Raw genomic sequence first — 115,343 nt, forward strand, 5'->3', positions numbered from 1 at the left:
GATTTCCAGATGCTCGCGGGTCTGGGGCATGATGCCCTCGTCGGCGGCAATGACCAGAACCACGAAGTCCACGCCCGCCGCTCCCGCGACCATGTTCTTGACGAATTTCTCGTGCCCCGGCACATCCACGATGCCGAGGCGGTTATCTTCGCCGAGGTCCAGAAAGGCGAACCCCAGTTCTATGGTGATGCCGCGCTTCTTTTCCTCGGACAACCGGTCGCAGTCGATGCCGGTGAGAGCCTTGATGAGCGTGGTCTTGCCATGATCGATGTGGCCTGCGGTTCCCATGATGACGGGCATAGTGCGTTTTCCCCGCTGCGTTCTGGTTGAGATTCAAATTGTGACGAAAAGACATGGTAGGGAAAAACGGGCCGCGTAACAAGGCCGAGCGTCGTCCCGGACGTTCGAAACATCGGGCTTCGGCGATCCAGCAAAGCAATCCCCGGACCATGAAGACGTGTCCGGGAAACGCAAAGGGCGGCGGAATCGTTTCCCGCCGCCCATTCATTTGCGTTTTGCCGCCCGCCGCTACCGCTTCAGGAACTCCCTGAAGGCCAGGATGCAGGCGTAGATGTCTGCCTTGGAGGTCAGCTCGAAGGGCGAATGCATGGACAGGACCGGCACGCCCACGTCAATGACGTCCATGCCGTACACGGCCAGGAACTTGGCCACGGTGCCGCCGCCGCCCGCGTCCACCTTGCCCAGCTCGGACATATGCCAGGGAATGTCCGCGCCGTCGAAAATGGAGCGCAGCCAACCGATGAAGTCGGGATGGGCGTCGTTGGCCCCTACCTTGCCCCGATGGCCGGTGAATTTGTTGAAGCAGGGACCATAGCCCAGCCGCGCGGCGTTGAGCGGCTCGTACACGTCCTTGTAGTCCGGGTCCATGGCGGCGGACACGTCGGCGGACAGGGCCGAGCCGTTCATCAGCACGGCGGACAGGCGCGCGCCCGGTTCCCAGGCCTCCACCAGCTCCTCCATGCAGTATTCGAAGAAATAGGACTTGGCGCCGGTGGCTCCCTCGGAGCCGATCTCCTCCTTGTCCCAGAAAAGGACGATCTGGCAGTACTCCGGCTCGGGCTCGGCCAGCAGGGCCTCAAGGGCGCAGAACACGCTGGAGCGGTCGTCCTGGCCGTAGCCGCCGATCATGGACTCGTCCAGGCCGACGAAACGAGCCGGACCCGCGGGTACGGCCTGCATTTCCGCGCTGAGGAAATCCGCCTCTTCAATGCCGTACCGATTGTGCAGAATCTCCAGCACCATGCGCTTGAACGGCTCCTTGGCCTTTTCTTCACCGTCGTCGGCAGACAAGACAGGAGACTGGCCCAGGACAACATTCAGCTTCTCGGCCTCGAAGGCGTCCTCCACCTTCTTGACCACTTCCTTGTACGCCAGATGCGGCAGCAGGTCGGTGATGGTGAAGACCGGGTCGGACATGTCCTCGCCGATGCACACGGTAACGGTCTCGCCGGACTTCTTGACCACTGTGCCGTGCAGGGCGAGGGGAATGGTCAGCCATTGATATTTGCGGATGCCCCCATAGTAGTGGGTCTTGGCCAGGCAGATGTCCAGGTCCTCGTAGAGCGGACGCTGCTTGAGGTCCAGACGCGGGCAGTCGGCATGGGCCCCGACCAACCGGTACCCTTCGGACAGGGGCCGCCTGCCCTTGCGGGCCAGGAAGCAGGTCTTGTTCCGGTTGAAACGGAAAACCCGCGCCCCGCCGAAGTCGTCCTTGAAACCGGCTTCGACGATTCTTTCGCGCACGTAATCCATGACCAGCCGCTCGGTCTTGCATTCACTCAGGAATTTCACATAGTCGGCGGCCAGTTCGTTCATGGCCTTCCGATGCTCGTCGGAGGCGAACGCCTCCCAGGCGGATTTGGGTTCGTATTCCAGTTGCAGCTTGCTCATTCTGAATCCTCTCTATTTTGTCAGGACGGCCACGGCCTGTTCCAGGGCGTGGGCGGCCAGCTTGAGTTCGGTGGACGCCAGGGTTCGCGGGTCCAGCAGAAATTCGTCGTCCTCGATACGCGCCACCAGGGGCGGATCGGTGTCGAGCAGCGCGTCGCGCAAGTCCTCCACGGCCACTCCCCGGACCGCCACCGCAACCATGGTGCCGGGCAGGTCGTATTCGGGGAAGGCCCCGCCGCCCACGCGGGAGAAGCCCTTTCGCATGTTCACCTCGCCCCGGTCCCCGAGGGCCTCGCGCACGGCGTCGGCCAGCCGCCTGGCCTTGGACTTGAGCGCCTCGGGCGAGGCGGTAATCATGTTCAGGGTGGGAATCCTGCGCCGGGCCTCGGCCATGTCGAGATACAGACGAAGGGTCGCCTCAAGGGCGGCCAGCGTCATCTTGTCGATGCGCATGGCCCGATTGATCGGATTCTTCTTGATTCGATCGATGTACTCCCGGCGGCCGACAATGATGCCCGCCTGGGGACCGCCCAGAACCTTGTCGCCGGAGAACGAGACCACGTCCGCGCCCTGGGCCACCACCTGCTGCACCGTGGGTTCGCCGAGCAGCCCCTCCCCTTCCAGGGAATAGAGGGTCCCGGACCCCAGGTCCTCGATGACCGGCAGATTGTAGCGGTCGCCCAGCACGCGCAGTTCGGCCAGGGAGACTTCCTTGGTAAAGCCCACCACGCGGAAATTGGAGGTATGCACGCGCATGAGCGCGGCGGTCTCGTCGCCGATGGCGCCCTCGTAGTCGTGCACGTGGGTACGGTTGGTGGCGCCGACCTCCCGAAGCGTGGCCCCGGACTTGGACATGACGTCCGGAATCCTGAAGGAGCCGCCGATCTCCACCAACTGGCCGCGCGAGACAATGACCTCGCGCCCCTTGGCCAGGGTTTCGAGCATAATGAAAACGGCGGCCGCGTTGTTGTTGACCACCAGGGCGGCCTCGGCTCCCGTAATATCGCTAAGAATCCGCTCCACATGGGAATAACGGCTGCCACGCTTGCCTGTGGACAGGTCTAACTCGCAGTTGGAATAATGCCCGCACGCCTCGGCCACGGCCTGAATGGCGGACTTGGCCAGCAGCGAACGGCCCAGGTTGGTGTGGATGACCACGCCCGTGGCGTTGAGCACCCGGCGGAAATGGGGACGGGCCTTGGACCGGACATAGGCGGTCATCCGGGGAGCCAGGGCCTTGGCCGACAGATCCTCGGCCTTGGAGAACGCCCCCGCGCGAATTTCCTCGCGGCAGATATCCAGAAATTCGTTGACCAGATTCTTGACCAGCGGCCGGGGGAGCCCGTCGATTCCCTCCGCCCCGGCCAGAACGGAAAGAACTTCGTCCACGGAAGGCAGGTGCCTGAAAAGATTGCTCATGAGTAGTCCAATGTTAGGCGGTAAGAAAACGAGGATACAGGATATAGAACTCCGAAAGCAAATACAAGGACCCGCAAACGAGTGTCGGACCGTCCGTCTGTGGTCCCGATTTCAGCGCCGCTTCCAGAGACTCCGACGCCGACGCCCGTTCTCCTATGGCCGAGGCAAGGGCGTGGTTGTCGGAAGCCCGCTCCCCTTCCATAGCCGGAATCAGGATCGGGCCGTCCGTCAGGGTGCGGATGAGCGGTAGCATGTCGGTCAGGGTCTTGTCGCGCAGGCAGGCGAAAACCACCCGTCCGGGCCGGATGCCGTCGGCGTCCAGGGCCGCGTTCAGGGCCTTGAGGGCGTGAGCGTTGTGCGCACCGTCCAATATGATCTCCCGGTCGTCCAGCTCAACGCGCTGGAAACGGCCCGGCAGGAAGGCGCTCTCCAGGCCGAAGGCTTCTATGACGCGGTCGGTGGGTATGGACCGGCCAGCCGCGTACCACCGCCACCCGGCCAGGGCCAGGCGCGCGTTGACCGTCTGATGTATGCCCTTGAGCCCGAGCCGCGCAGGGTCCACGGGTCCGGCAGCGTCCACGGAGTAGACCAGCCGCGCATGAACCTGCTCGGCGCGCTCCTGCAACCGGACCATGGCCTCGGGCTCCTGAGGGCCGGTCATGGCCACTCCGCCCTCGTGGATGGCCCCGGCCTTGTCCCGGGCGATGTCGCCGAGAGTGGGACCGAGAATCTGCTCGTGGTCCATGCCGATGGGCGTGAACAGTGTCAGCCCGGGCCGGAACACGTTGGTCGCGTCAAACCGTCCGCCCAGCCCGGCCTCCATGACGGCCAGGTCCACCCCGGCCCGTTCGAAGGCGATCATGGCCAGACAGGTCTGAAATTCGAAATAGGTGAGGTCTTCTCCGCCCGGTACAGCCATGACTTCGTTGGCCAAATCGACCCAGGCGGCCTCGGTGAGCATACGCCGGTTGACCTGGATGCGCTCCCGGGGGGAGACGAAATGAGGCGAGGTGAATGTTCCCACCTTGAGCCCGTGCGCACGGGCCAGCGAACAGAAAAAAGTCGTGGTGGAGCCTTTGCCGTTGGTGCCGACCACATGAACCGTCTCCACGCCTGACAGCCCCCGGGCATCCCGGAAGGCTTCCATGCGGGCGAGGCTCAAATCCATGTGGAACAGACCGAGCCTGTCCATGTAGCCGGTAAGTTCTGAGTAGTTGCTGAAGCGTTTCACGAGGGCCTTCCTATCAGGAAAGAGATCGGTATGGAACACCCGCGCGAGGGCCAAAGGCGGACGGCGCGGCATGTTACGATCCCAACAACCCATTATAAATCGCACACCGGCATGAAGCAAATCGATAAAAGTGTGGTAGGCGGGAACATCCCCACCATCCAAGGAGACGCGAATGCTCAGAAAGCTCACCATCAAGGCCCGAATTTTATTGTTGATATGCCTTATCGTTCTGTTCGTCACAGGGTTCACCCTGGCTTTTCTCGACGGCGTGAACAAGGTCAAAAACGTCGGCGTCGACTTTGCCTCGCAGGCGATGGTCGAAGGCGAAAGGCGCAAACTCGAAGTCGCCACCCAGGCCATGGCGGAAACCGTGGGCACGGCCATAACCGACGCCCACAGCCCGGAAGCCAAGGTCGAAATCATCCGCAAGCTGGTGGACGGCATCCGCTTCGAGGATGACAAATCCGGCTATTTCTTTGTCTACAACGGCACCATCAACGTCGCCCTGCCCCCCGACCATGCCAAACAGGGCAAGGACTTGTCCGGCCTCAGGGACCCCAACGGGGTGCAACTGGTGGTCGAGCTAAACAACCTGGCCCACAACGGCGGCGGGTTCCTGACCTACATCTGGCCCAAGCCCGGCAAAGGCGACCAGCCCAAGCTCTCCTACGCGGCCCTCATTCCGGGCACCGACATGTGGATCGGCACAGGTGTCTACCTCGACAACGTGGAAGAGGAGAAGGCGAGCATCACCAACAGGATGGAAGACATCGTCTCTTCATATATATGGGGCATAGGCGGGGCGATCCTCGGCCTGTTCGCCCTGGTGATCCTTCCCGTCTGCCTGCTCATCGTCCGATCCATCGTCCAGCCCCTGAACGAGGCCCTTGGACTGGCGGACCAGGTGGCTGCGGGCGATCTGACCCGCGACATCGAGTCCGGATACAACGATGAACCCGGCAGGCTGACCGCCTCGCTGGGAGTGATGGTCAAACGGCTGCGGCAAATCGTGGGCCAGGCCAAGGACGGCGCGGACCAGGTGGCCTCGGGCAGCTCCGAGGTGACGGGCTCGGCCACATCCCTGGCCGACGGAGCCAACCGCCAGGCCGCGTCGGTGGAAGAGGTCTCCGCCGCCATGGAAGAGATGATCGGCCAGATCGGCCGGAACACCGAGAACGCCGCCCAGACCGAGCGGATGGCCCACCAGACCGCACAGGACGCGCAAAAAGGCGGCGAGACCGTCATGGAAGCGGTCCACTCCATCAAGAACATCGCCGAGAAAATATCGATCATAGAGGAAATCGCGAGACAGACCAACCTGCTGGCCCTGAACGCGGCCATCGAGGCGGCCCGCGCGGGCGAAGCGGGCAAGGGTTTCGCGGTGGTCGCCGCCGAGGTGCGCAAGCTGGCCGAACGAAGCGGAGCCGCCGCATCGGAAATCGGCGAGCTGTCCACCGTCACCCTGGCCAAGGCGGACGAAGCCGGAGCCATGCTTACCCGCATGGTGCCCGACATCCGCAAGACCGCCGATCTGGTCCAGGAAATCTCGGCGGCCAGCTCCGAGCAGAATGCCGGAGCCCGTGAGATCAACAAGGCCATCCAGGAACTGGACGGTGTGATTCAGCAGAACGCGGGCGCCTCGGAAGAGTTGGCCTCAGCGGCCCGCGAGTTCACCAGCCAGGCCACCCAGCTCCAACAGGCGATGCAGTACTTCACCATCGACACCCGAACCGTCGGCCGCCCCACCCGGACCACGGTTTCCCGCGCGCCCCAGGGGCAACTGCCGCCCACCCGACCGACTGCGCCCGCAAAGACGGGGGTTGACCTCGACATGAGTTCCACTCAGGAGGACGAAGACTTCGAACGGTTCTAGGCCGGACCGCCTCCCGAAACAAAAAGGGCGCGCCGCAATACCGCGGCGCGCCTTTTTTTGTTTGTATCGCACAATCCGAATCAGACAGCCTTGAGCATCCATTGCCACAACGGCAGATTCAGGAAGGCGAGCGGGATGCCCACTCCGAGCATCGCCGCCACCAGCCGGGGACGGACGCCGTAAGTCATGGCGACGATCCCGCCGGCGATCATAGGCCCAGTGGCGGCCTCGAAGACCGTGACCATGGTGACCATATCGGTCCTTCCGAGGACCAGGACGTATAAGGTAAAGATGAGGATGGGAGCCAGGACCATCTTGTAGCCCAACCCGACGAGCAGTTCTCTGCCCTTTCCCCGGATGGCCCCGAAACGCAGGGTCAGCCCAACGGAAAGCAAGGCCAGGGGACTCAGGGTCGCCCCCATGCGGCCGAGCAGTTCGCTGACCCACTCGGGATACGGCACCGGCTGAAGGGCGAAGCCCAAAACGATGGCGACAAACGGGGGGAAAAGCAGCACTCTGCGAACGAGTTCACGGCCGCGCACCCCCTGACCGGAAGCTCCGGCCGCCAAGAGAATGCCGGGCACGGCCAGAACCAGGAACGACCCCGCCGTATCGCAGAGCATACCCACGCCGAGATACTCCCGGCCGAAAAAGGCTTCGATCATGGGCAGCCCTACAAAGGACGTGTTGCCCAGCCCGCCGGTCAGGGCGAGGCAGGCCACGGTCGCGCGGTCCCAGCCCATGCGGCGGCCCATGAAGGTGAAAAACAGCCAGCCCACGCCGAACACGATCCAGGCCATGGCCGCAGGCAAAACCAGCTCCGGGCCGATGGGCAGGTCATGAACGTGCAGCAGGGCCAGGGCGGGCAACGACATATGGATGATGACCGCGTTCAGACCGGCGGTCCCGCGCTCATCGATAATCCCGGCCATCCGCAACCCCACACCCAGCAGGAGGCAGACGCCCAGCAGCACTAGATTCTCCATGACACACTCCCGATATGGAAATGCCATTTATCGGCATTCGACGGTAATTTCAAGGCGTTCGAATATCTATTCACCGTATGTACGCCCCTTTGCGATTTTCCTCGCAAAAAAAGCTTGCCAACCGTCGGCGGTGCATATATACCCCTTTTCGCCTTGAACGTGCCGAAGTGGTGGAATTGGTAGACACGCTAGGTTCAGGGTCTAGTGGGAGTATTCCCGTGGAAGTTCGAGTCTTCTCTTCGGCACCAGATATAAACAAGGGTTGTGGCTAACTAGCTACAACCCTTTTTCTTTTTGATTCTGCAGCTTACATGTTTTTCTTCTTTTCGGCGTGATTTGACCCCGCAGGGTCAAACAAAGCACCCGGAATCGTCTACCGCCGGAGAAGCCACATGCCGCAAATCGCACGCTCCCCGAACCATCTTTACCGGAAGGGCTCAATCTATTACTTTCGCCACGTCATCCCGCAAGACATACGGGATTCGTTGGGCCGCTCCGAAATCAGGATATCCCTACAGACGGGATATCTGGACGAGGCAGACCCAAAGCCCGAATATTGACCAAGATGAAGAATGGAGAACTCTTCATGGATGATTTCGACCAGATAACGGTGTTCATGAATGACTGGCTCCGCCGCCTTCTGAAAGAAAACGAACACATCAGCATCAACAATCTCACTACGCCCAGCCCGCACCCAGTATGTGCCGGGAGACACCGAAAAGAGGATCGATCTGCTCAAGGATCTCATGGTGTCCAAGGACTATGACACCATGCGTAACTGCATGATCATAGCCGCCCAAGACGGCGCCTTCGGCCCACCGAACTCGCTTCCTTTGTCTGATGAGTTCGCCCATGAATTCACCAAGACCCTCATCACCTATTATCGTATCATCAGCCACCGAGCCGAAGGCGACTACGGCTTTGAAAAATCCATTCTGCCGCCCGAATCAGTCGCTCCGCAGTCGACACAGGAACCCAAGCCCCAAATCCTGCTTTCCGAAGCCCTGGAACGCTACAAGGCGGACAGGATCGCCGCCAAACGGTGGAGCGAGGGAAGCGCCAAGGACATCATGTCCACGCTCAACAGCCTGACCGACATCCTCGGGGACATTCCGGTGGATGAAGTGGACCGACAGGCAGTGCGCCATGTACGGGATACCCTGCTCCAGCTCCCCCGGTTCCGAAACAGCAAGCGATTCAAGGGGAAAACCATTGAAGAAATGGTTACCCTTGAACCCGACAACACGGTTGCCGTCAGCACAGTGAGCAACAACCTGACCAACATCTCATCGTTTTTAACATGGTGCGAAGATGAGCAGATAATCTCCCACAATCCAGCGCACCGCCTGAAAATCAAAGAAGAAAAGCCGGAAACGGAACACCGCTCACCGTACACGACCAAAGATTTGGAAAACCTCTTCAACGCATCCCAGTATGTTGAAGACACATTCCTGCACCCGTCCGACTTCTGGTGCCCTATTCTTTCCCTTTTCACAGGCGCACGGCGTGAGGAGCTATGCCAACTCCACGTTGAAGATGTCCGGCAGGAAGACGGAGTGTGGGTCTTGGATATCAACAAGGAAAAGAATGTTCATGGGTTCGCCAACAAGAAGCTGAAAAATCCAAGCGCCAAACGCCTTCTCCCGCTTCATCCCTTTCTCGTTGAAACGCTGCGCTTCCCGGAATTCGCCCGACAACAGGCGACCAATGGACACCTCCGTATCTTCCCCGAACTCGTCAAAATCAACACGAACTACGGCCACAAGCTTGGCGAAAGGTTCAGCGAATTTAAGAAATCCGTTGATCTGGAGGAAGCCGAAGGGGTCAAAGATTTTCATAGCTTGCGGCACACGTTCTCCAACTTCTTCAAGCAAGGAAAAATGCAGGGCGACCCATTCGAACAAACCTTTGGTCACAAGCTCAAGAAAATGTCGGCTGAACGATATGGTGGCCGCTTTCCGGCATCCATGTGCTTCGAGGAGGTCATATCCCAACTCGACTACGGGGTAGACCTGTCTCACTTGGTAAAATACAAATACGTTCCCCAATAAGCCTTGCTCATCAAGCGCATAAGCCTTCCCTCTTGTCGGCCCCAAGCCGACGAGTGGGAAGGCGGTTCCATGCCCCCCCCAAAAAAAACCGCCGAAGCGGGGTCCTGTTACTGGCTGCTGCCAAGGTAGGCATCGGACACGTCCCGCGGAATGTCCTGCAGTCACTTCGATTTCGTCACGGGCTTCGGCATCGAGTCGAGGCCATTCTTTCCCCTACCGCGTTGTGGGCGGCTTGTTGGAAGGCTGCCACGGGTTCATGCTGATTAGGCGGCTGGAAGCCTGTATGGATCACATACATGGTATGGAATCGTTCATGGCGATTACTATGCAGGGTCCATCCGCTTTCCTTTTTGGTGAACCCGCACAACCTGGCCGCGTAGGACAGCTTTTCCTGCCACTTGTCGCCCATCCCTTCAGGCATAAGAGTGTGGCCCCCGGCCTATCGGACTGGCTGACATATGGCAACGCCCGTTCCAGGGCTTCCTGCTGCTTGTCGGACAGGTTGTACAGCGTCCTGGATCGTCCCCCCCCTTTGGGCCCGTGATGGACGAACAGGCTACGGCCTTCCCTGTTCCAATCCGTAAGTCATAGTCCCCCCGGCAAAGCCGGGGGCTTGAGTTTGTAAGCCGCTCAAAGCGGCTTTAAGAACCGCCTAAAGGCGGAATTTCAGTTGCTCGATTCGCTAATCTTCCTGCTCTTGCTTACGGATATACTCGCGAATCACTTTTTCATCTCGTCCCACGGTCGAAACGAAGTACCCTCTTGCCTAAAAGCTTTGGCCAGCATAACCACACGCTCGATCCTGGACTTCACGAGCTATGTGGATTGCACTTTTCCCTTTTATGAAACCAACGACTTGCGCCACGGAGTAGTTGGGTGGAATCGTAATATGCATCTGCACGTAATCTTTACATAAATGCCCTTCCAAATTTTGACTCTCACGCTGATTTGCCAACTTATGGAAGACTTCTCCCAAGTACGTCCGAATATTTCCGAACAAGATTTTCCGGCGGCACTTGGGTATCCAAACGATGTGATACTTGCAGTCCCACCGCGTGTGACATAGGCTTGAATTGCACTTCATGAAGCCTCTCTTGTGCTCACTTTGAGCAGCTCACCAGGAGAGGCTTTATGCTGTTCCCGCATAAATCAAACTTTGTTGGTCCCCCAGCAAAGCTGGGGGGGTTCTCATCGGACTAATCTCCTCAACGGAAGCGGCTTGCTCGGTCGCACCCTAGGACAAGGACTCGGACGTGGCCGAGAACTCCTCGCTGCCAGAGGCAATGTTATCGGACCCGGCACGGACATCGGACACCACAAAGATCAACGGTTCGACCATATTTTTCATGGACGCGTATACGCCGACCGCTCCGCCTTCCCTTCCTCAAATTTGAGGTCGAGGTCGCCGTTTGCCTCCTTGTCGGCGATGCCCGCGATGACCTCGGGTTCGTTACCGAGCGTCCTGAGCAGGCCAGTGGAGACGATGATGGCCATGGTCACCACGCCCACCACCATGAAGAGGGCGACAATAAGGATATACATCTGCAACGCATTCACCAGAGCTTCGACCTCGGCCATCATGGCCCAGTTGGTGCCGTAAACATTGATCGGGGTATAGGCGGAGAGCACGGGATTGCCGTTGTAATCGATGATGACGTTGGCTCCGGTTTTCCGTCCAAGGCCTCGCGCACCGCTTCGGCATCGGCCTTACCCTTGATCGGATTGGCGAAGGACGCCTTGACCGTATGGTGCGTGGAGTCGAGGAAGGAATCGGAACGCATGAGCAGGTCCGAACCGACCAAATAGGTTTCGCCGGTTTCGCCCAGGCCTGAGGGGCACCGACGGTTCGAGGGCCTGTAAAGGGGTGCCGCACACGCGTCGGAAGCAGGCTGTAACCTTTCTTTTTCACCCCCCCCTCACACTTAACCACGATTTGACACCAAACTCCACAAAGGTTTGACACCAGCTTTATCTGTTGCGGAGAATCCGGCAGTGCACCATACATAGATTTTATCTATTCTAAACATTGACCAATCTGATAGTTAAAACCGTTGAAAATGAAGGAGTTACCCGCTTTTTTCTCCCTTCCTTCGGTGTTACCTTTCAAAATTTTTTACATATGCTTATTTTAACAACTTGTAATAATTGAATTTTATTTTAATATCCATGCCGAAACCCTACGTCGTATTCCATTATTCCGCAGCGGCGATTCCGCCCTGCTCAACCAAGGAGGCCATCTCATGAAATGTGACCGCCGAAGATTTTTGAAGCTCACTGCCTCTTCGGCAGCGTGTCTCTCCCTGGCTCAGATCGGGGTCGTCCTGACACCGATAAAGAGCTACGCCGCCAGTCTGAAGATCGACGGAGCAAAGGAGGTCCTGACCGTTTGTCCGTTCTGCTCGGTGAGCTGTTTCGCCATCGGGTACGTCAAGAACGGCAAACTGGTCAGCGTCGAAGGCGACCCGGACTACCCCATCAACGAGGGTTCCCTGTGCGCCAAGGGCGCGGCCATGTTCTCCATGACCACGTCCCATCACCGGGTCCAGAAGCCCATGTACCGCGCTCCCTACAGCAACAAGTGGGAAGAGAAGAGCTGGGACTGGATGATCGACCGCATCGCCCGCAAGGTGAAGGACACCCGCGACAAGCAGTTCGTGGCCAAGAACGCGGCCGGGAACCAGGTCAACCGGCTCGAATCCATGTTCCTCATGGGCACGTCCCACGCCAGCAACGAGGAGTGTGCTCTGACGCACCAGTTCGCGCGCGGCCTAGGCGTGGTCCACATGGACCACCAGGCCCGCGTCTGCCACAGCTCCACCGTGGCCGCCCTGGGCGAGAGTTTCGGTCGCGGGGCCATGACCAACCACTGGATCGACATCAAGAACGCCGACTCCATCCTGATCATGGGCAGCAACGCCGCCGAGCACCATCCCATCTCCTTCAAGTGGGTACTCCGGGCCAAGGACAAGGGCGCGACCGTCATGCACGTTGACCCGAAGTTCTCCCGCACCTCGGCCCGCGCCGACTTCCACGTCCCCTTGCGTTCGGGCACGGACATCGCCTTCCTCGGCGGCATGATCAAGTACATCATCGACAACGAGAAGTATTTCAAGGAGTACGTGGTAGAATACACCAACGCCTCGATCCTCGTGGGCAAGGACTTCGATTTCAACGACGGCCTCTTCTCCGGCTATGATCCCAAGACCCGCACCTACGACAAAACCAAGTGGGCCCTGGAATTCGGAGCCGACGGCGTTCCCAAGCGCGACAAGACCCTCAAGGACCCGCGCTGCGTGTTCCAGCTCCTGAAGAAGCACTACTCCCGCTATTCCCTGGACAAGGTCTCGGCCACCACCGGCGTGCCCGAGGAAACCCTGCTCAAGGTCTACAAGACCTACACCGCTACCGGCACTGGCGCCAAGGCCGGGACCATCCTCTACGCCCTGGGCTGGACCCAGCACACCGTGGGCGTGCAGAATATCCGCACCTCCGGCATCATCCAGCTGCTGCTGGGCAACATCGGCATCGCGGGCGGCGGCATCAACGCCCTGCGCGGCGAGCCCAACGTCCAGGGGTCCACGGACCACGCCCTGCTCTACCACATCCTGCCCGGCTACATGGCCATGCCGCAGGACAACTGGGGCACCTACGAGGCATACAACAAGGCCAACACCCCGGTCAGCAAGGACCCGCAGTCCGCCAACTGGTGGCAGCACAAGCCCAAGTACTTCGCCTCCCTGCTCAAGGGCTGGTTCGGCGACAACGCCACCAGCGGCAACGGCTTTTGCTACGAGCTGCTGCCCAAGATCGACAAGGGCGGCGACTACTCCTACCTGTTCATGTTCGACCGCATGTACCGGGGCGAGATGACCGGCGGCTTCTTCATGGGCCTCAACCCCATGAACAGCGTCCCCAACACCCACAAAATCCGCAAGGCCATGGACAACCTGGAATGGGTCGTCTGCGCCGAGCTACACAACTCCGAGACCACCGACAACTGGCACCGCCCCGACGTGGACCCGAAGACGGTCAAGACCGAGTTCTTCCTCCTGCCTTCCGCCCACCGCTTGGAAAAGAGCGGCTCCGTGACCAACTCCGGCCGCTGGCTGCTGTGGCACGGCCAGGCCGTCCCGCCCCAGTACGAGGCGCGGCCCTTCGCCGAGATGTACATCCCGATCATGAACAAGGTCCGCGAACTCTATGCCAAGGAAGGCGGCACCTTCCCCGATCCCGTGCTCAAGCTCGACTGGCCCGACAAGTTCGATCCCGAGGACCTGTGCCAGAGGATCAACGGTCGGTTCACCCGTGACACCAAGGTCGGCGGCAAGACCTACAGGAAGGGCGACCAAGTCCCGTCCTTCACCGCGCTGGGCGACGACGGCTCCACCTCCAGCCTGAACTGGCTCTACGCCGGAAGCTGGACCGAGGAAGAGGGCAACAAGTGTCTGCGCCGCGACCCGAAGCAAACTCCCATGCAGGCCAAGATCGGCCTGTTCCCCAACTGGTCCTGGTGCTGGCCCGTCAACCGCCGCATCCTCTACAACCGCGCCTCCGTGGACCTGAACGGCAAGCCCTTCAACCCGGAAAAGGCGGTCATCGAGTGGAAGGACGGCAAGTGGGTCGGCGACATCCCCGACGGCGGATGGCCGCCCCTGGCCACCGGCAAGGGCAAGTACCCCTTCATCATGCACACGCACGGCCTGGGGCACCTGTTCGGTCCCGGTCGCGAGGACGGTCCTTTCCCGGAACACTATGAACCGGCGGAGACCCCGGTGGACAGCAACCTGTTCTCCAAGCATCTGAACAGCCCGGTGTACAAGTTCACCACCAGCGACATGGACATCCTGGCCAAGCCGGCGGACCCCAAGTATCCCATCGTGCTGACCACCTATAGCCTGACCGAGCACTGGTGCGGCGGCGGCGAGACCCGCAACGTCCCCAACCTGCTCGAAGCGGAGCCGCAACTCTACGTCGAAATGAGCCACGAACTGGCCAAGGAGAAGGGCATCAAAAACGGCGAGGTGATTATCGTGGAGTCCATCCGGGGTCAGGTCGAGGCCGTAGCCATGGTCACTATCCGCATGCGCCCGCTCAAGGTGCACGGTCGCATCATCCACGAGATCGGCATGCCCTACTGCTTCGGCTGGACCACTCCGGGCAGCGGCGACTCCACCAACAGGCTCACGCCGTCGGTGGGCGATCCCAACACCACCATCCCGGAGTACAAGGCGAGCTGCGTGAACATCCGCAAGGCGGCCAAGATCACCGAACTGGCCACCCCCTAAGGAAAGGAGACCGTCATGACCAAATCCATACTGATCGACACCTCCCGCTGCACGGCGTGCCGCGGATGTCAGATCGCCTGCAAGGAATGGAACGAGCTTCCGGCCAACAAGACCTACCAGGTCGGCTGGGGAAGCCACCAGAACCCCAAGGACCTCAATCCCAACAACTACAAGCTCGTCCGCTTCAGCGAGAACCTGGACAACGGCGTGGTCCGCTGGAACTTCTTCCCGGACCAGTGCCGCCATTGCGAGGTCCCGCCCTGCAAGGAAGTGGGCGACGTGTACCTTGAGGAGGCCATCGTCAAGGATGAAAAGACCGGCGCGGTGATCTTCACCGAACAGACCGCGAAGTTCTCCGCCGACGAGGCCGAGCAGGTGCGTGAGGCGTGCCCCTACGACATCCCCCGGCGCAACGACAAGACCGGCCTGATGTCCAAGTGCACCATGTGCAACGAGCGCATCCATGCGGGCATGCCCCCGGCCTGCGTCAAGTCCTGCCCCACCGGGGCCATGAACTTCGGCGACCGCGCGGACATGCTCAAGCTGGGTGAACAGCGGCTCGCCGTCCTCAAGAAGAAATGGCCCGCCGCGATGCTCGCCGATCCCGAAGACGTCAACGTCATATTCCTGCTGATCGACAAGCCCGAGCACTACCACACCAAGGCCGTGGCCCAAGCCGGGACCGGCCCCATGTCCAAACAGCAATTCCTGGCAACACTGGCCCGTCCTTTCCGGGCCATGAAAGGCTAGACACCTCTCAACCTCCCTCTCCAGGCGGGGCGCTCCGCGCCCCGCCCAAGGAAAGAGCCCGGAGCGACCATGACCCTGACACCTACCCTGGCAAGAATAGAATCCACCGTCGAAGGCATCCGCTCGCGAGACGCCGCCTACCACCCGCTGACGGAACGGTTCGGACCGCTTTTCATCATGAAGGAGCGCGTCCGTGAAGCATCGCGCAACGCCGGGCTCCTCGTCCCGGACATCGACGAGGCGCGGCTGACGGACGGCGTTCCCGTCCTGGCCGGACTAGACCTCGCGTCGTGGAGCGAGGCTCTGGCCGACGCCGCAAGGCTCCTGCTGCCCGTGATCATTGAGACCCTGGCCCTTGCCCCGGACAATGGCGAGCGGCTGCGCAAGCTGCTCCTGGCACCCGGAAAAACGACGAAGCTCCTCCGGTCCCGCCTGGACGGCGGCCCGGACCGGCTGGTCGATCCCGCGACCGCCGCCGGGATAACCCCCGCTGCGGCGCTGCCCTTTGCGGTGGACGCAGCCGGAGGCCCGGTCCTCGCCTGCCTGGCCGAATCCGTGACTGCAAAACTGGCCGGGGTCACCTGGGAGCGTGGCTTCTGCCCGGTCTGCGGCTGTGCCCCGTCCATCGCCCAACTCGCCCAACCGGACAGCGGACAGTCCGAGTACCTGGTGGGCGGTGGCGGCAAGAAATTTTTGCACTGTTCCCTATGCGGACACGACTGGCACTTCAGCCGAACCGCCTGCGCGGCCTGCGGCAACGAGGACGACAAGGCGCGCGAGCTGCTCTTCGTCGACGGAGCCAGGCACGAACGGATCGAGGCCTGCCGCGCCTGCGGCAGCTACATGCTCTGCGTGGACCTGCGCGAATACGCCGCACGGCCCGACCCGGACGTTCTCCAGGTGGGGTTGATTCACCTAGACATCCTCGCTCGGAAACAAGCCCTGACCCCGCTTGCCTACACCCTCTGGAACACCCTTACCTAGGCGGCCCCATGACCACTTCGCTCCTGCGCATCCCGACCGTTCCCCTCTCCCCCCTGCCCGAACCGGCTCCGGTCGGTGCCACGTCCCGAGAATGTACGGTCCCTCTCCTGCGAATGCGGGAGGGGGCTCTGGCGGACGGCGAGGACACCATCGCCGTGGAGGCCGACCTCCTGGTGCGGACCGGGGATCATCCCGCAACGGTCCTCTCCAGGACCCCGGGCGACGACCTGAACCTAGTCATCGGCTACCTCTTCTGCGAAGGCCGGATCAGATCGGCGGCGGAAGTGGAACGGATCGCGTTCACCTACGGCTCGCCCGCCGAAGTGGAGGTAATACTGTGCAAGCCGGACCCCGCGCCCCTGACCGCCGAGCGTCCCCCCATGCGAATCGCCCCCGGGCTGCTGTTCAAACTGAAGGAACTCTTCGAGTGCAGGCAGAACCTCTTCCGCAACACCGGCTCGACCCACGCGGCCGCGCTCTTCAGCGCGGACGGCGCGCTGCTCGCCTACGGCGAGGACGTCGGGCGGCACAACGCCTTTGACAAGGCCATCGGACGGGCGCTCCTGGAAGGGACCCTCGGATCGGCGGCCATCGGCATGCTCTCGTCGCGCATCGCCCTGGCCATGGCGGCCAAGGCCGCTGCCGCGCGCCTCCCGGTGCTCTGCGGCTTCTCTGCGGCCACCAGTTCGGGTGTGGACGTGGCCAAAGAGCACGGCATCACCCTTGTGGGCCGCCTCCGGGGCAAATCCTTTGACATCTACGCCAACCACTGGCGTCTCGGGAACAAATAGGCTCTGGTTGACAGGAATTCTCTGCCCGTGGACATGTTCGAGCACGTGGGCCAGAAAAACTACCGCACCTTCATGGAGACCATGACCCGCTGCCTGAAATCGGACAGCCTGCTCCTGCTCCACACCATCGGCAGCAACACGACCAGCCCCGAGATCGCCCCCGGGATCAGCAAGTCAAAGTTTGTCGGTCCTCCGGCAAAGCCGGACGGGTTCTCAGGGGCCTAAGGGGGTATTCCTACAGGCCACCCGCCCCTTACCTCAACCGGGTCAAAATGGTAGGTCAATCAAAAATCAGGAAGGACACACCTGAACAGAATAGACAAATAAAATCAGCATATTGCCGCACAATCGAGGAACCAGGACTACCGAATCTTCTCTTCGGCACCAGAATGAAACAAGGGTTGCGGCTAAATAGCTGCAACCCTTTTTCTATTTTATCCGGCAAGTTACGTGATGGTCTTCTTTTCGGCGTGATTTGACCCCAAGGGGTCAAAGTGATGGGTCAAAGTACCCGGAATCGTCTACCGCCGGAGACGTCACATGCCGCAAATCGCACGTTCCCCGAACCACCTTTACCGGAAGGGCTCAATCTATTACTTTCGCCACGTCATCCCGCACGACCTGCGGGACTCGTTGGGCCGCTCCGAAGTCAGGATGTCTCTCCAGACTGGCTACCTGGCCGAGGCAAGGCCCAAGGCCCGAATATTGGCCTCGGGCGTAAAACGAATACTGACCAAGATGAGGAACGGTGAACTCCCCATGGATGATTTCGACCAGATAAAAGTCTTCATGAACGACTGGCTCAAGCGTTTCCTGAAAGAAAATGAACACATTGCCATCAAAAAGCTCACACCGCCCAGCCCCCACACGCAATACGTGCCGGGAGATACCGAAAGGATTATCGAAACACTCAAGTCCCTGATGGTGTCCAAAGACTACGCTACCATGCGGAAATACACGATCATGGCGGCTGAAGACGGGGCTTTCGGCCCACCAGACTCGCTCCCCCTGTCCGATGAGTTCGCGCACGAATTCATCAAAACCCTTATCGCCTACTATCGCATCATCAGCCACCGAGCCGAAGGCGATTACACCTTTGAAAAATCCATTCTGCCGCCCGAATCAGTCGCTCCGCAGCCGACACAGAAACCCAAGTCCCAAATCCTGCTTTCCGAAGCCCTGGAACGCTACAAGGCGGACAGGATCGCTGCCAAGCGCTGGAGCGAGGGCAGTGCCAAGGACATCCTATCCACGCTCAACAGCCTGACCGACATCCTCGGGGACATTCCGGTGGATGAAGTGGACCGACAGGCAGTGCGCTATGTACGGGATACTCTGCTCCAGCTCCCCCGATTTCGAAATAGCAAACGATTCAAGGGCAAGACCATCCAAGAAATGGTCGCCCTTGAACCAGACAATACCGTTGCCGTCAGCACCGTGAATAACAACCTGACCAACATCTCATCATTTTTGACGTGGTGCGAGGATGAGCAGCTTATTCCCACCAACCCCGCTCACCGTCTGAAAATCAAAGAAGAAAAGCCGGAAACGGAACACCGATCCCCGTACACGACCAAAGACTTGGAAAACATCTTCAACGCTCCTCAATATGTTGACGACACATTCCTGCACCCGTCCGACTTCTGGTGCCCTATTCTTTCCCTTTTCACGGGCGCACGGCGTGAGGAGGTATGCCAACTCCACGTTGAAGATGTCCGACAGGAGGAAGGGGTGTGGGTCTTGGATGTCAACAAGGAAAAGAATGTTCATGGGTTCGCCAACAAGAAGCTGAAAAACCCAAGCGCCAAGCGGCTCCTCCCGCTTCATCCTTTCCTCGTTGAAACACTGCGCTTCCCGGAATTTGCCCAACAACAGGCCCAAAAAGGACACCTGCGTATCTTTCCCGAACTCGTCAAGATCAACACGAACTACGGACACAAACTCGGCGAAAGGTTCAGTGAATTCAGGAAAACCATCGAACTTGAGGAAGCAGAAGGGGTCAAGGATTTTCACAGCTTGCGGCACACGTTCTCCAACTTCTTCAAGCAGAAGAAGATGCAGGACGACCCGTTCGAACAGACCTTTGGCCACAAGCTCAAGAAGATGTCCGCCGAAAGATATGGAGGGCGTTTCCCGGCCTCCATGTGCTTCGAGGAGGTCATAGCCCACCTCGACTACGGGGTGGACCTGTCTCATCTGGTAAAATCGGAATACGTTCCCAAGTAGTGGCCCTCATTTGGCAATAGTCCTTTCCTCCCGTCGGCCCCAAGCCGACGGGAGGAAAGGACGGTTCCACGGGGAGATAAATCGCCTAGGCGATTTATCTCCCCGTGGAACCTCACGCCCAAATGGAAAACCCCGCCGAAGCGGGGTCTTGTTACTGACTGCTGCCAAGGTAGGCATTGGACACGTCCCGCCTTCCTGCGGAATGTCCTGCGGTCACTTCGATTTCGTCACGGGCTTCGGCATCGAGCCGAGGCCATTCTTCCCCTGCCGCGTTGTGGGCGGCCTGTTGAAAGGCTTCCACTGAAGGGTACTGATTAGGCGGCTGAAAGCCGGTGTGTTCGGCGTACATCCGGTGGAACCTTTCATGGCGATTGCTATGCAAAGTCCACCCGCTTTCCTTTTTGGTGAAACCGCACAACCTGGCCGCATAGGACAGCTTTTCCTGCCACTTATCCCCCATCCCTTCAGGCATAAGGTTGTTGATACCGGGCCTGTCGGATTGGCTGACATAGGACAGAGCTCGCTCAAGAGCTTCCTGCTGCCGATCGGACAGATTGTGCAACGTCCGGGGGCGCCCACCCTTCGGACCATACTGGATGCGAAGAGTGCGGCCTTCCTTGTCCCAATCGTTGATCAGATCGACTTTTGCCGACTCTTCGCGCCGGAGCCCCAGTTCGTATTGTAGCCGGATCTGGGCGGCGCACCGGGGGCCGTGCTCGTATGACGATTCGGCTTCCAGTTTGGCGATCGCCCCCAAGACGAATTCAGGGGCAACCGCCTTGCTGTTAGCGTTGGCAATGGCCCCGCGCTTCACGCCAAACACATTATTGGTCGGGCTGATGCGGGTGTTGCCGTATGCTTCGCACAGGTGACGGGCTGCCGAAAAAATTTCAGCTATGCGCCCGTCACCCACGCCCTGTCCTTTCATCTTGGCGGCTACCGCCGCAAAATGCTTGTTGGAAATGTTGGTCCATTTGCGGACCCCAAACCCGGCTTCACGCACCCGGCTTGCGAAGGCTTTAGCGTTCTGCCGGATTCTGTGTTGTTTCGAGCGCGGGCCGGACAAGGTTGCCCTGTTCGCGCCCAGTGCCAGACTGATGGATTTCATGTGAATCTCCTTCCTGAAATTCGGGGCAGTGCCCCGGGACAAAGCGAACCCACGGGTCCGCCTATGGCGCGAACGCGCCACACAACAACCGACACGGGACAAATCAATGTCCGTTTCCCACAGAAGGAAAAATCCTGAGAATCCATTCAATAGGGGGTGCCACCACGCAGGCTCGTTCGTCCTGCGCGTAAAGCGGTGGCCGTGGGGGAATTTCGACAACGGCAGATTTCTAGATACCTGTCGTTTGTCCGGCGGGGGTGCTGTGTTCTAGCCTGGCGTTTGGATGTGAAAGTGTGCCGTTTGGAAATAAATGGCAGCGATGTGCTTGGTGTTACGGCACGTTAGTGCCTACTTAAGCGTTCATCAGTTTAGACTTGCGTCAAAACTTATGAACGCGCCTTGGGTGCGTTTTACCTCCTTCTAGTGACCGATTTATCCGGTGGATATGCCCTACCATATGACGCCGCAAAACCTTCGCGCAAGCTCCAGCGGCACGAATTCTTCACCTCCCGCCGTTTTCCCTGCGAGCGTGACGCAAGCAGCCGTCAAGGCAAGGCCAAGCCCTTCGGGCGGACGCTTCGCGGTTCCGGCCTTGCCCCGACGACTTTGCTTGCGTCGTGACCACCGCAGGCGATGGCGAGAGGGATGGCGGTTTTGACTCCGGCTCAAGGGATTGAAGACCGTGGTTGCAAATCCGTCATAAATTCGTTTGAAAATGAATAGATACTGATTGGCTTGCATGGTTGTTCGATTGGCTGATGAATCAGTTTACTAGAGAGAAATGGAAGGGTAACAATCAGAAACCTCTTTTGAATCACATAAAATGAATTCAACGCATGGACCTGCCCTATCCGTTTGTACCACCCGCGATGTTAGTGCTCCCCCCTTGGCGTTTGGAGGGCTGGCTCCACTCTCCCCCCGGGGGGAGAGTGGCCTTGGGCGCGGGTGGCTTGTATCCCAGAGCGCTGTGAGGCCTGAATGTGTTGTACTCCCAACGCCACTCGTCGATCAAGTAGCGAGCTTCCCTGAGCGTTGTGAAGATTTCTCCATTGAGGAGTTCATCACGTAATTTACCGTTGAAACTCTCGTTGTATCCGTTCTCCCAAGGGCTTCCCGGTTCAATAAACAAAGTCTTCACTCCGACTCGTCCCAGCCATTTTCTGACGGCTTTTGCCGTGAACTCCGGTCCGTTATCCGATCTGATGTGATCCGGTGCTCCCCGTTCAACAAACAGCCTGCTCAAGCGGTAAAGCACATTGACCCGCCCATGAAAAACTGGTCCAGGCCCAATGTTAGGGTTATGTGGACAGCAGGAGGTTTCAATGGGCATCAGAAAGCACACACCGGAACAGATTATCGCCAAGCTGCGTGAAGCAGAAGTCCTTTTGGCCCGGGGAGAAACGGTCCCCAAGGTCAGCCGCAAGCTCGGCGTGACTGAGCAAACCTATTATCGATGGCGCAAAGAATATGGCGGAATGCGTGTCAGTCAGGCCCAAAAGCTTAAGGAACTGGAGAAAGAGAACTCTCGTCTGAAGCGGTTGGTCGCTGACCTCAATCTGGACAAAATGATTCTGGAAGAAGCGGCAAAGGGAAACTTCTGAGCCCTTCGCGCCGCCGTCGTTGTGTATACCGGGTTCGAGAAAAGATGCAGGTATCAGAACGGAAAGCTTGCCGAGTACTTGGACAAGTCCGTTCTACGCAACGATATGCGTCCAATCCTCGTGCAGATGAAGCTGCACTAACCGCCGCAGTGATTGAATTGGCCACCCAATACGGACGATATGGATACCGTCGGATATTGGAACTGCTGCACAGAGATGGTTGGAAGGTCAGCCACACGAGGCTGGAACGCATTTGGCGACGTGAGGGGCTACAAGTCCCGAAAAAACAACCGAAACGTAAACGACTATGGCTGGCAGATGGCTCCTGCATTCGCCTTCGTCCATGCTGGCCAGGTCATGTTTGGTCGTATGATTTCGTCATGGACAGAACCCATGACGGCAAAGCCTTTCGGATGCTCACTGTGATCGATGAATATACTCGTGAGTGTCTGGCAATCGACGTAGCGAGAAGCCTCAAATCGGAAGATGTGCTTTACCGCTTGAGCAGGCTGTTTGTTGAACGGGGAGCACCGGATCACATCAGATCGGATAACGGACCGGAGTTCACGGCAAAAGCCGTCAGAAAATGGCTGGGACGAGTCGGAGTGAAGACTTTGTTTATTGAACCGGGAAGCCCTTGGGAGAACGGATACAACGAGAGTTTCAACGGTAAATTACGTGATGAACTCCTCAATGGAGAAATCTTCACAACGCTCAGGGAAGCTCGCTACTTGATCGACGAGTGGCGTTGGGAGTACAACACATTCAGGCCTCACAGCGCTCTGGGATACAAGCCACCCGCGCCCAAGGCCACTCTCCCCCCGGGGGGAGAGTGGAGCCAGCCCTCCAAACGCCAAGGGGGGAGCACTAACATCGCGGGTGGTACAAACGGATAGGGCAGGTCCGGGCAGCCATTCCCGCAAGATGTTAAGATGAAGGAGCGCGCCGAAGAAATGCTTGCCTCTATGAGTAAAATAGATCCAGCGTATGAGCTTTATGACGCGATCCATAAGTCTGCAACAAATAATATAGAACGTTCGCTTGCCGAGAGACGAGCCTTGGACGAAGAAGACGCTGACACATAGGTCCTCATATTATCCATATTAGCTCTATCCTCTCCTGTTCACTAGCTTCGCGGTTCAGTAACACCTTGGCGCAGGAAGAAGGGGGACTAACGGCTCAACTCACATAAACGCAAACTCATTTTAATGTTGAATGGCTTGAGGGAATTCCCTTGTGTGTCCCAGTGTACAAGCTGATGAGTTTGTCCAATAGCCTAAAAGATTCATCCGGTGTGTCCGCCGGGTATACCATGTCATTGGGGATGGATTTGTATCGACGTCGATTGTCTATGGGCTGACCCGCAAGGCGCTCACTCCACCCCCCGCAACGGACGCCAATAATCAGTCGCTTATGCGCCCAAGCGAGAGCCATTTCCGACAATGTCCCCGCTCCTCCGCCTACGGCAACAACTGCGTCAGCTTGTGCGACAAGTATATTACGACCATGATCCAACGAAGAAGGGATAGCTATGTCCACATAGGGGTTCGCGTCGCCAGGATCGCTGCCCGGTAGTACTCCGATGATGGAGCCATCTGCCCAGTTGAGAGATTGGCGCCCTCCACGGCACGCGGCTTCCATGACACCTCCAAGCCCTCCGGTCATGAGTCGGTAGCCGCCATCAATGACTCTTTTGCCAATTTCAAAGGCCAGCTTCTCCTGAGTGGAATCGGGCTCGATCCTCGCGTTGCCAATAACTGCTACCGTTGAGCGACGATTAGGTCGTGTTTTATTATCATTCAGCATGTTAGTTTCCTTTAATAGGCTGTGGATTTGTAAAGTCCCCCATCTTAGGGCCAGCTAGTAGTAGAGGCTTCCCGCCGTTTTTTGGTGAGAGCCCAGAGGGCAGGGGGTACCCCCTGCCCTCTGGGCTGCAAATTCCACTGGCGTCATGTCGCCTAGCGATTCATGAGGCCGATCTTCGTTGTACTCCCTGATAAATCTCTCCGTGCATTCACGCACTTCGCTCAAGCTATCGAAGATATACAAGTCCAAGACCTCTTCCCGATAGGTCCGGTTGAAACGCTCAATATATGAGTTTTGCGTCGGCTTGCCTGGCTGTATGAACTCCAGCCCAACACCGTGCTGATCAGCCCAGGCTGCCATGGCCGAACTGGCAAATTCAGGTCCGTTGTCCATCCTCAGCTTTTCCGGGTAACGACCTCTTTCTTCGGCTACCCGGTCAAGTACCCTGAGCACTCTTCCGGCTGGCAGGTTGGTGTCTACTTCCACGGCAAGCACCTCTCGATTGAAATCGTCAACAGCATTAAATGTTCTGAAAGCCCGCCCGCTGTAGAGAGTGTCACGCATGAAATCAATCGACCAACAATGGTTCGCCAGCAGCGGCTGGGCCACGGCTTTCCTTGTCCTTTGGGGGCGACGTTTCTTTGCCTTGCGTTTCAAATTCATTTTCAACAAGCAATAAACCCGCCAGACGCGTTTGTGATTCCAAGGGGTCCCCTGCTTGCGAAGCACAGCAAAAAGCTTACTGAAGCCCCATGTGGGCTTTTTCTCGGCCAGTTCAGTCAAAGCGGCGATGACGGTACTATCGTCGCGCGGATGAGGCTTGTACGCGTAGTAGCTCCGGCTGACGCCAAGAGCTGTACAAGCCTTGCGGACACTCATCTCGAACTCACAGATCATGTGCGTGACGAGCTGTTTTCGCTGAACCGGCCTCAGAGTTTTTTTTCGATGACATCCTTGAGAGCCATGTTTTCCAGGCTCAGATCCGCAAACATCTGCTTGAGCTTACGGTTTTCTGCCTCAAGGTCTTTCATCCGCTCTATGTCGGACGCCTCCATGCCGCCGTACTTGGACTTCCATTTGTAGTACGTAGCGTTGCTCACGCCGTGCTCTCGGCAGACGTCCTTGACCGTCCGTCCACTTTCCACGGATTTCAAAATCCGCACGATCTGGTGCTCAGTGAATCTTGATTTGCGCATGTGAAACTCCTGGGCGCAGTTTGGGCCAGAAGTCTCTACTTTGCAATGGACCTACTATACGGGGACTTTACAGATTCAGTGGTTCCTTAGCCACAATTTGTGCAATGATATCCTCACGACGTTGTGTGTCCGCGCCTTTACCTGTTCCCGATGGCTCATACAGATACAAAGAGTGTCGTATGTGAACAGGATTTTTGGCCAGCTCTACCATCGGCAGCATGTAGGCCCAGTCCGTGGCTAGATCAATATACCTTCCATTTAATTTGAACATGGATTCGGGGACGGCATCAAAGAGATACTTGCGGAAGGAGCGTAAATGTTGCCATACATTTCCGCCCCGATTGCCCCTCGGGTCATTAAAGTCGATAGGGTAATGAACATGCTTGTCCGTACGCAGCATCGACCCCACGGTGAGGTCGGCTCCCCGCTGATACGCTCCATGCAATTGGTCGAGAGTCCTATCCGAGAGAAGCATGTCGTCGGCGTCCACAGTGACAATGATTGATCGAGGATTAGCGCAGGCTAAGCGGATCGCCCAGATCATGTTGGCCAGTAAGCCTCGTCTTTTTCGGATATTGAAAACGGATATTTTATTTGAATACTTCGAACAACTGCGCTGGATGTATTGTGCCAACTCAGGGGACGATGCATCGTCAATTACGATACATCCCCAATCCTCTCGCTGCTGTTTGATTATCGAGTTCAGACAACGCATGAATCGTCCTGGAGTAACGTCTTTTCCGCCAAGGATGAATATGAAAGTTTCATCTCGTAACGGAGCGAACCAGTCCTCCAGTTTGCCCTGTAGGTCGACATGCCCATCCTGTATTGATGGGATCACCCCCTTTTCTACTCTATCTAAAATCGCCAACCAGGCATCCGTATCGGCCTTTCTCTCGTTGGGAGGGTGGATAAAGAAAGTTCTTTTGTCGCCTCCACGCCAGGAACAGCCCATTTCAAACCTCATGCGTTGATCCGCAGCGCGATACCATGTCAGCTCAAGGCCGCCTTGCGTCACGGCGTTGGGGAATGGTGTCAGGGCGTTAAATCGTTCCATGTGTATCATCGCTCCGCGCACCTCAGTACGCCAAGGTCCGTTCGAATTTTGGCTTGTGTAAGGCTTGTTCTCTGCGTTGCATATATTTAAAGCCACTGTGGCTGCAGTGGGGTTGTCGGCAAACACCTGTAGCATGTCAGCGAGGTAGTCGTGGGTGTGGTCTGTACGTCCGACCATTAAGTCGCTGTCAACCTGTAGGAGATATGGGGTCCTACATTCCTCAAATCCTGACAGGGTGGAGGCCGTTTGGGGACCGGTTTTCGCGTGGGTGGCGTCTGTTCGGAGTCCAAACCAACGACTATTCAGAGCGACGATTCCTCCCTTCTCTTGGGGGCTGTATACAATCTTGTCGATCCAGCCGCTTTCAAGCAGTCTATCGCATGCCTCTTTTAATGCCCGCATGTTGCCCGAGGTATATTGGCGAAGAAAACCTTCTGCGCGTTCATCCACGACCAGGAGTCGTTCAGCAAAGGCCCGGGGCCCTTCCAGTTGCCTGATCAGATGCTGAACTTGGACCTCCAGTGTGGCGGCCTCCATGGCGCAGCATTTTATCATGACGGATATTTCGGGAAGGCGGGGTAATGCCTTTAAAACGAATACGCGTACTTCGGATGCAGGTTCGAAACGGTCCATGTCTATAGTCGGGATTTCAAATTCATCGACAATAGTCAGCCCAAGCAGGGCCAAGTCTCGGATGAGTTTCCTTCTCGGCCTGTAAAATTCAATTCGTGTCTTGCCTGAGGCTAGGCGTTTCTCCCACCGTAGAGTGCCATCTTTTTCGGATATCGTTCTATTTAAATTTTTGGTTGCTTCCGCTGTATGCCGCACATTGATAAATTCAGGATCGCAGACAGACACCACGACCGTTCCTCCCGTCTTGGTCATTCGACGAAGGTCTCTTATTGCCTGTGTATATGCGTCATCGTCGAGAGCGCAAAGCACCCGAGTACAGATGACGGTGCCAAATTTCATATCATTGAGGGAGGAACTTTCTGATAGGAATTGAACATGGCCAGCCATCTCATTCCATCGGGATTCCCATATTGACCGAAGGCATGGGTCGGGATCGTAGCCGATTCCCAAAATACCCTTTCGTCCAAGTTGGCCCAGTATGTTCCCCTTGCCGCAGCCGTAGTCCAGCACCCGATCAGGAGACGATAGCTCAACAATCTCTACTATTTTGTCGTAGTACCCAATTGCCGACTTTATACGTTGCTTTACGGCTTCCATAAAATACTCAAATCCAGCTAGTTCTGGCAGGTTTTTATCCGTGAGAGCGGCCTTCATCACCTCGCTCAGGTCGTTACGGTGGGGATATCTCCAACTTAACCATGCTCGACGGCACATCGTTTCAAATTCGGATTCCGAATGAAGCTGCTGGATGTCGGAACCGTAATCGATGAGCCTTACTTTCTCATCCACGTTACGCAAATTCTTGGGATGGATATTCCGGCACACGATTCCGTTCTCATGGCATTCGACCAGCAAGTCGATTAATCCCGGGCCGTTCCCGCCTGTGTACGGAGTCGAATCCTCATACGGATATGTGAGAATTGCGATACTGTCCTCCTTAATGAGCGATTCCAACGGATACAAGCCGTTCGTGCCAGTCCAAGCGCCCACCTTCGAGGTCAGAAATTTAATCTGTCGCCGAGCTTCCCTGCTTTTCCAGTAATCGAAGACTTTGAAGACCTTGCAGCCGTCTGTGAGTGCAACCCCCTCACAGCCATGCCCCAATATTCGAAGATGGCCGTTGATTCCTAACAAACGCCTTACATGATCTTGAGCAGACTGCATCCGCTGAGAGTGTATTCTGCTAACCAAAGGAGTGATGTCCTTGAGGCGGCGGCGGTGTGCCCTGCATTGTTGGGGCAGTTCTTCCAAAAGACTCTCGACATGTGCCGAGTCAAGGGCGTCAATGCCTTGGGTGATGCGGCGTAGCTCTTCTGGGTTGTACATTGCGAGAATTCGTTGAAGAACGGCACCCAACTTTGTGCGTTCTTTTACGAACTCGTTGCCATGTATCCAACTTGTGTCTTGCAAGTCAGGATGTTCAAGGAAGTGAAGTGCTGATTTCGCGCAGCCTCTCACGCGCCAAAAAGAAAGCGTAAATGCCGCCAACCGTTCCTTGGCGTATTTCTCGACCAGTGACGTAAATACGTCGATGTCGGGGTGGGATATCCAGGATGACCCCACTTTGCCCTTTGGGTCTCCTTCGTTGAGTCGATCCTGTAAGGCAGAATAGAAGGCGTAGCCGCGGATGTCATCGATGACTTTTTCCGAGTCTAAACCTTCGACCTGCAACCCGGATCTGTCATGGTAAACGGGTAGAGAAAGAGTCCGGACCGTTCGTCCATTCAAGTGTTGTTGAGCAAGCGACCACAACATGTCAGAGCGGCGCATAGGTCGGCCTTGAGTCAACAGACACGGGTTCGGGATATCTGTGAGGACTTCAGGATTGAAAATGAATGTGTTTCCGCCTCGCTGTAGCGGAGAGCCATCTGGCATACAATGTCCATTTTGTTCTTGCTGTATGAGGGGACGGAAGAGCTGTTCTCCTGCTAAAATGCGTTCAAATCTCTTGGCCAATTGGGAAAAAACTTCGGCCACAGATTCCTCAGGGCGGGCGAAAGTGAAATTGAAGGGGGTTTCCAGACGATCCGTTTCAATTCTGGAGAGGTCATAATAGAAATCCCTTCGACCTTCAGCCAGTCGGGTGTTCATCCCAAGCGCGGGCGGAAGGAGCGCCTTGGAGGATAGCCGAGACCAGCGGCGTAGCGTGTGAACCAAGTCCACCATTTGTCCCCTTAGGCACGAGGCAAATGGTAGGGGAGGGGCTCCCGTATATGGGCCTATGCCAATATCAGTAACACCCTCTGCCTTTGCTCGAGCCAATGCTTGTACATAGGGTGGCTTCCATCGGATCGCCTCGCCCTGTTGTTGTGTGAGGGCCTCAAGGTGCATGTCATCGTCCAGAATCCACCCCACCGCTCCCGGTCGTCGGCATAACAGTGCGTATAGATAGGATTGGAGTACGGTCCGAGCACGGGCTATCCCCATGCGCTCTCCTTGGGCGCATTCAGGGGCCTCTATCCTCCCTGCCTCGTGATCTTCTCGGATGATGTCTCTGGTCATGGCATAGACGTTCAGACCCTTTGACCTCGTGCTTTTTACGAGTTCAACAAACGGTCGGGATATTTCCCAGCCAGCTCCGTTCTCGATCAAAAGGACATCAAGCCCCACCACTGCCGGGTCGCAGGACATAATATGTAGATCCTCCAAGAGGCGGGCCGCCGATCCAACCCTATTGGGGGCAACAATTACACCAACTGCCAAGGCGAGTTGGTGATCAACATGTAGCTCAGAGATATCTGCGAGGATAACTTCATTTGGGGTGGGCGAAGAGGGGGCTGTAGGTTCCCAAGAAAAATATCGAAGAGCCCTGTCGAGGAATCTTTGCTTCTGACCGTTTGTCATCTGAAGGGCGTATTTCTGGTAAAAGCATTCCAGTCCCTTTCGTTTTGCAGGGAGGTTCGGCGATGAAAGGCGAGGCCGGGTAGAGGATGCGTGGTGCCTAACCGTTGCTATCGGTTGATTAGCGTAGCAAATATCCGGCAATTCACACAGTCGAATGCATAAATCGCGGTCAGTACAACTGGCGAGGTTTTCATCGAACAATCCAGCTTCGAGGATTGTGGATAGCCTAACGAAAAGGTTTGATCCCTGTATCCCTGGGTTTCCAGTTAAGAAATCATCCCGGCGGAGTGTTTCGGGAGGGACAACGATCCTTGGTTCTCTGCCCATTTCCTGGCGGATGAATGCGCTCGAAACCATATCAGCCTGTGATTCAGAAGCTACCATAACGCATCTACGCAAGTGGTCAGGAGCCCATTCGTCATCATCATCCAAGATAGCTACAAAAACGAATCGGGGGTCTGAGCTTGTCCGCAGGATGTGGTCAAGGCCTGAATTCCAAGCGCCTGAAGCTCCAGGGGTACGACGATTTCGAAGCAACTCTATATGATCTGAGTGCTTGGTCTTAGCGATGGCTCGCTGTGTTTTGGGGTGGAACTTTACCTCAGAGTCGTCCACAACCACGATTCTGTCTGGTGTGAATGTTTGCGCAAAAATTGAAGGCAATGAACGGGTTACGAGAAGCTGCGGACGATTTGCAGTTGCAACAAGCGCCACAAGTTCAAATGGAAAGGTGCGCATCTACTCCTCCGGATGATAGAGAATGCTGATTATCCATCGTTCTTGTAAGGGAGTGACGACTGCAAACATTCGCAAGCACGACGATCGGTCATCCCCGATCCAGTGCTTTTTGGTGTCATCCGATAGGTACGATGTAGCGAAAATTTATATCAAGCCCATGAATTGATCAATCATTCCCTCATGAAATTGAAAACATTATGGGACAATGTGCCAGAGTTTAGTTATTCTTTTCCTGTCCGCTATGTGTCCGGTTCTAATGTCCCCCCCCCCTCCTTTTCAAAAAATCACGTGTCACCCAAGTGTCATTTTCAGCGGCAACTATGCATTTTGTGGTGAATATAGTGTTTTCAACCCATTGAAATAACATAGGTAAGCGACCTTCCGGTTGATTGTCTACGGTTCACGCCGTTAACAGGGGTTCAAATCCCCTTGGGGACGCCAAGAGACAGACAAACGGGTTGCGGTACATACCGCAACCCGTTTTTCATTGTCCGAAGATGGACATGAGAAAGCCCCGGAGGTGAAAACCGCCGGGGCTTTCTTATGCGGCCCCATGTCAAGGACTCCCTATTTACTCGATTTCCCTATTTCTTAGGCCAGACTCCACCCTCACCATAACGGCTATTGGTTTGTATTCCTTTTCTTATTCGTGCTCTACGGCACCAAGTACCTATTCGGTACGTAAATCAGTTTAAGATCGCCATTTCTATTTTCGTGGTCTACGCCACCAAAGCCCCGCCGCGATCTTTGTTTACGACTGCGTTACAGGTAAGCTGAGCTTCCACAAAAGCGCGGCCAATTTACGAGCAAGCGCAGCTATTGCTTTTTGTGCCACACCATGTCGGCTATAAATTCGGTTGTAGAACTCCCTGGCCCACTCATCTCGCTGCTTCCACACCCAAGCTGCTTCAATCAGTAAACTTCGTAATCGCTTTTGACCGACCGGGCGAAGTGTTGCCTTACCCTTGCTGCCTCCACTTTGCCGCATCACTGGCGCAAGGCCCAGGTAAGCTGTCACCTCTTCGCTGCGATTGAAACGTTCCGGGCGGTAAACCTCTGCCGCAAAAGTCGTGGCCACGACTTCGCCAACGCCGGGAACGGACCTCATGGCGGCAATACGTCTTGCCTCGTCTTGTTCCCGGATGCTTATTCGCAAACGCTGATCCACTTTGCGTTGTGCACAAGCGAAGTACTCCAGTTCATCGAGCAAGCTTTCAAGAGTCTCTTTTGCCCCCGAAGGAAGTTCCACCTGATGAAGTGTGAGTATGGCAGCCTTGCTCCAATGGTCCAGATCGGCAGGCTCCTGCGCTCCAAGATAAAGAAGAAGTGAACGAATCCGTTGTTTAGCTCGACGAAGAGAGTCGGTGAGCTGATGCCTTCGACGCTCAAGAGCACGGAAGGCTTCAGCTTCAACGGAAGGAATGGCGATTGGTCTGATCAGGCCGGAGGCTGCCAGCTCTGCCAGTTTGCGGCAGTCCAGGCTGTCGGTCTTGTTGGTAGCGGTAATGGGGCGCGGGATTCGGCTTGGCGCAGCAACGACAACCGTAACACCTTCTGCTTCGAGGCTCCTGGCCAACTCAAAGCCAGTCGGTCCAGATTCATAGCAAACCGCGCCAACCTCAACAGGTAATGACATGACAAGCCGGGTGAGTGCTGTTGCATCAGCCGGACAAGTCCAGTCCTTCACGGCACCATCAGGTCTGAGCAAAGCCACGCTGAAACTCAGCTTATGGACGTCCACTCCTATCCATACCTTCTCGCCGGAAAACGCTTCAACAAACCGATGAACAGATGATACTTTGAGCTTTGCCATGTCGGCCTCCCTTGGGTTTGGGTTTCACTGGTACTGTTACCAGCAAAACTTGGGAGTGCCGACATGGTATTTCTCATGCTCTGTCCGTGCAACCAGGAACCTGGGAACGCTTCTGCCCGGGAACATAGGTAACACTTTTACTATTCCTGCTTCGGCTCTGGGGGTCAGATCAGGCCCCCAGAGCCGTCCCTCTCCCCCCAGCAGGACCGATCCGGCGTAAACATTCATGTCGTCATTTTGTTTTTCCAACAGCCCTACCGAGTAACCGCGCAACCCCTGGTTGATGTATCGCATTTTCCCGGCCCACAGGATTTCTCCGCTGCGTTTGACACGCCTGACAACAACCTCCGCAGCATATTGAAAATCTGGAATAATAGGGGGACACCGCCGGGCGGACCGGGCGTATCGGCTGGCGGGCACGGCCACGCCAAACGCCTCGTGACGCGCCGAAGGTTGTAAATCATGCGCCAGGAGCGCATAAGCCGTGTCTGCTGGCGCATGTTCCGGCCCTTGCGGAATTCTCGTTTAAAGAGTGCTCATCCGGGAAATCCCTTCGGCCCCGCGTCCGGCAAAGGGGTTTCCGTTGTCCACCCAAATGATGTCGGGCAGGACGAAACGCCGTCCTGGCGCAAGCGGGGTTATAGCAGAGCCGCTTCCCATTCGGCCTGCTTGAAACCGCTCAGGACAACGTCGCCGCTCACGAAAAGAGGCCGCTTGACGAGCACACCGTCCGTTTCCAGCCGCGCGGGCAACTCCTCGTCCGTATGGAGTCGATGGTCTCCTTCAAGCCGAGTCTCTTGTCTTTCTTGCCGTTGGTGTTGACGAACCGCTTCTTGTCCATACCGGCTCTTTTCTCCACGCCAGAAACTCCTCGCGGGTCGGCGTTTCCTTGACGATATGCCGGATATCAAACTCCACGCCGTAATCCTCAAGCCAAGTCTTGGCTTTTCGCGACGTGGTTCAACGGGGGTCATGCACCAGAATCGGGGGCACGTTCTCTCCATCCCTTAAAAAATGGTAAACGATTGGTTCACCGGACCGGCCGGCTCATATGCTCGAACGGTCCGGCGGAAGCCATGATCTCCCCCGTCATTTCTGTCCCTCCGGGTCCGGGGCAAGACTGTCCGGAAAGCCACGCAAGGAAAAGGGGGCCGGTCCCCGGACCGGCCCCCTGCGATGGGTTTTCAATATAACGAAAGATTAATGCGCAGGACCCACGACGGGATTACTGCGCAGCTCCTCCAGCTTCTCGTTCATCTCGCTGCCGAGGTAGTACCATTCATGCACGGGCAGTTTCTCGCCCCTCTCCAGCGCCTTGATGCCGTCGAGCACCTTATCCGAAGTGGCGGGCAGCTCAAAAATGCGCACACCCGTGGCGTTGTAGATGGCGTTGATGATGGAGACATGCGGCGAAGTCAGGGAGAGTTCGGCGCAACCGGCGGAACCGAACGGTCCCGAAGGACGCGGCGTTTCCAGATACTCCACCTCGATGTCGTCCGGGACGTCCTTGATGTAGGGGAAGCCCTGGGCCTTGAGGGTCACGTCCCGGGACGGATCGACAAAGTCTTCGGACAGAGCCAGTCCCACACCCTGGGCGAGGCCGCCGTAGACCTGTCCGTCCACGGCCAGCTTGTTGCCGATGACGCCGAAGTCGGCGGTCAGGGTCATCTTGAGCACCTTGGTCTTGCCCGTGGCGGCGTCCACCTCGACCTCGGACATGAATACCCCGTAGGTATGGGTCGGGTTGGGGTCGCCCTGCATGGTGTTGTAGTCGCACGCTTCGGAATAGCCCACCGTGGAGGCATTGCCCCGATATTTCACCGGAATGTTCTCGTCCACCATCTCCTGGTAGGTGCGGTAGGTGCCGTCGGGCTTGCGCATAGCGTCCATGAGCTTGTTCGCGCCGTCGATGGTCGCCTTGCCCGCCATATAGTGCGACCGGCTGCCCGCCGCCGCCCCGGTGAAGGGAGTGACGGCCGTGTCGTTCATGACGAGGCGGATATTTTCTGGCTTGAGACCCAGCGGCTCGAACGCCTTGTGCGCCAAGGCCATGGCGCCTGCGTCGGCCCCCTGCCCCATGTCGTGCCAGCCGCTATAGTGGGTGATGGACCCGTCGGAATTCAGCTCCACGTCGATCTCTGCCGTATCGTGGGCCGCGAAGGAGCAGTCGTACATGCCGAGCGAAATGCCCACGCCGCGACGCTTCTCCGGGGTATCCTCCTTCCTGGCCCGTTCCAGCGCGGCCTTGTACTTGGGCCGCATCATGTCGAGGAGCGTGGGGAAGGGATGCACGTCCATCTCGCAACCGGAAGTCATGGTCGTCCCGGGCCGGTAGGTGTTGATGTAACGGAACTCAAGGGGGTCCATGCCGATCTTCTCGGCCAACATGTCAGCCAGAGATTCGCTGGCCATGTACGATTGAGGCGAACCGAAGGCGCGGAAGGCCGTCCCCCAGGCGTGGTTGGACGCGCAGATGCGGCCCACTCCGCGAATATTCGGAATATACAGCCCCGCGCCGCACCAGCGGAACCCCTTTTCAATGAGCGGGTCGGATGTGCCGTCGTGATACGCTCCGTGGTCGAACAGGAAGTCGTATTCCATGGCCTGGAGATATCCCTTCTCGTCGGCGGCCAACCGGCAGTTGAAAAAGCCGGTGGAACGCTTGCCGCTGAAAAAGGACTGCTGGGCGTAATCCATGTGCAGGCACACGGGCTTGCCGGTGGCCTTGACCGCAGCAAGAAGCAGGGCCTCGGTGATGGGACTCATCTTGGAGCCGAAGCTGCCACCCGCCGGATTGAGGATCATCCTGATCCTGTCCGGATCGATGCCCACGGCGCCGGCGACCATCAACGGCACGGCCTGAAGGAACTGATGCTTGCACTGGACCACGAAGCCGCCGTCCGCGTCGGGATAGGCCAGCCCGACGTCGGGTTCGAGCACAAGGTGGGGCTGACGCTGCACGTAGAAGCCGCCCTCGACCACATGGGCCGCCTTTTCCATGATCCCGCCGGTCTCCCCGCCCTTGATGCAGGGCATCTCGCAATACAGGTTCGGGGTGCCGGGGTGGATTTCCACGGCGTCCTCGGCCACAGCTTCCAGCCCGTTCATGTAGGCGTACAGCGGTTCGTACTCCACCTTGACCGCGTCGGCGGCGGCGCGGGCGTGAGCCTCGGTGTCCGCCGCGACGATGGCCAGCACGTCGCCGTACTGGCATATCTTGGTGTCGGCCAGCAGGGCGCGCTCAAGCCCGTCACTCTTGTTGGTCGGGGAAAAAGTCAGCCCGTTGACCCGGTTGGTCCCTTCGATATCCCTAGCTGTGAGCACGCGGTACACGCCCGGCATCTTCTCGGCCTCGGAGGTGTCCACGGAGAGCAGGTTGGCGTGGGATATCCGGGCATGGGCCAGCCCCAGGTGCAGCATGCCGTCGGGCAGCTTCATATTGATGTCCGCTCCGTAGTCGCACAGGCCGGTAACCTTGGCCAGCGCAGTGGGCTTGGGGCTTTTGGTGTTGTAGAGGGTCTGGCCTTCGGGGAGCTTGAAGGCCAGATCGTCCATAGAAATTTCACCGCGCAATACCCTGGCCGCGTCCATGACCGAATCCACCAGGGGCTTGTACCCCGTACAACGGCAGGCGTTGCGGTGCTTCTGGAACCAGTCGCGCACCTCCTCCCGGGTGGGATCGGGATTGGTGTCCAGCAGTCCCTTGGCGGAAACGATGAATCCGGGGGTGCAGATGCCGCACTGCGCGCCGCCATGCACCATCCAGGCGAGTTGCAGCGGATGCAGATGGCCGGGCGTCCCCACGCCTTCGATGGTCGTGACGAGGCTGTTCTCCGGCACCTTGTCCATCTTCTTGACGCAGGAGCGGATCACCTTGCCGTTCAGGATCACGGAACAGATGCCGCACTGTCCAGCCTCGCAACCGACCTTGGTACCCGTCAACCCCAGCTTGCGCAGGGTATTGGCCAGGGTGTCCTCGGGGTCGAAGGTAATCATGCGATCAACGTTGTTGATATTCAGCACCATTTTTTTCAACATCAGCCAATTCCTCCATAGTGTTTGAATGCAACCGGCAGAGTGTCCGCAACATCACTTTCCGCCGGGGCTGGACCGGTCATGATCTCGGAACCATTAGGATACTGTAGGCAACAAAAGGGGCTTTCCGGAAATATCATTTAGCGGCCTCGCATATATCGAACCGATATACGTTGCCCAGCCCTCCCGGCCTATTTGCCGAAGGGGCAGACGGGGTAACGGCAGACATCACAGGTCGCGCAAAAACCGCCGTGTCCCAAGGCCACTATGTCCTCCCTGGCGACGGTCTCCCCGGCCAGCAGACGGGGGACCACCAGATCGAAGATCGAGGCGCGGTAGTACATGACGCAACCCGGCAACCCGAGAATGGGAACGCCGTCCAGGTAGGCGAGAAGAAACATCACGCCCGGAAAGGTGGGGGAGCCGTAGGTGACTATCTCCGCCCCGGTCGCCCGGATGGCCGTCGGGGTCTGGTCGTCGGGATCCACGGACATGCCGCCGGTGACCACGATCATCTCCGCCCCTTCGGCGGCATAGGCCAGGATCGCGTCGCGGGTCATGGCCGGGTCGTCCGAGGTCAGTCGCTGCCCCATGACCGAAGAGCCGAGTCGGGAGAACTTCTTGCGGATGACGGGGCCGAAACGGTCCTTGATCCTGCCGCTGAAGACCTCGTTGCCGGTGGTCACCACTCCGACCTTGAGGGACCGGAACGGACGGACCGACACCACATGGCCGCACTCGGCGCAAATAGCCTCCACCCGGAGTATCTTTTCTTCCCGAACCACCAGCGGCACCACGCGAGTCCCGGCCACGGCGCGCGGTTCGGTCACCTGCTGGCCGTCGTGCATGGTGGCCAGGACGACCTCCTCAATGGAGTTGATCCGATTCAACGCCTCCACGTTGACGCTGAGCAGCCCCGGCGACGCCTCGAAGTTGACGCGCCCCTCGCTGACTCCGGACAGGGTGATGCCCGGCCCGGCGGCGGCTTCGGCGATACGTCGGGCGGCCTCGTCCTCGTGGACCTGCCCTTCCTTCAAATCGAGAACGTAGACGTGCTCCTTGCCGATCTCCAGCATACCGGGGATATCCGCTTCGGTGATCACATGCCCCTTGCGAAAGGCCGGGCCTTTGGTTTCACCAGGTACGATGCGGGTCATGTCATGACACAGGACCATGCCCACGGCGTCTTGAACAGGTACGGTCTTCATATACTCCCTCTCCGGGTATTTCATTCTTCATTCCGGAAGCAACCCGGTCATCCCGCCCTGTGGCGGCCGGGTTCATTCCACTGCTTCCGAAACTACGGAGAAAATAACCCTTGGGTAAAATACCATTTGTCGTATAGGGTTATATCAAAATGATATAGTACGGTTTCTTTTCGTTCAGCTTCGACTACGCGCCAGAACCTACACCACCGGAAGAACGACGATGAACTTCACCAAGCTGCTGTACTTCAAGACGATCGTTGAACAGGGACAGATCAGCCGCGCGGCCCGCGTCCTGCACATGTCCCAACCGCCGCTCAGCCAGCGCCTCAAGGAGCTGGAAGAGGAACTGAACGTCACGCTCATCGAACGCTCGGGTGCCAACTGGGCCGTCACCAGCGAAGGCAAGGCCCTGTATCAGCGCGCCCTGGACATCCTGGACCTGGTCAACGGCATTCCCGACGAAATCCAGGCATCGCGGCTGGGCGTGGAGGGGCTGGTCACCATCGGCTGCACCACCCTGTCCATCACCCTGCTCACCGAATTCATCCTCCATCTGAACAAGCTCCACCCCCGCGTCCGCACCCGGTTGCTCATCGACGACAGCACTGTGCTGAAGCACAAACTGCTTGAACACGCCATCGACTTCTGCGTGACCATCCTACCGTACACGGAAACCCGGCTGCACCTTGCGCCGCTCAAGCCTACCCCGTCCATGCTCGTGGTCCCCCCGTCCATGGCCGAACCGCCATTCACGAAGGCCTCGACTCCCGGCGCGGAGCTGGACATCCGGGAACTCCATGACAAGCCCCTCGTCATCTTCCGGCGTTTCGACGGCGGCGGCACCTACATGAAGACCATGGACTTCTTCCATGAATACGAGGTCAAACCGCGCATCATCATGGACAGCCCGGACGGTCGTATTCTCCTCGACATGCTGGAACAGGGGCTGGAGGCCATGGCCATGGTCCCTGGCAGCGAAATACCGGAACACATCCGCAAAAACTTTGTTCTATGCAACCTCCCGGACTTCTTTCCGAAGGTTCACCCCTGCCTGGCGCGGGTCGACAACCGCTACCTGCCACGCGCCTCCAGAACCGCCTGGAAGGAATTGTGCGCCTTCGTCAGCCGGACCGATCCCGGACTGGAAGTCCCATCCCCGGAAAGTGCCGGTTAGCCCCCGTCGACGCGAAAATGCCCACATCCGGCGATGGCCGGACATGGGCAACAGGAGGTCGGAGAAGGCTCCCAGGGACTAGCGCCGGACCGGCCAGAATCCGAAATACGCCGTCATGGTCACGATCACCGGAAAAGTGACGGACAACAGGGCGCTGGACAGCCACAATTCGAGGGTGTAGGCGGGTGCGCCGGACGACAGTGCCATCCCGGTCAGATACGGACCGGCGGCCGCGAATACGTAATACATCAGATATGCGTAGACCGAGGCCAGCAGGGTCAGCAGAATCCCCCGCAAAGGCTGGCCCACCCCGGCGAACAGGCGGTGCTGCATGAGGTTGTCGACCAGAAAGACCCCGAAGGTGAAACCGACCGGGACCTTGACCAGATAGACCACCGTGTCCATGCCCACCCCCTTCACGAACACGACCCAGCAAACCAACGACATAAGCAGGGCCACGAGGGTCGCGACGAGCTTCACCACATGGGGCTGCCGCCTGCCGATCAGGCCGGTCACAAGGGTCATGTCCGAAAGGGTCAGGATCAGAATCGCCCCGCCCAATGTCACGAAAAACGAGATGGCGGACCAGGCGTCCAGCAGACCTCGCGGGTCCAGCGATTGCACATAGACGTGCGTACCGATCAGAAAGGAATAGTCGAACAGGAGGCAGAACAATGCGTATGCGATGGAGTAGCATGTCGCCAGGGTCCCGACTCCCAGCCACAGCGGGTGTCTGAGGAACAGGTTCAGCGGCCAGCCCCGCATGAGCAGGATCATCCAGAAGGTCACGACGATACTCAGGATCGAGTAATGCAGCAGCATCGGCGTGGGCGGGGCAACGCTCCGTCCCACCATGCTGAAGACGGCCAATGCCGCGAGCATGGCCCCTCCAGCCGTCATCAGGGTCAGAGCCGCACCTTTGGCCGGTTGCGGCAGGGCCGCAATGGAGGCCGGGTAGCCGCAGCGCCACAGCACCGAGACGACCAACTGCACAGGCACGGCGCACATGAAGAGGAAAGCCCCCCATGTGGAGAGAAGCTCGTGTCCAAGGGCGTACAAAATAAGGAAAGCAACACCCAGTATTATTGCAAAGGCCCCGGCCCCCTGCACAAACAACTGCGTTGTCTCGCCACCGCCCGCAACGGGCTTTGCGGAAATGTTCTCATTAATTCCTTGCGATTCGGCCATCAATACCCCCATTCTACATATTGTTCACATGCACAGGTCAAGATTTGCGGATATAGACCAGAATCGACCCGCAAATGAAAATACTGTTTGCAACACGAATCCATATCGAACGGATATACCTCTTCGGGCGATGGACTACGGGCCCGGGGCTGCGCATGGGCGCGCGCAAAAAACGATATGTGGAGCCTGATTTTAGGACTTTTTTTAGGGGCTATACCAGATAACCCCTCTGGGTTCTCGGTATGGCAATGCGAAAAAGTCGTTTGAGCCAGAAAAAGCAGCTCCGATTGATTGAGCATTTTGTGGCTGGCAGAAGTGGCCTCGGTTCTTCGGACCACCGAGCGACGAATTTAAGGTGGACATGATAACGAGCTACGCCGCTCTTTCGGCCCAGGCCAGAGGGGCTAGGCCCGCCGCAGATCGCTTCCCGTTTCCAGTTCCCGCATATAACCGCTTTCGTGTTTCAGTGAATGCAACAGGCGCCCAATAATGATGTTGTCCATCCATCGGCCACAGCCATCCCTGGGGGTGCACGCCGTACTTGCTGGCGAGTTCCGACAAGGTGTGTTTGCCGGACAAGGCATCCAGGACGACTCGGGCTTTGAATTCCGCGCTGAAACGTTTTCTCGTCTTGGCCATGAATTGCCTCCTTCGGGCAATTTATGGCCACCTTATCGAGTGATCCAGTTTTCCGAAGCCACTTCTAATGTCCCAAGAAAACACCCTCCAAGGGCAAATCCCTTCTTGGTCATCGTGGCCGGTCACTTGTTTCGCAATAACGATTTGCCAAAACCGCGTGTCACCCAAGTGCCATTTTCAACGGGAACTATGCTTTTTGTGGTGGATATGGCGTTTTCAATCCATTGAAAGGACATAGGTAAGCGACCTTCCGGTTGATTGTTTACGGACTTTCACGCCGTTACCAACCTCTATAACTGACCCTGCCCACCACCAGTTGCTGAAGCTGGGTCAAAGTGGTAGGTCAAAAGCAATAACGAAGGACACGCTGAAACAGAATAGATTCATAAAATCAATGCATTGCCGCATATCCGAAAGATCAGGACTTCCGAGTCTTCTCTTCGGCACCATCGATTGAAACAGGGCCGCAGCCATCAGGTTGCGGCCCTTTTCGTGTCCACCGACTTCTGCTTCAATTTTTCGTTCCCTGCCGCCCTTGCACCCAAGGGACTCCATGGACAATCGAAAGGGATTCGACTACATGCGGAGACGCGGCCCGCACTCCGCATCCTTGCCCCGCGATACGGTCGAAACCGGCGTCGGTCGAGCCTTTCCGGGGGGCCAGCCTCGACGACTGACGAAAGCCATTGGGCGCTGGGAGACGGACCATTTCATTTTTTCATGAAAATGACGCCGTTTCCGTATAGTAATGCGCGAAATGGCCGATACTGTTCTTGTCAATACATTCAAAGACGTTGAGGATCCAATGTTCGCCAATTTGAGCTTGAAGTTAAAAGTGCTGGCCCTGGCCCTGCTCGGGCCGGTCATCGTCGCTACCGTACTGTCCGTCCACCAGGCCATCCAGATCCGCAACGACGCCGAAAGCGGCATCGTCCAGCAAAGCCGGGCACTCATTCTCATGGCCGAGGCCGCCCGCAACGAAATGGCCAAGAAGCTGAACATGGGCATCATGGTCCCCTTCGATCAGCTCGACACACAGGAAAAACTCCTCGAATCCATCCCGGTCATCACGGCCATCAACATCGCCAAGCAAAAGGCCGAGGATCTGAATTACAATTTCCGGGTCCCCAAGGTCGCCCCCAGGAACCCGATCAACAAACCCACGCCCATTGAGGAAAAGGTGCTGGCCGAACTCAAGGCCAAGAACCTGAATGAAAAAATCCTCATCGAGAACAACGAAATCCGCTATTTCCGCCCCATCCGCCTGACCAAGGAATGCCTGTACTGCCACGGCGACAACAAAGGCGACCGCGATCCCGTCGGCGGCGTCAAGGAAGGCTGGAAGGAAGGCGAGATTCACGGCGCGTTCGAAATCATCACATCTCTGGACGAGGTAAACGCCAGCGTATTCTCGTCCGAATTGTACGCAGCCCTGGAAACCACGGCCGTGCTCCTGGCCGTGGGCGTCCTGGTCTGGTTCCTGGTCAAGATCATCATTGTCGGCCCGCTCTTCCGCATCCGCACCTACGCCAAGTCCGTGGCGGACGGCGACATCGACGCCGAGCCGGAAGGACACTTCGCGGCCGAACTGGGCGTCGTCAAGGAAGCCATTCAAACCATGGTCGGCAACCTCAGGGCGAAAATGCTCGAAGCCGCCCAGAAGCAGGACGAAGCCGAATACGCTCAGGGCGTGGCGGAAAAGGCCATGGAAGACGCCAAGGCCCAGGAAGCCCGAACCAACCAACTGCTGACCACCATGAAGCGCATCGCGGGTGAAGCCTCCCTCATCGCCGAGCAGGTCACTTCGGCCGCCGACGAAATCTCCGCCCAGGCCGAACAGGTAAGCAAGGGGGCCGAGGTCCAGCGCGACCGCACCACCCAGACCGCCACGGCCATGGAGGAAATGAACGCCACGGTTCTCGAAGTGGCGCGCAATTCCTCCAACTCCGCCGAATCAGCGGCCAATGCCCGCACCGAGGCCCAGGAAGGGGCCAAGATCGTGCGCAAGGCCACGGACGCCATCCGCGAGGTCCACGACCTGACCTCCACCCTCAAGCAGTCCATGGACCAGCTCGGCAATCAGACCACGGACATCGGGCAAATCATGAACGTCATTGAGGACATCGCCGACCAGACCAACCTCCTGGCCCTCAACGCCGCTATCGAGGCGGCCCGTGCGGGCGAGGCGGGACGCGGTTTCGCCGTGGTCGCCGACGAGGTCCGCAAGCTCGCGGAAAAAACCATGGCCGCCACCAAGGAGGTCGGCGACGCCATCCAGGTCATCCAGGACGCCGCGACCGCCAACATCCAAAGCGTGGACTACGCGGCCAAGGTCGTGGAACAAGCCACCAGCCTGGCCAACAGCTCCGGCGAAGCCCTGGACTCCATCGTCAAATTCGCCGACGACACCTCCGGGCAGGTACAGTCCATCGCCACCGCCGCCGAGGAGCAGTCCGCCGCCTCCGAGGAAATCAACCGGGCCGTGGACGACATCAACCACATCGCCACTGAAACGGCGGAAGGGATGAACCAGTCGGCCGAAGCCATCAACAAGCTGGCCAAGCTCTCCAACCAGCTCCATAAGCTCATCGAGGAAATGAACGCCCACTAGCGGCGGACATGCGACAAAAACAACCAAGGCGCGGGCATCCCCCGCGCCTTTTTTTTCGCCCGGCCTCCGGCCCATTATTCCGGCAGGCCCTCCATGCCAGCACCGTGAGCGGCGCGCATTCCGATATTTTTACTCCAGAAATCGCCAAAAGGCCCAGCCGACACGGCATCCCCGCTTGTCATCCAAGCGACGTTTCATTATGGTTCACTGGCTTGTGAAAAATCGTTCAACCGAAGGACATCCATGGCCATAGCCGACCCGGCAGCGCTGATACGCAACCTATCGAACAAGCAGGGACTTGCCGCCCTTCTGGACGTGCTGCCACTGGGCGTGGCCATCATGGATAGGAACGGCACGCTGTTGGCCGTGAACAGGAACTACGAGTCCCTGACCGGGGTGAACGGCGACCAGGTTCTCGGCATCCGCTGCCAACACGCCCTGCGCTCGGACTACTGTATGCGAAAGTGCCCCATGCGGAGCGGCTGGACGGACAAGCGGACCCGGACCCTGGAGACGAACATCATCAATCGCGACCGGGAAAAACTCAGCATCCACCTGACCCTGGCGCCGCTCGTGGCCGACGACGGCTCCATCCGCGGGGTCATAGAGACCCTGATGCCAGCATCGATCCACGCCCTGGACGAGATCGTCAGCGGCGTTTCCGGGCTCGGCGAGTTGGTGGGCCGCAGCCCCGAGGTGCGCAAGATATTCTCCATGACCCCGTCCATCGCCCAGACGGATTCCCCGGTGCTCATCACCGGAGAAACCGGCACCGGCAAGGACATGCTGGCCGAGGAGATCCACAAGGAATCCGACCGCGACGGCCCCTTCGTCAAGGTGAACTGCGGCGCGCTGCCCGTGCCGCTGCTGGAGTCCGAACTATTCGGGCACACCAAAAACGCCCTGCCGGGCGCGGACCAGGCCAAGCCGGGCAGACTGCGCATGGCCCACGGCGGTACGCTCTTCTTCACCGAAATCGGCGACCTCCCCCTGCCCTTGCAGACCAAGCTGCTGGCCTACATGGACGACCATGCCGTCCGGCCCATCGGCTCCACCAAGGTTGTCCATACAGACGTGCGCATCATGGCCGCCAGCCACTACGACCTGGAGGACATGGTCCGGCGAAAACGGTTCCGGCGCGACCTGCTCTACCGGCTGAACGTCATCCGACTGCACTTGCCGCCCTTGCGCGAACGGGGCGAAGACCTGCTCCTTCTCCTGGACCACTTCCTGAAGATGTTCCAGGTCCGCTACGGCAAGAAGGTCGACCGTTTCTCCAAAAACGTGGAAACCCTGCTGCGCTCCTATGAATTTCCCGGCAACATCAGGGAGCTGCGCAATCTCATCGAGTATGCGGTCAACTTCTGTGACACCAACGTCATCCGAATGCGCCACCTGCCCGGTTACATGCTCCACGCGCCGAACCTGCCCGAAAACCTGTCCATCCCCCAAAGGCCGGTGGAAACGGGCGCGGTCCTGGCCGCCCCGCCCGAACGATGGGAGGACGTGCAGCGCAAAATGATAATGGAAGCGCTGGTCAAAACCGGCGGCCGCAAGTCCAAGGCCGCCGAACTGCTCGGCTGGGGCCGCTCCACCCTGTGGCGCAAGATGAAACACTTCGGCATCGAATAGGCGGCCTTCATGGAAAACATCCTCATCCCCATCATGGACGACGAACTGTCCCCCCGCTTCGACCTCGCCCCCGAGGTGCTCATCATTTCCATCACCCGGGAAACCAGCGCAATGGGCACCCTGAACGAACGTGTCATCAGCTTTGAAACGCCGTCGGCCGAGGCCATGTACAGACTGGTCATGGCCGAAAACATCCAGACCATCATCTGCGCGGGCATGGAGAACGAGGTTTTCGAATTTCTCAAGCGCAAAGGGATCAAGGTCATAGACAACGTCTGCGGCCCTGTTGACCCCATCCTGGAAGCCTACCTCGCCGGTCAGCTTTCTCCCGGTCAATATTATTTCTGACGTCCAATTCGTTTCTCTTTGTTTCAATTTGAGACAAAAGCTTGTTCCAAAATCGTTCCACAACGTTTCATTTTGTCCTTGCGAAAAGTTTCACGTAATACGCTTGACGCAAAGAACCAATTGCTATCTATAGAAACGCGGGCCAATTGATCGTTTTAGACTGCGAGATTCGATCACGAGGTTACACCGATGGGGGTCGGCGTCGGTCAACTGGTTCGAGGCTGTGTTCACTTCAACGCAGCGACCTGCTTCTTGGCAGAGGGGGAGTCGCCGCAATGTGTCAACAGTACTTCTTGGGAGGAAGGAATACATGAAAGTCAAAGAGCTTATGACCCCGGTGGGGGACTACCGGACGCTGAGCACGGACGCCACGCTCGGAGACGTGGCCGCCGCGCTTGAGGGCGGTACTCATCGGGACATCTTCATCGTGGACGAAAGCGGCGCCTTCGCCGGTGTCCTGACCATGACCGGCATCATCACCGCACTGGAACCCAACTACAAAAAACTTTTCAAGAAAAACCTGGACAGCGACACTCTCTCCAATCGGTATGTCGCCGAGCAATTCAAGGAGTTCAACCTCTGGGCCGACACCCTGAGCAACATCTGCGCCCGCGGCGTTGCAATCAAGGTCACCGACGCCATGCACGTCCCCGAAGAGGACCATTACCTGGATGAAGACAGCGACCTCGAACATGGCGTGCACATGTACATGATCGGCACGCCCCAGCCGCTGATCGTCCGTCGTGACGGCAAGATCACCGGCGTCCTGCGCATGTCGGACGTCTTCAACGAAATCATCGGCCGCATGAATACCTGCGCCCAAGCCGACTAGGCCGTTCGGTCCAGCGAGGAGACTCTCATGGAGACAGCAAGCACTGCAAAATCCGCCTTCGATTGGAAACGCCTGGCATTCATGCTCACCGGCGTCTTTCTTTTCGCCATCGTCTACTATTCCCCGGCCTGGCCGGACGCCATCGACCCCAAGGGCGAGCACTTCATATTGAGCCCCGAGGCCAAGGGGGCCATCGCGGTCTTCCTTCTGGCCGGAACATGGTGGGTGTTCGAAGTGGTGCCCATCGGCATCACCTCACTGATGATCGGCATCCTGCAGGTCATGTTCCACGTTCGCACGGCCAACGAGGCCTTCAAGGATTTCATGGACCCGTCGGTCCTCTTTATCTTCGCGTCCATCATGATCGGCCTGGTCTTCACCAAGACCGGCCTGACCAAGCGGCTGGCGTACAAGATGCTCGACATCGTGGGTGAACGCACCTCGATGATCTATCTCGGCGTGTTCGTGGTCACCGCCGCCCTGACGCACATCATGGCGCATACTGCGGTGGCCGCGACCATCTACCCCCTGCTCCTGGCCATCTACGCCCTCTACGGCGAAGGCGACCGGCCCACCAAGTTCGGCAAGGGGCTGTTCATCGGCATGGCCTACGTGGCCGGCGCGGGCTCCATCGTGACGCTGCTCGGCGCGGCCCGCGGCGCGGTGGCGCTGGGCTTCTTCAAGGAGATTGTGGGCGTCGACGTCGGCTTCTTCGAGCTGACCTACTACATGGCCCCCATCGGCTGGGCAATGACCTTCCTCCTCTGGGGCTTCTTCATGATCGTCTGCAAGCCCGAAAAGGACCGCATTCCCGGACTGCGCGAAAAGGCCCGCGAACTCAACGCCAAGATGGGCGGCCTGACCCGCGCCGAAATCATGGCGGCCATCATCGTCGGCTCCGTCATCCTCATCATGTCCCTGCGGGCCTTTGTCCCGGCGCTCAAGGCCGTGGACAAGACCGCCATCATCCTCTGCTCGTCCGTTCTCTTCTTCGTCTTCAAGATTCTGGACCTCAAAGACCTGGAAGACATCCCCTGGAACATCATCCTGCTCTTCGCGGGCGCAATGTCCATCGGCTTCTGTCTGTGGCAGACCGGCGCGGCCAAGTGGATGGCCGTCAACTGGCTGGTCATGTTCCAGGACGCGAACTGGTTCGTCTTTGTCATGTCCATCGCCTTCTTCGTGATGATCATGACCAACTTCATCATGAACGTGGCGGCAATCGCCATATCGCTTCCCGTGGCCCTGGTCATCGCCCCTTACCTGGGCGTGGCTCCCGAAGTCATCCTGTACGCCTCGCTGGTCGTGGCGGGTATGCCCTTCCTGCTCCTGGTGGGTGCGGCTCCCAACGCCATCGCCTACGACTCCGGCCAGTTCACCACCGGTGAATTCTTCGGCTGGGGCATCCCGGCGTCCCTGCTGCTCATGGTCGTGGTCGGCCTCGCCGTCCTGGTCCTCTGGCCGATCATGGGTATGCCCATCACGCTTCCCGTCGGGGGTTAACGATCAAGGGAGTATAATTGCAGTAATAAAACGGCTGCCGCGCCTATGCGCGGCAGCCGTTTTGCGCAACAAACAGCACCACAAGGAGCAAAATGAAAAAACTCGAAGCCGTATTCGATCACATAACGTCCAGGGTCAACGTCAACCTCAAGCCCATGGGAATAGACGTCCGGACCATCCTTCAAAACTGCATCCCGCGTGAACGCCACCTGCTCTATTACGCCTTCTACGCCCTGACCGAAGACCACCCCATCAGTTTCAAATTCAGGCACTCCAACCTGGCCGGCACCTATTTTCTCGGGAAAACCCAAGTCGACCACTCGGTTCTCTACAAATCCAATGTGCGGGGCGACGAACTCAAACGCAAAGGCGACGTGGTTGAATTCAACGGGGTAAAGACCAAGCTCTTCTACGACGAGGTCATCCGCATCATCAATTCATTCCTGGTCAAAACCCTGGTCCACAACAACTCCAAGAATCCCGAGACGCCCGAAGTCTTCCGCATCCTGAACTCGACGGCCATGCACTTTTCCAACATCCACGGGACCACGCTGGAAGGGGTCTACCTTGGAGCATTCGCCACCGCCGATCTCTCCATCATGCACAACTGCGTCATCGGCGACTTCGCATACGTCCAGGCCGGAGACCTTTCCAGGATTACGGTCGAGCCCGGCCGCGTCTGGATCAAGGCCAACAACCTCTTCGAATTCAATTACCTCTACCCGGAAGGCGTGATCGAGCAATACGTCAAGCTGGACGAAAACGGATACTTGACCGGCAAGTTCGTGGACTATGTGGACGAATACAAGGAAGACTTCGTGCCCATCTACTCCACGGCCCGGCCGGAGACCGACTTCGACGTCCCTGAAACGGCCTACGTTTCCCCATACGCGGTCATCAAAGGCAAATGCGAAGTGGGCGAAAACGCCCTCATCGTGCAGCGCGCGCACATAGAGGACTCCTACATCGGCAAGGGTTCCAACGCCCAGGAGAATTGCTACATCCAGAATTCCATATACAAGGGCAACAACGTCACCGCCCACGGCGGCAAGGTCGTCTGGACCACCGTTGGCGAAAACGTCTTTGTGGGCTTCAACTCCTTTGTTCACGGCCGCCAGGATTGCCCCATAACCATTGGCCGCGACTCCATAGTCATGCCCCACACCATAATTGATGCGGAAGAATGCATAATAATCCCTGACAACTCTGCCGTTTGGGGTTATATCACGTCGCAGGCCGACCTTGAAACCCAGTGCATCAACCTGGACGAGTTGGCCAAAGCCTCGAATGTCACCCTCGGCGCCGCCACCTTCACGGGCGACGGCAAGGCTTTCGTCGAGGCGTTCAGACACCGTATCGACCATATTCGCGAAGAAAATGGTGCATATTTCGACGGGTCCGACAAGACCCGCGGACATGCCCAAAAGACAAGGGATGCAGCCTTCAACATCCTTCAGCCTTTCCAATCGGGCCAGGATGCGGGCATGTATCCGACAATGACCATTGGGGACTAGTTCTTGCAAACGAGACAGATCCCGGCAATCCAATCATCAGGAGTATCCGACAATGCCTCAGACACTGACCCAGGCCTTTAGCAAAAACTTCCTCGGAAGCGCGCCCAACTGGTACAAATTGGCCATCGTCGCCTTTTTGATCATCAACCCCATCCTAATGATCACGGCCGGGCCATTCATCGCGGGATGGGTCCTCATCGCCGAGTTCATCTTCACGCTGGCCATGGCGCTGAAGTGCTACCCGCTGCCCGCGGGCGGCCTGCTGGCCGTGGAAGCAATCATTCTGGGCATGACCTCACCTGCCACGGTGTATCATGAAGCCCTGAACAACTTCCCGGTCATCCTGCTCCTGATCTTCATGGTTGCGGGCATCTACTTCATGAAGGACTTCCTGCAATACACCTTCACCCGCATCCTCACCCGCGTGCAGTCCAAGATCATCATCTCGCTGCTCTTCTGTTTCGCGGGCGCGTTCCTGTCCGCATTTTTGGACGCCCTGACCGTCACCGCCGTCATCATCGCCGTGGCGTACGGATTCTACAACGTTTACCACAGGTTCGCTTCCGGCAAGAACATGACCTGTACCCACGACCTCTGCTCCGACGAGACGGTCAAGGAGAGGGATCGTGCCGAGCTGACTGAGTTCCGCGCCTTCCTGCGCAACTTGATGATGCACGGCGCGGTCGGCACCGCACTGGGCGGCGTCTGCACCATCGTGGGCGAGCCTCAGAACCTGCTTATCGGCGCTGAGATGGGCTGGCACTTCATACCCTTCTTCCTCAACGTGGCCCATGTCTCCATGCCCGTTCTGGCGGTCGGCCTGCTGACCTGTGTGACTGTGGAGAAATTCCATCTCTTCGGTTACGGCGCGCAAATGCCAGGCAACATTCGTTCCCACCTGCTTGAAACCGCCATCGAGATGGAATCCAAGCGCGGCATCCAGGGCAAGGCCAAGCTCGTGGTCCAGGCCCTGGTCGGAGTCTGGCTTATCGTCGCCCTGGGCCTGCACCTGGCCGAAGTCGGCATCATCGGCCTGTCCGTCATCGTCTTCCTGACCGCCTTCAACGGATTCATCGACGAACACCAGCTCGGACCGGCCTTCGAAGAGGCTCTGCCCTTCACCGCACTGCTCGTGGTCTTCTTCGCCATCGTCGGCGTCATCCACGACCAGCACCTTTTCGACCCGGTCATGCAATTGGTCCTCAGCCTGAACGGCCAGGCCCAGTTGGCCGCCTACTACTCGGCAAACGGCCTGCTCTCCATGATTTCGGACAACGTCTTCGTTGCGACCGTCTACATCTCCGAAACCAAGATGCACTTCACACAGGTCCTGTCCGCCATTCCCGGCGTCACCGACGGCGTGGCCCTGATGAAACAGCTCACCGACCCGCATCTGGCCCGAGCCGACGTCATCGCCGCTCTGCCCGCCGACATCCAGGATACGGTCGCCAAAACCATGAACCAGTTCGACCACCTCGCCGTGGCCATCAACACAGGCACCAACATCCCGTCCGTGGCCACCCCCAACGGACAGGCCGCCTTCCTGTTCCTGCTGACCTCGGCGCTGGCCCCGGTCATCAGGCTGTCCTACGGCCGCATGGTCGTCCTGGCGCTGCCCTACACCATCACCATGTCCATCACCGGCCTGGCCGCCACCTACTTCATCACCTGGTAGGCCCTCCGGAATAACGACAACGCCAAAGGCCCCGCGCATCGCGCGGGGCCTTTTTCTTTGGCCTCTCCGCCGAAAAGAATGACTGCCACATCCCGCCCCTCCCACCTTGATTGCCTCCCCGAACAGCATGAAACCCAGCCGGGACAGCACCCCCATCATCTCGGCGGCTCAACGCGGCTCACGCCGATCGCACGCTCGGACCAAGGCAAAACCTCCATTCGATCACTTTCCTCTTGGAGCTTTCCAATCCATGGGGCTCCTCCGGCAATACAACGCCCGATCCTTGCGCAGGGCATCCATGAACGCACATGCCCGAAAAACGATGAGCGAACACACTCCGTCCGCCTAACGCCTGTCCGGGAAAACGGACAAAAAAACGCACCCGCCAATGCGAGTGCGCTTTTTTGTCCGTTTTTCCGGACGAGAGCAGGCTCGGGCGGTCGGCCCGGGCCGGGCAACAGGTTCTCTAGGCGTCCACTTTGGGCGAACTGTCCAGATGCTCCTTGCACAGCCAGACAATGGACTGGCGGTCGGTGTCAAAATGAGGGCTTACCCCGTGCACTGTTCCGCAAACCGCACACATTTGTGCATTTTCGCACTTCGGGTAGCACTCGATGGAGTTCAACATCTGGTTGAAACGGCGAATGATCGGAAACATGGGATGATCCGCATGACGCTTACGATCCTTGCTGTTCAACTTGCCGTTGTCGTTCACCTTGACGGTAATCATTCTGGAACGGTTGATAAACCCTTCCTTCTTGTTCATGACCACCTTGGTGGGTTCTTCCCAGCGGCAGATAATCCGCTTCCGTTCCTGGTCAAAACGCATGGACATGGCATCCTCCTTGGCGTCGGCTTGCTTCCCTCTCAAGCCGCGTTGGTTAGGATTCACCCCTCGTGCATCGGCCTTGCGGAATTTCTCCGGTCCAGACATCTTAGATCACGTAGTCAACGGCCTTGCGGCCGGAGGCGACCTTCTTCACAAAAGCGACACAGGCCTGGTGTTCCGGGTGATCCTGATAGTGGTTCAAGGCATCGACATCGTCGTGCTCCGAACACAAAATCACATGGCACTCGGGATCGGCGGCCACGATGTCCACGCTGACCTCGATGTGCCTGAGCCCCTCGATGCGTCCTTTCAACGCCTCAAGAATCTCCTTCATCTTCGCGCCGTTCTCGGCGGCCGAATGACCTTCGACTTCATCCTTCAACGTCCACATAACAATATGTCTGACCACTTGGATTCTCCTTGAAGTTCAACTATTCTAATTAGATAGACAGAGCGGCTCGAATAGACACTTGCTTACACATGTCATGATAAGCATGGTTTTCCGTTTTGTCACCCCAGTTCATATTATAAATCATCCCCTTGACGGTTTTTCCGGTGAATGATGCGACTGTCCCGAACCGCGACGCCTTGACTTTGGCGGCCGAAGGCCCGACCCTTGCATGTATCGTGGCATTGCGGTTATGCGATTTTACTTATGCACGAGAAATGCCAAAAAGAACCACCATGCGAAAAATACTCTGTTTGACCTTGCTCCTGTCCTGCCTCTGCGCCATGCCTGTCCGGGCTGCGCAAGGCGCGGTCGAGAAGCCCAAGAAAAGCGTGCTCTGCCTGAATTCCTACCACCACGGCTACCAGTGGTCGGACGCAATCATGCGCGGCATCCGCTCGGTCCTGGACAACAGCCATTACAAAATCGATCTGCAAATTGAGTACATGGACGCCAAGCGGTACAACTACGACGACGTGACCCACATGCTCCTGCGGTTGTACAAGGAGAAGTTCAAGCACGAAAAGTTCGACCTCATAATGACTTCGGACAACGACGCCTACTCCTTCGCCATGCAATACCGGGACATCCTCTTTCCCGGCGTCCCCCTGGTCTTCTGCGGGGTCAACTTCCTTCACACCGACGACACGGATTCGGACAACGCCACGGGCGTCATTGAAATCTTCGACCTGTCCAAAACCGTTGACGTGGCCCTCCGCCTGCATCCGGACAAGAAGCGCATTGTCGTGGTCGACGACTCCTCCACGACCGGATCGGCCATCGAACGCCAGGTCAGGAATCAGCTCAGCCGCTACAAGAAACCGCTGACTGTCGAATATTGGACCGACATGTCGCTCAAGGACGTAGTGGACAGGGTCGCGATCCTGCCTCACGACACCTTCCTCTTCTTCATTCCCTATTACCAGGTTATCGACGGCCGGTTTCTGACCGCTGAAGAGGTCATGCAGGTCATTTCGACCCGATCCCACGTGCCCATCTACACCGCCTGGGAATTCCTGGCGGGCAACGGCGCCGTGGGCGGCAACATGCTGTCCGGCTACATGCACGGCCGAAAGGCCGCCGCCGTCGCCCTGGAAATCCTGGACGGCAAGGATGCGGACGACATTCCCGTATTCCGGGAGACCACCGGGGAATACATATTCGACTACGCAGTGATGAAGCGGCTCAAGCTGAACATGGACCTGCTGCCAGAGGGCAGCCGCATTATCAACGCGCCCAAGGCATTCTACGAGCTTTCCAAGGAGCTCTTCTGGACCATCATGGTCAGCTTCGTCCTGCTCGTGCTGATTCTCATCTTCCTGACCGTGACCATGCTCGAACGACGCAAGGTCGAACGAAAGATCAAGGATCAGCTCGCCTTCCAGGAGACGATCATGGATACGATCCCGCAATTGGTCACCTGGAAGGACGCCGAGGGGAAATTCCTCGGCACCAACAGATCCTTCTCGGAATTCTTCGGCCTGGAACACGGTTCGGGCATCGTCCACAAGACGACCTACGACGTTATCCCCGATCTGGACTACGCCTCCTGGGCGTCCGGGGCGGACAAGTCCGTCATCGGCAAGGGCCAGGCGTTCCGCAAGAAACGGCGGAAACTGGCGGACGCCAAGGGCAACCTCGCCTGGATCGAAGTCACCAAGGTCCCCATCAACGACCGTTCTGGCCAGATCGTGGGCGTCCTCTCCATGGTGGACAACATCACCACCGAACTGAATCTGGAGAAGCAATTGCTGCAATCCCAGAAAATGGAGGCCATCGGCACCCTGGCCGGCGGCATCGCCCACGATTTCAACAACATCCTGACCAGCATCATCAACTCCACCGAGCTGGCCGTGGGCGACCTGGACCCGGAATCCATGACCACGCGAGACCTGGAACGGGTGCTCAAGGCGGCCCGGCGCGGCGGCCGCGTGGTCAAGCAGATACTGGCCTTCAGCCGCCCCTCCACCGAAGGATTCCGGCCTACCGACGTGGGCGGGGTCATCACCGAGGCCCTCGGGCTCCTTGAATCCTCCATGCCCCGCAAGATCGAGGTCCGCTCGCGCATCGCTGAAAACCTGTCCTGCGTCTACGCAGACCCGACCCAGATCCACCAGGTGGTCATGAACCTTTGCACCAACTCCTTCCATGCGCTGCGTCGGGCGGGCGGGGTCATCGAGGTCCGCCTGGACCAGGCCGAACTCTCCCGCGAGGATGCGGACATGCTCGGGCTGGCCCCCGGTGAATATGTCCGGCTGGTGGTGGAGGACAACGGACCGGGCATTCCACAGGACATCGTGGACAAGATATTCGACCCGTTCTTCACCACCAAGGACAAGACCGAGGGCACGGGCCTGGGACTGGCAGTCGTCCACGGCATCGTACACAGCCACAAGGGCGGCCTTCAGGTCGCCCCCCGCGATGGAGGCGGGACAACCTTCTCCATCTATCTGCCCAAGGGGGACGAGGACCTGTGCGGCGACGTGGACTTTTCCGGCGAACCCCGCAACCTCGGAGCGCGCATCCTGTTCGTTGAGGACGACGTCGACCAGCTCCAGACCACGCCGCGCCTTCTCGAAACCATGGGCTACTTCGTGGACGGACTGGAAAACCCGCTCTCGGCCATGCGGCTGGTCAAGGAGATGCCAGGCGAATTCGACCTGGTCATCACGGACTACGACATGCCCGGCATGAGCGGAACCCAACTGTCCAGACGGCTCGCGGACATTGAACCCGACCTGCCCGTGATCCTCATTTCCGGACGTGAGGATGCCGTATCCGCGGCCGCGGACTTGCCGAACATCCGTCTCGTGGTTATCAAACCTTACGACAAGAAGGACCTGTCCAGAGCCATCAACACCGTGTTGAACAACGAAGCGCAAGGGGAATAACGTGGCGGACATCTTGATTATAGACGACGACCTTGAGGTCTGCGAAACCATGGAGAGCCTGATTAGCAGGCTGCCGCACGAATGCGCCTCGGCCCATACCCTGGACTCCGGGCTGCGGATGATGCGCAAGAAAGCCTTCGACGTGGTATTCCTGGATGTGCGCCTGCCCGACGGTAACGGCCTCGGCATCCTGCCGGACATCATGGCCCTGCCCGACCCGCCCGAAGTGATAATCCTCACGGGCAAAGGCGATCCCGACGGCGCGGAACTGGCCATCAGGGGCGGCGTCTGGGACTATCTGCTCAAGCCGTCCAGCATCCGGGAAATATCCCTGACCCTGGGCCGCGCCCTCAAATACCATGAGGAAAAACGGGGCCGCGACGGCGACGGCGATCTGGAGATGAAGGGCGTGGTCGGAGAAAGCCCGATCATCAAGACCAGCTTCAACCTCCTGTCCCAGGCGGCCCGGTCCGAATCCAACGTGCTCATCACAGGCGAAACAGGCACCGGAAAGGAGCTGTTCGCTTCCACCATCCACGCCAACTCCAAGCGCAAGACCGGCAATTTCGTGGTGGTGGACTGCGCGGGGCTTACGGAATCCCTGCTGGAATCCACCCTGTACGGACACCGCAAAGGAGCCTTCACCGGCGCCCAGAACGACCGCATCGGCCTGGTCAAACTGGCCGACGGCGGCACCCTGTTCCTGGACGAGGTGGGCGAAATGCCGCTGTCCATGCAAAAGGCCTTCCTGCGCGTTCTGCAGGAGCGCACTTTCCGCCCGGTGGGCGATACCCGCGAGCAGACCAGTGATTTCCGGCTGGTTGCGGCCACCAACCGCGACCTGGACGACATGGTCGAAAAGGGAACGTTCCGTTCCGACCTGCTGTATCGCCTCAAGACGATGCACATCCACCTGCCGCCTCTTCGGGAACGCCCCGAAGACATCAAGTCCCTGGCCACCTACCGGGTCAACCAGCTCTGCCGTCAATACTCCATGCCGCTCAAATCCTTCGGATCGGACTTCCATCCGGCACTGGAAAACTACGACTGGCCCGGCAACGTGCGTGAGCTGTTCAACATCCTGGAACGGGCCGTGGTCACATCGGGCACCGAAAAGACGCTTTACGCCATGCACCTGCCGCGCGAACTCCGCATTCGGGTGGCCAAGGAACAGATCGAGCGCATGACCAACGCGGCCCCCGAGGAAGAAGCCCGCGCACCGCGCTACACGGAACCAGTCCGAAAAATCGGACAGGACATCTTCGAAGACATTTTCGAACAGGAACTGCCCACCCTGCGCGATTTCAAGAGCACCGCCGAGAAGGTCTACCTGGGCGAACTTATCCGCCAGTGCGACGGCGACCTGTCCCGCATTCTCGAAGTATCCAAGCTCTCCCGCTCCCACTTTTACGGCCTGCTCAAGAAGTACGGCCTGTCTCTCTAGGAGACGGTATGGCCGACTTCGCCACCTATTGCGACCTCTGCGCCGCCCGGGCGGCTGACGACCTGGACCGCGTTTACCACGACACCCGGTACGGCTTCCCGGTTGTGGACGACAACGAACTGTTCGCCTTGCTCATCCTGGAGATCAATCAGGCCGGACTGAGTTGGCGAACTATCCTCAACAAGGAAGAGAACTTCCGCAAGGCGTTCGACGGATTCGACATCCCCACCGTGGCCGCCTACGGAGAATCGGACCGGACTAGGCTCCTGGCCGACGCCGGAATCATCCGCAACCGGCTCAAGATCGACGCCGCCATCCACAACGCCGGGGCCGTGCTGGAACTCCAACGCGAATACGGCTCCTTCAAGGCGTGGCTCGACGCCCATCACCCCCTGGACAAACAGGAGTGGGTCAAACTCTTCAAGAGCCGCTTCAAATTCGTGGGCGGTGAAATAGTGGGCGAGTTCCTCATGAGTTCGGGCTACCTCAAAGGCGCTCACGCGGAGTCCTGCCCGATACATCGAAAAATCCTGAAAGCCGGACCGCCCTGGGCCGTCATTTAGCAGGGCTGACCACTCCATATTCCCCGTATCATGGGCTTTTCCGGACTGTCCGTTTTTTTGGACAGTCCTTTTTTCGTGTTTCTCGAACCAGTTTTTTGGGCGGGAAACCCCGTGGTCCGTGATTTTATCATATCCATATTATTTTTTCCGTCCTATTTTTCAGACTCGACTTCGTGTCCGACACGCCCCCTCCTTCTCGTCTGCTTTTCCATAACATGCTGAAAGTACGGCTGATTTGCTTTTTCACAAAGTTGGCACGAATGTTGAGTAGTGTCAGTGTCTTCAAAGGAAAGGGTCCGCGCTGCGGACGCCTAAAAATCCGACGACCCCAATTAGGAGAAGAATCTAATGTCCAAGATGAAAACGATGGATGGCAACACCGCCGCCGCCTGGGTGGCCTATGCCATGAGTGAAACCGCCGCCATCTACCCCATCACGCCCTCGTCCACCATGGGCGAGATCGCGGATGAATGGGCGGCACAAGGCCGCAAGAATATTTTCGGGCAGACCGTTGAGGTCCGCCAACTGCAGTCCGAGGCAGGCGCCGCGGGCGCCGTGCACGGCGGTCTCGCCGGCGGCGCGCTGACCACCACTTTCACCGCCTCCCAGGGCCTGCTGCTGATGATCCCGAACATGTACAAGATCGCCGGCGAACTGCTGCCCTGCGTCTTCCATGTGTCCGCCCGCGCCCTCGCGGCCCACGCCCTGTCCATCTTCGGCGACCACCAGGACGTCATGGCCTGCCGCCAGACCGGCTTCGCCATGCTGGCCTCCGCCTCTGTCCAGGAAGTCATGGACCTCGCCCTGGTCTCCCATCTGGCCACCATCGAGGCCAGCGTGCCTTTCGTCTCCTTCTTCGACGGCTTCCGCACCTCTCACGAGATTCAGAAGATCGAGACCATCGACTACGAAGACATGAAGCCCCTGCTGAACATGGAGAAGGTGGCCGAGTTCCGCAACCGCTCCATGAACCCCGAGCATCCGGACATCCGCGGCACCGCCCAGAACCCGGACATCTACTTCCAGGGCCGCGAAGCCTCCAACAGCTACTACGAAGCCATCCCGGCCATCGTGGAAGAGTACATGGACAAGGTTTCCGCCCTCACCGGCCGCAACTACAAGCCCTTCGACTACGTCGGCGCCGCCGATGCGGAACGCGTCGTCATCTCCATGGGCTCCTCCTGCGAGACCATCGAGGAAGTTGTCAACCACATGGTTGAAGACGGCGAAAAGGTCGGCCTCATCAAGGTGCGCCTGTACCGTCCGTTCTCCGCCAAGCATTTCCTGGCCGTGCTGCCCAAGTCCGCCAAGTACGTGTCCGTGCTCGACCGCACCAAAGAGCCGGGCGCGCTGGGCGATCCGTTGTACCAGGATGTCAGCACCGTCTTCCTGGAACAGGGCAACGGCCCCGTCGTCACCGCCGGCCGCTACGGCCTGGGCTCCAAGGAGTTCACGCCCGCCATGGCCAAGGCCGTGTTCGACAACATGGCGACCGACGCTCCCAAGTCCCACTTCACCGTGGGTATCGAGGACGACGTCACCAACGCCTCCCTCGTCACGACCGGGACCCTGGACACCACCCCTGAAGGCACCGTCCAGTGCAAGTTCTGGGGTCTCGGTTCTGACGGAACCGTCGGTGCCAACAAGCAGGCCATCAAGATCATCGGTGACAACACCGACATGTACGCGCAGGGCTACTTCGCCTACGACTCCAAGAAGTCCGGCGGCATCACCATCTCCCACCTGCGCTTCGGCCACTCCCCCATCCAGTCCACCTACCTGGTCACTTCGGCCGACTACGTGGCCTGCCACAACCCGAGCTACGTGCACCTGTATGACGTCCTCGACGGCATCAAGGACGGCGGCACCTTCGTGCTGAACTGTTCCTGGACCGCCGACCAGATGGACAAGGAGCTGCCCGCCGCCATGCGCCGCACCATCGCGCAGAAGAACCTCAAGTTCTACACCGTCGACGCTGTCAAGATCGCCGGCGAAGTGGGACTGGGCGGCCGCATCAACATGGTCATGCAGACCGCCTTCTTCAAGCTGGCCGACGTCATTCCCTTCGAACAGGCCGTCAGCCTGCTCAAGGACGGCATCGACAAGGCATACGGCAAGAAGGGCCCGCAGATCGTCGAGATGAACTGCGCCGCCGTCGACAAGGCCGCCGACGCCATCGTCGAGATCGCCATCCCGGCCTCCTGGGCCGACCTGGCCGACGACCCGAAGGCCGACACCGACGAGCCCGATTACGTCAAGAACATCATGCGTCCGGTCCTGGCCCAGAAGGGCGACGACCTGCCGGTTTCCGTGTTCTCCGTGGACGGCACCGTGCCGCTTTCCACCTCCAAGTACGAAAAGCGCGGCGTGGCCATCAAGGTCCCCGAGTGGATCGCCGACAACTGCATCCAGTGCAACCAGTGCGCCTTCGTCTGCCCGCACTCCGCCCTGCGCCCGGTGCTGGTCTCCGACGATGAGATGAAGAACGCTCCGGCCTCCTTCGCCACCGTCGACGCCAAGGGCAAGGACGTCAAGGGCCTGCGTTACCGTATGCAGGTCAACACCATGGACTGCCTGGGTTGCGGCAACTGCGCCGACATCTGCCCGGCCAAGGAAAAGGCGCTGGTCATGAAGCCCATCGCCACCCAGACCGACGCCGAGGTGCCCAACTTCGACTTCACCGAGACGGTCTCCTACAAGAACGCCTTCAAGCGTGACTCCGTCAAGGGCTCCCAGTTCAAGCAGTCGCTCCTGGAATTCTCCGGCGCCTGCGCGGGCTGCGGCGAGACCCCGTACGTCAAGGTGCTGACCCAGCTGTTCGGCGAGCGCATGATTATCGCCAACGCCACCGGCTGCTCCTCCATCTGGGGCGCTTCCGCACCTTCCACCCCCTACTGCACCGACAGCGACGGTTTCGGTCCCGCCTGGGGCAACTCCCTGTTCGAGGACGCGGCCGAGTTCGGCTTCGGTATCGAGATGGGCGTCAGCAACCGCCGCAATACCCTGATCGCCAAGTGCGAAGAGGCCGTCGCCTCCGCCACCGGCGATGTCAAGGCCGCCCTTGAGGGCTGGTTGGCCGCCAAGGACGACGCCGCAGGTTCCGCCGAAGCCGGCGCTACCCTGAAGGCCGCCCTGGAAGGCGCCGACGACGCCCTGCTGAAGGAGATCGCCGCCGGTTCCGACCTGTTCACCAAGAAGTCCGTGTGGATCTTCGGTGGTGACGGCTGGGCCTACGACATCGGTTACGGCGGAGTGGACCACGTCCTCGCTTCCGGCAAGGACGTGAACATCCTGGTCATGGACACCGAGGTGTACTCCAACACCGGCGGACAGGCCTCCAAGGCCACCCCGCTCGGCTCCATCGCCAAGTTCGCCGCCGCGGGCAAGGGCACCGGCAAGAAAGACCTGGGCCGCATGGCCATGACCTACGGCTACGTCTACGTGGCCTCCGTCGCCATGGGCGCGGACAAGCAGCAGATGCTGAAGGCCTTCAAGGAGGCCGAGGCCTACAAGGGACCCTCCCTCGTCATCTGCTACGCCCCGTGCATCAACCAGGGCATCAAGAAGGGCATGGGCAAGACCCAGTTGGAGCAGAAGCTAGCCGTCGCTTCCGGCTACTGGCCGCTGTACCGCTTCAACCCCGAACTCACCGAACAGGGCAAGAATCCGTTCACCCTGGAATCCAAGGCTCCCGACGGAAGCCTCCAGGAGTTCCTGTCCGGCGAAAACCGCTACGCCATGCTCGAACGGTTCCACCCGGAACTGTCCAAGGCGTTCCGCGAAAAACTGGAAAAGGACTACGCCGATCGTTACGCCATCCTCACCCACATGGCCGATGCTGACTACAGCAAGGCCGATATGGAAGAGCCCGCTGCGTGCGAAACCGGTGTGTCGGCCGAAGCTCCGGGTTCCGGCGAACCCTGCGATGACGGCAGATAAGAGTTAGAGGCATGTGCGGGGAGGGGCGTTGCGGAGGCTTCTGCCTAACCCTCCCCGCACATTCATTAAAACGTGAGGCAGCCCCTCACACCCATGGAGGTTTGTTTAATGTCTATTGAAGTGCTCGCATTGGTCGCGCTGCTGCCCATCCTGGTGGCGCTCGTGCTCATGGTCGGTATGCGCTGGCCCGCCACTAAAGCCATGCCCCTGGCGTGGCTCACCGCCGCCGCCGGCGCTGTCCTGGCCTGGAGCCTGCCCGTCGCCTACGTCGCCGCCCTGACCCTGCAAGGGTTCGTGACGGCCATCGGCATCCTTATCATTGTTTTCGGCGCGATCCTGATCTTGCGCACCCTGCAGCATTCCGGCGGTATGGAAACCATCCAGTACGGAATGCAGAATATTACTCCGGACCGGCGTATCCAGGCCATTATCATCGGCTACATGTTCGCCGCGTTCATCGAAGGCGCCGCCGGCTTCGGCACCCCCGCCGCTCTGGCAGCCCCGCTGTTGCTCTCCCTGGGCTTCCCGCCCCTGGCCGCAGCCATCATCTGTCTGGTTTTCAACTCCTTCCCGGTCACCTTCGGCGCTGTCGGCACCCCCGTCATCCTGGGGCTCAAGTTCCTGACCCCCGGTGTCGAAGCCGCAGTCCAGGCCGGAGCCCCCGGCGTGAACTTCGCCAACATGGGCGACTTCATCATGCTGGTCGGCCAGTGGGCTACCGTCATGAACATCGGCATGATCTTCATCCTGCCCATTTTCATGCTTGGTTTCATCACCCGCTTCTTCGGTCCCGAGCGTAGCTGGAAGTCCGGCTTCGCCGCCTGGAAGTTCTGCATCTTCGCCGCCGTGGCCTTCACCGTCCCCTACCTGTTCTTCGCCTGGAACGTCGGTCCCGAGTTCCCGTCCCTGATCGGTGGTCTGGTAGGCCTCGGCATCATCATCATCGGCGCCAAGAAGGGCTTCTGCATGCCCAAGACCACCTGGAACTTCGGCGACCCGTCCAAGTGGGAAGCCGACTGGACCGGCTCCGTGTCCGCCGATGCCTCCGAGTTCAAGGCTCACATGAGCCAGTTCAAGGCATGGCTGCCCTACATCCTCATCGGCGTCATCCTGGTCGTGACCCGCATCCCCGAACTCGGTCTCAAGTCCATGCTCGCCGGTCAGGCCATCAAGTTCACCAACATCCTCGGCTTCGAGAGCGTCAGCGCCTCCATCGCCTACCTGTACCTGCCCGGCACCATTCCGTTCACCCTGGTCGCCCTGCTGACCGTGTTCATCCACGGGATGCCCGGCGCCAAGGTCAAGCTCGCCTGGTCCCAGGCTATCGCGACCATGAAAAATCCGACCATCGCCCTGTTCGCGGCGGTCGCCCTGGTCTCCATCTTCCGCGGTTCCGGCATCGCCGACGCGGCCTTGAACCCGAACAACTACCCGTCCATGCCCCTGGCGCTGGCCAAGGCCGTTGCCGCCATCACCGGCAACGCCTGGCCCATGTTCGCCTCCTTCGTGGGCGGTCTCGGTGCATTCATCACCGGCTCCAACACTGTGGCCGACCTGCTCTTCGCCGAATTCCAGTGGGGCGTCGCCTCGCAGCTTGAACTGCCCCGCCAGATCATCGTGGCCGCACAGGCCGTCGGTGGCGGCATGGGCAACATGGTCTGCATCCACAACATCGTGGCTGTCTGCGCCGTTGTCGGCCTGTCCGGCATGGAGGGCGCTATCCTGAAACGCACCGTATGGCCCTTCCTGCTGTACGGCATAGTTGTGGGCATCGTCGCGTCGCTCATGAGCTTCGTGTTCCTGCCCGGCCTGTTCTAAAACAAGTGGAATACGGGGAGGCGGACATTCCATCCGCCTCCCCCCCCCCAACGACCCAAAAGTGTCAGCCTGCCCCAACCAAAACGCAACCAACCCCGGGCATAGCACCGGGGATCAGCATTTTTCTTAGGAGTCGATCATGACCAAAGAAGCCATCATTAAAGAATTTGAAAATATAGCCGGTGCCGAAAACGTTATGACCGGCGAGACCGACCGTCACGCCTATTCCTATGACGCCGCGGTTCTGGATTCCGTCATGCCCGCCCTGGTGGTTCGCCCCCAGACCAGCGAGGCCCTTGGCGCCATCACCAAGCTTTGCAACGACAACGGCCTGCCCCTGACCGTTCGCGGCGCGGGCACCAACCTGTCCGGCGGCACCATCCCCCATCCGGGCGGCGTGGTCGTCCTGACCAACGGCCTGAACCGCATCCTCGAAATCAACGAGGAAGACATGTACGCCGTGGTCGAGCCGGGCGTTGTCACCGCCCAGTTCGCCGCCGAAGTGGCCAAGCGCGGCCTGTTCTATCCGCCGGATCCGGGCTCTCAGGCCGTTTCCACCCTGGGCGGCAACGTCGCCGAGAACGCCGGTGGCCTGCGCGGCCTGAAGTACGGCGTGACCAAGGACTACGTCATGGGCATGGACTTCTGGGACGTCAACGGCGAACTGGTCAAGTCCGGCTCCCGCACCGTCAAGTGCGTCACCGGCTACAACCTGGCCGGTCTGATGGTCGCCTCCGAAGGCACCCTGGGCGTGTTTGACAAGATCATCCTCAAGCTCGTGCCTCCGGCGCAGGCCGCCAAGTCCATGATGGCCGTGTTCCCGTCCATGAAGGCCGCCTCCGAAACCGTGGCCTCCATCATCGCCAACAAGATCGTCCCGGCCACCCTCGAAATGATGGACAACTTCACCATCCGCACGGTCGAGAACTTCCGTGGCGCTGGCCTGCCCGTCGACGCGGCCGCCCTGCTGCTGATCGAAGTGGACGGCCACCCCGCTCAGGTCGAAGACGAAGCCGCCGTGGTCGAGCGCATCTGCAAGGAAAACGGCGCCACCGAGCTGAAGGTCGCCAAGGACGCCGCCGAGCGCGACGCCGTCTGGCAGGCCCGCCGTGACGCCCTGCCCGCCCTGGCCAACCTCAAGCCCACCTGCGTGCTTGAGGACGCCACCGTGCCGCGCTCCAAGATTCCGGCCATGATCGAGGCTCTGGAAGAAATCGCCAAGAAGCTCGACCTGACCATCGGCACCTTCGGCCACGCCGGCGACGGCAACCTGCACCCCACCATCCTGACCGACAAGCGCGACAAGGCCGAGTGGGAACGTGTGGAAAAGGGTATCGACATGATCTTCGACAAGGCGCTGTCCATGGGCGGCACCCTGTCCGGCGAACACGGCATCGGTCTGGCCAAGTCCAAGTACATGGCTCAGGAAACCTCCAAGGCGACCCTGGCCTACGCCCGCCGCATGAAGTCCGTCCTCGACCCCAAGGGCATCCTCAACCCCGATAAGATCATCGGCGCCGAATAGGTGACTAAAATGGCCGATATCCATAAACTCGCACAAATGTTCAAGGAACTGGACGATCAGCTGGTCGGCTGCATGCGTTGCGGCATGTGCCAGGCTGTTTGTCCCATCTTCAAGCTCAGCGGGAAGGAAACCGACGTCACCCGCGGCAAGCTTGCCCTGCTCGACGGCCTGGCCTCCGAGATGCTGACCGACCCGGAAGGCGTCAACGAGAAGCTGAACCGCTGCCTGCTCTGCGGAACCTGCCAGGCAAACTGCCCGTCCGGCGTGTCCGTCATGGACATCTTCCTCAAGGCCCGCGCGATCATGACCGGCTACTTCGGTCTGTCCCCGGCCAAGAAGGCCATCTTCCGCGGCCTGCTGAAGAACCCCAAGCTGTTCAACGCCCTGACCGAAATGGGCGCCAAGTTCCAGGGTGTCTTCACCAAGAAGGTGGACGACATGCTCGGCTCCTCCTGCGCCCGGTTCAATGCGCCCGTCATCGGCGACCGCCACTTCAATACCCTGGCGAGCAAGCCCTTCCGCAAGATCGTCCCCGAGCTGGACACTCCCGCGGGTTCCTCCGGACTCCGGGTGGCCTTCTACGTGGGCTGCGTGTTCGACAAGATCTACCCGCAGGTGGCCGAAGCCATCCTCAAGGTGCTCAAGCACCACGGAGTGGGCGTATTCATGCCCGCAGGCCAGGCCTGCTGCGGCATCCCGGCCCTGTCCAGCGGCGACACCGACACCTTCGACTCCCTCGTGGGAATCAACGTGGACCAATTCAGGAAAGGCGAGTTCGACTACCTGGTCACCGGCTGCGCATCCTGTACCTCCACCATCAAGGAATTGTGGCCCCACATGTACAAGGGCGACACTTCCCGGACCTACGACATCGGGGTTATGGCACGGAAAACGATGGACATCAGCCAGTTCCTTGTGGATATTCTTAAGGTCGAACCCAAGGAACTCACCGGCGGTCAGAGCGTCACCTACCATGATCCCTGCCACCTGAAGAACTCCATGGGCATCACCGCCCAGCCCCGCGCCATCATCAAGGCGGCCGGGTGCGACCTTAAGGAAATGACCGACGCAGGCACCTGTTGTGGCTGCGGCGGAAGCTTCAATATCGCCCACTACGAGCTGTCCAAGGAAATCGGCGGCCGCAAGGCGGACAACATCATAGCGTCCAAAGCCAAGGTGGCTGCCACCAGCTGCCCGGCGTGCATGCTCCAAATCACGGACATGCTCTCGCAGAAAGGAGCCGACATGAGCGTCAAGCATGTCATTGAGCTCTATGCCGACTCCCTATAACGGATAAACAACGGCAAAAAACAAGGAAAAGCACCATGTCCAAGAACCTGTACGTGAGCGCCACCGAAGAACGCAGCGGCAAGTCCGCCGTGGTTCTCGGCGTCATGCAGATGCTCACGAGGGAACTCCACAATGTCGCCATCTTCCGGCCCATCATCAATGATCCGGGGGAAGGGAAAATGGACCACGACATCGCTCTGATGATCGATCACTTCAAGCTGTCCATTCCCTACGAAGACACTTACGCCTACACCCTCAAGCAGACCCGCGAGCTCATCAACTCCGGCCAGCACGCCCTTGTGCTCGAGAACATTCTCAACAAGTACAAGACGCTGGAAGAGCAGTATGACTTCGTGCTCTGCGAGGGAACCGACTTCAAGGGCAAGGACCCCGCCTTTGAATTCGACCTCAACGCGGACATCGCCGCCAACATCGGCGCGCCCATGCTGGTTGTGACGTCCGGCCGCGAAAAGGCACCGGAGGAAGTGGTCAACATCACCCAGACCACCTTGGACACCCTGGCCGAAAAGGGCGTGGACTCCCTGGCCTGCGTGGTCAACCGTGCACCCGAGGGCATGACCGACGAAATGGTCAGCCATATCGAGCGCAAGGGTGGCCAGGAGCCCATGCCCGTTTATGTCATCCCCGAGGACGAGGCGCTCGGCAAGCCGTCCATCAACGACGTGCGCCGCTGGCTTGATGCCGACGTCCTCTACGGACACTCCGGCCTCCAGGCCCTGGTGGACAACTACCTGGTCGCCGCCATGCAGATCGGCAACTTCCTGGAATACATCCAGCCGGGCAGCCTCATCATTACCCCGGGCGATCGCTCCGACATCATTCTGTCCAGCCTCGCCTCGCGCCTGTCCAGCTCCTACCCTGACATCTCGGGCATCGTGCTCACCGGCGGCCTTGACGTGTCCGTCAACGTGCACAAGCTCATTGAGGGATGGACGGGCGTTCCGGTTCCGGTGCTGTCCGCCAAGGGCCACACCTACCAGACCGTGCAGGAGTTGAACTCCCTCTACGGCCGCATCGAGGCCAACGACTACCAGCGCATCGCCACCGCGCTCGGCGGATTCGCCCAGCACGTCAACGTCGGCGAACTGCGCGACCGCGTGGTCGAGAAGCGGTCCACCAAGGTCACGCCCAAGATGTTCGAATACTCCCTGCTGGACAAAGCGTCCCGCAAGCCGCAGCGGATCGTCCTGCCCGAGGGCATCGAGGAGCGCATCCTGCGCGCCGCCGATATCATCCTGCGGCGCGGCGCTGCCGAGATCATCCTGCTGGGTGACGAAAAGACCATCCGGGACAACGCTTCCAAGTTCGGTCTGGACATCTCCGGCGCTGAGATCATTGATCCGGCAAACTCCGATCTGCTCGATCCGTTCGCCGAGGAGTATCTCGAACTGCGCAAGCACAAGGGCCTGATCGCCGAGATGGCCTGGGACCGCATGACCGATCCCACCTACTTCGGCACCATGATGGTTCACAAGGGCTTTGCCGACGGCATGGTCTCCGGCTCCATCAACACCACGGCCCACACCATTCGGCCCGCCTTCGAGTTCGTCAAGACCAAGCCGGGCTGCTCCATTGTTTCCAGCGTCTTCCTCATGTGCCTCAAGGACCGGGTTCTGGTCTACGGCGACTGCGCCGTGAACCCCAATCCCAATGCCGCACAGTTGGCCGAAATCGCCCTGGGTTCCGCCGAGACCGCAAGGATCTTCGGCATTGAACCGCGCGTGGCCATGCTCAGCTACTCCACCGGCTCCTCCGGCAAGGGTGAAGACGTGGAGAAGGTCATCGAAGCCACCAAGATCGCCCGTGAGCGCCTCGCCGAGAGCAGCCTGGACATCCCCGTGGCCGGACCGATCCAGTACGACGCGGCCGTCGATCCCGACGTCGCCCGCGTGAAAATGCCCGACTCCGATGTGGCCGGAAAGGCCACGGTGTTCATCTTCCCCGACCTGAACACCGGCAACAATACGTATAAGGCAGTGCAACGAGCCGCCAACGCAGTGGCCATCGGTCCTGTTCTCCAGGGCCTGAACAAGCCGGTCAACGACCTCTCGCGCGGCTGCACCGTTCCCGATATTGTCAACACAGTCGCCATCACGGCCATCCAGGCCCAGGCTGAAAAAGGTGAATAGATGAAAGTTCTCGTTATCAACTCCGGCAGCTCCTCCATCAAGTACCAGCTCATCGACATGACTGATGAATCCGTCATGGTCTCCGGCCTGGTGGAACGCATCGGCGAGGAGCAGGGAGTTCTGACAAGCAAGACCTTCCCGGGCACCGACCGGGAGGTCAAGACCAAGCTTGAACAGCCCATCCCCACTCACAGTGAGGGCCTCCAGCTGTCCATCGACCTGATCTGCACCGGCGAGAACGCCGTCTGCACCATGGATGAAATCGACGTCGTCGGCCACCGCGTGGTGGCCGGCGGCGAGAAGTTCAACCACCCGGTGATAATCACCGAGGACATGTGGCCCGACCTGACCGAGACCGAACGGCTGGCCCCCCTGCACAACCCCGCCAACCTGGGCGGGGCCAAGGACGCCACCAAGCTGTTCCCCAACGTCCCGCAGGTGCTGGTCTTCGACACGGCCTTCCACCAGACCATGCCGCCTCACGCATACATGTATGCCCTGCCCTACGAGTACTACGAAGAGGATCACATCCGCCGCTACGGTGCGCATGGAACCTCCCACAAGTACGTGGCCAACGAATGCGCGAGCCTGATGGACAAGAAGGTCGAGGATATGAACCTCATCACCATTCACATGGGCAACGGCGCATCCATTTCCGCCGTCAAGAACGGCCTGTGCGTCGACACTTCCATGGGCCTGACCCCGCTGGAAGGCCTGGTGATGGGAACCCGCTCCGGCGATGTGGACCCCGCCGTCCATAACTACCTGGCCGTGAACCGAGGCCTGGACATCGCCGCCATCGACAACATCCTGCATAAGGAATCCGGCCTCAAGGGACTGTGCGGCATGAACGACATGCGCGACATCCACGCCGCCATCGAAAAGGGCGACGAACGCGCTCAGCTCGCTCTGGACGTGCAGACCTACCGGACCCGCAAATACATCGGCTCCTACATGGCTGTCCTCGGCAGCGTGGACGCCATCGTCTTCACCGCCGGTATCGGCGAGAACGACGACATCGTCCGCGCCGAGACCTTCAAGGGAATGGAGCCTTTCGGCATGAAGATCGATACCGAAATCAACGCCACCCGTTCCAAGGAAGCCCGCAAGATCAGCACCGAAGACAGTGCCGTGGCGATCTGGGTCATTCCGACGAACGAGGAACTCGCCATTGCCCGCGAGGCCATGATGCTCGCCAAATAAAACGACCCGTTGTGGCGGTCCCACGGGGCCGGGGTCATAACAATACATGGAGGTAGGTACGATGCCTTCCAAGGAAGATTTGTACCAGAAGTTCGTTGAGAAGGCGGAGCTTGTCTCCGCCAAGGTGACAAGCATCGCCAACGAAGACGATGCCCTGAAATATGTCATCAATCTGTGTGACAAAAAGGAAGCCTGCCAGCTTATGATAAGCGGCTGCGAGGCCGACCTTTCCGACAAGGCCGAAGCTCTGTGCGACGCCAAGCAGAAAAAGGTCATCGCCGCGCCGGGCCTCAATGAGGACCTGTACAAGAAGCTGGCCGCCCAGTCCAAGAAAGCCGGGTTCGAGTGCATCTCCGAAGGGATGCGCGACCACCTGGCCGGAGTGGACATCGGGTTCACCTACGCCGAGTACGGCATTGCCGACACCGGCACGCTGATGCTCGACTGTCCCAGCGAGGAAATGCGTCTGGCCACCATGGTCAGCGAGTTCCACGTTTGCGTGCTGCCCAAGTCCAAGATCAAGGCCAACACCTACGCGGTGGAAAAGATGATGCTGACAAGGATGAAGAAGACGCCGGACTACCTGGCCTTCATCACCGGCCCGAGCCGTACCGCCGATATCGAGCGCGTCCTGGCCCTGGGCGTTCACGGCCCCCTTGAATTGCACATCCTGATCATGGAGGACTAGTCATGCAGAAAGCAAACGACCTCAAAGAATACCGCGAGGAATTGCGCGAGACGCTCGGAAACGACTTCCTGCGCACAACTCTCGACAACTTCGCCATCGCCTACCGCGCCGGCCGAGCCAACGCGTTCAAGGGTATGGACGTCCGCGGACTGATCAAGGAGATCGCCGATTCCAAGGACGAAGCCGCCCGCAACGCCGATGCCCTGTATCGGGAGTTCAAGGAGAACGCCGAGGCCGCCGGTATCCATGTGCACTTCGCCAAAGACGGCGATGAAGCCAACCGCATCATCGCCAAGATCGCCAAGGACGCGGACTGCAAGAAAATCGTCAAGTCCAAGTCCATGACCGCCGAGGAAACCCTCCTCAACCACGACCTGGAGGATGCCGGTCTCGAAGTGACCGAGACCGACCTGGGCGAGTGGATCATCCAGCTGCGCCATGAGGGCCCGTCCCACATGGTCATGCCCGCCATCCACCTGTCCCGCTTCCAGGTTGGCGACCTCTTCACCGAGGTCACCGGAAAGCAGCAGGACTCCGAAATCGAGAAGCTGGTCAAGGTGGCCCGCCGCGAGCTTCGGCAGAAGTACGTCGAAGCCGACATGGGCATCACCGGCGCCAACTTCGCCATCGCCGAGACCGGCTCCATCGGTCTGGTCACCAACGAGGGCAACGCCCGTCTGGTGTCCACCCTGCCCCGGGTTCACGTCGCGCTGATGGGCATCGACAAGCTCCTGCCCAACCTGCATGACGCCCTGCGTATCCTCAAGGTGCTGCCGCGCAACGCCACCGGCCAGGCGATCACGTCCTACGTGACCTGGATCACCGGCAACAACGAGTGTCTGGCTGCCGAGGACGGCAAAAAGGAAATCCACTACGTGGTGCTGGACAACGGCCGGAGCGAGCTCATCAAGGACCCGCTCTTCTCCCAGGTCAACCGCTGCGTGCGCTGCGGCGCCTGCGCCAACGTCTGCCCGGTCTACCGCCTGGTGGGCGGCCACAAGATGGGTCACATCTACATCGGCGCCATCGGCCTGATCCTGACCTACTTCTTCCACGGCAAGGACAAGGCCAAAAACCTGGTTCAGAACTGCATCAACTGCGAAGCGTGCAAGGACGTCTGCGCGGGCGGCATCGACCTTCCGCGTCTCATCAAGGAAATCCACGCGCGCATCCAGGACGAGGACGGCCATCCGCTGCCCAGCTTCCTGCTCGGCAAGGTGCTGAAGAACCGCAAGCTCTTCCACACCCTGCTGCGCACCGCCAAGTGGGGCCAGAAGCCCGTGGCCGAGAAGGACGGCTTCATCCGCCATCTGCCCATGATCTTCTCCAAGGAGCACGGCTTCCGCGCCCTGCCGACCATCGCCGAGACCCCGTTCCGCGACTGGTGGAAGGAGAAGCGTCCCAGGGTTGCGACTCCCAAGTACCGCGTCGCCCTGTTCTCGGGCTGCGTGCAGGACTTCGTCTACCCCGAGCAGATGCAGGCGGCCGTCGACGTCTTCGCGGCCAATGATGTCGCCATGGAGTTCCCCGAGGAACAGTCCTGCTGCGGCCTGCCGGTGCAGATGATGGGCGAGACCAAGGCATCCCGCGACGTGGCCGTGCAGAACCTGCGCGCCTTCGAGCCCGAGGCCTACGACTACATCGTGACCCTGTGCGCTTCCTGTGCCGCGCATCTCAAACACAATTACCCCAAACTGGTCATGGACAAGCCCGCCCTGAAGCTCAGGGCCGACGCGTTCGCGGCCAAGATCATCGACTACTCCTCCTTCGTCAACGACGTGCTCAAGGTGGATGCCAAGGACTTCACGCAGACCAGCGAAAAGGCCACTTACCACGCGCCTTGCCACCTGTGCCGAGGCCTGGATGTCCACGACGCGCCGCGCCAGCTCATCGAGAAAAGCGGCATGGAATACGTTGAATGCGCCGAGGAAGAGGTCTGCTGCGGTTTCGGCGGCACCTTCTCCATGAAGTTCCCCGAACTCTCGGCCGAGCTGCTCAAGAAGAAGCTCGACAACGTCGAGGCCACCGGCGCGGACACCCTGCTGACCGACTGCCCCGGCTGCATCATGCAGTTGCGCGGCGGCCTCAAGCGGCGGGGCTCCCGAGTCCAGGTGAAACACGTGGCAGAGGTCATGTCCAAGAACAAGAAGTAGTAATCGGCTATGCCAATACATTTGAGGCTATCCGAAGGTAAGGACCGCAATCCGTAGAAGCATCCACACCCTGCTTTCTCCTGAACGAACCGGCCTCAAACGGGTTCCCCGTTCACTCCCTGAACGGGGAACCTTCTCATTTCAACGCCTGTCCACCGGATACAAATCATGCCCAACAACATTCCTTTTCGATTCAAGCTCACGGCGGGCCTGTACGCCGCCACGCTGTCCCTTTCGGCCCTCGCGGCGGCAACCGGCTATTTCTTCTTCGACTCGCCCGGATCAAGCGTCGCTTTTGCAGCGGCCCTTATCGCGGTCTTCGCCGTCCTCGGTGCGGCCGTGTTCACGCTGCTGCACCGCGCGCTGGTCCGCCCTGCCGCGGCGGTTTCGGAGTTCACCGGACACCTGCTCGACGAGAAATACGCCAAGGCCGACGCCAACGCCCTGGCGGCCGGGGCTCCGGGGATTGGAGAGATGGTCGGCGAGCTGGCCACACGCTACAAGGAACGCCTCGGCTTCGCCCGCTCCATTCTGCACGGGCTGCCCATACCATGCTGTATCGTGGACACAGGGCAACGGATCACCTACCTGAACCGGGAATGTCTGGACATGCTCGGCTCCAGCGAAAACCCCGAAACCTATCACGGCAGGATGATCTCACAGATATTCTACAAGGACGACCGCCGATCCAAGATCGCGGACTGCATGGCCGACGACTCCAGGGAAATGAATGTGGAGGGCGTCTTCAAGCACGCCGACGGCAGCGACATCAACGTGTTCATCAACCTGTTTCCCTTGCACGACGTGGAGGACAGGGTCATCGGCGGCTGTTGTCTGTATCTGAACACCACCAAGACCAAACTGCACGAACGGGAAATACTCGACCAGAACCAACGCATTTCCACTGCCGCAAGCGAGGCCACCGGCATCTCGGGCGAGCTGGCCGAAGCGTCGGCCCGCCTGGAGGAAATGGTCGAGAAGGCCAGACAGGGGGCCCGCGAGCAGACCGACCGCACCACTGAAACCGCCGCCGCCATGGAGGAAATGAACGCCGCTGTCCTGGAAGTGGCCCGGTTCGCCCAGCAGGCGGCCACCGACGCCCGCACCGCCAGTGACCAGGCCAGCGCGGGCAAGGACGTTGTCGGCGAGGTCATCGTGGCCATCGACGAAGTTTCGCAGCACGCTTCCGGGCTCAAGCAATCCATGGAGCAACTGGACCAGCGGGCCGAGGAAATCGGCGTGGTTCTGGGCGTCATCGAGGACATTGCCGACCAGACCAATCTGCTGGCGCTTAACGCGGCCATCGAGGCGGCACGCGCGGGCGATGCCGGACGCGGCTTCGCCGTTGTCGCCGACGAGGTCCGCAAACTGGCCGAAAAGACCATGAACGCCACCAGCGAGGTGCACTCGGCGGTCAAGGGCATTCAGGAAGTGGCCCGGCAGAACGTGCGCGCCACCCAGACCGCAGTGGCCTCGGTCACCCGGAGCACGGACCTCGCGGGCCGCTCTGGCGAGGCCCTGGCCTCCATTCTGTCCACGACCCAGGATACGTCCGACCAGGTCCACTCCATCGCGGCTGCGGCCGAGCAGCAATCCTCGGCCAGCGAGCAGATCAGCGCTGCCACTTCGGACGTAACCAGGGTTTGCGGTGAGACCGACGAACTCATGGTGGAGGCGTCCAAGGCCATCGATCGCGTGGCCGAGCTGGCCCGCCATCTGAACGACGTGGTCGGCAGGATGAAATAGCGCACCCAGCCGCGCCGCACAAAAAAGCCCCCCCGACTCGATGTCGGGGGGGCTTTTTTCTCAAAAACAGCCTCGCAGCTATTTTACGGCGTCCTTCAGGACCTTGCCGGGCTTGAACTGGGCGACCTTGCAGGCCGGGATGTTCAGGGCGGCGCCGGTGCGCGGGTTGCGGCCGGTGCGGGCCTGGCGCTCGCTCACGCTGAAAGTACCGAAACCGGTCAGGGTCAGCTTGTTGCCTGCGGCCAGCTCCTCCTGGATGGTGTCCAGGATAGCGTTCATGGAAGCCTCGGCCTGGGCTTTGGAAGTGCCGATCTTTTCAGCGATTTTCGCTACGAGTTCAGCTTTGGTCATAAAAAACTCCTATAGTGGTTTATGGATACTATCTACATATGACACGTAAATAAGTGGTAGTGTCATACACTCTCGCCTTGTGAATGGGAAGCGCAAAAAGCCACGTCCCACGCAGAGTTCATACACAAAACCGGGATGCTATGCCACCACTTCGGGTGAATTTCAACTGATAATGTAGCATGTCGGAAACTCCCTTTTGAGGGCTTCCATGACACGTTCCGCCTGGTCCCTCGTCTTGAAGCTTCCGGCCTGGACGATATGCAGCATCTGGCCATCCCGATCGACCACGGTAATGTTGGCGCCGCTGTACCCGGAGGCAAGCAACTGCCTGTGCACCCGCAGGGCGTTGTCCCTCACGGCAAAGGCTCCGACGCGCACGTGATAAAGCCTGCCGGGGGTATCCTTGAGCCGTGTGGGGACGACCTCCGTTGTCAGGGAGGTGACCCGAACCTTGGCCACGCCGCGCTCCACCGTGCCGAGCTTCCTGGCCGCCCCGTAGGACAGGTCGAGAATACGCTCGTTCACGAACGGCCCGCGATCGTTGATGGTCAGGACCACGGTGCGGTCGTTCTCCAGATTGGTAACCCGCACGCGCGTGCCCAGCGGAAGCGTCTTGTGCGCCGCGGACACGCCGTACATGTTGTAGGTCTGCCCGTTGGCCGTCTTCCTGCCGTGGAAATCCGCGCCGTACCACGAAGCCAGACCGATTTCGTCGTATCCCGATGCGGACTGCAAGGGATAGTAGGTCTTGCCCAAGACGGTGTAGGGGCGGGTCTTGGGATCAAACCGCACGCCGCCATCCCCGGAGGCCGGCGGCGTCGACGGAACATGTTTCGGGCCGCATCCGGCCAAGGCCAGTAAAACCGATATGGCGAACAGGGCCGCGAGGTGTCGCATTCTTCCTCCGAGTATCCTGTGTCCGGGGAACGGGTGACTGTCTCGATTTTTTCTAGAAAACCGTAGAGGAAGTGGGAGCAAAAAGCAATGCCCAGCCCCGTATTGTCACGAACCACGGGCCTTGGAAGCGAATCGGCCCGTCAGGGACGATGCACGTAACGCGGCTTGACCATGTTCTCGGGTTTGAGAATGTCGTCCAGCTCCTCGCGGCTGAGGTATCCCTTCTCCAGCACGATCTCATACACGGAACCGCCTGTCTTCATGGCCTCCTTGGCGATCTCGGCTGACTTTTCGTATCCGATGAACGGATTCAGCGCCGTAACCAGGCCGATGGAGTGCTCGACCATCTCGCGGCACCGCTCCCGGTTGGCCGTGATGCCCGACACGCATTTATCGGCGAGGGTCAGACAGGCACGGCGGAGCATGTTGATGGACTGGAACAGGGAAAAACCGATGACCGGCTCCATGACGTTGAGTTCGAGTTGCCCGGCCTCGCAGGCCAGTGTCACGGTCATGTCGTGGCCGATGACGGTGAAGGCCACCTGGTTGACCACCTCGGGAATAACCGGATTGACCTTGCCCGGCATGATTGAGGAGCCGGGCTGTATGGGCGGCAGGTTGATCTCGTTCAAACCGCAGCGCGGACCGCTGGAGAGCAGCCGGAGGTCATTGCATATCTTGGACAGCTTCACGGCGGCGCGCTTGAGCACGCCCGACAGCTGGACATACACGCCGGTGTCCTGGGTCGCCTCCACCAGGTCCGGAGAGGAAACAAGCTGCAACGTGGTGTGCTGGATGAGCTTTTCCGTAACCGTGCGGGCATAGTCCGGATGGGAGTTGAGCCCGGTGCCGATGGCCGTGGCCCCCATGTTGATCTCGTGGACCAGAGCCTGGGCCTCGTTCAGCCGCTGCATGTCCTCGCCGATCATGACGGACCAGGCCGAGAACTCCTGGCCCAGGGTCATGGGCACGGCGTCCTGTAGCTGGGTACGGCCCATCTTGAGGACATCGGCGAACTCCCCGCCCTTGCGCCGGAACGCATTGCGCAGATAATCCATCGCTTCGATCAGCTCGCGGATGTCCAAAATCAATGCGATGTTCAACGCAGACGGGTACACGTCGTTGGTCGACTGGGACATGTTCACGTGATTCAGGGGATGCAGGTGCTCATAGTCCCCCTTGGCGTATCCCAGAAGCTCCAGGGCGCGGTTGCAGACGACCTCGTTGGCGTTCATGTTGGCCGAAGTTCCCGCCCCGCCCTGCACCACGTCCACCACGAACTGATCGTGCAGCTTGCCGTCCAGAATTTCCTCGCACGCACGGGAGATGGCCCGGCTCTTGTCCTCTTCCAGAAGCCCCAGGGAAGCGTTGGCCTCGGCCGCGGCCATCTTGACGTAGGCCAGGGCATTGATGAGCCGGGGGTAATGGGACATGGCGATGCCGGATATATGGAAGTTGTCCAGCGCCCGCCGGGTCTGAACGCCGTAGTAGGCGTCCGCCGGGACGGCCACTTCGCCAAGGCTGTCGTGTTCCAGTCGCAATTGGGTCATGAGGATTCTCCGTTATTGATGGCGTCGCGCGGGCCGTTGCCCCGCGTCCGGCTGATTTGCATGACGATCTTCCTTGTCCGTGCCGCCGGGGGCCCCTCCAAAAAGGCTTGCCACAGGCGGAAATAACCGCAAAGTTCATGCGAAATGCGGCGACCAAAGCAAAAAAACGCTGCCCCGTTTCCTGCCGAAAGTGGAATTCCTCCGGCACAAGATGAACGATGCTTGGAACTTACTCTATACGAACCGGGCCGGATTTCAACAGGCTTTCTCAGGCCGACGCCAAATCTCCACTTGCCAGCCGAACAGCTTTCGGTTAACCGCTTCCCTGCGCATTTGCGCCTATTACATATTATTGGAGAGACCATGAGCAACAAAATAAACAACAACGGACTTCGCAATATCGCCATCATAGCCCACGTCGATCACGGCAAGACCACGCTGGTGGACGCCATGTTCAAACAATCCGGGCTCTTCCGCGAGGGCCAGGATGTCAACGACCGCATCATGGACTCCATGGATCTGGAGCGGGAACGCGGCATCACCATCGCCGCCAAGAACTGCTCCGTCTCCTGGAAAGGCACCAAGATCAACATCATCGACACCCCCGGTCACGCCGACTTCGGCGGTGAGGTGGAACGCTCCCTGTCCATGGCTGACGGCGCCATCCTCCTGGTCGACGCCTCTGAAGGGCCGCTGCCCCAGACCCGGTTCGTGCTCAAAAAGGCCCTTGAACAGGACCTCACCCTGATGGTTGTCATCAACAAGGTTGACCGCCAGGATGCCCGTCCGGACGAAGTCCTCAACGAAATTTACGACCTGTTCATCGACCTCGACGCCAGCGAGGAGCAGCTTGATTTCCCCCTGCTTTACGCCATCGGCCGCGACGGCATCGCCATGGAATCCCCGGACGAACGCGGCGAGAACCTGCACATCCTCCTCGACATGATCGTGGAGCACGTGCCCGGCCCGCGGCACGACCCCGATGAGCCCTTCCAGATGCTCGTCTCCGATCTGTCCTACTCCGACTACCTCGGACGCCTGGCCATCGGCAAGGTCCATCACGGTCAGGCCAAATCCAATGACCAGCTCCTCTGCATCGCCGACGGCGGACGCACCGTTCCGCTCAAGGTGACCAAGCTCCAGACCTACGACGGCCTCCAGGTCGTTCCCACCGAGACTTGCGACCCCGGCGACATCGTCGTCGTTGCGGGCATCGAGGACGTGCACATCGGCGACACGATCTGCACCAAGGAAAACCCCAAGGCCCTGCCCCGCATCACCGTGGACGAGCCCACCGTGGCCATGCGCTTCGGCATCAACACCTCTCCCCTGGCGGGTCAGGAGGGCAAGCTTGTCCAGACCAACAAGATTCGCGAGCGGCTGCACAAGGAAACCCTGCTCAACGTGGCTATCCAGGTGGATGACACCGAAGGCCGCGACGCCTATCTGGTCAAGGGACGCGGCGAATTCCAGATGGCCATCCTGGTGGAACAGATGCGCCGCGAAGGATTCGAACTCTCCGTGGGCCGTCCCGAGGTCATCTTCAAGTTCGAGGACGGCAAGAAGCTGGAGCCCATCGAGCACCTCTACGTGGACTGCGATGAGAATTTCATGGGCATCGTCACCGAAAAAATTCAGATCCGCAAAGGCCGCATGACCAACATGGTCAACAACGGCACCGGCCGCGTGCGCCTGGAATTCTCCGTCCCGGCCCGGTCGCTCATCGGCTACCGCGACGAATTCCTGACCGACACCAAGGGCACCGGCATCATGAACTCCTACCTTGAAGGGTACGGCGAATACCGGGGCGAGGTCACTTCCCGGTTCACCGGCTCCCTGGTGGCCGACCGCCCCGGCAAGGCCGTGGCATACGGCCTGTTCAACCTGGAGCCGCGCGGCAGAATCTTCGTGGTTCCCGGCAACCCGGTCTATGAGGGCATGATCATCGGCGAGCACAACCGGGAAAACGACATCAACGTCAACCCGACCAAGGAAAAGAAGCTGACCAACATGCGCGCCTCGGGCAAGGACGAAGCCGTCATTCTCACCCCGGTCAAGCCCATGACTCTGGAGTACGCCCTGAACTTCATCAAGGACGACGAGGAAGTCGAGGTCACCCCCGTGTCCATCCGGCTGCGCAAAAGCGAGTTGTCTGCCCTGGTGCGACATCGCGAGGAAGGCAAGAAGAAAAAGGTCAAGGAAAACGGCTAAAAATAACATAATGCCAATAGGAAAGGCTGCGCTCCGGCGCAGCCTTTTTTTGTGTCGGAATTTGTGATTGATTACACAAAAAGCGCACCTTAATAGGATGTTTTAACTGAACAATTGACACATTATTCATGCGAGAGCATAATGTCGACAATTTCACAAACGACTGTTTCTCAATCTTTCAAGGAGAGTGAAAATGTCACACCGCATCACCGCTTTCATGGCTTCCCTGGCCATGGTCATGATCCTGCTGCTGGCTCCGGGCGCCGCGCAGGCCGAGCCGTCCGGCAAACTCATCATCTTCCACGCGGGCAGCCTGTCCGTCCCGTTCGCGGCCATCGAAAAGCAATTCGAGGCCAAGTACCCCAAGGTGGACGTCCTGCGTGAGGCCGGCGGTTCCACCAAGATGGCGCGGCTGATCTCCGAAGTCGGCAAGCCCGCAGACATCATGGCTTCCGCCGACTACGTGGTCATCGACAAGAACCTGATACCCAAATTTTCCTCCTGGAACGTCCGCTTCGCTTCCAACCAGATGGTGCTGTGCTACACCGACAAGTCCAAGTTCGCCAACGAGATCAACGGCGACAATTGGGCTGACATCCTTCTGCGCGACGGCGTGGTCTGGGGCCACTCCGATCCCAACCTGGACCCCTGCGGTTACCGCTCCCTGATGGTCCTGCAGCTTGCCGAAAAGTTCTACGGCAAGGCCGGTCTCTACGAACAGCTCCTGGCCAACCGCCCCGAGAAGAACGTGCGGCCGAAGTCCGTTGAGCTCATCTCCCTGCTCCAGTCCGGCCACATGGACTACGCCTGGGAATACCTGTCCGTGGCCGTGCAGCACAATCTCAAGTACGTCACCCTGGACAAGCACCTGAACCTCGGCGATTTCGACATGAACGACTACTACGCCTCGGCCAAGGTCAAGGTCACCGGCAAGAAGCCCGGCACCTTCATTGAGCGCGTTGGCAAGTCCATCACCTACGGCATCACCCGGATCGACAAGGCTCCCAACCCGGAAGCCGCCGACGCCTTCCTGGCCTTCCTGTTCGACCCCGAGGGCGGACTGAAGATCCTGAAGGATATGGGCCAGCCGCCGTTCGTGCCGGTGCGCACCAACGCCGCGGGAATGGCCAAGCTGCCCGAGGTCCTCAAGCCCCTGGCCACCGTCTCCGAATAAGCAATGATCGAAACATCCATCCGGGGAGGGAACGGCTTTTTGCGGTCCCTCCCCGGCCGCATATTCCAGGGGTGGATGCTCGCGTCGGCCGCGCTGGTCCTGCTGTTTATCGGCATCCCCATGGCCTCCACCCTGACCGGGCCTACCTGGGAGGTCTTCATTGACACCTTGGGCGACCCCGAGGTCCTGGCCTCTGTCTGGCTGTCCATGTCCACATCGGCGGCCGCGGCCGGTATCGCCTTTGTGTTCGGCACGCCCCTCGCCTATCTGCTGGCGCGCAACGATTTTCCCGGCAAGAAAATTGTCGAAAGCCTGGTCGACCTGCCTATCATGATCCCTCACCCGGTGGTAGGCATCGCCCTGCTCGGCCTGACCAGCCCCAACACGGCCTTCGGCGGCCTGCTCAAATCCATGGGCGTGGAAATCATGGGCTCGACCACGGGCATCGTGGCCGTGCTCGTGTTCGTGGGCGTCCCCTTCTACGTGAACGCGGCCAAATCGGGCATCGAATCCATCCCCCGGCGGCTGGAGAACGTATCCCGCTCCCTGGGGGCGGGAGCCGCCGCCACCTTCTTCCGCATCACCCTGCCGCTGTGCTGGCGCTACATGCTTGTCGGCATGATTATGTGCATGGCCCGCGCCCTGTCCGAATTCGGGGCCATCATCATCGTGGCCTACCATCCAATGGTCGCCCCGGTTCTCATGTACGAACGATTCACGGCCTACGGCCTCAAATACTCACAGCCCGTGGCCGTGATCCTCATTCTCGTCAGTATGCTGTTCTTCCTCCTGCTCCGGTCCCTGTCCCTGCCCAAAGGAAAGTCCTCGTGATCCGCCTGACCGACCTGACCATCAATCTGCCGGGGTTCACCCTGGACCGAGTCTCCCTGCATATCCGGCCCGGGGAGTTCTTCGCCCTCATGGGCTCCACCGGATCGGGCAAAACCCTGGTCCTCGAAACCGTGGCAGGCCTGACCCGGTTAAACGGCGGCTCGGTGGTCATCGGCGGACGCGATGTGACCAGCCTTCCCCCGGAGGAACGCAAAGTCAGCCTGGTGTACCAGGACCACGCCCTGTTTCCGCACCTGACCGTGCTGCAAAACGTCATGTATGGGCAGCGCTACCACGGCATAAAACGGGATGATGGGAAACGCGAAGCCCGAGCACTGCTCGACACGCTGGGCCTCTTGAAACTCGAAAACCGGCGGCCCGACAATCTCTCGGGCGGCGAAAAGCAACGCACGGCCCTGGCTCGCGCCCTGGCTTGCCGCCCGGATGTGGTCCTCCTGGACGAACCGCTCTCTTCCCTTGACCCGCAATTCCGGGGCGAGCTGCGGCGAACCCTGAAAAACGTGCATGAAACCACGCGCACGACGTTCCTGATGGTCACCCACGACTTCGCCGACGCCATGATCCTGGCCGAGCGCGGCGCGGTCATCAAGGACGGCAGGCTGCACCAGCAGGACACGGTGGCCAACATCTTCCGACGCCCTGCCACGCCGTTCACCGCCGCCTTCGTCGGCATGACCAACGTGTTTCCGGCCCACTATGCAAAGGGGTGCTGCACCTTTGCCGGGCACGCCTTTGAAGGGCTGCCCGAGCTGCCCGCGCGAACGGCGGGATTCGCGGCCCTGCGGCCCGAAGACGCCTTTGTGGGAAGCGTGAAGGATTTCCCACGCGACTGGCATATCCTGCGCGGGACCGTGGAACGGCTGGAACGGGAGGGATTCACCTGGACCGCCGTGATCCGCTGCGGCGACCAGACCTTGACCGCCCTGGTGGATCGCCACATGGTGCTCAGCCGGGGGCTCGACAGCGGCTCGCCGGTGACCGTCGGCTTTGCCGGGGAACACCTCCACCACATGTCGAACAACGGCTAGCCTCGAATCTTCGCCATATTGCGAAGCGTCCCGCCGCCCCAAACGTACTGAAAACGCCAGGCCGGGGACACGGCGTTTACAGGGACAGGTAAATGACGGCACTGGCCGTAATCACACCAAAAAGAATCAGCTCGGGGACCACATAAAGATCGCCGCTGTCAAAACCTAATTCCCTCTCAAGCCGATAGTACCGCCAGGCCGCGAAAGCCACGAGCACGGGACCGCCCACAAAGGCGAACTTGCCGAGCCAGCCCAATTCGGCAAGCACTCCGGCTGGCACATCGGCCCTCTGGTAGGCCACGAAGGCGTCCACCTTCTCAAGCAGAAAGCCGAAGGTCATGAAGGCCAGAGCCGTCCGGCACCAGGCCAGGAACGTCCGCCTGTTCGCCAGCCGGGTACGGTTCACGGCCAACGCGTTGCGCTCTCGGGCCAGCCGGGTCCGCACATCGTCGCCATTCGTGTTCATTCGCCACCTCCGGTTTACGGCCGCCGCAATCACCGCCGACCGCCGCGCCGTGTTGTTGACTTTGCCGCCTCAAACGATAGTATCATCAGACTTGTTGAACATATACCGGGCAAAAACAGGCAATGCAAATTCCCTTCATCAAGCAATCGACCAAAGAGTACTACCGAGCGTGCCGCAAACAAGGCATGTCCCTGTTCGACTTCATCCACGGCTATGTCTACGCCCGGTGGCCCTACCACTATATCGGCCTGGCCGGTGACAAGAACCCGTGGTGGCGCTGGCTGTGGGTGCCGCTGGTCTTCATCATCGACCGCGTCCATCCCTTCACGGAAACAGACGCCCACCGATCGGGCGACCCGTCCCAGACCCGTCCCACCTGGAGCGACGCCTACCACGGCAAGCCGTTGCCGCTGGCCGAGGCCACCAAGCTCATCCGCCTGGACCGACCCGTGAACACATCCCTGCCCGAAACCGTCCTGCCCTATACAAAGGCCCGCGAGCTTATCCTCAACAACCCGGAAAGGATCGTCCTCCTGGACTGTCCCTGCCGGGCGGGCATGAAAAATCCCTGCACGCCCACGGACGTCTGTTTAATAATTGGCGATCCCTTCGCTTCCTTCGTCCTTGAACACCATCCGACCAAGGCGCGGGCCATCACCGCCGACCAGGCCGTGGCCGTGGTTCGGGCCGAGCAGGCGCGCGGCCATGTCTCCCACGCCTTCTTCAAGGACGTAGCCCTCGGACGGTTCTACGCGATCTGCAACTGCTGCTCCTGCTGCTGCGGAGCCATGAAGGCCCATGCCCACGGCATCCCCATGCTCTGTTCATCCGGCTACCTCGCCGAGGTCAACCAGGACCTGTGCACCAAATGCGGCACCTGCGCCCAAAAATGCCAATTCAAGGCCATCGGGTTCAACAAGGACGGCGCGTTCATCCGCGAAGACCGCTGCATGGGCTGCGGAGTCTGCACCCTCTCCTGCCCCAAGGACGCCCTCACCCTCAGAGCCGCCCCCGAAAAAGGAAGCCCGCTCAAGGTCGACGACTTGTAATGAGGGAGTGCCTCCGGCGGCCGGGGCGCTGCCCCGAACCCCGCCAGAGAACCTTTTGAAAAAGGTTCTCTGGACTCTCCAAAACTTTTTGGCGCCGCTTCGCGGGGAGGCAGACGGTTTGTTGTTTTCACTTTGACCGATCATCTCATCCGATAATTCGTCTGGGAAAAACATCCATCTTTTCGCGCCCGAAGTTCGCGCGGAAGCGCATATATAAAATTTAGGAAAGGAAGGGGTTGGGGGGGGCTGGGGGAAGGGGAAGGAAAAGCCCTTTTTCAAAGGGTTTTCCTTCCCCTTCCCCCAGCCGCCGGAGGCATTCACCACAAAAAAAAGGCCGGGAACAAGTCCCGGCCTTTTTTATTAGCGGTCGTTCTCCCCGCGTCAGGCGAGGGTGATGGTCAGGGGAATAACGTGGAGTTCTCGGGAGAGTTCACGGGTGTTGCCAAGTTCCCATTCTGCGGACGGAGCACCCGCGGCCCGCGCTACGGCGTCGGCTATGCCGTTGACGTTGATTACCGGATGCCGGGAAAAGACCTGCGGCAAACCGTAGGTCAGGTTGCAGGCAAGACATTTGCCGGGCCGTTGAACGAGCTTGAGTTCGAAATTCAGGACCTGTCCCTCGGCTCCGCCATAAGCCAGGGCAATGTCGTAGCTTCCCTCTTCGGCGTCGCCGAACAGGGCCTCGAAAAAGGCCTCGGTCCGCTCGGGCGGAAAAATGGTCCGCAAAGTATCCTCTGTAAAAATCCGGCCATATGGACTCATGAACTCTCCCCCCAAAAAAACGAATGGTTTGCACGATTGCAAGCATTGGCAAAGCCTGGTGTTTACCGAAAATACCGGCACCGGGCAAGATCAACCGGCGCGCATCAGACGTAGACGAAGAAAAGGGCCACTCCCGAGGCCAGAAAGACAAGGCACGGAGGCACGACCTTGCGCCAGGTACGTCCCAGATCGCACTGGAAGTATTCGCAGGTGAGGATGAAACAGATATGGATGGGCGAAATCATCACCCCCGTAAACCCGCAGAATGTGGCCAGCACGATGTAGGGGATGGTCTGGTCCTGCATCCCGAGGGACGCGAGCACGCCAAGCAGCAGGGGAAAGGTCGCGCCCACAAAGGCCACGTTGATGCCAGCCACCATGCCGACGAGAAACGGGAGGAAGGCGGCCGAGGCGAACAGGGCCGCGTTGCCGCCCGCCACACGGGCCATCTCCCGAACCACGCCTGCGGCCTGGAGGACATCCTTGAAGATAAAGATGGCGGTGATGACGAAAACCATGGACCAGAGGGATTTCTTGGTCAGCACCTGCCGGAGAAACCCCAGGCCGAGTTGCGTGTTCTGGACCATGACGCAGGCCACTGCGGCGGCCAGAGCGGCGACCACGCCGAACTCGAAGGGAACGGCGGGTGCAAAGGCCGCGATGGAGGTTTCCAGCCCGATGGCCCCCACGATGGCGATGAGCAGAGGCAGCCCTTCCCGGAAGGCGGCGGACTTGCTGCGGGCGGTGACGGGCATGGGGATGGCCAGATCCTTGGCCCCGAGAACGCCGGGGCGCAGAAAGAATATCCAACCCGCGAGAAGCATGATGGGAGTGCCGGGCCAGGTGTAGGAGATGAGATCGATGATCTGGATGTCGGCCAGAGCCAGGGTCAGAATGATGCCGGGATACAACGGCCAGACCAGCTCCCATATGTGGCGGAACCAGTAGTTGAGCACGGCCCGGTCCGAATTGCTGATGCGCATGTCCTCGGACACGGTCTTTATCATGGGCGCGGAAAAAACCGCTCCGCCGGGCATGGGGAGCAGCCCGATAAGGGCGGGGAAAAAGACGAGCCTGAGCCTCGGGCTTGTCAGGAAGCCGGACAACGCCTCCATGAGCCGCCGGGACTGGCCGGACCGCTCCATGGCGTCGCTCAGAATCAGGATAAGACCTACGATGGCCGCCAAGAAAAGGAACTTTTCCTGGGTCAGGGCCAGAACGCCGGTCTCGACGATGGGCGCGACGCCCATGCCGAAAAGAAGGCCCATGACCGCGCCGCCCAAAAGGATGGACAGCCCCAGCCCGATGCGCAGCCGCATTCCCGCGAGCATGAGCAAAAAGGAAAAGAGCACCTTGATGAAGGGAGCGAGGGTAACGAAAAAGGAATCCATGCGAAGCATCCTTGCGAGTTGGACGGGACGTATCGGGAACCGATACAGCTTCCGTTCTTCGTGGCGAAAAAGCAAGCAAAAGCCGCCGCAAAGGGATGGGGCGGACCAAGGCCCCTTGCCCGGACCGGCGCATTGCGCTACAGAAGGAATCTGCGGCCAGGCCGATCATCAAGCGGAGACAAAGACCGATGAGCATGAACAGAAAACAGATACGAGCCCATATTTTCGCCACCATCATCACCAAGGTCGAAGAGCAGGACGAGTCCCGGCGACTGGAAGCCCTGAACGAGTTCCTGGCCGTCACCGGCACGGCGGGCAACGCGGCCGAGCAGGTGGCCAGCCTGATCCCGCCCATCATGCACGAGCTCTACGAGAAGTGGATCACCATGTTCATCGACCGGCTGCTGGAGACCGTGGACGTGAAGAACATCGAGCTTCTTTGCGACGGCTCCGACGACAACAACGGCGCGCTGGTGCTCGCCTACGTCATGTTCCTGGAGTCCGCCCGCATGGAAAAGCAGATCGACGAGGACTTGCGCGAACACGGCATGAAGGCCACGGGCCGCGATGACCTCGGCGATGTCGCCGCCAACTACATCCGCGCCCAGATGGCCAAGATTGCGCAACAGGCGGGCGACGACGAGATCAAGGGCAACTGCTAGCCCCACCCGATGCGAAAAAGCCCCGTCACCATCTGGTGACGGGGCTTTTTCGCGCCTGGTGCGGATGGGCCTCAGCCCACATCATCGCAGGACTCGGCGATGGCCTTTTCCACTGCCTGTGCGATCTCCTCGTCCGGGTCGGGCTGCCCTGTCTCGATGAGCCCCAATTGCAGATTGAGCTCGCGCATGACCTTCACTGCGGACGGATTGAAATACCGGGACCACAAGGCCGGGACCTTTTCGGACCGCCCCAGGCGAACCATCGTCAGCCCGAGGTAGAGAAAAGCGTCCTGATAGGTCTGGTCGATCCGCAAGGCGCGCTCAAATTCCAGCTTGGCCTGGCGATACATGCCCAAACGGTAGGAGCAGACGCCCAGACGGTAGCGCACGTCCGCATCGTTCTTGTCCTGCTCAAGGCATTCCTTGTACTTGAGACGCGCCTCTTCCCATTGCTCGTCCACGTACAGGGCGTTGGCGGCCTTGACCACCTCGATACCCCCGGCGGTTGAGGCCACGAGCTGATCGTCCTCCTTTTTCAGGCGGCGAACGGCCCCGAACAGAAAATTGCGGCGGGATTTGTCGATCTTCTTCTCGGCCATGATTCCTCCGGCCCGCAGAATACCTGTTTCGTCCACATCGTCAAGGCGGCAACCGGTTGCCTTTTCAGGCTGTTCGTGAAAGATTCCTCCACATGGACGAACTTTTCGGCCGGACCGGCAAGGTCCTCCATATCGATCTGACCTCGGGCAAGGCCATGGCCGAATACCCCGACGACGCCGTATATGACGCGTTTATCGGCGGCCGAGGGCTGGCCGGACATTACCTGCGTCCCTTTGCCGACCGCGAATATTCCGCCCCCGAACTGCCGTTGCTTATCTTCACAGGCCCCCTGACCGGGACCGACTCGCCCACCTCGGGACGCGGTTCCATCGTCAGCCGCTCCCCCCTGACAGGCGCGATGTGCGACGGCTCCATCGGGGGAGGTCTGCCCACTCGGCTCAAAAAAGCCGGATACGACGGGCTTGTCATCACCGGACGCGGCTCCGTCCCCTGCGGCATCGAAATCGACGACAACGATGTGCGCGTGGTCGAGACCTCCCTGTGGGGCCAGGACACGGACGCGGTCCTGCACGCGCTGGAGAAGCGACTGCCCGAGGACACCTCGCTGGCCTGTATCGGCCCCGCCGCTGAGAACGGCTCGCTCCTCGCCTCGGTGGCCGTAGATCATCGGCATGGCGGAGTGCGCGGCGGACTCGGATTGATATGGGCGGCCAAAAACCTTAAATACCTGACCGTGCGCGGCACGGGCGACGTGCCGGTCCACGATCCCGACGCGCTTGCCCAAGCCAACGAGGCCATCGTGCGGCTGACCATGGCCTCGCCGGTGCTCATGGGCCGCCACGGTTTTTCGCGATGGGGCACCCCGGCCCTGCTCGACCTGATGAACTCCCGCCGGATGCTGCCCACGGATAATTTTCAAAAGACGTATTTCGAGCACGGAGCCAAGGTCAACGCTTCGGCCCTGGCCGCATTGTGCGAACCGCGCGACCACGGCTGTCTCGGATGCCACATCCACTGCCGCAAGATCGCCCGGGACGGGCGCAGCCTGCCCGGCTTCGAGGCGCTGGCCCACTTCACCGCGCTCATCGGCAACGACGATCCCGAAACGGCCATGGCGGGGGTGGACCTGTGCGGCAGGCTCGGCCTCGACCCGGTCTCCGCCGGTTCCGTGTTGGCGTGCCTGCGTGAAATCAGCGGCAAGGACTACTCCGGCAAGACGCTCCTCTCCGCCCTGCGCGAAATGGCCGAAGGCGGCGACTCCGGGCAGGGAGCGGCCCATGTCGCCCAGGTATGCCACCGGCCGGAAACGGCCATGACCGTCAAGGGTATGGAGCTGCCCGCCTACGACCCGCGCGGCGGATACGGCCTGGCCCTGGCCTACGCGGTGTCCACCCGGGGCGGCTGCCACCAGCGAGCCTTTCCCCTCAGCCACGAGGTTTTGCGCAAGCCCGTGGCCACGGACCGCTTTTCGTTCAGCGGCAAGGCGCGGATCGTCAAGATAGCCGAGGACACCCTCGCGGCCGCGGATTCCATCAACGCCTGCCGACTCATATTCCTGGCCGCCGGGCTTGAGGAATACGCCAAGGCCCTCACGGCAGTCACGGGCAAGGACTGGTCGGCCCAGTCCCTGCTCGAAACGGGCGAACGGATCACCGTCAACGAACGGCGCATGAACACGGCAAACGGTTTCGGCGCGGCCGACGACGATCTGCCCGCACGCTTCTTCACCGAGCCGGGCACCCCCGGCGGCGGCATCGAAATCCCGCCCATCGACCGTGAGGCGTTTCTCCAGGCCCGGCACAACTATTACGTCGTGCGCGGCCTGGATAAAAACGGCGCCGCCACCCCGGAAACCCTGCAACGGCTGGGGCTGGACGGATGAAAAGCCTGTGCGCAAAATTCGCGGCCAAGCTCGCCGCCCAGGGAATCGCTCCCGAACGGGGACCGGACGCGCCGCTCATAGGCGGCCTTGACGCCGAACTGACATGGAATCGGGAAGACCCGAGAACGTCCCTGCTCTCCGGCCTGTTCGACCGCCTGTCCATCAACTCGCTGGTCTTTGTGCGGCCCGCCGAACCGTACCGGACCATCCTGGATTTCCTGGCCTCGCGCAATCCGAACGCCATCCGGCCCGAGGACACCGAGACGCGCACCTTCCTGCACGACATTCCAGTCTGCCGGGAGTTCGCGCTTTCGGCCATGACCGGCCTGCTCGAACGGCGCAAGGTCATCGTCCTGCCGGGCCGGGGCATCGTCTCCTGCGGCACGGTCAGCCCGGAACAGGGATTCGTATCCGTCTCCTCCGCGATCTTCTCGACCTTCGTGCTCTTCTTCTCCGACTACCTCAACCGCGCCCGGCGCAACGCGCTCGACGACGAGTACATCAAAACATTCTCCCGCGTTGTCCGCCTCCTGCCGGAACCGCGCCAAATCCCGCCCGCCCTCGCTCAAGGCCCCTTCCGCGACGAGGAAAGCGTTGTCTCGGCCATGGCCGAAGCGGGTCGCAAGGTGGTGGGATTCGGCCTGGTCGATTCATTTTTCGGCAATATTTCCTATTTGTTGAACGGCACCATATACATATCGCAGACCGGCAGTTCCCTCGATGAACTGAACGGCTGCATCGACCCGTGCCCCCTGGACGGCTCGTCCACCAACGGACTGACCGCTTCAAGCGAGCTGACGGCCCATGAGGATATCTACCGCCGCTCGCGCTACGACTGCATCCTGCACGGCCACCCCAAGTTCTCGGTTATCATGTCCATGGACTGCGAGCGCGTCGACTGTCCGAGCCGTGGCCGGTGCCACCTCGACTGCCCGGAGTGCCGGACCGTGGACGGCGTGCCCGTCGTGCCGGGAGAAGTCGGTACGGGGCCGACCGGGCTGTGCCACACCCTGCCGCCTGCCATGGCCGCCAACGGCGCCGCCCTGGTCCACGGGCACGGCCTGTTTACCTCGGGCGAAAAGGACTTCAACGCGCCTTTCGCCCGGCTTCTCGAAATCGAAAACCGCTGCCGTGAACTCTATTTCGAGAGGTTGTCCGAATATGTCTGATTCCACTGCCACGTTCCGTCCGGGACCTGTCCTGGCCTTCATCCTGCTCACCTTTGCGGTCACATGGTGCGCGGAGGGCGCGCTCATTGCCAACGGGCTGCGCTTCGACGACCTGGTAAGCCGGTCATCACCCGCCCTGTGGCTCATGGGTGTGATGTGGATTCCCGGACTTGCCGGACTGGCGGTGACGCTGTTTGTGGAACGCACCAGCCCTCGCGGCCTCGTTTCTGCCTTGAGCCTGCGCATGGGCTCCGTCGGTCCCTATTTCCTGTTCCTCGGCCTCATCCCACTGGCCTACGCCGCCATGTACGGCCTCACCTGGGGAGCGGGACTTTCCGGTTTCGACCCCGACCTGAACGAGCTGGCCGCCCTGTCCGGCACGCCCATCGGCAGGGACGCCGCCCTTAAGATCATGCTGCCCCTGTCCGTCTTTCTGGGGCCGCTCATCAACTTCGCCTTCGGCCTGGGCGAGGAACTGGGCTGGCGCGGCTTTCTCCTGCCCCGACTCATGCCGCTCGGCAAGCCCCGCGCCTACCTCATCCTCGGCCTGCTCTGGGGCGTCTGGCACGCTCCGCTCGTTCTGGCCGGACTCAACTATCCGGGACAGCCCATCCAGGGCGTCGTCATGATGTGTCTCATCTGCCTCGCCTTCGGCGCTTTCCTCAATGAAATGACCCTCCACTACCGCTCCTCCATCCTTGCGGGTTTCCTTCACGGCGCGGCCAACGCCCAGGGATACGGCATCTGGACGTGGATGTTCCCGGGCGCGCATCCCCTTCTCGGCGGAGCCATGGGACTCACCGGCGTGTTCGTCTGGACCGCCGTGACCTGCATGACCGTCATGATTCTCCGCCGCCTGCGGCAGGAGTGAACGTCCACCCACCTTTTCGACGCCTTTCCACATTTCCCATAACAGCTTCACCCGGACAACGGGTGGATGACAACATCGCGCCTTTGGGTCAATCTCAATAATATATTTAATGAATACGATAGACTGCCGCGACGAAAACAACCGCATTGTACGCGGTGCGCGCAGCCATAAAAAAAAGCCCCCTGGTCGGGGGCTTTTTTCAAATGTTATTTTCGAGGTTGCCGGGGTACGGGCCTCAACCAAAGGATTTATTGTTGTTAGCGAGGTTGCCCTGAAACACTGTCCGATTCGATGAATCTTGAGGTTGTCTGGCGTTGCCTTGAAACATTCCTTTGACTTGATTCAACCATACACCCCTATTTGGGGATATGGCAAGTGGCCTCGACCGTTTTTTAGAGTTTTTCGAAATATTCTTTTTCCGCGCCGCACTGGGGACAGACCCAGTCGTCGGGAAGGTCCTCGAACTTGGTCCCGATGGGGATGTTGTTTTCCGGATCACCTTCAGCCGGGTCGTACACGTAGCCGCACGGGCATTCCCATTTATCCATGTCTCGTACCTCCATTTATTTTCAGGTCGGAATCCATGATAGCAGAACCCTGCCGGGAAACAACCATTTTGTGAGAACGAATACTACTAGAGCAAGGGAAGCTGATCATCTTCCATGCGCAGTTTGAGGTGCTGATACGCCTTGGCCGTGGCGACTCTGCCGCGCGGAGTGCGCTTCAAAAAGCCACATTGGATCAGATACGGCTCGTAAATGTCCTCGATGGTCCTGACCTCTTCCGCGCAGGCCGCAGCAATGGTCTTCAGTCCGACGGGACCGCCATTGAAGTGCTCGACCATGAGCGTGAGAATCTTGCGGTCCATGTTGTCCAGGCCGTACTGGTCCACGTCCAGACGTTCCAGAGACATCTCGGCCAGCTCGCGAGTGACTACGCCGGTGCCGTGGACCAACGCATAATCGCGCACGCGCCGAAGCAGCCGGTTGGCGATGCGAGGAGTGCCCCGCGCCCGGCGGCCGATGACCAGGGCCCCCTCCGGCTCCACCTCGACCCCCAGAATGGCCGCGCTGCGCTCCACGATGCGACCCAGCTCCTCGGGCGAGTAAAATTCGATGCGGAAAATGCAGCCGAAACGATCGCGAAGGGGCGAAGTCAGCAGGCCAAGCCTGGTGGTGGCCCCCACCAGGGTGAACGGCTCAAGGTCGAGTTTGACCGTGCGCGCGCCCGGGCCGGAGCCGATGACCAAGTCGATCTGGAAATCCTCCATGGCCGGATACAGGACCTCCTCGACTGTGGCAGGCATCCGGTGAATCTCGTCGATGAACAGGATGTCCCCGCGTTCCAGATTGGTCAGGATGGCGGCAAGATCGCCGGACCGCTCAATGACCGGACCGGAAGTGGAAACCATGTTCACTCCCAGCTCCGAGGCCATAATCCGGGCCAGGGTGGTCTTGCCCAGTCCGGGATTGCCGTAAAAAAGGGTATGGTCCAGGGAGCGTTCGCGTTCCCGGGCCGCCCGGATGAAGACGTCGAGGTTGGTGCGCAGGTCCTGCTGGCCGATAAAATCGGAGAGTTTCCTGGGGCGGACGTTTTCCTCGGGAAGGGTGCATTTGCTCATGAGCGTGCCGCGTTGATTTTCTTGAGCACCGCGCGGATTGCGCCGGCGGCGTCTAGGTCGGGTTCTTCGTCGAAGGTTTCGATCAGCAGGGGCCGAATCTCGTCTTCACCGTAGCCCAACCCCTTGAGGCCCGCAAGGGCGTCCAGGTACTCGCTTCGCGGCGCCTTCGGCTCCTGCGCCGCGCCCGCACCGCCGGAAACGGCGGGCTTGAGCTTGTCCACCTTGTCCTTGAGATTCCAAAGAATCTGCTTTGCGGACTTGGGACCGATGCCCGGCACCATGGACAGGGTCGTCACATCCTCGCGGAAGGCTATCTCGCGAAGATGCGCCGCGTCGAACATGGATAAAATGGCCAGGGCTTTCTTGGGACCGAGCTTGTCGATGGAGATGAGCGTCCGGAACAGATCAAGGTCGTCGGCGGTCAGAAAACCGAACAGATCGATGGCCTTCTCGGCCACCTGGGTGTGGATGAACAAGCGCACCTGCTCGCCCCGGCCCGGCAGTCCGGCCAGTACCGACGTGGGCACGGCCACTTCGTAGCCCACCCCGCCGGGAGTAAGCAGCAGAAGCCCTCTCTCGTCGGCGGAAAGCAACTCACCCTGCAAAAATCCGATCATGAAATTCCTCCTGTCGGGACATTAGCCGAATAGTGGACGTAATTCAAAGGGTATCCGGCTTGACCAAACGATGCCATAAATTTATATTCATTAAAGAATACCCCGCCCGCGCGCGGAGCCAACCTGTTACGAGGGAGCCCCCATGAAAACCATAGCCTGCCTTTTCTTGACCGCCGCCCTGCTGATCGCAGCCGCCACGCCGACTCTGGCTCAGGGGGAAGACCTGACCTGGAACGAACTGGCCATCCTGGTCGGCGAATCTGTGGTGCAGGAAGTCTCTGATTCCGAAGAGGAAGTGGCAAGCGCCCAGAAGGTACTGGACGCCCTCCGCAACCGCAAAAGCGCCTCCCGCGAGGAGCTGACCCGCGCGGAACTGGACCTGCAACAGGCCCGCGAACGCTACGACAAGGCCAACTCAAACCTGGACAACGCCCGAGTCGACAAGCTCGCCTTCGAGTGCGGCAAGACCAGCGACCAAATCCGTGCCATGCGCGATTCGGGCATGGGCTGGGGCCGAATCGCCAAGGAATGCGGCGCGCACCCGTCCGCCGCAGGCAAGGCGAAGGGCAAGAGCAAAAACAAGGGCAAGGGGCACAAAAAGTAACCGGCAAAGGTACGAAAAAGGCCCGCCCGGCATATGCCTGGCGGGCCTTTTTTCGCGTCTTGCCGAATAATCAGACGCCGGTCATGCGGCGCATACGCCGCTCGTTCAGATGGCAGATGGCGATGGCCAGCGCATCCGAGGCATCCTCGGGCCAGTCGGGCCGTTTGACCCCAAGACAGTGGGCGACCATATAGGCGACCTGGGACTTGGGGGCGTTGCCCACTCCGACCAGATTCTTTTTTACCTTGGTCGGCTCATACTCGCCCATGGGGATGTTGTTGGTGGCGCAGGCTGCCATGCACGCCCCCCTCGCCTGCCCGAGTTTGAGAGCCGACGAGGGGTTTTTTGAAACGAACACGTTTTCAATGGCGGCTTCCGCCGGTCCATGGAGCCGGATAAGCTCTTGGATTTGGTCAAAGATGACCCCCATACGGGTGGCCATGTCCTTCTTGACCGGGGTACGGATGGTGCCGGTGGCCACCAGCTCCGCCTTGCCCGAGAGTTCCCGGACAACGCCGTAGCCCGTGACCCGCGTGCCGGGATCGAGCCCCAGAACGACCAGCCCTTCGGCCATAAGCCTAGTCTTCCTCGTCGAACAGGTCGTCCGGGAGGTCGGCGTTCATGTAGACGTTCTGGGCATCGTCGTTGTCGTCCAGCGCGTCGAAAAGATTCATGACCTTCTTGCCCACGGTGGCGTCCACCGGGATCAGGGTCTCGGGAACCTGGTTGAACTCGGCGGATTCATACTCCATGCCCGCATCGGCAAATGCCTGCTGCACAGCCATGAAATCGGAAGGAGCGGTGTACACGGTGAAGGAGTCGCCGTCGTCGATGATATCCTCGGCACCAGCTTCCAGGCCCACTTCCATGAGATCGTCTTCGGTGTACTTTTCCTTGTTGAAGACGATGACGCCCTTGCGATTGAACAGGTAGGACACCGCGCCGTTCTCGGCCATGTTCCCGCCGTGCTTAGAAAAAGCATGGCGAATTTCTGCCACGGTGCGGTTCTTGTTGTCCGTAGCGACTTCAACCAGCATGGCCACGCCGCCCGGGCCGTAGCCTTCATACAAGATTTCGGCCAGATCGCCGCCGGCCAGTTCGCCGGTACCCTTCTTGATGGCGTTTTCAATCCTGTCCTTGGGCAGGTTCACGGCCTTGGCCTTCTGGATGGCCAGGCGAAGAGTCGCGTTGTCGTCGGGGTTGCCGCCGCCGGCCTTGGCGGCCAAAATGATATCCTTGGCGGCTTTAGTGAAAAATTTCGCCTTCTTGGCGTCCTGGCGACCTTTACGGTGCTGAATATTTGCCCATTTACTATGTCCGGCCATATTTCCTCCTGAGTAGCTCGATATCGATCCGATTACCCGATCGACCTGATGTTTTTACCCGTCTACGCCCTTAAAGCCAAGAGCAACGATAAATATCTCCTTGCTTTCGGACCTGGAACTGTAGGGTTTGAAATTCTTTATCTTACCGAAATAAGGACGGATCATCTCCCTGTAGGCGTTGATCTCGCCGCCCTCGAAGATCTTGACCGCGAAGTTGCCGCCCTTCTTGAGATATTTAAGCGCAACCTCAAAGGCCCGTTCGCACAGCTCCAGGGAGTTGGCCTGATCGGCGAACTTGATTCCGGTTGTCTTGGGGGCCATGTCGCTGATAATGACGTCAAACGGCTTGAGCGGCTCAATGGCTTCGAGAAGCTCGGGCGAGTCCGAGAACACGTCCGCCTGCAAGAACGTAATGTTGTCGGCAAAGGTGTGCTTGGTGGTCTGGAGATCAACTCCGAGCACTCGACCCTGGGGGCCGACGCGCTCCCCGGCGAACTGGGACCAGGAGCCTGGAGCCGCGCCGAGATCAAGCACGGTCTGGCCGCGCTTGAAAATTCGGAACCGCTTGTCCATCTCCTTGAGCTTGTAAACCGAGCGGGCGGCGTAGTTTTCCTTTTTCGCCCGTTTGAAGTATTTGTCCTGGTATTGTTTCATGGTATCGCTCCGTCAATCCGGCGTGGAGCGACTTAGTAGCCGAATCCGCCGAAAAAGCCAAGTAAACGACGTGCCCAGACCCCGACATATATCCATACGGGACGAACTCGGCTTATTCAAGTCCATGCCCGCCGACAAGGCCCGCTTCGAATGGCGATCCGGCACGGGACCGACGATCTTCGTCGGCCTCGGCCCGGAGCCTGACAAGATTCCGGAATGGTTCGAACTTTCCGATGACGAGACCATATTCTACCTGGAAAGCCCGTCCTTCATCGAACAGGTGAAGGGGTGGCCCGAGCGCGTCCCCGCAAATTTCCGTCCCCTGGAACCCGAAATGTTCACGGCGGCAATGGCGGCACGCGCCAGAGTAGCCCGATATTTGCCGGTGCAGAAAGCGCTCCCCTCGTTTTACGGCCCGTTGACCGCCCGGCTTTGCCTCGGCGACCGCGACCGGCCAAAACAAAAACGGACCGTCTGGCTGCCCGTAGACAAAAACGGACTGCTCGTGGAGGAACTGGCCCGCGCTTTTGAGGAATCGGGCTGGACCGTAATCCGCATCAACCACGAGCCGTTGGGCAGGCATCCGGGCCGCGCCCTGCCGGAATGCCTGCAAAATGGCGTCCCGGACCTGTTTTTATCGATTAACTTCAAAGGACTTGACCACTTCGGCCTAGGGCAGGCCATCCTGCGCGAGGCCGGAACCCGGGTCGCGGTCTGGCTGGTGGACAACCCGTTCAACCTGCTCACCTCGGTCAAGGCCGAGGCCTGGCGGGACCTCGACCTGTTCGTCACTGACCACAGCTTCATCGGCCCGCTCATCGAGACAGGCGCACGGCGGGTGACACACTTGCCCCTGGCCGCTTCCCCGGCCTTGTTCGAAACGGGCGGGACCCTGCCGCCCCACGCCCGCGACCTGGACGGCAGGCTCGTCTTCGTGGGCCGCTCCCAATTCCCGGACCGCGACAAATTCTTCGCTGGCGAGACCGTGCCGGACGACGCCAAGGCCCTGATCCGAAGCGGCGATGGCGTGACCCGTCATGACTTTCACTGGTGGCGCGACAGGCTGAACATCGAACCGTTATGGCCGGGCAACCGGGTACGGGCCGTGGGTGCGGGCGCGGAATTCGCCTCGTCCGAATGGAAGCGCGACTGCCTGAACGGTGCGGGCCGAATCGTCATCTTCGGCGACGACGGCTGGAAGGGATTGAACAATCCCGATGCCGACGCGCGGCCGATGGTTGACTACTACGCACACCTGCCCGCCATCTACAAAACAGCCGGAGTCATCCTCAATGTCACGGGAATGCAGCTCCCGGCCGGACTCAACCAGCGGAACTTCGACGTATGGTGCGCGGGCGGTTTTCTGCTGACGGACATCCACCCCGGCCTGGAAATTTTCCCCGACGAACTGGTCGAACCCATCGTCTACTCCCGGCCCGGCGACATTCACGACATGGTCATTCGCCATCGCGAGGAAACCCCGAAAAAGCACGCCCTGCGCCACGCCTGGCGGGAATGCATCGCCAAACATCACACCTACCGCAACCGCGTGAAAACGATCCTCGAAACAATGTTTTCCAATCTCGCTCAAAATGCTTGAGCTTCATCTGGAAAAGCGGTAACTAAGCTCCTCCAACGGGGACGTAGCTCAGCTGGGAGAGCACTGCCTTCGCAAGGCAGGGGTCGAGAGTTCAAATCTCTTCGTCTCCACCAAGAAAAATGAAAGCCCCGCCGCAAAGATTGCGGCGGGGCTTTTTCGTGCATGAATACAGTGGACTATGGTTGGAAATTCCTGTCCATGATCTTCTGATAGACGCCGCTGGCCTTCAAGACGTCCAGGGCGTCCTGCCATTCCCGGACGGTCTCGTCGGGTACATCCAGGGAAAAGGCGAGCCAAGCGGCGGAGTCTCCGAGCTTGCAATCCGTGCGTTCGAATTCGGCGGGGTTCAACCCGGCCTGCCTTACCATATAATAATACGTGCGCTCGCCCATCAGCACGAGGTCCACCCGATCCTCCACCAATTTCATGTAACTGGACTCGTAGGTCGGCCCCACATCAAGGTTGTCGAACCCTCTGGCGGCCAGCGCCTGATGGGTGTAGCCGTCCTTGCGCACGGCGATACGCGTCACCTTGCGGGCGTCCTCAAGCGTATCGACTTTCAGGGACGCGCCCTTGCGCTTGAAAAAATAATCTCCCTCCCCGAAAATCGGCCCCACCCATTTGAACAAATTCTCACGCTCGGGAATGCGGACGATGGCGAACATCCCCTGCATGGACAGTTTTTGTGTCTGCTCGTATCCCCGCAACCAGGGCGTTTCGCGTAACGGGCTATCGTCACCGACGATTTTCTGAATCTCAACGACAACTTCCGGCGCCACTCCCCACAGCCGACCGCTGTCGGCGTAAACCAGCGGCGGATAGACAATCGCCATCATCTCGAAATCTCCGGCATGTGCGAATACCGGCAGCAGCAGACTCAAACATACGCCCAGTATGATTGTTTTCCCCACGAGTTCTCCCACGTTGAAACAAAAGTGGCCGAAACCATATGCGAACCATTACTCGCTGTCCATTATTGACAAAGGAATCTCATCTTCCCCATGGGATTCCCCTTGGCTCTTCCATATCCGGCAGAGCCAAAAAACAGCTAAATCAAGCGAATGAATACAGCATTTTCTTAAACCCCATTCATGTCAAATGACAACAAAACGGCTCCCGGGCAGCCCGATCCCCGGCATTGCCGGGAATCAGTTTGCGCCGCCGCACGGGCCAACTGAATCCTTATCGGCAAAAAATCGAATAGTTTTAATGGAAAACAAAAATAAAAAGCGTAAGCTTATGTCGAACACGCCGACACTGCCGACCATGGCCCCTCGCATTTCTCATGCGAAAAGCCTCAGGCCATCCCGGACACGAACGCGGAGCGAGACATCGGAGCCGAGGCAACTAAGACTGGACACGCGCCCGGTGCCGGGCCACACAAAAAAACAACCGTTAATCGCAAACACGACGGCTGGAACAAAGGTTCCAGTCCGCTATATTTCACCATGCAAGACAACCAGTTGTTCCTGAACGGCAATATTATTTCCATGGACGCACGGGATTCCCGGTTCGAGGCTTTGGCCGTGGAAGACGGCCGCATCCTCCGGGTCGGCTCCAACAACGACATGGCGGACCTGGTCGAGGCGGGCTGGCCCGTCACCGATCTCGCGGGCCGAACCGTGCTGCCCGGCTTCATCGATACCCACCAACACCTCGGCCTGACAGGCCAGGTATTGAACGGCATCGACTTCCAGGACGCCGAGACGCTCGAAACCGTGTTCGAGCAAACCCGGGAGGCAGCCGAAAACGCCGCCCCCGACGCATGGGTCCTCGGCTACACCCTCAACGATTTCTCGCTGCGGGAACAACGGATGCCGCTGAAGGAGGAGTTGGACGCGGTCTGCCCCGATAACCCGGCGATGATCGTGCATTCCTCCTGGCACATGTGCGCCCTGAACTCCGTGGCCATGGACATTCTCTCCCCGCCCGCCGATCTGCCGGGCATGGACATCGGCCGGGACGGCACCCCCACCGGCGTGATCCGCGACCCGGGCGCGCCCGACTTCATCTTTCCAGCCGTGTCTTCCCTCACTCCTGTCGAGGTCAAGCTCGAAAGCTTCCGCAAGGCGTGCGAGGCCGCGCTCAAACAGGGCATCACTACCCTGCACTGCCTGGAAGGCGGCGGATTCGGCCCCGGCGACACCCGCATCGTCCTCGAAAACAGGGATAAACTTCCGGTAAACGTGGTCCTCTGGAACCAGGTCATGGACGTCGAGGAGACCGTGGGCATGGGGCTCGACCGCATCGGCGGCTGCATCTGCGCGGACGGCGCGATGGACGCCTACACCGCAGCGCTGTTCGAACCGTACCTCGATCAGCCGGACAACTACGGCACCCTGAACTACACCCAGGAAGAGATGGACGCCTTTGTCCTGGCCTCCCACAAGGCCGGGCTCCAGGTGGCCGTCCATTGCGAAACGGACCGGGCCATCGAACAGGTCCTGTCCGCCATGGAAAAGGCCATAGCGGCCTATCCGCGCGAAGACCACCGACATCGCATCGAACACTGCGAGATTCCCACCTGGGATCAGGTGGAACGCATGGGCCGGGCGGGCATCCTGGCCGGGATGCAACCCGCTTTCATCCATTACCTGGTGGATATGGAAGCCTATGAAAAGCGGTTCGGCATGGACCGCCTCCGCAGGCTGCATCCCTATCGGACCATGCTCAGGAACGGCGTGACGATGACCGGCGGCTCAGACTGCCCGGTCACGCCCCACGGCCCGCTCGTCGGCATCCAGACCGCCGTGCTTCATCCCATCCTGGAAGAGCGCATCACCCCCACGCAGGCCATCCGCATGTTCACCATCGACGCCGCCTACAGCGCTTTTGACGAAGCCGAACGGGGCAGCATCGAGCCGGGCAAGATCGCCGACCTGGTGATCCTGAGTGCCGATCCGACCGCTGTTTCCCCGGAAACCATCAACGAAATCAGGGTCGACAGAACCATCGTGCGAGGCAAGGCGGTGGGCGAACCCAGGGACGGACCGGCGGCCTGACCGCTCTCCCATTCCTGGCCAAAGCCCCGAGGCAATACCTAAAACACAAGTGGAATCATGACCCGTAACATCGATGAAGCATTTAGAGAAGCAACTGATTTTGTTGATATAATAACAAAACCCGTCGGGAACGTTTCCCTTGACGAGCGGCGCAGGATCGCCACGGAGACCGTGGAAAACTTCTGCGACCACATCAACAAGGGCTTCCTGGAATATCGCAAATCCGTGACCGAGGCAGGCGAATTCGCCGTGACCGAATGGATGGGCCAGGGGTCCATTCTGAAGGACGCCCTGGACCGCGAATACATCGACATCCTCGGTGGCTTCGGCCTGTACAGCTACGGCATCCGCCATCCGAAAATAGTCGGGGCGGTCAAGGCCCAGCTCGACCGCTCGCCCCAGTATTCCCAGGAAATGCTCGATCCCCTGCGCGCCAAGCTCGCCCGGATCATCGCCAAGCTGACTCCCGGCGACATCCAGTACGGCTTCTTCGCCAACTCGGGCACCGAGGCTGTGGAAGGTGCCATGAAGCTGGCCAAATTCTACACGGGCAAGAAGGGATTCATCGCCATGCTCAAGGGCTTCCACGGCAAGACTCTGGGTTCCCTTTCACTCATGGGCAAAACCGATTTCCGCGCCCCGTTGCTGCCGTTGCTTGAAGGCGTGCGCCACGTGCCCTTCGGCGACGTCGAGGCCGTGGAGCGCGAATTGCGCTACGCCCAGGCCGTGGGCGACGACATCGCCGCCGTGGTGGCCGAGCCCATCCAGGGCGAAGCCGGGGCCATCGTGCCGCCCGACGAATTCTGGCCCGGCCTGCGCGAGGTCTGCGACAAGTACGGTGTGCTGCTAATCGCCGACGAGGTCCAGACCGGCTTCGGCCGCACCGGCGAAATCTTCGGCGTGGACCACTGGGGCGTGGCTCCGGACATCATGTGTTTCGGCAAGGCGCTGGGCGGCGGCGTGGTGCCCATGTCCGGCTTTTTCTCCACCCCGGAAATCTGGAAAGTCATGGAACCCAACCCGTTCATGCACACCACCACGACGGGCGGCAACCCCATCGCCTGCGCCTCCGCCCTGGCCGCCATCACGGTCATGCACGACGAAAATCTCCCCGCCCAGGCCGCCGAAAAGGGCGAATATGTCAAGAAACACCTGAACGAACTGTCCGAACGGTACCCCGGCATCCTGCAAAAGGTCACGGGCAAGGGGTTGCTCGTCGGTATGCACTTCGTCAATGACGAAATCGGCTACCACGTGGCCTCCGGCCTGTTCGCGCGCGGCGTAATTACGGCAGGAACTCTCACCAACGCCCGGTGCATCCGTTTCGAACCCGCACTGAACATTCCCATGGACCTGCTGGATGAAGCCCTGAACCGAATGGAAGACGTCTTCAAATCGCTGTCCGCCAGCCCGCAATAGCCTCTGGCAAAACCTCCGAACAATACAACAGCGGCCGCCGTCCCTTTTCGGACGACGGCCGCTGCTGCGTCATGGCTAGCTGAAGTTACGGACTGTCCGCCCGGTCCAGTTCTGACAGGGATGTCCCGACGAACTCGTTCAGGGTCTCGCCGTCGGACTCCCCGATTAGCCGATCGACCTCGCGTCCGCGATGGAACAGCAGAAAGGTGGGCGTGCCCTTCACCGAAAAGCGTTCGGTGGCCATGTCCAGGTAATCCTCATGATATAAAAAACAGCGCAACGAGCCGCCGCACCGGCGACACGTCGCCTCAAGGACCCCGACCTGGTCGGAAAACCTTTCGTTCCGTTTCAGAAAAGCGACCAAAAGAGGGACGCCTCCGCCTCGTAATTCCACATCAAAGGCTTGAGGCTCTATAGTCTTGACCTTGCGCATCCTTTCACTCCTTCTCCACCGAGCACGCGCAGGGCCACCGGCAGAGGCATGTTTAAAACATAGCAGGGAGCCGGTCCGGATGCATCAGATCATGACGTTAGTATGATTATAAATTCGCCGTCGGCGAACAGGAGCAAAATCAGGCGTCCACTTCCCAGGCCTTGAGCTTGCGATACAGGGTGGCTCTGTGGATGCCCAGTCTGCGGGCAGCACGGACCTTGTTACCCCCGCACTCCCGAAGCACGGCCAGAATATCCTCCTTGCCGGGTTTGCCCGTAAAGGACAAGGATGGCGCGCCACTCTCGGGGAGCTGAACCGCGCCCTGCGCCCCTCCCCTGATCTGGTCCACCAAATCCTTGCGGATGTGCTTGAGCTCGATAACCTTGCCGGGCGACAGTATGCAGGCGTGCTCCAGGGCGTGCTTGAGTTCGCGCACGTTCCCCGGCCAGGAATAGGTCAGGAACAGGTCCATAACCTCTTCGGACACCCCGTCGAAAAGCTTGCCGAAATTCTCGGAGAATATTTCCAGGAAATGCGCCACCAGCATGGGAATGTCCGACTGCCGATCCCGAAGCGGCGGCAAGGTCACCGGCATGACGTTGAGCCGGTAATAGAGGTCTTCCCGAAAGAGGCCCCGACGTACCGACTCGCGCAAGTCCGCGTTGGTGGCGGCGATAATGCGCACGTCCGCGGTGCAGGTCCTGGACTCGCCCACCCGCTCGTATTCCCGGCTCTCCAGAAAACGCAGAAGCTTGAGTTGCAGCATGGGAGAGATGTCGCCGATTTCGTCCAGAAACAGGGTCCCGCCCTGGGCCGCCTGTATGCGCCCGGCCTTGTCCCGGACCGCGCCGGTGAAGGCCCCGCGAACATGCCCGAACAGCTCGCTTTCGAGCAGGCTCTCGGACAGAGCCGAGCAGTTGACCTTGATGAGCGGCTTGCCCGCCCGCACCCCGCCATAATGCAGGGCCTCGGCGACCAGTTCCTTGCCGGTGCCGGACTCTCCCAGGATAAGCACGATGGAATCCAGGGACGAAAGCTGCTCCAGAAGCTGATAGATGTCCTGCATGGCGCTGCTGCGGCCCACGATCCCGCGAAAGCCGTGCCGCTGTTGCAACTGTTTTTCCAGGTCCGCGATGTGTGAAATGTCGCGCACCACGAGCACGGCCCCGGATTGCCCGCGCTCCCCGTCCACCAACGGCGAGCAGTTGATCTCGACCATGCGCTCGCCAAGGGCCGGGGTCTTCACCTCGATCTCGTAGCCGCGCACAGGCTTGTCGGTCTTGAGAACCTGCCGAAGCACCTGGACGCACGGGTTGCCTTCATCCCCGACCATATCCTCCAACCTATGCCCCCGTGCCCGGCCCTCCTCGATCCCGAACAGGGCCTTGGCCGCACTGTTGGTAGCGATGATCGACAGGTCGGAATCCACTGTCAGGATGGCGTCGGGGATGGAAGAAAAGGTGGCCTCCAGGTTCAACCGATATCGCTCCTTCTCCATGGTGGCCCGCACCAGGGCGCGTTCGGCGGCCTTATGCTCGGTCACGTCACGGCCCACGGCCTGAATCTCCACGACCATGTTCTGATCGTTGAGCACGGCCCGGTGGGTCCAGGAAATCCATCGCTCCTCCTTGTCCGACCGAATCTGCCGCACTTCCAGGTCAAGCACGGGCCGGGCCGGATCGAAGCCGTCCAGCCACCGGGTCAGGGTCCGGCTGTCCATGGCCTCCATGGTGGCGAAGAAATTGCGCCCGAGCACATCCTCCTCGTCCTGGCCCACAAACCGCTCGAAGGCGTTGTTCACGAACGTCAGCCTGCCGTCCGTGCCGTAGCGGCAGATAAGCTCGGTCTGGTCCTCGACCACGGCGCGATAAAGCTTGGCGCCCTCTCGTAACGCCTCCTCGACGATCTTCCGTCTGGAAATGTCCTGGGCGTAAAGGATGCATACTTCCCTGCCCGCATTGGAAAAATGGCTCATGGACAGCTCAACGGGAAAGGATGAGCCGTTCCTGCGTTTAAGATAATCGTAGGAAACCCGCTCCCCGCCATGGGCGATGGCCGACAGGATCTGCTCGGGATGGGCCACCAACCCCTGGACGGCCATGCCGCGAATTTCGCCCGGCTCGTATCCGAGGGCACGGCCCGCCGCATCGTTGCATTCCATGACCACGCCCCGCTCCCGGTCCACCAGGATGATGGCGTCCGACGCCCCGGCGAACACGCTGCGGTACTGCTTCTCGCTTTCCGCAAGCCCGACCTCGGTGCGCCGCTCGGCGGTGATGTCCCGAAGCTGGACCACGAACCCGGAAAGCGCGCTTCCCTGCAACACGGGCCTAACCCGAGTCTCCAGAACCATGCCGCCACGGTGCTCCTCCAGACGGGCCGCCTTGCCGGTGGTCCGCGCCTTGGCGATGGCCCCCTCGTGCAGATTGGTCACTGATTCCGGGAACAGCGACGGATAGGCTTGGCCCGCGCACTCGGCCACGTCCCGCCCCAACAGGCCGTCCGAGGTCCCGCTGCAATCGATGACCGTGGCGTTTTCGTCCAACAGGAGAACCACGCCCTCGTCCGCGTTGAGCATGGAACGGAGGAACGCCTGGGCGGACGACAAACGCCTCTCCTGAATAATCGTCGAGGAACGCAACTCGTTCTCGGCCACCCCGAGACGCACGAGCATTTCAAGCTGGGAACGGACCACGGGCTTTTGCAGATAGGCCATGGCCCCGCAGTCGCGGGCCAGACGGCCGGGATTTTCCGTGGAGGCGGAGATAAGCAGGATGACCGGAGTGACGAGCTTGAGCCCCGCAGCCTCGTTCACCAGTGAGCCGCCGTCATCCTCTTCGCCGTGCGCGGCCAACACCAGGTCCGGACTGCTGCGCGCCATGAGCGCCGCCGCCGACACGGCGGTGGAGGCGGTTTCCACCCGGTATCCCCGGGCTTCAAGGATATCCTTTATCAGCGCGCGTATGGAGGCGTCGCCATCGGCGACGAGAATGGTCGAACTCACCGGCATATCTCCTTGAATAATCCTTACATCACTTGCACACTGAAAACCAGCCCCGGAAGCCGCGCCATCCATTGGTGCTGTTCTTTTTAGTTTTCAGGGTGTATAGACGAGTTGTGGAGGATTCCTTTCCATCAATCAGGAGGAGAATATGTCATCGTTTACCGAATCAGATTTGCCCGTGGACGTGCATCATGGAGAAATGATCACTCTCGGCGATGGGACCACGGTCAGGTTCGAATCCAACGGAGAGGCCAAGGACATCATGGTCAATGACGGGTTCGCCCCCGCCTGCACCCTCTTCCCCGGCAACGACTTCGTTGTGGAAACCAGTAACGGAAACTATAAAATCACCTGTGAATTCGGCGACGTAATGCACATCGAAAAGGTCTGATTTCCCGGCCGCGCCCGCCTTTGGACGCGGCCGCACTTTTCCTTCCCCGCCCGCGCGGGCGTTGATTTCCCGTCAATGCGGCTCCCAATTTCTAATGCCGATGACAGGAAATGCATTGCCTGATATTTCTTCTCAAAACACGTAAAGTGCGACTGCGCGCCTCGTGAACAGGAGGATACGCCCATGGCCAAGATACTGATTGCCGAAGACGACCGCATATCCCGCAAGCTCGCCGTAAAGATCGTCGAGGAACTCGGCCACACGGCTTTTGTCAGCCCGCACGGGAAACATGCCTACGAAACGCTCATGGCGGGCAACGACTTCGACTTGCTTCTGACCGACATCATGATGCCCGAGATGGACGGCCAGCAGCTCATCCAGACCCTGCGCGGCGACCAGCAGTTCAACGAACTGCCCATCGTCATCATGTCCGCCGTGGTCGGCATCAACGAAATTTCCAATCTGCTCAAACTCGGGGCCACGCTGTTCCTGGCCAAACCTCTCCAGCGGGAGGAGCTTCGAAACTACATCGGCCGCTGCCTCGGTTCCGCCTAGCTCGGTCGGCTCCGTGATCCGCCGACGCAAACGGCCCGCCCCGCTTCCCTTCCCCGGCAAAAGCCGCTACACACTGCTGTACGCGGCTTGCGGCCGCGCCTTCCTCATAACGACAACCCACGGGAGCCATATGAAAAACCTGTTGCAAACCATTGTTCTCTGCGCCCTTCTGGTGCTGCTGGCCAGCCCAGCAGCCCAGGCCCAAGACCTGGAAAACACCCTCTACCTCGACCTCGATTCCGGCCGGGTGGTCATTGAGATGCGCCCCGACCTGGCCCCCGCCCACGTGGCCCGGATAAAGGAACTGGCCCGCATGAAATTCTACGACGGCATCGTCTTTCACCGCGTCATCGACGGCTTCATGGCCCAGACCGGCGATCCCACCGGCACAGGCAGGGGCGGTTCGGGCAAGAACCTGGACGCCGAGTTCAGCAAGGCTCCGTTCAAGCGCGGCACGGTGGGCATGGCCCGCGCGGCCTCCCCGGACAGCGCCGACAGCCAGTTCTTCATCTGTTTCGCCCCGGCTCCCTTCCTCGACGGCCAGTACACCGTCTGGGGACAGGTCGTATCGGGCATGGAGTTCGTCGACAAGATCAAGAAAGGCTCCGGCCAAAGCGGCATGGTCCGCAACCCCGACAAGATCGTCAGCCTCCGCGTGGCCGCCGACGTGAAGTGAACTCGCTCCACTCGCTTGCCGAACAGTTCCCGCCGCTCCCGGCGAAACGGCAAAAACAAGCCCCCGGCTCGATTACGAGCCGGGGGCCATCTTTTTTTGAAAAAACGCGAATGCGCCGAGATCGGACTTGGCCCGATCCGGATACGGGCGGCCGCGCTATTGGTCAGTGTAAAGGAACCGCTTGATCTTCTGGGTGGGCGTCTTCTCGAAGGGCTCGATCTGCTCGACCACGCGTTTGAGCCTGGCAAAGGACGATACCTTGGAATTCACCTCGACGCGAATGTCTTCGAGGATTTTCTGCACCTTGGCGCGAACCTCGGATTCGATCATCTTGTTGACGCCGAACTGCTCGTCCAGGCTTTCGTAGTTGAGGTGAATACGGGCCATCAGCTTGCCGCCGGAATCGTAAACCAGAGACTCCTGGACTGAGTCGTTGGCGTTGATGATGGACTCGACCTCTTCGGGATAAATATTCTCGCCGCTGGGGCCGAGAATGACGTTCTTCAGCCGCCCTTTGAGATAGAGATAGCCGTCCTCAAACTTGCCGAGATCGCCGGTCTTGAGCCAGCCGTCCTCGGTGAAGGTCGCCTCGGTGTCCTTGGGGGCCTTGTAATACTCGCGCATGATGTTCGGCCCCCGGGCCAGGACCTCGCCCTCGCCCGTCTCGGGATCGGGATCGTCGATCTTGAGCTCAACGCCGGGGATTGCCGGTCCGATGCCGCGATGCCGTTGCAGGGACGGATCGGTTCCGGCCAGCAGGGGCGACGCCTCGGTCATGCCGTAACCCACGGCATAAGGAACCTTGGCGTCGGTCAGAAACTGCTCGACCTCGGGCGAAAGAGGTGCCCCGCCGATGCACAGGCAGCGAAGCTCGCCGCCAAAGGCGTCGATGAGCTTCTTTCCGGCCACCTGGGAAAGTTTGCGCCGGGTCAGGCCGATCTTCATCAGACCGCGAGCGACGCCGGTTCCGGTCAGCTTCTTCTTGATCCGGCTCTTGTAGATTTTCTCGATGATGAGCGGGACCACGTTCATCACCGTGGGCTTGACCGTCTGCATGGCGGGCAGGAGCGTTTTCGGGGTCGGCGGCTTTTGCAGGAAAAAGACCGAACTGCCGGAATGAAGAGGGATAATGAGGCCCACGCTGCACTCGTAGGTGTGGGCCATGGGCAGCACGGACAGAAAACGGTCGGTTTCGAGGACCGGAATGGTTCTGACTCCGCCGATGCAGTTCTGCACGAGATTGCGGTGGGTCAGGACCACGCCTTTGGAATGGCCGGTGGTGCCGGAGGTATAGAGAATCGCGGCAATATGGTCTTCGGTCAGTTCAAAGGGCTTGCCGGTTTTCCTGTCGATGAACCGGCGGGCCGAGGCGCTGAACCAGTCAACGGTCTCCTTGTAGGAGTCCGAGAACTTCTCCATGGTCTCCCTGGCCGTGTCGCTGAATCGGTTCACGCGCTCCCGTGCGGTCTCGGGCAGCTTGTCCCTTGCCGCTTCGCCCAGGTGCTCCAACTGCTCGCGGGCCGTTTCGGCGAACTGCTCAATGCGCTCGCCGGCGGCCTCCAGGGCCTCGACGTAGGTGGTCCGCTTGCCCTCCTCGTCCTCCATGGAAAAATCGTCCATTATCATGACGGTTTCGAGGTCGGGGATATTGTCGCCCTCGACCTTGTCCATGTATCGTCTGGAAGCGATGACCATCTTCGCCTCGGAGTGACGAAGGATGTGCTGAACGGCGCTGGGGTGGAATTCCTGCAGGATGGGAACCGCGATGACACCCATGGTGGTCGCTGCAAAATAACTGATGGCCCAGTTGGGCATATTCTCGCCGATGAGAGCGATCTTGTCCTCGGGCTTGATGCCGAGCCCGCGCAGCACGGTCTGCAGCTCGGCCACGCTCTTCCCGAACTGGGCATAGGTGAGGGCCTCACCGCCCACAAACCCGAGCGCGGTCCGGTCGGCATACAGCTCCACGGAACGGCTCAGCAAATCCTTCAAGGTCATGTCGGTTGTCTCGGTCACTCGCTCTCCCCTCTGAACTGACGACAAAAACGCCCCTCGCAGCGCGCCAACATGCCATATCACGTTACGGGGCGGCGTCAAGCGCGGGATGTGGAAAGAACGGCGGACAGAGCCCGGAACGCACTCAACCAAGCGCCAGATCCACCACCTTTTCGGCGTGAATGCGGCAGGTGTCCAGGGTAGGCACGTCGGTATCCTCCGGCCGGACGAGCAGGCCGATTTCCGTGCAGCCGAGGATGACCGCCTCGGCGCCTTGCCCGGCCAATTCCTCGATAATGCGCAAATACTCGGCGCGGGAGCCGTCCAGGAACTCGCCCCGGCACAGTTCGTCGAAGATGACCCGGTCCACAAGCTTCCGGTCCTCGGCTCCGGGGACAAGCACCTCGAAACCGTGCCGACGCAGACGGCCCGTGTAAAAATCGTCCTGCATGGTGAACACGGTCCCGAGCAGGGCCACCCGCGAGAAGCCGCGCGAGCGGGCGGCCTCGGCCGTGGCATCGGCGATATGGACCAGCGGCACATCCACGGCCGCCTCCACCTGCGGAGCCACCTTGTGCATGGTGTTGGTGCCGATGACCATAAGCTCGGCCCCGGCCAGCTCCAGAGTGCGAGCCTCCTTGCCCAGCCGTTCGCCGACCTGGTCCCACCCGCCCGCGAGCATCTGCTCGCGCAACGGGGCGAAATCCACGGAGTTCATGAGGATGCGGGCCGAATGCAGGCCGCCGAGGCGCGCCTTCACGGCCTCATTCATGACACGGTAATATTCCAGGGAGGATTCCCAGCTCATGCCGCCGATGAGTCCGATGGTCTTCATGATTCCCTCCTATCCGATAAACCAACGGCCCGCCGCCACCAGGGCCATGCCCAGGGCCACGGTGCCGAAAAAGGATCTGGTCCGCCACGCCAGGATAAAGGCTGGGACCGCCGCCCACAAAAAGTAGTTGTCGAACGAAACGTCCAGGCTGCCGTCCCTGAGAAGCAGAGCCGGGAAAAGCATGGACGAGAGCACGGCCGCCGGGACGTAGGAAAGCCAGCGGACCACCGGGCCGGGCAGAGTCCGCGAGGCCAGTACCACGAGCGGCACCATGCGCGGGATATACGTCACGGCCAGCATGGCGACGATGGTTACAAAGACTGTTTTCTGGTCCATGACTCCACTCCCGCTCCAAAGGTTGCGCCGATGATCGTGGCCAGGATGACCGACCACTGATCCGCCCCCGCCTTGTTCAAGAGAATGGCCAGCAGGCCGCTGAAACCGGCCACGAGGACGTGCAGGCCATTCTTCATCTGCATGACCAGGAGCGCGATGAACATGGCGGGCAGCGCATAGTCGATGCCCAGCGGCTCCACACTCGGGATGGACGCCCCGGCAAAGAAGCCCACAAAGGACGCCAGTACCCAGGAGAGCTGGGCCAGCGCGTTGATGCCGAAGCAAATGGTCTTGTTCAGGTCGCCGCGCGCGAACCGCATGGAGTGCACGGCGAAGGACTCGTCCGTGACCTCGTAGGCGAACAGGGCGAGTTCCCACTTGTTCCAGCTCCTGAGATTCGGGGCCAGCGACGCGCTCATGAGCAGATGACGGAGGTTGACCACGAACGTGGTGGCGACGATGGACGCCGGGTTCAGCCCCGCGGCGAACATGCCCACGGCGATGAGCTGCGCGGACCCGGCATAGACCAGGACCGACATGAGCACGGTATTGAGCAGGGAAAGTCCGGCCTGCTGGGCCAGGACCCCGTACGCCGCGCCCACGGGCAGATAGCCCATGACAATGGGAGCCACCTGTCTGGCGGCGGACAGCATGGGGGAGCCGGATGATTCGTCGGCAACGCCCGGAATGGTCATGACAAAGGTCTCCGTAAACGGTTTTCGGGCCATCGCCCGGTTAAATCTGCTGTATCCACGCCTTGCAGTAAAGCGCAAAATCTGTAACCAGTACAGATACAGTTCAAACAAAAACCATACAAAACAGATTCAGGCGATCCCCATGGAGACATACCGCTACCAGACCGTGGAAAAGAACGTCATGGCCATGATCGACGCCGGGGCCCTGGGGCTTGGCGACAAGCTGCCCTCCCTGCGGGGACTGAGCGCCAAGCTCGGCGTATCGGTGTCCACGGTCAACCAGGCCTATCTTGAACTGGAGCGCCAGGGGATCATCGAGGCCCGCCCCAGGTCGGGATTCTTCGTGCGCCGCACCGCCCAAAGGCTGCCGCGCACCGAGACCGCGCCCGCCCCCATGGAACGTCCCAGGCCGGTGACCCGCATCGGGCTCATCCAGACCGTCCTGGAGTCCGTGGGTTCGGCCGACCGGGTGGCCCTGGACGTCATCGCGCCGGGGCCGCAGCGTCTGCCCCTGCGTGAACTCGGACGGATCACCGCGGCCATGGTCCGGGCCGAGCCGGAGCGGGCCATGGGATACGCGCCCATTCCCGGCGATTCGAAGCTCATCCGCCAGATCGCTTACAGGTCCATGGAGTTCGGCATCCCGGTCAAGCCGGACGAACCGATCATCACCGCCGGATGCATGGAGGCCCTGTACCTCTCCCTGCGGTCGGTCTGCCGCCGGGGCGACACTGTGCTCATTCAGTCGCCCACCTACTACTGTTTCCTGCAACTTCTCGAAACCCTGGGACTGCGCGCCATCGAAACGCCGTCGGACCCGGAACGCGGAGTCCTGCCCGAAGACCTGGCCCGTGCCCTGAAGACCTTCGACATCGCGGCCTGCGTGCTCGCGCCCAACTTCAACAACCCGGATTCCAGCCTGACCCCGGACGAGGCCAAGAAGGAAATCGTGGACATGCTCGCCAAGCGGAACATTCCGCTGGTGGAGGACGACGTGTATTCGGACCTGCATTTCGGCGCGAAACGACCCGGCACCTTCAAGGAATTCGACACAAAGGGGCTGGTCCTGCTCTGCTCTTCCTTCTCCAAGACCATCGCCCCCGGCTACAGGGTGGGCTGGCTGCTTCCGGGCCGGTTCCGTCAAAAGACCCTGGAAATAAAGGCCACCACCAACGTCTCCAGTTCGGCCCCGGCCCAGATGGCCATCGCCGAATACCTCCGCCAGGGGCGCATGGAGCGGCATTTGAAAAAACTTCGCTCGGACCTGGAACGACAGATGGACGCCATGCAGCTCCACCTGGGCCGCCACTTCCCGGCCGGAACAAGAGTGACCCACCCCGAAGGCGGCGCGGTCCTCTGGCTGGAACTGCCCAAATCCGTGGACTCGGTGGAGCTGTTCTTCCAGGCCAGGGCCGCCGGCGTGGGCATCGCGCCCGGCGCCATCTTCTCCACGCGGGACAAGTTCGCCAACTATATCCGACTGAGTTGCGGCTGCCCATGGACCGACGAACTGGAACAGGGGGTGCGCACCCTGGGAGGACTGGCCGGGGCCATGTGCCGGTCCTGATATGACCCGCCCGAAATTCCGGCTTTACCAGCCGGAAGTCCGAGCGTATTCTCGCGCTCCGAAGCCCGAGAGGAGACAATGCGCCACACCGACCCCAAACAGAAAACCTACGGATTCCTCGCCGCCCTGGCCGCCTTTCTCGGCTGGGGGCTGCTTCCCGTGTACTGGAAGTCCCTCATCTCCGTGAATCCATTCGAGATTCTCTGTCACAGAGTGATCTGGTCGCTGGTCTTCATCGCCGTCATCCTGACCATTCGCAAAGGATGGTCCGAAACCCTCGTTCCGCTCAAGTCGCCGCGCGACCTCCTCATACTGGCGGCCAGCTCGCTGATGATCGGCGGCAACTGGCTGCTGTACATATGGGCCGTGAACACCAACCATGTGCTGGACACCAGCCTTGGCTATTACATCAACCCGCTGGTCAACGTCCTGCTTGGCTTCATCTTCTTCCGCGAACGCCTGCGCCCCCTGCAACTGGCGGCCATAGGGCTGGCCGCGCTGGGCGTGCTCAATTCCGTCATCAGCCATGGCGAGCTGCCGTGGATATCCCTGGTCCTGGCCGTAAGCTTCGGACTGTACGGCCTGCTCAGGAAGATCGCCTCCGTCGAGTCCCTGCCCGGCCTGTTCCTCGAAACCATGGTCCTCGGCCCCTTTGCCCTTGCCTACATTCTCTGGCTCCAGACCCACGGTGCGTCCGCCCTGTTCCACCAGGGCGTTCAAGTGGACCTGCTGCTCATCGGCGCGGGCGTGGTCACGGCCTCGCCGCTCATCGGCTTCGCCTTCGGCGCGCGGCGGCTGCAACTGACCACCCTCGGGCTGCTCCAATACCTGGCCCCGTCCATCGCGTTCCTGCTCGGCGTGTTCGTCTACAAGGAGCCGTTCACCACGAGCCACATGGTGACCTTCGCCCTGATCTGGTCCGGGCTGGCCGTCTACACGGCGGAGTCGGTGGCGGTCATGCGCGGCCATCGCCGCATGGTCAAATCCGGACACGCCGCCTAGCCGTTCTCCCACCACACGGCACAAAGCAAAAGCCCGGCTCTCTCAAGGACTTGCCCATCGCGCCTCCTTGCGTTATGTGTCATATTATCGAAAGTTGTATCGACGCATTCCACGCCGCCCGGAAAGGATTGAATATCACAGTGAAACGGGCATCCGGCCGCTTGTATTGTCACTGAAACGACCAGCGGCATGTTCCGCTCCGCCTCGCCATGTCCGCACGCCGGACGACGCAAGCGGGAGGGCAGGACGGACCGCGCGGGACAGGAAAAAGACCAGAGGGAAACGACGTGAACAACCGGCAAACGGCGACAAACGGGTTCGCCCCACAAAGGAGCATCCTTGTCGCCGAAGACTCGGAGAGCAACCAGATGCTGCTCTCGCTGTTCTTCAGCAACTCGGGCTATGCTCTCGACTTTGCCTGGAACGGACGCGAAGCCGTGGAACTCTTCAAAAGCGGTTCCTACGGCCTGGTGCTCATGGACATCTTCATGCCCATCATGGACGGGCTGGACGCCACCCGCGAAATCCGCCTCTTCGAACGGGAACAGGGCCGACGCCCGGTGCCCATCGTGGCCGTGTCCGCCAACGCCTTCACCGAAGACCGCCAACGCTCGCTCAAAGCGGGCTGCACCGACTTCCTGGCCAAGCCAATCCACAAGGCCCACCTGCTCGAATTCGTCGCCCGCACACTAGGGGGTTAAGAATCGGCCATGACCGACCTAGCTTCACTCCGAAACATTCTTGAACTGCAGGAGCCGGACGCCGCCCTGGCCTGCCGGGGGGAGGGAGCCGAACCAGCCAACGCGCGGATCATCGAAGCCAACACAACCGCCTGCGACCTGCTCGGCCTGACCCGCGAAGAAATCCTGAACAGCACTCCCGGCGCGATCATCACCAATTTCTCTGCCCTGACCAAAGACGAATCCCATTTCGAAACCGGCTCCCGGCGCATTGAGCACACCCTGCGCTCCGGCACAGAGGAAACGCCGGTCGAAATCCGCTCCCACGCCCTGGGATTCGGTGACGAGCCTCTCTTCATTCTCATCATCCGGGACATCACGGCCAGAAGAGAACGGGAGTTCCTTGCCGACCTGAACGAGCAGCGATTCAGGGCCCTGTACACCATCTCTCGAATGATAAACCGGACCGAGGTGGAAATCCTCGACTACGCCCTGACCCAGGCCGTGCATCTTACCGACAGCCGCATGGGATATATCGGCTTCATGGACGAACACGAGACCTCCCTGACCCTGCGCCCGTGGTCCGTCTTCGATCCTAACGAATGCACCGTGGCCGACAAATCGCGCACCTTCCCCGTCGACAAGGCGGGGCTGTGGGCCGAGGCGATCCGAAGGCGAACGCCCGTCATCACCAACGACTACGCCAATGCCCCGGAGCGCCGAGGCGTCCCCGAGGGGCACATTCCCCTTTTCCGGCACATGAACGTCCCGGTCATCGACCACGACCGCATCCAACTGCTGGTCGGCGTGGCCAACAAGGACAGCGACTATACCGATTCCGACGTGGTCCAGCTTTGTCTCATAATGGACGGCGTCTGGCAGATTCTCCAACGCAAGCGCATGGAGAAGGAACTGGTCCGGGCCATGCACGAAGCCCGATTCGCGGACCGGGCCAAGGGCCAGTTCCTGGCCAACATGAGCCACGAACTGCGCACCCCGCTCAACGGCATCATGGGCATGACCCAACTGCTCCTGAACACGGGCGGGCTCACGGACGAACAGAAGGAGTACCTGAATCTCAGCCTGGAATCGAGCATCCAGCTCTCCCGGGTCCTCTCCTCCCTGCTCGACCTGTCCAACATCGAAACGGACTGCGAAAGCCTGAACAGGAAGGACTTCGACCTGCACGAAACCATCCGCTCCGCCACGGCCCTCCTGCTCCCCCAGGCCGAGATAAAGGACATCGGGCTCGAATGCCGTCTGGACAGCGCCCTCCCGGTCAAGGTCCACGGCGACGGGGAAAAGCTGCGCCAGATTCTCATCAATTTGGTGCACAACGCCGTGAAGTTCACGGAACAGGGAAAGGTCACAGTCTCCGCTTCATCCAAGGAAAGCCCGGACGCCCCCGGCCTGCTCACGGTTCACATCTCCATAGCCGACACGGGCATTGGCATCCCGGAAGACAAGCGGGAAGACATTTTCGAGCGTTTCATGCTTGGCGAGGACTTCATGACCAAGCGGTACAGCGGAGCGGGGTTGGGATTGACCATCTCCCGCAGGCTGGCCGAAATCATGGACGGGACCATCGGTCTCGAAAGCCGCCCCGGCGAGGGCAGCGTCTTTACCCTGACCCTGCCGCTTTTCGTTGTATCGGACCACCCCGAAACGGCCGCTTCCAAGGAAGAACTCGCCCTTCGCCTGAACATACTCGTGGCCGAGGATGACGAGATAAACGCCCTGGCCACCACCCGCCTGCTCAGGGAGCACGGCCACAACGCCGCTGTGGTCGCCAACGGCCAGCACGTCATCGACGCCCTGATGCAGGGCGGCTTCGACCTCGTGCTCATGGATGTGCAGATGCCGATCGTCAATGGCCTGGAAGTCACGGAAATCATCCGTTCCGGCGCGGCCGAAGGCATCGCCGCCGACATCCCCATCATCGGTCTGACCGTCTTCGCAAACGACGAGGAACGAAAATGCTTCCGCGAGGCGGGCATGGACGAGGTCGTGACCATGCCATTCAACCCCTCGGATCTTCTGGAGGCCATCCTCAACGCGACGATCCACCACCGCCCGACCTGCCCCTTCCCCGCGCAACGGCCATAAA

At 59.9% G+C, this 115,343-nt stretch carries 90 protein-coding genes, 2 tRNA genes and 3 pseudogenes (1 of these 95 running past the window's edge); 53 read left to right on the plus strand and 42 right to left on the minus strand.

What is annotated here, in order from left to right; genetic code table 11:
• From selB to LF599_RS11985, 4 genes are all read right to left on the minus strand, one after another.
• Positions 1 to 300, minus strand: partial view of a selenocysteine-specific translation elongation factor gene (selB, locus tag LF599_RS11970; RefSeq protein WP_279520931.1) — the beginning only. Its footprint begins 1,608 nt before the window's first position; only the first 300 of its 1,908 coding nucleotides appear in the window; the start codon lies at positions 298 to 300; its stop codon lies beyond the left edge, outside the window.
• Positions 301 to 528: 228 nt separating this feature from the next.
• Positions 529 to 1,911, minus strand: coding sequence for an aminopeptidase (locus LF599_RS11975; protein ID WP_269942258.1), 1,383 nt, complete (start codon positions 1,909 to 1,911; stop codon positions 529 to 531).
• Between the two features lie 12 nt (positions 1,912 to 1,923).
• Positions 1,924 to 3,330, minus strand: coding sequence for an L-seryl-tRNA(Sec) selenium transferase (gene selA / locus LF599_RS11980; protein WP_279520932.1), 1,407 nt, complete (start codon positions 3,328 to 3,330; stop codon positions 1,924 to 1,926).
• A gap of 13 nt (positions 3,331 to 3,343) precedes the next feature.
• On the minus strand, positions 3,344 to 4,561 hold the full coding sequence (locus LF599_RS11985) for a bifunctional folylpolyglutamate synthase/dihydrofolate synthase (protein ID WP_279520933.1): 1,218 nt from the start codon (positions 4,559 to 4,561) through the stop codon (positions 3,344 to 3,346).
• Positions 4,562 to 4,733: 172 nt separating this feature from the next.
• Between LF599_RS11985 and LF599_RS11990 the strand changes: the two genes are divergently transcribed.
• Positions 4,734 to 6,434 (plus strand): methyl-accepting chemotaxis protein, encoded by a 1,701-nt coding sequence (locus tag LF599_RS11990; protein ID WP_279520934.1) that lies wholly within the window; start codon positions 4,734 to 4,736, stop codon positions 6,432 to 6,434.
• Between the two features lie 80 nt (positions 6,435 to 6,514).
• Here the strand turns inward: LF599_RS11990 and LF599_RS11995 are convergent, their stop codons facing one another.
• Positions 6,515 to 7,420, minus strand: a complete 906-nt coding sequence (locus LF599_RS11995; protein WP_279520935.1) for an AEC family transporter — start codon at positions 7,418 to 7,420, stop codon at positions 6,515 to 6,517.
• 161 nt (positions 7,421 to 7,581) lie between these two features.
• Here LF599_RS11995 and LF599_RS12000 point away from each other — a divergent pair.
• From LF599_RS12000 to LF599_RS12005, 3 genes are all read left to right on the plus strand, one after another.
• A tRNA-Leu gene (locus LF599_RS12000) sits at positions 7,582 to 7,668 on the plus strand.
• Positions 7,669 to 7,812: 144 nt separating this feature from the next.
• Positions 7,813 to 7,980 carry a DUF6538 domain-containing protein gene (locus LF599_RS18320; protein ID WP_404823697.1) on the plus strand — a complete coding sequence of 56 codons (168 nt, stop codon included), beginning with the start codon at positions 7,813 to 7,815 and terminating at the stop codon, positions 7,978 to 7,980.
• Positions 7,981 to 8,169: 189 nt separating this feature from the next.
• Positions 8,170 to 9,471, plus strand: a complete 1,302-nt coding sequence (locus LF599_RS12005) for a site-specific integrase (protein ID WP_279520936.1) — start codon at positions 8,170 to 8,172, stop codon at positions 9,469 to 9,471.
• Between the two features lie 107 nt (positions 9,472 to 9,578).
• Here the strand turns inward: LF599_RS12005 and LF599_RS12010 are convergent.
• The 3 genes and pseudogenes from LF599_RS12010 to LF599_RS12020 all read right to left on the minus strand — a co-directional run.
• Positions 9,579 to 10,056 (minus strand): annotated as a pseudogene (locus LF599_RS12010) (hypothetical protein); the annotation flags it as partial.
• A gap of 97 nt (positions 10,057 to 10,153) precedes the next feature.
• Positions 10,154 to 10,555, minus strand: a pseudogene (gene tnpA / locus LF599_RS12015) (IS200/IS605 family transposase).
• Between the two features lie 260 nt (positions 10,556 to 10,815).
• A complete protein-coding gene (locus LF599_RS12020; RefSeq protein ID WP_269942245.1) occupies positions 10,816 to 11,100 on the minus strand; it encodes a hypothetical protein in 285 nt (94 codons plus the stop codon).
• A gap of 611 nt (positions 11,101 to 11,711) precedes the next feature.
• Between LF599_RS12020 and fdnG the strand changes: the two genes are divergently transcribed.
• The 6 genes from fdnG (at position 11,712) to LF599_RS12050 (ending at position 19,507) form a co-directional block, all read left to right on the plus strand.
• Complete coding sequence (gene fdnG / locus LF599_RS12025) at positions 11,712 to 14,756, plus strand: formate dehydrogenase-N subunit alpha (RefSeq protein ID WP_279520937.1); 3,045 nt, start codon at positions 11,712 to 11,714, stop codon at positions 14,754 to 14,756.
• A 15-nt stretch (positions 14,757 to 14,771) separates the two neighbouring features.
• Positions 14,772 to 15,506, plus strand: a complete 735-nt coding sequence (locus tag LF599_RS12030) for a 4Fe-4S dicluster domain-containing protein (RefSeq protein WP_269942243.1) — start codon at positions 14,772 to 14,774, stop codon at positions 15,504 to 15,506.
• A 69-nt stretch (positions 15,507 to 15,575) separates the two neighbouring features.
• Positions 15,576 to 16,490 (plus strand): formate dehydrogenase accessory protein FdhE, encoded by a 915-nt coding sequence (locus LF599_RS12035; RefSeq protein WP_279520938.1) that lies wholly within the window; start codon positions 15,576 to 15,578, stop codon positions 16,488 to 16,490.
• Positions 16,491 to 16,498: 8 nt separating this feature from the next.
• Entirely contained in the window at positions 16,499 to 17,281 is a 783-nt protein-coding gene (locus LF599_RS12040; RefSeq protein ID WP_279520939.1) for a formate dehydrogenase accessory sulfurtransferase FdhD, read from the plus strand.
• 33 nt (positions 17,282 to 17,314) lie between these two features.
• Positions 17,315 to 17,506, plus strand: a complete 192-nt coding sequence (locus LF599_RS12045; RefSeq protein WP_279523098.1) for a class I SAM-dependent methyltransferase — start codon at positions 17,315 to 17,317, stop codon at positions 17,504 to 17,506.
• 315 nt (positions 17,507 to 17,821) lie between these two features.
• Positions 17,822 to 19,507, plus strand: a complete 1,686-nt coding sequence (locus LF599_RS12050; protein WP_279520940.1) for a site-specific integrase — start codon at positions 17,822 to 17,824, stop codon at positions 19,505 to 19,507.
• 151 nt (positions 19,508 to 19,658) lie between these two features.
• On the opposite strand, the gene LF599_RS12055 is transcribed toward LF599_RS12050, so the two are convergent.
• From LF599_RS12055 to LF599_RS12065, 3 genes and pseudogenes are all read right to left on the minus strand, one after another.
• Complete coding sequence (locus LF599_RS12055; protein WP_279520941.1) at positions 19,659 to 20,615, minus strand: integrase domain-containing protein; 957 nt, start codon at positions 20,613 to 20,615, stop codon at positions 19,659 to 19,661.
• 450 nt (positions 20,616 to 21,065) lie between these two features.
• Positions 21,066 to 21,356 carry a hypothetical protein gene (locus tag LF599_RS12060; RefSeq protein WP_279520942.1) on the minus strand — a complete coding sequence of 97 codons (291 nt, stop codon included), beginning with the start codon at positions 21,354 to 21,356 and terminating at the stop codon, positions 21,066 to 21,068.
• 181 nt (positions 21,357 to 21,537) lie between these two features.
• A pseudogene (locus tag LF599_RS12065) lies at positions 21,538 to 21,873 on the minus strand (integrase core domain-containing protein); the annotation flags it as partial.
• 64 nt (positions 21,874 to 21,937) lie between these two features.
• On the opposite strand from LF599_RS12065, the gene LF599_RS12070 reads away from it, so the two are divergent.
• A protein-coding gene (locus LF599_RS12070) for an IS3 family transposase (RefSeq protein ID WP_404823699.1) occupies positions 21,938 to 23,112 on the plus strand; the annotation gives its coding sequence in 2 pieces (ribosomal slippage) (positions 21,938 to 22,202 and positions 22,202 to 23,112; 1,176 coding nt in all).
• A gap of 304 nt (positions 23,113 to 23,416) precedes the next feature.
• Here the strand turns inward: LF599_RS12070 and LF599_RS12075 are convergent.
• The 7 genes from LF599_RS12075 to LF599_RS12105 all read right to left on the minus strand — a co-directional run bounded on the left by LF599_RS12075 (position 23,417) and on the right by LF599_RS12105 (position 37,546).
• Positions 23,417 to 24,022: a TIGR00725 family protein gene (locus LF599_RS12075; RefSeq protein WP_279520943.1), complete on the minus strand. Its 606-nt coding sequence runs from the start codon at positions 24,020 to 24,022 to the stop codon at positions 23,417 to 23,419.
• A gap of 54 nt (positions 24,023 to 24,076) precedes the next feature.
• A protein-coding gene (locus tag LF599_RS12080) for an IS3 family transposase (protein WP_404823700.1) occupies positions 24,077 to 25,218 on the minus strand; the annotation gives its coding sequence in 2 pieces (ribosomal slippage) (positions 24,077 to 24,966 and positions 24,966 to 25,218; 1,143 coding nt in all).
• 67 nt (positions 25,219 to 25,285) lie between these two features.
• Complete coding sequence (locus LF599_RS12085; protein ID WP_279520945.1) at positions 25,286 to 30,490, minus strand: glycosyltransferase; 5,205 nt, start codon at positions 30,488 to 30,490, stop codon at positions 25,286 to 25,288.
• Between the two features lie 751 nt (positions 30,491 to 31,241).
• Entirely contained in the window at positions 31,242 to 32,303 is a 1,062-nt protein-coding gene (locus LF599_RS12090) for an IS110 family RNA-guided transposase (protein ID WP_269942321.1), read from the minus strand.
• Between the two features lie 697 nt (positions 32,304 to 33,000).
• Positions 33,001 to 33,162: a hypothetical protein gene (locus tag LF599_RS12095; RefSeq protein WP_269942229.1), complete on the minus strand. Its 162-nt coding sequence runs from the start codon at positions 33,160 to 33,162 to the stop codon at positions 33,001 to 33,003.
• A 341-nt stretch (positions 33,163 to 33,503) separates the two neighbouring features.
• Positions 33,504 to 36,341, minus strand: coding sequence for a molybdopterin-dependent aldehyde oxidoreductase (locus tag LF599_RS12100; RefSeq protein WP_279520946.1), 2,838 nt, complete (start codon positions 36,339 to 36,341; stop codon positions 33,504 to 33,506).
• Positions 36,342 to 36,529: 188 nt separating this feature from the next.
• Positions 36,530 to 37,546: a molybdopterin-binding protein gene (locus tag LF599_RS12105; RefSeq protein ID WP_279520947.1), complete on the minus strand. Its 1,017-nt coding sequence runs from the start codon at positions 37,544 to 37,546 to the stop codon at positions 36,530 to 36,532.
• 220 nt (positions 37,547 to 37,766) lie between these two features.
• Between LF599_RS12105 and LF599_RS12110 the strand changes: the two genes are divergently transcribed.
• Positions 37,767 to 38,720 (plus strand): LysR family transcriptional regulator, encoded by a 954-nt coding sequence (locus tag LF599_RS12110; protein ID WP_279520948.1) that lies wholly within the window; start codon positions 37,767 to 37,769, stop codon positions 38,718 to 38,720.
• A gap of 78 nt (positions 38,721 to 38,798) precedes the next feature.
• Here LF599_RS12110 and LF599_RS12115 read toward each other — a convergent pair whose 3' ends face one another.
• Positions 38,799 to 39,908, minus strand: a complete 1,110-nt coding sequence (locus LF599_RS12115) for a hypothetical protein (RefSeq protein WP_279520949.1) — start codon at positions 39,906 to 39,908, stop codon at positions 38,799 to 38,801.
• A gap of 372 nt (positions 39,909 to 40,280) precedes the next feature.
• On the minus strand, positions 40,281 to 40,496 hold the full coding sequence (locus LF599_RS18325) for a hypothetical protein (RefSeq protein ID WP_404823757.1): 216 nt from the start codon (positions 40,494 to 40,496) through the stop codon (positions 40,281 to 40,283).
• Here LF599_RS18325 and LF599_RS18330 point away from each other — a divergent pair.
• The 8 genes from LF599_RS18330 (at position 40,398) to nhaB (ending at position 50,662) form a co-directional block, all read left to right on the plus strand.
• The gene (locus LF599_RS18330; RefSeq protein ID WP_404823760.1) at positions 40,398 to 40,775 is read left to right on the plus strand and encodes a hypothetical protein; all 378 of its coding nucleotides are present in this window, start codon (positions 40,398 to 40,400) and stop codon (positions 40,773 to 40,775) included. The genes LF599_RS18325 and LF599_RS18330 overlap by 99 nt on opposite strands.
• Positions 40,776 to 41,352: 577 nt before the next feature.
• Complete coding sequence (locus tag LF599_RS12125; protein WP_279520950.1) at positions 41,353 to 43,158, plus strand: methyl-accepting chemotaxis protein; 1,806 nt, start codon at positions 41,353 to 41,355, stop codon at positions 43,156 to 43,158.
• Between the two features lie 243 nt (positions 43,159 to 43,401).
• Positions 43,402 to 44,790, plus strand: coding sequence for a sigma-54 interaction domain-containing protein (locus tag LF599_RS12130; RefSeq protein WP_279520951.1), 1,389 nt, complete (start codon positions 43,402 to 43,404; stop codon positions 44,788 to 44,790).
• Between the two features lie 9 nt (positions 44,791 to 44,799).
• Positions 44,800 to 45,138, plus strand: coding sequence for a NifB/NifX family molybdenum-iron cluster-binding protein (locus LF599_RS12135; RefSeq protein WP_279520952.1), 339 nt, complete (start codon positions 44,800 to 44,802; stop codon positions 45,136 to 45,138).
• Positions 45,139 to 45,448: 310 nt separating this feature from the next.
• The gene (locus LF599_RS12140; RefSeq protein ID WP_279520953.1) at positions 45,449 to 45,970 is read left to right on the plus strand and encodes a CBS domain-containing protein; all 522 of its coding nucleotides are present in this window, start codon (positions 45,449 to 45,451) and stop codon (positions 45,968 to 45,970) included.
• A 27-nt stretch (positions 45,971 to 45,997) separates the two neighbouring features.
• A complete protein-coding gene (locus LF599_RS12145; RefSeq protein WP_279520954.1) occupies positions 45,998 to 47,473 on the plus strand; it encodes an SLC13 family permease in 1,476 nt (491 codons plus the stop codon).
• A gap of 92 nt (positions 47,474 to 47,565) precedes the next feature.
• On the plus strand, positions 47,566 to 48,987 hold the full coding sequence (locus tag LF599_RS12150) for a transferase (RefSeq protein ID WP_279520955.1): 1,422 nt from the start codon (positions 47,566 to 47,568) through the stop codon (positions 48,985 to 48,987).
• 52 nt (positions 48,988 to 49,039) lie between these two features.
• Entirely contained in the window at positions 49,040 to 50,662 is a 1,623-nt protein-coding gene (nhaB, locus tag LF599_RS12155) for a sodium/proton antiporter NhaB (protein WP_279520956.1), read from the plus strand.
• A gap of 466 nt (positions 50,663 to 51,128) precedes the next feature.
• Here nhaB and LF599_RS12160 read toward each other — a convergent pair whose 3' ends face one another.
• Positions 51,129 to 51,497 carry a hypothetical protein gene (locus LF599_RS12160; RefSeq protein WP_269942217.1) on the minus strand — a complete coding sequence of 123 codons (369 nt, stop codon included), beginning with the start codon at positions 51,495 to 51,497 and terminating at the stop codon, positions 51,129 to 51,131.
• A 100-nt stretch (positions 51,498 to 51,597) separates the two neighbouring features.
• Positions 51,598 to 51,900, minus strand: coding sequence for a Dabb family protein (locus LF599_RS12165; RefSeq protein WP_279520957.1), 303 nt, complete (start codon positions 51,898 to 51,900; stop codon positions 51,598 to 51,600).
• Positions 51,901 to 52,175: 275 nt separating this feature from the next.
• On the opposite strand from LF599_RS12165, the gene LF599_RS12170 reads away from it, so the two are divergent.
• The 12 genes from LF599_RS12170 to LF599_RS12225 all read left to right on the plus strand — a co-directional run bounded on the left by LF599_RS12170 (position 52,176) and on the right by LF599_RS12225 (position 73,349).
• Positions 52,176 to 54,830 (plus strand): hybrid sensor histidine kinase/response regulator, encoded by a 2,655-nt coding sequence (locus tag LF599_RS12170; protein ID WP_279520958.1) that lies wholly within the window; start codon positions 52,176 to 52,178, stop codon positions 54,828 to 54,830.
• Position 54,831: 1 nt separating this feature from the next.
• A complete protein-coding gene (locus LF599_RS12175) occupies positions 54,832 to 56,274 on the plus strand; it encodes a sigma-54-dependent transcriptional regulator (RefSeq protein ID WP_279520959.1) in 1,443 nt (480 codons plus the stop codon).
• Positions 56,275 to 56,282: 8 nt separating this feature from the next.
• Positions 56,283 to 56,837 carry a DNA-3-methyladenine glycosylase I gene (locus LF599_RS12180; protein WP_279520960.1) on the plus strand — a complete coding sequence of 185 codons (555 nt, stop codon included), beginning with the start codon at positions 56,283 to 56,285 and terminating at the stop codon, positions 56,835 to 56,837.
• A gap of 348 nt (positions 56,838 to 57,185) precedes the next feature.
• Positions 57,186 to 60,776, plus strand: coding sequence for a pyruvate:ferredoxin (flavodoxin) oxidoreductase (gene nifJ / locus LF599_RS12185; protein ID WP_279520961.1), 3,591 nt, complete (start codon positions 57,186 to 57,188; stop codon positions 60,774 to 60,776).
• 108 nt (positions 60,777 to 60,884) lie between these two features.
• The gene (locus tag LF599_RS12190) at positions 60,885 to 62,594 is read left to right on the plus strand and encodes an L-lactate permease (RefSeq protein ID WP_279520962.1); all 1,710 of its coding nucleotides are present in this window, start codon (positions 60,885 to 60,887) and stop codon (positions 62,592 to 62,594) included.
• A 139-nt stretch (positions 62,595 to 62,733) separates the two neighbouring features.
• A complete protein-coding gene (locus LF599_RS12195) occupies positions 62,734 to 64,119 on the plus strand; it encodes an FAD-binding oxidoreductase (protein WP_269942213.1) in 1,386 nt (461 codons plus the stop codon).
• 9 nt (positions 64,120 to 64,128) lie between these two features.
• A complete protein-coding gene (locus tag LF599_RS12200; protein ID WP_269942212.1) occupies positions 64,129 to 65,409 on the plus strand; it encodes a (Fe-S)-binding protein in 1,281 nt (426 codons plus the stop codon).
• A gap of 35 nt (positions 65,410 to 65,444) precedes the next feature.
• A complete protein-coding gene (gene pta / locus LF599_RS12205; RefSeq protein WP_279520963.1) occupies positions 65,445 to 67,559 on the plus strand; it encodes a phosphate acetyltransferase in 2,115 nt (704 codons plus the stop codon).
• A complete protein-coding gene (locus tag LF599_RS12210) occupies positions 67,560 to 68,762 on the plus strand; it encodes an acetate kinase (RefSeq protein WP_279520964.1) in 1,203 nt (400 codons plus the stop codon).
• A 61-nt stretch (positions 68,763 to 68,823) separates the two neighbouring features.
• Positions 68,824 to 69,450 carry a LutC/YkgG family protein gene (locus LF599_RS12215; RefSeq protein ID WP_279520965.1) on the plus strand — a complete coding sequence of 209 codons (627 nt, stop codon included), beginning with the start codon at positions 68,824 to 68,826 and terminating at the stop codon, positions 69,448 to 69,450.
• Between the two features lie 2 nt (positions 69,451 to 69,452).
• Entirely contained in the window at positions 69,453 to 71,603 is a 2,151-nt protein-coding gene (gene ldhH, locus LF599_RS12220; protein WP_279520966.1) for an L-lactate dehydrogenase (quinone) large subunit LdhH, read from the plus strand.
• A gap of 168 nt (positions 71,604 to 71,771) precedes the next feature.
• Positions 71,772 to 73,349: a methyl-accepting chemotaxis protein gene (locus LF599_RS12225; RefSeq protein ID WP_269942211.1), complete on the plus strand. Its 1,578-nt coding sequence runs from the start codon at positions 71,772 to 71,774 to the stop codon at positions 73,347 to 73,349.
• A gap of 78 nt (positions 73,350 to 73,427) precedes the next feature.
• Here LF599_RS12225 and LF599_RS12230 read toward each other — a convergent pair whose 3' ends face one another.
• The 3 genes from LF599_RS12230 to aspA all read right to left on the minus strand — a co-directional run bounded on the left by LF599_RS12230 (position 73,428) and on the right by aspA (position 76,147).
• A complete protein-coding gene (locus LF599_RS12230) occupies positions 73,428 to 73,700 on the minus strand; it encodes an HU family DNA-binding protein (RefSeq protein WP_269942210.1) in 273 nt (90 codons plus the stop codon).
• A gap of 162 nt (positions 73,701 to 73,862) precedes the next feature.
• Positions 73,863 to 74,597, minus strand: coding sequence for a septal ring lytic transglycosylase RlpA family protein (locus LF599_RS12235; protein ID WP_279520967.1), 735 nt, complete (start codon positions 74,595 to 74,597; stop codon positions 73,863 to 73,865).
• A 140-nt stretch (positions 74,598 to 74,737) separates the two neighbouring features.
• Positions 74,738 to 76,147 carry an aspartate ammonia-lyase gene (gene aspA, locus LF599_RS12240; protein WP_279520968.1) on the minus strand — a complete coding sequence of 470 codons (1,410 nt, stop codon included), beginning with the start codon at positions 76,145 to 76,147 and terminating at the stop codon, positions 74,738 to 74,740.
• 363 nt (positions 76,148 to 76,510) lie between these two features.
• On the opposite strand from aspA, the gene typA reads away from it, so the two are divergent.
• The 4 genes from typA to LF599_RS12260 all read left to right on the plus strand — a co-directional run bounded on the left by typA (position 76,511) and on the right by LF599_RS12260 (position 81,412).
• Positions 76,511 to 78,358, plus strand: coding sequence for a translational GTPase TypA (gene typA / locus LF599_RS12245; protein ID WP_279520969.1), 1,848 nt, complete (start codon positions 76,511 to 76,513; stop codon positions 78,356 to 78,358).
• Positions 78,359 to 78,551: 193 nt separating this feature from the next.
• Positions 78,552 to 79,532, plus strand: a complete 981-nt coding sequence (gene wtpA / locus LF599_RS12250) for a tungstate ABC transporter substrate-binding protein WtpA (RefSeq protein ID WP_279520970.1) — start codon at positions 78,552 to 78,554, stop codon at positions 79,530 to 79,532.
• 3 nt (positions 79,533 to 79,535) lie between these two features.
• Positions 79,536 to 80,363: an ABC transporter permease gene (locus tag LF599_RS12255; RefSeq protein WP_279520971.1), complete on the plus strand. Its 828-nt coding sequence runs from the start codon at positions 79,536 to 79,538 to the stop codon at positions 80,361 to 80,363.
• Positions 80,360 to 81,412 (plus strand): ABC transporter ATP-binding protein, encoded by a 1,053-nt coding sequence (locus tag LF599_RS12260; RefSeq protein ID WP_279520972.1) that lies wholly within the window; start codon positions 80,360 to 80,362, stop codon positions 81,410 to 81,412. Before LF599_RS12255 ends, LF599_RS12260 begins: the two co-directional genes overlap by 4 nt.
• Before the next feature lie 76 nt (positions 81,413 to 81,488).
• On the opposite strand, the gene LF599_RS12265 is transcribed toward LF599_RS12260, so the two are convergent.
• Entirely contained in the window at positions 81,489 to 81,878 is a 390-nt protein-coding gene (locus tag LF599_RS12265; protein WP_279520973.1) for a YidH family protein, read from the minus strand.
• Positions 81,879 to 82,000: 122 nt separating this feature from the next.
• Here LF599_RS12265 and LF599_RS12270 point away from each other — a divergent pair, with 122 nt between their 5' ends.
• On the plus strand, positions 82,001 to 82,927 hold the full coding sequence (locus LF599_RS12270; RefSeq protein ID WP_279520974.1) for a 4Fe-4S binding protein: 927 nt from the start codon (positions 82,001 to 82,003) through the stop codon (positions 82,925 to 82,927).
• A gap of 381 nt (positions 82,928 to 83,308) precedes the next feature.
• Here LF599_RS12270 and LF599_RS12275 read toward each other — a convergent pair whose 3' ends face one another.
• Together LF599_RS12275 and LF599_RS12280 are read right to left on the minus strand one after the other, a co-directional pair.
• A complete protein-coding gene (locus tag LF599_RS12275) occupies positions 83,309 to 83,689 on the minus strand; it encodes a pancreas/duodenum homeobox protein 1 (RefSeq protein ID WP_279520975.1) in 381 nt (126 codons plus the stop codon).
• A 104-nt stretch (positions 83,690 to 83,793) separates the two neighbouring features.
• Positions 83,794 to 85,080, minus strand: coding sequence for a DUF401 family protein (locus LF599_RS12280; RefSeq protein WP_279520976.1), 1,287 nt, complete (start codon positions 85,078 to 85,080; stop codon positions 83,794 to 83,796).
• A 188-nt stretch (positions 85,081 to 85,268) separates the two neighbouring features.
• Here LF599_RS12280 and LF599_RS12285 point away from each other — a divergent pair, with 188 nt between their 5' ends.
• A complete protein-coding gene (locus tag LF599_RS12285; protein ID WP_269942202.1) occupies positions 85,269 to 85,742 on the plus strand; it encodes a hypothetical protein in 474 nt (157 codons plus the stop codon).
• 71 nt (positions 85,743 to 85,813) lie between these two features.
• Here LF599_RS12285 and LF599_RS12290 read toward each other — a convergent pair whose 3' ends face one another.
• Positions 85,814 to 86,341, minus strand: coding sequence for a tetratricopeptide repeat protein (locus LF599_RS12290; protein WP_279520977.1), 528 nt, complete (start codon positions 86,339 to 86,341; stop codon positions 85,814 to 85,816).
• 92 nt (positions 86,342 to 86,433) lie between these two features.
• Between LF599_RS12290 and LF599_RS12295 the strand changes: the two genes are divergently transcribed.
• From LF599_RS12295 to LF599_RS12305, 3 genes are read left to right on the plus strand one after another with little or no spacing between them, the layout of a single operon-like run.
• Positions 86,434 to 88,185, plus strand: a complete 1,752-nt coding sequence (locus LF599_RS12295; protein WP_279520978.1) for an aldehyde ferredoxin oxidoreductase family protein — start codon at positions 86,434 to 86,436, stop codon at positions 88,183 to 88,185.
• A complete protein-coding gene (locus LF599_RS12300) occupies positions 88,182 to 89,354 on the plus strand; it encodes a class II aldolase/adducin family protein (protein WP_279520979.1) in 1,173 nt (390 codons plus the stop codon). Before LF599_RS12295 ends, LF599_RS12300 begins: the two co-directional genes overlap by 4 nt.
• Entirely contained in the window at positions 89,347 to 90,225 is an 879-nt protein-coding gene (locus LF599_RS12305) for a CPBP family intramembrane glutamic endopeptidase (protein ID WP_269942197.1), read from the plus strand. The genes LF599_RS12300 and LF599_RS12305 overlap by 8 nt, the downstream gene beginning before the upstream one ends.
• Before the next feature lie 392 nt (positions 90,226 to 90,617).
• Here the strand turns inward: LF599_RS12305 and LF599_RS12310 are convergent, their stop codons facing one another.
• The 3 genes from LF599_RS12310 to ruvA all read right to left on the minus strand — a co-directional run bounded on the left by LF599_RS12310 (position 90,618) and on the right by ruvA (position 92,463).
• Complete coding sequence (locus tag LF599_RS12310) at positions 90,618 to 90,773, minus strand: rubredoxin (RefSeq protein ID WP_071544194.1); 156 nt, start codon at positions 90,771 to 90,773, stop codon at positions 90,618 to 90,620.
• An 86-nt stretch (positions 90,774 to 90,859) separates the two neighbouring features.
• Positions 90,860 to 91,846, minus strand: coding sequence for a Holliday junction branch migration DNA helicase RuvB (ruvB, locus tag LF599_RS12315; RefSeq protein ID WP_279520980.1), 987 nt, complete (start codon positions 91,844 to 91,846; stop codon positions 90,860 to 90,862).
• Positions 91,843 to 92,463, minus strand: coding sequence for a Holliday junction branch migration protein RuvA (gene ruvA / locus LF599_RS12320; RefSeq protein ID WP_279520981.1), 621 nt, complete (start codon positions 92,461 to 92,463; stop codon positions 91,843 to 91,845). Before ruvA ends, ruvB begins: the two co-directional genes overlap by 4 nt.
• A gap of 142 nt (positions 92,464 to 92,605) precedes the next feature.
• Between ruvA and LF599_RS12325 the strand changes: the two genes are divergently transcribed.
• Positions 92,606 to 93,067 (plus strand): hypothetical protein, encoded by a 462-nt coding sequence (locus LF599_RS12325; RefSeq protein WP_279520982.1) that lies wholly within the window; start codon positions 92,606 to 92,608, stop codon positions 93,065 to 93,067.
• 70 nt (positions 93,068 to 93,137) lie between these two features.
• Here LF599_RS12325 and ruvC read toward each other — a convergent pair whose 3' ends face one another.
• The 3 genes from ruvC to LF599_RS12340 are packed head-to-tail and all read right to left on the minus strand — an operon-like array spanning position 93,138 to position 95,046.
• Positions 93,138 to 93,641 carry a crossover junction endodeoxyribonuclease RuvC gene (gene ruvC, locus LF599_RS12330; protein ID WP_279520983.1) on the minus strand — a complete coding sequence of 168 codons (504 nt, stop codon included), beginning with the start codon at positions 93,639 to 93,641 and terminating at the stop codon, positions 93,138 to 93,140.
• Positions 93,642 to 93,645: 4 nt separating this feature from the next.
• Positions 93,646 to 94,392 carry a YebC/PmpR family DNA-binding transcriptional regulator gene (locus LF599_RS12335; RefSeq protein WP_279520984.1) on the minus strand — a complete coding sequence of 249 codons (747 nt, stop codon included), beginning with the start codon at positions 94,390 to 94,392 and terminating at the stop codon, positions 93,646 to 93,648.
• Between the two features lie 54 nt (positions 94,393 to 94,446).
• Positions 94,447 to 95,046: an RlmE family RNA methyltransferase gene (locus tag LF599_RS12340; protein ID WP_279520985.1), complete on the minus strand. Its 600-nt coding sequence runs from the start codon at positions 95,044 to 95,046 to the stop codon at positions 94,447 to 94,449.
• A gap of 70 nt (positions 95,047 to 95,116) precedes the next feature.
• On the opposite strand from LF599_RS12340, the gene LF599_RS12345 reads away from it, so the two are divergent.
• Together LF599_RS12345 and LF599_RS12350 are read left to right on the plus strand one after the other, a co-directional pair.
• A complete protein-coding gene (locus LF599_RS12345; protein WP_279520986.1) occupies positions 95,117 to 96,646 on the plus strand; it encodes a glycosyltransferase family protein in 1,530 nt (509 codons plus the stop codon).
• Between the two features lie 37 nt (positions 96,647 to 96,683).
• Positions 96,684 to 96,759 (plus strand) — tRNA-Ala (locus LF599_RS12350).
• Between the two features lie 63 nt (positions 96,760 to 96,822).
• Here LF599_RS12350 and LF599_RS12355 read toward each other — a convergent pair.
• On the minus strand, positions 96,823 to 97,557 hold the full coding sequence (locus LF599_RS12355; RefSeq protein WP_279520987.1) for a substrate-binding periplasmic protein: 735 nt from the start codon (positions 97,555 to 97,557) through the stop codon (positions 96,823 to 96,825).
• Between the two features lie 537 nt (positions 97,558 to 98,094).
• Between LF599_RS12355 and LF599_RS12360 the strand changes: the two genes are divergently transcribed.
• Both LF599_RS12360 and LF599_RS12365 read left to right on the plus strand, forming a co-directional pair.
• Entirely contained in the window at positions 98,095 to 99,648 is a 1,554-nt protein-coding gene (locus tag LF599_RS12360) for an amidohydrolase (RefSeq protein WP_279520988.1), read from the plus strand.
• 57 nt (positions 99,649 to 99,705) lie between these two features.
• On the plus strand, positions 99,706 to 101,067 hold the full coding sequence (locus LF599_RS12365; RefSeq protein WP_279520989.1) for a putrescine aminotransferase: 1,362 nt from the start codon (positions 99,706 to 99,708) through the stop codon (positions 101,065 to 101,067).
• 85 nt (positions 101,068 to 101,152) lie between these two features.
• On the opposite strand, the gene LF599_RS12370 is transcribed toward LF599_RS12365, so the two are convergent.
• The gene (locus LF599_RS12370; RefSeq protein WP_279520990.1) at positions 101,153 to 101,311 is read right to left on the minus strand and encodes a thioredoxin family protein; all 159 of its coding nucleotides are present in this window, start codon (positions 101,309 to 101,311) and stop codon (positions 101,153 to 101,155) included.
• Positions 101,312 to 101,639: 328 nt separating this feature from the next.
• Entirely contained in the window at positions 101,640 to 104,510 is a 2,871-nt protein-coding gene (locus tag LF599_RS12375; RefSeq protein ID WP_279520991.1) for a sigma 54-interacting transcriptional regulator, read from the minus strand.
• Between the two features lie 142 nt (positions 104,511 to 104,652).
• On the opposite strand from LF599_RS12375, the gene LF599_RS12380 reads away from it, so the two are divergent.
• From LF599_RS12380 to LF599_RS12390, 3 genes are all read left to right on the plus strand, one after another.
• The gene (locus LF599_RS12380; RefSeq protein ID WP_279520992.1) at positions 104,653 to 104,895 is read left to right on the plus strand and encodes a hypothetical protein; all 243 of its coding nucleotides are present in this window, start codon (positions 104,653 to 104,655) and stop codon (positions 104,893 to 104,895) included.
• 183 nt (positions 104,896 to 105,078) lie between these two features.
• Positions 105,079 to 105,450 carry a response regulator gene (locus LF599_RS12385; RefSeq protein WP_269942185.1) on the plus strand — a complete coding sequence of 124 codons (372 nt, stop codon included), beginning with the start codon at positions 105,079 to 105,081 and terminating at the stop codon, positions 105,448 to 105,450.
• Between the two features lie 130 nt (positions 105,451 to 105,580).
• Positions 105,581 to 106,126 (plus strand): peptidylprolyl isomerase, encoded by a 546-nt coding sequence (locus tag LF599_RS12390; RefSeq protein WP_279520993.1) that lies wholly within the window; start codon positions 105,581 to 105,583, stop codon positions 106,124 to 106,126.
• Between the two features lie 156 nt (positions 106,127 to 106,282).
• On the opposite strand, the gene LF599_RS12395 is transcribed toward LF599_RS12390, so the two are convergent.
• The 4 genes from LF599_RS12395 to LF599_RS12410 form a co-directional block, all read right to left on the minus strand.
• On the minus strand, positions 106,283 to 108,142 hold the full coding sequence (locus LF599_RS12395) for an AMP-binding protein (RefSeq protein ID WP_279520994.1): 1,860 nt from the start codon (positions 108,140 to 108,142) through the stop codon (positions 106,283 to 106,285).
• Positions 108,143 to 108,266: 124 nt separating this feature from the next.
• Positions 108,267 to 108,956, minus strand: a complete 690-nt coding sequence (locus tag LF599_RS12400) for an aspartate/glutamate racemase family protein (protein ID WP_269942183.1) — start codon at positions 108,954 to 108,956, stop codon at positions 108,267 to 108,269.
• A gap of 9 nt (positions 108,957 to 108,965) precedes the next feature.
• Positions 108,966 to 109,292: an AzlD domain-containing protein gene (locus LF599_RS12405; RefSeq protein ID WP_269942182.1), complete on the minus strand. Its 327-nt coding sequence runs from the start codon at positions 109,290 to 109,292 to the stop codon at positions 108,966 to 108,968.
• On the minus strand, positions 109,268 to 109,987 hold the full coding sequence (locus tag LF599_RS12410; RefSeq protein ID WP_279520995.1) for an AzlC family ABC transporter permease: 720 nt from the start codon (positions 109,985 to 109,987) through the stop codon (positions 109,268 to 109,270). Before LF599_RS12410 ends, LF599_RS12405 begins: the two co-directional genes overlap by 25 nt.
• Before the next feature lie 142 nt (positions 109,988 to 110,129).
• On the opposite strand from LF599_RS12410, the gene LF599_RS12415 reads away from it, so the two are divergent.
• The 4 genes from LF599_RS12415 to LF599_RS12430 all read left to right on the plus strand — a co-directional run bounded on the left by LF599_RS12415 (position 110,130) and on the right by LF599_RS12430 (position 115,342).
• Entirely contained in the window at positions 110,130 to 111,554 is a 1,425-nt protein-coding gene (locus tag LF599_RS12415) for an aminotransferase-like domain-containing protein (RefSeq protein ID WP_279520996.1), read from the plus strand.
• Positions 111,555 to 111,632: 78 nt separating this feature from the next.
• Entirely contained in the window at positions 111,633 to 112,556 is a 924-nt protein-coding gene (gene rarD / locus LF599_RS12420; protein ID WP_279520997.1) for an EamA family transporter RarD, read from the plus strand.
• A gap of 287 nt (positions 112,557 to 112,843) precedes the next feature.
• Positions 112,844 to 113,257, plus strand: a complete 414-nt coding sequence (locus tag LF599_RS12425; protein WP_269942180.1) for a response regulator — start codon at positions 112,844 to 112,846, stop codon at positions 113,255 to 113,257.
• Between the two features lie 9 nt (positions 113,258 to 113,266).
• Positions 113,267 to 115,342, plus strand: coding sequence for an ATP-binding protein (locus LF599_RS12430; protein WP_279520998.1), 2,076 nt, complete (start codon positions 113,267 to 113,269; stop codon positions 115,340 to 115,342).
• The last annotated feature ends 1 nt before the right edge of the window (position 115,343 follow it).

The organism is Pseudodesulfovibrio thermohalotolerans (assembly GCF_021353295.2).
Lineage (GTDB): Bacteria > Desulfobacterota > Desulfovibrionia > Desulfovibrionales > Desulfovibrionaceae > Pseudodesulfovibrio > Pseudodesulfovibrio thermohalotolerans.

Coding starts and splice junctions, on each gene's coding strand:
- LF599_RS11975 (WP_269942258.1), bottom strand. CDS start 1,911: ATGAGCAAGCTGCAACTGGAATACGAACCCAAATCCGCCTGGGAGGCG.
- selA (WP_279520932.1), bottom strand. CDS start 3,330: ATGAGCAATCTTTTCAGGCACCTGCCTTCCGTGGACGAAGTTCTTTCC.
- LF599_RS11990 (WP_279520934.1), top strand. CDS start 4,734: ATGCTCAGAAAGCTCACCATCAAGGCCCGAATTTTATTGTTGATATGC.
- LF599_RS11995 (WP_279520935.1), bottom strand. CDS start 7,420: ATGGAGAATCTAGTGCTGCTGGGCGTCTGCCTCCTGCTGGGTGTGGGG.
- LF599_RS18320 (WP_404823697.1), top strand. CDS start 7,813: ATGCCGCAAATCGCACGCTCCCCGAACCATCTTTACCGGAAGGGCTCA.
- fdnG (WP_279520937.1), top strand. CDS start 11,712: ATGAAATGTGACCGCCGAAGATTTTTGAAGCTCACTGCCTCTTCGGCA.
- LF599_RS12030 (WP_269942243.1), top strand. CDS start 14,772: ATGACCAAATCCATACTGATCGACACCTCCCGCTGCACGGCGTGCCGC.
- LF599_RS12035 (WP_279520938.1), top strand. CDS start 15,576: ATGACCCTGACACCTACCCTGGCAAGAATAGAATCCACCGTCGAAGGC.
- LF599_RS12040 (WP_279520939.1), top strand. CDS start 16,499: ATGACCACTTCGCTCCTGCGCATCCCGACCGTTCCCCTCTCCCCCCTG.
- LF599_RS12045 (WP_279523098.1), top strand. CDS start 17,315: ATGTTCGAGCACGTGGGCCAGAAAAACTACCGCACCTTCATGGAGACC.
- LF599_RS12050 (WP_279520940.1), top strand. CDS start 17,822: ATGCCGCAAATCGCACGTTCCCCGAACCACCTTTACCGGAAGGGCTCA.
- LF599_RS12055 (WP_279520941.1), bottom strand. CDS start 20,615: ATGAAATCCATCAGTCTGGCACTGGGCGCGAACAGGGCAACCTTGTCC.
- LF599_RS12060 (WP_279520942.1), bottom strand. CDS start 21,356: ATGCAAGCCAATCAGTATCTATTCATTTTCAAACGAATTTATGACGGA.
- LF599_RS12075 (WP_279520943.1), bottom strand. CDS start 24,022: ATGCTGAATGATAATAAAACACGACCTAATCGTCGCTCAACGGTAGCA.
- LF599_RS12085 (WP_279520945.1), bottom strand. CDS start 30,490: ATGCGCACCTTTCCATTTGAACTTGTGGCGCTTGTTGCAACTGCAAAT.
- LF599_RS12090 (WP_269942321.1), bottom strand. CDS start 32,303: ATGGCAAAGCTCAAAGTATCATCTGTTCATCGGTTTGTTGAAGCGTTT.
- LF599_RS12100 (WP_279520946.1), bottom strand. CDS start 36,341: ATGTTGAAAAAAATGGTGCTGAATATCAACAACGTTGATCGCATGATT.
- LF599_RS12105 (WP_279520947.1), bottom strand. CDS start 37,546: ATGAAGACCGTACCTGTTCAAGACGCCGTGGGCATGGTCCTGTGTCAT.
- LF599_RS12110 (WP_279520948.1), top strand. CDS start 37,767: ATGAACTTCACCAAGCTGCTGTACTTCAAGACGATCGTTGAACAGGGA.
- LF599_RS12115 (WP_279520949.1), bottom strand. CDS start 39,908: ATGGCCGAATCGCAAGGAATTAATGAGAACATTTCCGCAAAGCCCGTT.
- LF599_RS18330 (WP_404823760.1), top strand. CDS start 40,398: ATGATGTTGTCCATCCATCGGCCACAGCCATCCCTGGGGGTGCACGCC.
- LF599_RS12125 (WP_279520950.1), top strand. CDS start 41,353: ATGTTCGCCAATTTGAGCTTGAAGTTAAAAGTGCTGGCCCTGGCCCTG.
- LF599_RS12130 (WP_279520951.1), top strand. CDS start 43,402: ATGGCCATAGCCGACCCGGCAGCGCTGATACGCAACCTATCGAACAAG.
- LF599_RS12135 (WP_279520952.1), top strand. CDS start 44,800: ATGGAAAACATCCTCATCCCCATCATGGACGACGAACTGTCCCCCCGC.
- LF599_RS12140 (WP_279520953.1), top strand. CDS start 45,449: ATGAAAGTCAAAGAGCTTATGACCCCGGTGGGGGACTACCGGACGCTG.
- LF599_RS12145 (WP_279520954.1), top strand. CDS start 45,998: ATGGAGACAGCAAGCACTGCAAAATCCGCCTTCGATTGGAAACGCCTG.
- LF599_RS12150 (WP_279520955.1), top strand. CDS start 47,566: ATGAAAAAACTCGAAGCCGTATTCGATCACATAACGTCCAGGGTCAAC.
- nhaB (WP_279520956.1), top strand. CDS start 49,040: ATGCCTCAGACACTGACCCAGGCCTTTAGCAAAAACTTCCTCGGAAGC.
- LF599_RS12160 (WP_269942217.1), bottom strand. CDS start 51,497: ATGTCCATGCGTTTTGACCAGGAACGGAAGCGGATTATCTGCCGCTGG.
- LF599_RS12170 (WP_279520958.1), top strand. CDS start 52,176: ATGCGAAAAATACTCTGTTTGACCTTGCTCCTGTCCTGCCTCTGCGCC.
- LF599_RS12180 (WP_279520960.1), top strand. CDS start 56,283: ATGGCCGACTTCGCCACCTATTGCGACCTCTGCGCCGCCCGGGCGGCT.
- nifJ (WP_279520961.1), top strand. CDS start 57,186: ATGTCCAAGATGAAAACGATGGATGGCAACACCGCCGCCGCCTGGGTG.
- LF599_RS12190 (WP_279520962.1), top strand. CDS start 60,885: ATGTCTATTGAAGTGCTCGCATTGGTCGCGCTGCTGCCCATCCTGGTG.
- LF599_RS12195 (WP_269942213.1), top strand. CDS start 62,734: ATGACCAAAGAAGCCATCATTAAAGAATTTGAAAATATAGCCGGTGCC.
- LF599_RS12200 (WP_269942212.1), top strand. CDS start 64,129: ATGGCCGATATCCATAAACTCGCACAAATGTTCAAGGAACTGGACGAT.
- pta (WP_279520963.1), top strand. CDS start 65,445: ATGTCCAAGAACCTGTACGTGAGCGCCACCGAAGAACGCAGCGGCAAG.
- LF599_RS12210 (WP_279520964.1), top strand. CDS start 67,560: ATGAAAGTTCTCGTTATCAACTCCGGCAGCTCCTCCATCAAGTACCAG.
- LF599_RS12215 (WP_279520965.1), top strand. CDS start 68,824: ATGCCTTCCAAGGAAGATTTGTACCAGAAGTTCGTTGAGAAGGCGGAG.
- ldhH (WP_279520966.1), top strand. CDS start 69,453: ATGCAGAAAGCAAACGACCTCAAAGAATACCGCGAGGAATTGCGCGAG.
- LF599_RS12225 (WP_269942211.1), top strand. CDS start 71,772: ATGCCCAACAACATTCCTTTTCGATTCAAGCTCACGGCGGGCCTGTAC.
- LF599_RS12230 (WP_269942210.1), bottom strand. CDS start 73,700: ATGACCAAAGCTGAACTCGTAGCGAAAATCGCTGAAAAGATCGGCACT.
- LF599_RS12235 (WP_279520967.1), bottom strand. CDS start 74,597: ATGCGACACCTCGCGGCCCTGTTCGCCATATCGGTTTTACTGGCCTTG.
- aspA (WP_279520968.1), bottom strand. CDS start 76,147: ATGACCCAATTGCGACTGGAACACGACAGCCTTGGCGAAGTGGCCGTC.
- typA (WP_279520969.1), top strand. CDS start 76,511: ATGAGCAACAAAATAAACAACAACGGACTTCGCAATATCGCCATCATA.
- wtpA (WP_279520970.1), top strand. CDS start 78,552: ATGTCACACCGCATCACCGCTTTCATGGCTTCCCTGGCCATGGTCATG.
- LF599_RS12255 (WP_279520971.1), top strand. CDS start 79,536: ATGATCGAAACATCCATCCGGGGAGGGAACGGCTTTTTGCGGTCCCTC.
- LF599_RS12265 (WP_279520973.1), bottom strand. CDS start 81,878: ATGAACACGAATGGCGACGATGTGCGGACCCGGCTGGCCCGAGAGCGC.
- LF599_RS12270 (WP_279520974.1), top strand. CDS start 82,001: ATGCAAATTCCCTTCATCAAGCAATCGACCAAAGAGTACTACCGAGCG.
- LF599_RS12275 (WP_279520975.1), bottom strand. CDS start 83,689: ATGAGTCCATATGGCCGGATTTTTACAGAGGATACTTTGCGGACCATT.
- LF599_RS12280 (WP_279520976.1), bottom strand. CDS start 85,080: ATGGATTCCTTTTTCGTTACCCTCGCTCCCTTCATCAAGGTGCTCTTT.
- LF599_RS12285 (WP_269942202.1), top strand. CDS start 85,269: ATGAGCATGAACAGAAAACAGATACGAGCCCATATTTTCGCCACCATC.
- LF599_RS12290 (WP_279520977.1), bottom strand. CDS start 86,341: ATGGCCGAGAAGAAGATCGACAAATCCCGCCGCAATTTTCTGTTCGGG.
- LF599_RS12295 (WP_279520978.1), top strand. CDS start 86,434: ATGGACGAACTTTTCGGCCGGACCGGCAAGGTCCTCCATATCGATCTG.
- LF599_RS12300 (WP_279520979.1), top strand. CDS start 88,182: ATGAAAAGCCTGTGCGCAAAATTCGCGGCCAAGCTCGCCGCCCAGGGA.
- LF599_RS12305 (WP_269942197.1), top strand. CDS start 89,347: ATGTCTGATTCCACTGCCACGTTCCGTCCGGGACCTGTCCTGGCCTTC.
- LF599_RS12310 (WP_071544194.1), bottom strand. CDS start 90,773: ATGGATAAATGGGAATGCCCGTGCGGCTACGTGTACGACCCGGCTGAA.
- ruvB (WP_279520980.1), bottom strand. CDS start 91,846: ATGAGCAAATGCACCCTTCCCGAGGAAAACGTCCGCCCCAGGAAACTC.
- ruvA (WP_279520981.1), bottom strand. CDS start 92,463: ATGATCGGATTTTTGCAGGGTGAGTTGCTTTCCGCCGACGAGAGAGGG.
- LF599_RS12325 (WP_279520982.1), top strand. CDS start 92,606: ATGAAAACCATAGCCTGCCTTTTCTTGACCGCCGCCCTGCTGATCGCA.
- ruvC (WP_279520983.1), bottom strand. CDS start 93,641: ATGGCCGAAGGGCTGGTCGTTCTGGGGCTCGATCCCGGCACGCGGGTC.
- LF599_RS12335 (WP_279520984.1), bottom strand. CDS start 94,392: ATGGCCGGACATAGTAAATGGGCAAATATTCAGCACCGTAAAGGTCGC.
- LF599_RS12340 (WP_279520985.1), bottom strand. CDS start 95,046: ATGAAACAATACCAGGACAAATACTTCAAACGGGCGAAAAAGGAAAAC.
- LF599_RS12360 (WP_279520988.1), top strand. CDS start 98,095: ATGCAAGACAACCAGTTGTTCCTGAACGGCAATATTATTTCCATGGAC.
- LF599_RS12365 (WP_279520989.1), top strand. CDS start 99,706: ATGACCCGTAACATCGATGAAGCATTTAGAGAAGCAACTGATTTTGTT.
- LF599_RS12370 (WP_279520990.1), bottom strand. CDS start 101,311: ATGGCCACCGAACGCTTTTCGGTGAAGGGCACGCCCACCTTTCTGCTG.
- LF599_RS12375 (WP_279520991.1), bottom strand. CDS start 104,510: ATGCCGGTGAGTTCGACCATTCTCGTCGCCGATGGCGACGCCTCCATA.
- LF599_RS12380 (WP_279520992.1), top strand. CDS start 104,653: ATGTCATCGTTTACCGAATCAGATTTGCCCGTGGACGTGCATCATGGA.
- LF599_RS12385 (WP_269942185.1), top strand. CDS start 105,079: ATGGCCAAGATACTGATTGCCGAAGACGACCGCATATCCCGCAAGCTC.
- LF599_RS12390 (WP_279520993.1), top strand. CDS start 105,581: ATGAAAAACCTGTTGCAAACCATTGTTCTCTGCGCCCTTCTGGTGCTG.
- LF599_RS12400 (WP_269942183.1), bottom strand. CDS start 108,956: ATGAAGACCATCGGACTCATCGGCGGCATGAGCTGGGAATCCTCCCTG.
- LF599_RS12405 (WP_269942182.1), bottom strand. CDS start 109,292: ATGGACCAGAAAACAGTCTTTGTAACCATCGTCGCCATGCTGGCCGTG.
- LF599_RS12410 (WP_279520995.1), bottom strand. CDS start 109,987: ATGACCATTCCGGGCGTTGCCGACGAATCATCCGGCTCCCCCATGCTG.
- LF599_RS12415 (WP_279520996.1), top strand. CDS start 110,130: ATGGAGACATACCGCTACCAGACCGTGGAAAAGAACGTCATGGCCATG.
- rarD (WP_279520997.1), top strand. CDS start 111,633: ATGCGCCACACCGACCCCAAACAGAAAACCTACGGATTCCTCGCCGCC.
- LF599_RS12430 (WP_279520998.1), top strand. CDS start 113,267: ATGACCGACCTAGCTTCACTCCGAAACATTCTTGAACTGCAGGAGCCG.